The organism is Blautia sp. AM23-13AC, assembly GCF_003435675.1.
Classification (GTDB): Bacteria; Bacillota; Clostridia; order Lachnospirales; family Lachnospiraceae; genus Fusicatenibacter; species Fusicatenibacter saccharivorans.
Genome location: NZ_QTUL01000005.1, coordinates 115,343 through 214,063, shown reverse-complemented (window position 1 = coordinate 214,063; position 98,721 = coordinate 115,343). Strand labels below are relative to the sequence as shown.

General features: G+C 49.4%; 87 protein-coding genes, 2 tRNA genes, 1 pseudogene and 2 other annotated features (1 of these 92 running past the window's edge). Of the genes and pseudogenes, 14 read left to right on the top strand and 76 right to left on the bottom strand.

Annotated elements, in window-relative coordinates; translation table 11 throughout:
• Nucleotides 1-133: 133 nt before the first annotated feature.
• The 17 genes from DW642_RS08380 to ispG form a co-directional block, all read right to left on the bottom strand.
• Nucleotides 134-223: transfer RNA gene (locus DW642_RS08380), tRNA-Ser, on the bottom strand.
• 47 nt (nucleotides 224-270) lie between these two features.
• A tRNA-Ser gene (locus tag DW642_RS08375) sits at nucleotides 271-356 on the bottom strand.
• 249 nt (nucleotides 357-605) lie between these two features.
• Nucleotides 606-1,334, bottom strand: a complete 729-nt coding sequence (gene ispD, locus DW642_RS08370; protein ID WP_117509883.1) for a 2-C-methyl-D-erythritol 4-phosphate cytidylyltransferase — start codon at nucleotides 1,332-1,334, stop codon at nucleotides 606-608.
• 79 nt (nucleotides 1,335-1,413) lie between these two features.
• Complete coding sequence (gene tsaD / locus DW642_RS08365) at nucleotides 1,414-2,439, bottom strand: tRNA (adenosine(37)-N6)-threonylcarbamoyltransferase complex transferase subunit TsaD (RefSeq protein ID WP_117509882.1); 1,026 nt, start codon at nucleotides 2,437-2,439, stop codon at nucleotides 1,414-1,416.
• Nucleotides 2,432-3,355 (bottom strand): ribonuclease Z, encoded by a 924-nt coding sequence (locus tag DW642_RS08360; protein ID WP_117509881.1) that lies wholly within the window; start codon nucleotides 3,353-3,355, stop codon nucleotides 2,432-2,434. The genes tsaD and DW642_RS08360 overlap by 8 nt, the downstream gene beginning before the upstream one ends.
• Nucleotides 3,356-3,492: 137 nt before the next feature.
• Nucleotides 3,493-4,275, bottom strand: a complete 783-nt coding sequence (gene trpA / locus DW642_RS08355; protein ID WP_117509880.1) for a tryptophan synthase subunit alpha — start codon at nucleotides 4,273-4,275, stop codon at nucleotides 3,493-3,495.
• Nucleotides 4,268-5,452: a tryptophan synthase subunit beta gene (gene trpB / locus DW642_RS08350; RefSeq protein ID WP_022462653.1), complete on the bottom strand. Its 1,185-nt coding sequence runs from the start codon at nucleotides 5,450-5,452 to the stop codon at nucleotides 4,268-4,270. Before trpB ends, trpA begins: the two co-directional genes overlap by 8 nt.
• The gene (locus DW642_RS08345) at nucleotides 5,445-6,053 is read right to left on the bottom strand and encodes a phosphoribosylanthranilate isomerase (RefSeq protein WP_117509879.1); all 609 of its coding nucleotides are present in this window, start codon (nucleotides 6,051-6,053) and stop codon (nucleotides 5,445-5,447) included. Before DW642_RS08345 ends, trpB begins: the two co-directional genes overlap by 8 nt.
• Before the next feature lie 53 nt (nucleotides 6,054-6,106).
• Nucleotides 6,107-6,889, bottom strand: a complete 783-nt coding sequence (trpC, locus tag DW642_RS08340) for an indole-3-glycerol phosphate synthase TrpC (RefSeq protein ID WP_055219907.1) — start codon at nucleotides 6,887-6,889, stop codon at nucleotides 6,107-6,109.
• Between the two features lie 4 nt (nucleotides 6,890-6,893).
• Nucleotides 6,894-7,913, bottom strand: a complete 1,020-nt coding sequence (trpD, locus tag DW642_RS08335; protein ID WP_117509878.1) for an anthranilate phosphoribosyltransferase — start codon at nucleotides 7,911-7,913, stop codon at nucleotides 6,894-6,896.
• Nucleotides 7,914-7,947: 34 nt separating this feature from the next.
• Nucleotides 7,948-8,520: an anthranilate synthase component II gene (locus DW642_RS08330; RefSeq protein WP_117509877.1), complete on the bottom strand. Its 573-nt coding sequence runs from the start codon at nucleotides 8,518-8,520 to the stop codon at nucleotides 7,948-7,950.
• On the bottom strand, nucleotides 8,517-10,058 hold the full coding sequence (gene trpE, locus DW642_RS08325; protein WP_117509876.1) for an anthranilate synthase component I: 1,542 nt from the start codon (nucleotides 10,056-10,058) through the stop codon (nucleotides 8,517-8,519). Before trpE ends, DW642_RS08330 begins: the two co-directional genes overlap by 4 nt.
• Before the next feature lie 435 nt (nucleotides 10,059-10,493).
• Nucleotides 10,494-11,270, bottom strand: coding sequence for a hypothetical protein (locus DW642_RS08320; protein ID WP_022462659.1), 777 nt, complete (start codon nucleotides 11,268-11,270; stop codon nucleotides 10,494-10,496).
• 3 nt (nucleotides 11,271-11,273) lie between these two features.
• Nucleotides 11,274-12,521, bottom strand: coding sequence for a DUF5716 family protein (locus tag DW642_RS08315; RefSeq protein ID WP_117509875.1), 1,248 nt, complete (start codon nucleotides 12,519-12,521; stop codon nucleotides 11,274-11,276).
• Entirely contained in the window at nucleotides 12,503-16,078 is a 3,576-nt protein-coding gene (locus DW642_RS08310) for a DUF5717 family protein (RefSeq protein ID WP_147326110.1), read from the bottom strand. The genes DW642_RS08315 and DW642_RS08310 overlap by 19 nt, the downstream gene beginning before the upstream one ends.
• A gap of 101 nt (nucleotides 16,079-16,179) precedes the next feature.
• Complete coding sequence (locus DW642_RS08305) at nucleotides 16,180-20,769, bottom strand: PolC-type DNA polymerase III (RefSeq protein ID WP_117509873.1); 4,590 nt, start codon at nucleotides 20,767-20,769, stop codon at nucleotides 16,180-16,182.
• A 20-nt stretch (nucleotides 20,770-20,789) separates the two neighbouring features.
• Nucleotides 20,790-21,845 carry a flavodoxin-dependent (E)-4-hydroxy-3-methylbut-2-enyl-diphosphate synthase gene (gene ispG / locus DW642_RS08300; protein ID WP_117509872.1) on the bottom strand — a complete coding sequence of 352 codons (1,056 nt, stop codon included), beginning with the start codon at nucleotides 21,843-21,845 and terminating at the stop codon, nucleotides 20,790-20,792.
• 168 nt (nucleotides 21,846-22,013) lie between these two features.
• Here ispG and DW642_RS08295 point away from each other — a divergent pair, with 168 nt between their 5' ends.
• Entirely contained in the window at nucleotides 22,014-22,601 is a 588-nt protein-coding gene (locus DW642_RS08295; protein ID WP_117509871.1) for an AAA family ATPase, read from the top strand.
• Between the two features lie 81 nt (nucleotides 22,602-22,682).
• On the opposite strand, the gene DW642_RS08290 is transcribed toward DW642_RS08295, so the two are convergent.
• From DW642_RS08290 to DW642_RS08250, 9 genes and pseudogenes are all read right to left on the bottom strand, one after another.
• Entirely contained in the window at nucleotides 22,683-23,036 is a 354-nt protein-coding gene (locus DW642_RS08290) for a hypothetical protein (protein WP_117509870.1), read from the bottom strand.
• A gap of 3 nt (nucleotides 23,037-23,039) precedes the next feature.
• On the bottom strand, nucleotides 23,040-24,041 hold the full coding sequence (locus DW642_RS08285; RefSeq protein ID WP_022462666.1) for an ABC transporter ATP-binding protein: 1,002 nt from the start codon (nucleotides 24,039-24,041) through the stop codon (nucleotides 23,040-23,042).
• Nucleotides 24,041-25,072 carry an ABC transporter ATP-binding protein gene (locus tag DW642_RS08280; RefSeq protein ID WP_022462667.1) on the bottom strand — a complete coding sequence of 344 codons (1,032 nt, stop codon included), beginning with the start codon at nucleotides 25,070-25,072 and terminating at the stop codon, nucleotides 24,041-24,043. The genes DW642_RS08285 and DW642_RS08280 overlap by 1 nt, the downstream gene beginning before the upstream one ends.
• Nucleotides 25,073-25,090: 18 nt before the next feature.
• A complete protein-coding gene (locus DW642_RS08275) occupies nucleotides 25,091-26,008 on the bottom strand; it encodes an ABC transporter permease (RefSeq protein WP_022462668.1) in 918 nt (305 codons plus the stop codon).
• Nucleotides 26,009-26,018: 10 nt separating this feature from the next.
• The gene (locus tag DW642_RS08270) at nucleotides 26,019-26,975 is read right to left on the bottom strand and encodes an ABC transporter permease (RefSeq protein ID WP_117509869.1); all 957 of its coding nucleotides are present in this window, start codon (nucleotides 26,973-26,975) and stop codon (nucleotides 26,019-26,021) included.
• Nucleotides 26,976-27,090: 115 nt separating this feature from the next.
• Nucleotides 27,091-28,842: a peptide ABC transporter substrate-binding protein gene (locus DW642_RS08265; RefSeq protein ID WP_117509868.1), complete on the bottom strand. Its 1,752-nt coding sequence runs from the start codon at nucleotides 28,840-28,842 to the stop codon at nucleotides 27,091-27,093.
• A 368-nt stretch (nucleotides 28,843-29,210) separates the two neighbouring features.
• Complete coding sequence (locus tag DW642_RS08260; protein ID WP_117509867.1) at nucleotides 29,211-30,002, bottom strand: shikimate kinase; 792 nt, start codon at nucleotides 30,000-30,002, stop codon at nucleotides 29,211-29,213.
• A gap of 268 nt (nucleotides 30,003-30,270) precedes the next feature.
• Nucleotides 30,271-32,265 carry a diguanylate cyclase gene (locus DW642_RS08255; RefSeq protein WP_117509899.1) on the bottom strand — a complete coding sequence of 665 codons (1,995 nt, stop codon included), beginning with the start codon at nucleotides 32,263-32,265 and terminating at the stop codon, nucleotides 30,271-30,273.
• A gap of 257 nt (nucleotides 32,266-32,522) precedes the next feature.
• Nucleotides 32,523-32,774 (bottom strand): annotated as a pseudogene (locus DW642_RS08250) (TIM-barrel domain-containing protein); the annotation flags it as partial.
• A gap of 240 nt (nucleotides 32,775-33,014) precedes the next feature.
• Between DW642_RS08250 and DW642_RS08245 the strand changes: the two are divergent.
• Nucleotides 33,015-34,229, top strand: coding sequence for a GNAT family N-acetyltransferase (locus DW642_RS08245; protein ID WP_117509865.1), 1,215 nt, complete (start codon nucleotides 33,015-33,017; stop codon nucleotides 34,227-34,229).
• 67 nt (nucleotides 34,230-34,296) lie between these two features.
• Here DW642_RS08245 and DW642_RS08240 read toward each other — a convergent pair whose 3' ends face one another.
• Both DW642_RS08240 and DW642_RS08235 read right to left on the bottom strand, forming a co-directional pair.
• Complete coding sequence (locus DW642_RS08240; protein WP_055219933.1) at nucleotides 34,297-35,523, bottom strand: dicarboxylate/amino acid:cation symporter; 1,227 nt, start codon at nucleotides 35,521-35,523, stop codon at nucleotides 34,297-34,299.
• Nucleotides 35,524-35,685: 162 nt separating this feature from the next.
• Nucleotides 35,686-37,017 (bottom strand): MATE family efflux transporter, encoded by a 1,332-nt coding sequence (locus DW642_RS08235; RefSeq protein WP_117509898.1) that lies wholly within the window; start codon nucleotides 37,015-37,017, stop codon nucleotides 35,686-35,688.
• A 212-nt stretch (nucleotides 37,018-37,229) separates the two neighbouring features.
• Here DW642_RS08235 and rfbD point away from each other — a divergent pair, with 212 nt between their 5' ends.
• Nucleotides 37,230-38,075 (top strand): dTDP-4-dehydrorhamnose reductase, encoded by an 846-nt coding sequence (gene rfbD, locus DW642_RS08230; protein ID WP_117509864.1) that lies wholly within the window; start codon nucleotides 37,230-37,232, stop codon nucleotides 38,073-38,075.
• On the top strand, nucleotides 38,075-39,373 hold the full coding sequence (locus DW642_RS08225) for a dicarboxylate/amino acid:cation symporter (protein ID WP_117509863.1): 1,299 nt from the start codon (nucleotides 38,075-38,077) through the stop codon (nucleotides 39,371-39,373). Before rfbD ends, DW642_RS08225 begins: the two co-directional genes overlap by 1 nt.
• 165 nt (nucleotides 39,374-39,538) lie before the next feature.
• Here DW642_RS08225 and DW642_RS08220 read toward each other — a convergent pair whose 3' ends face one another.
• From DW642_RS08220 to DW642_RS08205, 4 genes are all read right to left on the bottom strand, one after another.
• Nucleotides 39,539-40,042 (bottom strand): NUDIX hydrolase, encoded by a 504-nt coding sequence (locus DW642_RS08220; protein ID WP_117509862.1) that lies wholly within the window; start codon nucleotides 40,040-40,042, stop codon nucleotides 39,539-39,541.
• A gap of 74 nt (nucleotides 40,043-40,116) precedes the next feature.
• Nucleotides 40,117-41,820 carry a proline--tRNA ligase gene (locus DW642_RS08215; RefSeq protein ID WP_022462387.1) on the bottom strand — a complete coding sequence of 568 codons (1,704 nt, stop codon included), beginning with the start codon at nucleotides 41,818-41,820 and terminating at the stop codon, nucleotides 40,117-40,119.
• A gap of 180 nt (nucleotides 41,821-42,000) precedes the next feature.
• Nucleotides 42,001-42,303, bottom strand: a binding site (T-box leader).
• 79 nt (nucleotides 42,304-42,382) lie between these two features.
• The gene (locus tag DW642_RS08210) at nucleotides 42,383-42,655 is read right to left on the bottom strand and encodes a hypothetical protein (RefSeq protein ID WP_117509861.1); all 273 of its coding nucleotides are present in this window, start codon (nucleotides 42,653-42,655) and stop codon (nucleotides 42,383-42,385) included.
• Between the two features lie 20 nt (nucleotides 42,656-42,675).
• Nucleotides 42,676-43,506 carry an alpha/beta hydrolase gene (locus DW642_RS08205; RefSeq protein WP_055219937.1) on the bottom strand — a complete coding sequence of 277 codons (831 nt, stop codon included), beginning with the start codon at nucleotides 43,504-43,506 and terminating at the stop codon, nucleotides 42,676-42,678.
• A 331-nt stretch (nucleotides 43,507-43,837) separates the two neighbouring features.
• On the opposite strand from DW642_RS08205, the gene DW642_RS08200 reads away from it, so the two are divergent.
• Nucleotides 43,838-44,653: a Cof-type HAD-IIB family hydrolase gene (locus DW642_RS08200; protein ID WP_117509860.1), complete on the top strand. Its 816-nt coding sequence runs from the start codon at nucleotides 43,838-43,840 to the stop codon at nucleotides 44,651-44,653.
• 55 nt (nucleotides 44,654-44,708) lie between these two features.
• Here the strand turns inward: DW642_RS08200 and DW642_RS08195 are convergent, their stop codons facing one another.
• The 6 genes from DW642_RS08195 to DW642_RS08170 form a co-directional block, all read right to left on the bottom strand.
• Nucleotides 44,709-45,749: a YeiH family protein gene (locus DW642_RS08195; protein WP_117509859.1), complete on the bottom strand. Its 1,041-nt coding sequence runs from the start codon at nucleotides 45,747-45,749 to the stop codon at nucleotides 44,709-44,711.
• 66 nt (nucleotides 45,750-45,815) lie between these two features.
• Nucleotides 45,816-47,165, bottom strand: a complete 1,350-nt coding sequence (locus DW642_RS08190) for an MATE family efflux transporter (RefSeq protein ID WP_117509858.1) — start codon at nucleotides 47,163-47,165, stop codon at nucleotides 45,816-45,818.
• 116 nt (nucleotides 47,166-47,281) lie between these two features.
• Nucleotides 47,282-47,839 (bottom strand): hypothetical protein, encoded by a 558-nt coding sequence (locus DW642_RS08185; RefSeq protein ID WP_117509857.1) that lies wholly within the window; start codon nucleotides 47,837-47,839, stop codon nucleotides 47,282-47,284.
• 219 nt (nucleotides 47,840-48,058) lie between these two features.
• A complete protein-coding gene (locus tag DW642_RS08180; protein ID WP_147326109.1) occupies nucleotides 48,059-48,601 on the bottom strand; it encodes a hypothetical protein in 543 nt (180 codons plus the stop codon).
• Between the two features lie 715 nt (nucleotides 48,602-49,316).
• Nucleotides 49,317-50,789, bottom strand: a complete 1,473-nt coding sequence (locus DW642_RS08175; RefSeq protein WP_117509855.1) for a hypothetical protein — start codon at nucleotides 50,787-50,789, stop codon at nucleotides 49,317-49,319.
• Nucleotides 50,786-52,129 carry an MFS transporter gene (locus tag DW642_RS08170; protein ID WP_158554997.1) on the bottom strand — a complete coding sequence of 448 codons (1,344 nt, stop codon included), beginning with the start codon at nucleotides 52,127-52,129 and terminating at the stop codon, nucleotides 50,786-50,788. Before DW642_RS08170 ends, DW642_RS08175 begins: the two co-directional genes overlap by 4 nt.
• Before the next feature lie 158 nt (nucleotides 52,130-52,287).
• Here DW642_RS08170 and DW642_RS08165 point away from each other — a divergent pair, with 158 nt between their 5' ends.
• Nucleotides 52,288-52,830, top strand: coding sequence for a TetR/AcrR family transcriptional regulator (locus DW642_RS08165; RefSeq protein WP_117509853.1), 543 nt, complete (start codon nucleotides 52,288-52,290; stop codon nucleotides 52,828-52,830).
• 230 nt (nucleotides 52,831-53,060) lie between these two features.
• On the opposite strand, the gene DW642_RS08160 is transcribed toward DW642_RS08165, so the two are convergent.
• The 11 genes from DW642_RS08160 to DW642_RS08105 form a co-directional block, all read right to left on the bottom strand.
• On the bottom strand, nucleotides 53,061-53,306 hold the full coding sequence (locus DW642_RS08160) for a hypothetical protein (protein ID WP_147326108.1): 246 nt from the start codon (nucleotides 53,304-53,306) through the stop codon (nucleotides 53,061-53,063).
• 233 nt (nucleotides 53,307-53,539) lie between these two features.
• A complete protein-coding gene (locus DW642_RS08155) occupies nucleotides 53,540-54,022 on the bottom strand; it encodes a hypothetical protein (RefSeq protein WP_117509851.1) in 483 nt (160 codons plus the stop codon).
• A 20-nt stretch (nucleotides 54,023-54,042) separates the two neighbouring features.
• Complete coding sequence (locus DW642_RS08150) at nucleotides 54,043-54,546, bottom strand: hypothetical protein (protein WP_117509850.1); 504 nt, start codon at nucleotides 54,544-54,546, stop codon at nucleotides 54,043-54,045.
• Nucleotides 54,546-55,151, bottom strand: coding sequence for a hypothetical protein (locus DW642_RS08145; RefSeq protein WP_117509849.1), 606 nt, complete (start codon nucleotides 55,149-55,151; stop codon nucleotides 54,546-54,548). Before DW642_RS08145 ends, DW642_RS08150 begins: the two co-directional genes overlap by 1 nt.
• Before the next feature lie 91 nt (nucleotides 55,152-55,242).
• Nucleotides 55,243-55,728, bottom strand: coding sequence for a hypothetical protein (locus DW642_RS08140; RefSeq protein ID WP_117509848.1), 486 nt, complete (start codon nucleotides 55,726-55,728; stop codon nucleotides 55,243-55,245).
• Between the two features lie 540 nt (nucleotides 55,729-56,268).
• Nucleotides 56,269-56,988 carry an N-acetylmuramoyl-L-alanine amidase gene (locus DW642_RS08130; protein ID WP_055219951.1) on the bottom strand — a complete coding sequence of 240 codons (720 nt, stop codon included), beginning with the start codon at nucleotides 56,986-56,988 and terminating at the stop codon, nucleotides 56,269-56,271.
• Nucleotides 56,985-57,404: a phage holin family protein gene (locus tag DW642_RS08125; protein WP_117509847.1), complete on the bottom strand. Its 420-nt coding sequence runs from the start codon at nucleotides 57,402-57,404 to the stop codon at nucleotides 56,985-56,987. Before DW642_RS08125 ends, DW642_RS08130 begins: the two co-directional genes overlap by 4 nt.
• A gap of 95 nt (nucleotides 57,405-57,499) precedes the next feature.
• Nucleotides 57,500-57,985, bottom strand: coding sequence for a hypothetical protein (locus tag DW642_RS08120; protein ID WP_117509846.1), 486 nt, complete (start codon nucleotides 57,983-57,985; stop codon nucleotides 57,500-57,502).
• An 81-nt stretch (nucleotides 57,986-58,066) separates the two neighbouring features.
• Nucleotides 58,067-59,635, bottom strand: coding sequence for an RHS repeat domain-containing protein (locus DW642_RS08115; protein ID WP_117509845.1), 1,569 nt, complete (start codon nucleotides 59,633-59,635; stop codon nucleotides 58,067-58,069).
• A 110-nt stretch (nucleotides 59,636-59,745) separates the two neighbouring features.
• A complete protein-coding gene (locus tag DW642_RS08110; RefSeq protein WP_117509844.1) occupies nucleotides 59,746-61,299 on the bottom strand; it encodes a DUF3794 and LysM peptidoglycan-binding domain-containing protein in 1,554 nt (517 codons plus the stop codon).
• A 15-nt stretch (nucleotides 61,300-61,314) separates the two neighbouring features.
• Nucleotides 61,315-61,737, bottom strand: coding sequence for a protease complex subunit PrcB family protein (locus DW642_RS08105; RefSeq protein WP_117509843.1), 423 nt, complete (start codon nucleotides 61,735-61,737; stop codon nucleotides 61,315-61,317).
• Between the two features lie 177 nt (nucleotides 61,738-61,914).
• Here DW642_RS08105 and DW642_RS08100 point away from each other — a divergent pair, with 177 nt between their 5' ends.
• Nucleotides 61,915-62,646 (top strand): lysophospholipid acyltransferase family protein, encoded by a 732-nt coding sequence (locus DW642_RS08100; RefSeq protein WP_055228029.1) that lies wholly within the window; start codon nucleotides 61,915-61,917, stop codon nucleotides 62,644-62,646.
• A gap of 131 nt (nucleotides 62,647-62,777) precedes the next feature.
• Here the strand turns inward: DW642_RS08100 and DW642_RS16240 are convergent, their stop codons facing one another.
• The 6 genes from DW642_RS16240 to DW642_RS08075 form a co-directional block, all read right to left on the bottom strand.
• The gene (locus tag DW642_RS16240; protein WP_226906323.1) at nucleotides 62,778-62,894 is read right to left on the bottom strand and encodes a putative holin-like toxin; all 117 of its coding nucleotides are present in this window, start codon (nucleotides 62,892-62,894) and stop codon (nucleotides 62,778-62,780) included.
• Between the two features lie 81 nt (nucleotides 62,895-62,975).
• Nucleotides 62,976-64,355 (bottom strand): UDP-N-acetylmuramoyl-tripeptide--D-alanyl-D-alanine ligase, encoded by a 1,380-nt coding sequence (locus DW642_RS08095; RefSeq protein WP_117509842.1) that lies wholly within the window; start codon nucleotides 64,353-64,355, stop codon nucleotides 62,976-62,978.
• Entirely contained in the window at nucleotides 64,352-65,401 is a 1,050-nt protein-coding gene (locus DW642_RS08090) for a D-alanine--D-alanine ligase family protein (protein ID WP_055228033.1), read from the bottom strand. Before DW642_RS08090 ends, DW642_RS08095 begins: the two co-directional genes overlap by 4 nt.
• Nucleotides 65,402-65,456: 55 nt before the next feature.
• A complete protein-coding gene (locus tag DW642_RS08085) occupies nucleotides 65,457-66,875 on the bottom strand; it encodes a L,D-transpeptidase family protein (protein WP_117509841.1) in 1,419 nt (472 codons plus the stop codon).
• A gap of 130 nt (nucleotides 66,876-67,005) precedes the next feature.
• Nucleotides 67,006-68,292 carry a hypothetical protein gene (locus DW642_RS08080; RefSeq protein WP_022461783.1) on the bottom strand — a complete coding sequence of 429 codons (1,287 nt, stop codon included), beginning with the start codon at nucleotides 68,290-68,292 and terminating at the stop codon, nucleotides 67,006-67,008.
• A gap of 218 nt (nucleotides 68,293-68,510) precedes the next feature.
• Nucleotides 68,511-69,377 carry a class I SAM-dependent methyltransferase gene (locus DW642_RS08075; RefSeq protein WP_022461781.1) on the bottom strand — a complete coding sequence of 289 codons (867 nt, stop codon included), beginning with the start codon at nucleotides 69,375-69,377 and terminating at the stop codon, nucleotides 68,511-68,513.
• Nucleotides 69,378-69,540: 163 nt separating this feature from the next.
• Here DW642_RS08075 and DW642_RS08070 point away from each other — a divergent pair, with 163 nt between their 5' ends.
• Both DW642_RS08070 and DW642_RS08065 read left to right on the top strand, forming a co-directional pair.
• Nucleotides 69,541-69,921 carry a DUF3783 domain-containing protein gene (locus tag DW642_RS08070; protein WP_022461780.1) on the top strand — a complete coding sequence of 127 codons (381 nt, stop codon included), beginning with the start codon at nucleotides 69,541-69,543 and terminating at the stop codon, nucleotides 69,919-69,921.
• 110 nt (nucleotides 69,922-70,031) lie between these two features.
• Nucleotides 70,032-70,625 carry an ECF transporter S component gene (locus tag DW642_RS08065; protein WP_117509840.1) on the top strand — a complete coding sequence of 198 codons (594 nt, stop codon included), beginning with the start codon at nucleotides 70,032-70,034 and terminating at the stop codon, nucleotides 70,623-70,625.
• A gap of 82 nt (nucleotides 70,626-70,707) precedes the next feature.
• Here the strand turns inward: DW642_RS08065 and DW642_RS08060 are convergent, their stop codons facing one another.
• A complete protein-coding gene (locus tag DW642_RS08060; protein ID WP_117509839.1) occupies nucleotides 70,708-71,820 on the bottom strand; it encodes an NUDIX domain-containing protein in 1,113 nt (370 codons plus the stop codon).
• A gap of 278 nt (nucleotides 71,821-72,098) precedes the next feature.
• On the opposite strand from DW642_RS08060, the gene proB reads away from it, so the two are divergent.
• Together proB and DW642_RS08050 are read left to right on the top strand one after the other, a co-directional pair.
• The gene (gene proB / locus DW642_RS08055) at nucleotides 72,099-73,181 is read left to right on the top strand and encodes a glutamate 5-kinase (protein WP_226906324.1); all 1,083 of its coding nucleotides are present in this window, start codon (nucleotides 72,099-72,101) and stop codon (nucleotides 73,179-73,181) included.
• Nucleotides 73,182-73,356: 175 nt separating this feature from the next.
• Nucleotides 73,357-74,559 carry a MalY/PatB family protein gene (locus DW642_RS08050; RefSeq protein ID WP_055219980.1) on the top strand — a complete coding sequence of 401 codons (1,203 nt, stop codon included), beginning with the start codon at nucleotides 73,357-73,359 and terminating at the stop codon, nucleotides 74,557-74,559.
• A 99-nt stretch (nucleotides 74,560-74,658) separates the two neighbouring features.
• Here DW642_RS08050 and DW642_RS08045 read toward each other — a convergent pair whose 3' ends face one another.
• The 3 genes from DW642_RS08045 to spoVAD all read right to left on the bottom strand — a co-directional run bounded on the left by DW642_RS08045 (nucleotide 74,659) and on the right by spoVAD (nucleotide 76,868).
• Complete coding sequence (locus DW642_RS08045) at nucleotides 74,659-75,321, bottom strand: methylated-DNA--[protein]-cysteine S-methyltransferase (protein WP_055220159.1); 663 nt, start codon at nucleotides 75,319-75,321, stop codon at nucleotides 74,659-74,661.
• 157 nt (nucleotides 75,322-75,478) lie between these two features.
• A complete protein-coding gene (locus tag DW642_RS08040) occupies nucleotides 75,479-75,835 on the bottom strand; it encodes a SpoVA/SpoVAEb family sporulation membrane protein (protein ID WP_117509897.1) in 357 nt (118 codons plus the stop codon).
• Between the two features lie 13 nt (nucleotides 75,836-75,848).
• Nucleotides 75,849-76,868 carry a stage V sporulation protein AD gene (spoVAD, locus tag DW642_RS08035; RefSeq protein WP_055219982.1) on the bottom strand — a complete coding sequence of 340 codons (1,020 nt, stop codon included), beginning with the start codon at nucleotides 76,866-76,868 and terminating at the stop codon, nucleotides 75,849-75,851.
• Between the two features lie 157 nt (nucleotides 76,869-77,025).
• Between spoVAD and DW642_RS08030 the strand changes: the two genes are divergently transcribed.
• Genes DW642_RS08030 through spoVAC form a run of 3 tightly spaced genes read left to right on the top strand, consistent with a single transcriptional unit; the run spans nucleotide 77,026 to nucleotide 78,566 of the window.
• Nucleotides 77,026-77,694, top strand: a complete 669-nt coding sequence (locus tag DW642_RS08030) for a stage V sporulation protein AA (protein ID WP_117509838.1) — start codon at nucleotides 77,026-77,028, stop codon at nucleotides 77,692-77,694.
• Nucleotides 77,651-78,073, top strand: coding sequence for a stage V sporulation protein AB (locus DW642_RS08025; protein WP_055219986.1), 423 nt, complete (start codon nucleotides 77,651-77,653; stop codon nucleotides 78,071-78,073). The genes DW642_RS08030 and DW642_RS08025 overlap by 44 nt, the downstream gene beginning before the upstream one ends.
• A gap of 19 nt (nucleotides 78,074-78,092) precedes the next feature.
• A complete protein-coding gene (gene spoVAC, locus DW642_RS08020; protein WP_055219988.1) occupies nucleotides 78,093-78,566 on the top strand; it encodes a stage V sporulation protein AC in 474 nt (157 codons plus the stop codon).
• A 1-nt stretch (nucleotide 78,567) separates the two neighbouring features.
• Here spoVAC and DW642_RS08015 read toward each other — a convergent pair whose 3' ends face one another.
• The 17 genes from DW642_RS08015 to DW642_RS07940 form a co-directional block, all read right to left on the bottom strand.
• Nucleotides 78,568-79,947: a DUF4129 domain-containing protein gene (locus DW642_RS08015; protein WP_117509837.1), complete on the bottom strand. Its 1,380-nt coding sequence runs from the start codon at nucleotides 79,945-79,947 to the stop codon at nucleotides 78,568-78,570.
• On the bottom strand, nucleotides 79,938-81,068 hold the full coding sequence (locus DW642_RS08010) for a DUF58 domain-containing protein (protein ID WP_022461768.1): 1,131 nt from the start codon (nucleotides 81,066-81,068) through the stop codon (nucleotides 79,938-79,940). The genes DW642_RS08015 and DW642_RS08010 overlap by 10 nt, the downstream gene beginning before the upstream one ends.
• A gap of 6 nt (nucleotides 81,069-81,074) precedes the next feature.
• A complete protein-coding gene (locus DW642_RS08005; RefSeq protein WP_117509836.1) occupies nucleotides 81,075-82,019 on the bottom strand; it encodes an AAA family ATPase in 945 nt (314 codons plus the stop codon).
• A 192-nt stretch (nucleotides 82,020-82,211) separates the two neighbouring features.
• Nucleotides 82,212-83,396 carry an iron-containing alcohol dehydrogenase family protein gene (locus DW642_RS08000; protein WP_117509895.1) on the bottom strand — a complete coding sequence of 395 codons (1,185 nt, stop codon included), beginning with the start codon at nucleotides 83,394-83,396 and terminating at the stop codon, nucleotides 82,212-82,214.
• 78 nt (nucleotides 83,397-83,474) lie between these two features.
• Nucleotides 83,475-84,998, bottom strand: a complete 1,524-nt coding sequence (locus tag DW642_RS07995; RefSeq protein ID WP_055219995.1) for an APC family permease — start codon at nucleotides 84,996-84,998, stop codon at nucleotides 83,475-83,477.
• Between the two features lie 3 nt (nucleotides 84,999-85,001).
• Nucleotides 85,002-85,622, bottom strand: coding sequence for a cytidylate kinase-like family protein (locus DW642_RS07990; RefSeq protein ID WP_117509835.1), 621 nt, complete (start codon nucleotides 85,620-85,622; stop codon nucleotides 85,002-85,004).
• 163 nt (nucleotides 85,623-85,785) lie between these two features.
• A complete protein-coding gene (locus DW642_RS07985) occupies nucleotides 85,786-87,003 on the bottom strand; it encodes an aspartate aminotransferase family protein (RefSeq protein WP_117509834.1) in 1,218 nt (405 codons plus the stop codon).
• Between the two features lie 339 nt (nucleotides 87,004-87,342).
• Nucleotides 87,343-87,897: a helix-turn-helix domain-containing protein gene (locus tag DW642_RS07980; protein WP_117509833.1), complete on the bottom strand. Its 555-nt coding sequence runs from the start codon at nucleotides 87,895-87,897 to the stop codon at nucleotides 87,343-87,345.
• A gap of 193 nt (nucleotides 87,898-88,090) precedes the next feature.
• On the bottom strand, nucleotides 88,091-88,807 hold the full coding sequence (locus DW642_RS07975; protein ID WP_055220004.1) for a SigB/SigF/SigG family RNA polymerase sigma factor: 717 nt from the start codon (nucleotides 88,805-88,807) through the stop codon (nucleotides 88,091-88,093).
• Nucleotides 88,808-88,840: 33 nt separating this feature from the next.
• Nucleotides 88,841-89,311, bottom strand: coding sequence for an anti-sigma F factor (gene spoIIAB / locus DW642_RS07970; protein WP_270423031.1), 471 nt, complete (start codon nucleotides 89,309-89,311; stop codon nucleotides 88,841-88,843).
• Nucleotides 89,312-89,349: 38 nt separating this feature from the next.
• On the bottom strand, nucleotides 89,350-89,673 hold the full coding sequence (locus DW642_RS07965) for an anti-sigma factor antagonist (protein WP_022461763.1): 324 nt from the start codon (nucleotides 89,671-89,673) through the stop codon (nucleotides 89,350-89,352).
• A 207-nt stretch (nucleotides 89,674-89,880) separates the two neighbouring features.
• On the bottom strand, nucleotides 89,881-91,296 hold the full coding sequence (locus tag DW642_RS07960; RefSeq protein ID WP_117509832.1) for a tetratricopeptide repeat protein: 1,416 nt from the start codon (nucleotides 91,294-91,296) through the stop codon (nucleotides 89,881-89,883).
• A 9-nt stretch (nucleotides 91,297-91,305) separates the two neighbouring features.
• A complete protein-coding gene (locus DW642_RS15995) occupies nucleotides 91,306-91,479 on the bottom strand; it encodes a hypothetical protein (protein ID WP_022461761.1) in 174 nt (57 codons plus the stop codon).
• 26 nt (nucleotides 91,480-91,505) lie between these two features.
• Nucleotides 91,506-92,801: a bifunctional folylpolyglutamate synthase/dihydrofolate synthase gene (locus DW642_RS07955; protein WP_117509831.1), complete on the bottom strand. Its 1,296-nt coding sequence runs from the start codon at nucleotides 92,799-92,801 to the stop codon at nucleotides 91,506-91,508.
• A gap of 182 nt (nucleotides 92,802-92,983) precedes the next feature.
• Entirely contained in the window at nucleotides 92,984-95,200 is a 2,217-nt protein-coding gene (locus tag DW642_RS07950) for an LTA synthase family protein (RefSeq protein WP_117509830.1), read from the bottom strand.
• A complete protein-coding gene (locus DW642_RS07945) occupies nucleotides 95,201-97,852 on the bottom strand; it encodes a valine--tRNA ligase (RefSeq protein ID WP_055220009.1) in 2,652 nt (883 codons plus the stop codon).
• Nucleotides 97,853-97,947: 95 nt separating this feature from the next.
• Nucleotides 97,948-98,168: a binding site (T-box leader), on the bottom strand.
• Between the two features lie 110 nt (nucleotides 98,169-98,278).
• Nucleotides 98,279-98,721, bottom strand: the 3' portion of a protein-coding gene (locus DW642_RS07940) for an MBL fold metallo-hydrolase (RefSeq protein WP_117509829.1). The gene runs 358 nt beyond the window's last position; the window shows 443 of its 801 coding nt (coding positions 359-801); its start codon lies beyond the right edge, outside the window — the gene reads right to left on this strand; the stop codon is at nucleotides 98,279-98,281.

The following is a 98,721-nucleotide window of genomic DNA, read 5'->3' as shown; positions in this document are numbered from 1 at the left end:
AGAACTTTCGAGGATGTGTTTCATTGTTTAATTATCAAGGATCTTTGCCGTTCTCTCGATCAGCAACTCGTTTATTTTACCAAACTCTTTTGCTTTTGTCAAGAACTTTTTTCAACTTTTTTTCAAAGCCGAACGGAGAAGGAGGGATTTGAACCCTCGCGCCGCTATTAACGACCTACTCCCTTTCCAGGGGAGCCCCTTCAGCCAGCTTGGGTACTTCTCCATGTTTGCCTGATTCATAACCAGATATTCAGTTTACTGAGTTTTGAGCGGAGAGGGTGGGATTCGAACCCACGCGCCCTTTCGGACAAACGGTTTTCAAGACCGCCTCGTTATGACCGCTTCGATACCTCTCCGTGTGTGAATTCAAATCTCGGTAACTCCCGAAATCTTCTCAGTTTTTGGCTTGTCAGCTTTGCGTTTTTATCTCTCTCGCTCAGCGACATTCGTTATTATATCAGCAGTGTTTCAGAATGTCAACCACTTTTTTGAATTTTTTTTACATTTTTTTCAATTTCTTTTTCGTTTTCGCTGTTTTTCCCCGTTTTGCAATTCACACATTTATTTTTATCTATTTATAGTTTGCTTTCTGTATTTTACTTTTTCTATTTTTCTGCCAGAAAGCTCTCTGCAACGAGCAGATCCTCCGGTGTTGTGATTTTTATATTTTCATAGCCGCCTTTTACCATCACTGATGCGATTCCCATCTCCTTCTCCACAACCATGGCATCGTCGGTGATTCCTTCTGTGGAATGCTGCATCAGTTTTTCGAATGCCGGAAGCAGAAGCTCTGCTGCAAAGGCCTGCGGGGTCTGTGCCTGCCATACGAGATCTCTTCGCGGGCTTTCCCTGATTTTTCCGTTTTCATCGGTAAGTTTGATGGTATCCTTGACCGGCATGCCAAGGACACAGGCTTTTTCTTCTTTCACACATGCACAGAGACGTTCCAGCATCTCCTGGTTTAAAAACGGGCGGGCGCCATCGTGAATCAGAACGTAATCGGTCTTCTGCTCCTGTTCGCTTTCCAGACTTTTCAGCGTCTGCAGTGCTTTCCAGACAGATTCATACCGTTCCCTTCCGCCTGCGCATACGGAAACAGTTTTCTTAATTCCATATTTTTCGATAATCTCTTTCTGACAGTATTCTATTTTATCCGCACCTGTCACAAGAATGATCTGGTCAATCTCCGGCGAATGTTCAAAAACCTCCAGAGCGTAAACCACGACTGGTTTTCCTCCGATTTCCAGAAACTGTTTTGCTACGCTTCCGCCCATCCGGGTTCCCTTTCCGGCTGCCAGGACAACCGCAGTGTATTTTTCTTTCTTCTCGCTCATCTTTTCCTCCGTTTTCTACAAATGCAAAAACTCCGCAGCAGATCTCTCTTCTCCATTCTGCTGCGGAAGTTTCTTTTTCTTATCGTTCTCCAAGCTTCAGGTTCGGTACGGCATTCAGGTCCCAGCCGTGGCGGGTTCCCTTCTGGTACTCGTAGTAAGCTGCCACACCGATCATGGCCGCATTGTCGGTACAGAAGATCGGGGACGGACGGTAAAAGCGGATGCCCTCTTTTTCACATGCTGCTTCCATCGCCGCGCGGAGTGCCCCGTTCGATGCAACGCCGCCGGCGATCGCCAGACGGTCCATATGGTAATCTTTGGCCGCACGGATGGCATTATCCACCAGAACGTCCACAACGGCCTGCTGGAAGGACGCAGCGATGTCTGCTTCGACAATTGGTTCGCCTGTCATCCGGCATTTGTTCAGATGGTTTAAAACGGCAGATTTTACGCCGCTGAAGCTGAAGTCATACGGCGCATCCTCCACGTGGGCACGCGGGAAGTCGATGGCGTGCGGGTTTCCTTCTTTTGCCAGCTTGTCGATCTTCGGTCCGCCCGGATAGCCGAGTCCGATGGCACGGGCTACCTTATCGAAGGCTTCTCCGGCTGCGTCGTCTCTCGTTCTTCCGAGGATTTCGAAAGAACCGTAATCTTTTACAATGACAAGATGGGTATGTCCTCCGGAGATGATTTCACACAGGAACGGCGGCTCCAGATCCGGGTGTTCGATATAGTTCGCCGAGACGTGGCCTTCAATATGGTGAACGCCGACCAGCGGTTTCTTTTTTGCATAGGCGATCGCTTTTGCCTCTGCCACGCCGACGAGAAGTGCGCCGACAAGGCCAGGGCCGTACGTAACACCGATCGCATCGATATCATCCAGAGTGACATCGGCTTCTTTTAAGGCCGCTTCTACAACCTGGTTGATTTTTTCAATATGTTTTCTGGATGCAATTTCCGGCACAACGCCGCCATACAGGGTATGGATGGCGATCTGGGATGAAATAATGTTAGACAGCACACATCTTCCGTTTTTCACGACGGAGGCTGCGGTTTCATCGCAGGAGCTCTCAATTGCAAGAATCAGGGTATCTTTTTCACTCATTTTTCGTTTCCTCTTCAAATAACAGTTCTACTGATCTTCCGTCTTTTCCAAGCTCTGCGGCCGGGAAAATCTTCTGTACCTCATCCATGTACCGCTGCGGGCCGACGAGCGACGGGGAAAAGTGGGTCAGCCACATTTCGGCAACCCCGGCATCTTTTGCCAGTTTTGCCGCCTCGTAGAAGGTCATATGCTTAAATTCTTTTGCTTTTGCCTGTTTTTCCGGCTCGCCGTACATTCCCTCGCAGATAAAAAGGTCGGAGCCTTTCGCATGTTCGGAGATCGACGGAATCGGGCGGGTATCGGTGCAGTAGGTCACCTTCAGTCCCTTTCTGGCAGGGCCGAGGACCATATCCGGCGTATACGTCTTTCCATCCAGGGTGACAGTCTCGCCTTTCTGCAGCGGATTCCAGCATTTAATCGGAATTTCCTGTGCTTTAGCGCGCTCCACATCGAATTTTCCCTTGCGGGAGATCTCCAGCGAATAGCCGTAGCAGGTGATATTGTGCTGCACGCGGAAGGCTGTGATTTTGTAGCCGTTCATCTCGATCACTTCCTCCGGCGCTGTCACCTCGTGAAATACAATCGGGAACGGCAGCTCCGGGCAGATGACGCGCAGCGAATTGACGACGCGCTCCAGGCCTTTTGGGCCGATCATGGTCAGCGGGTCTCTCCGGTCAGTGTTTCCCATCGTCAGGAGAAGTCCTGGAAGGCCGCTGATGTGGTCTGCGTGGTAATGGGTGAAGCAGATGGCATCAATCGGCTTAAAGGTCCAGCCTTTTTCCTTGATGGCAACCTGGGTTCCCTCGCCGCAGTCGATCAGAAGGCTGCTTCCGTTGTATCGGGTCATCAGGGCGGTCAGGCGTCTGCCTGGCAGAGGCATCATACCGCCTGTTCCCAGTAAACATACATCTAACACGTTTTTCCTCCATATTCTATCCGGCTTTTTTGAAAGCCGGTCAGGTATTTTACGTTGAAAAAGCGTGTCCAAAACGGTTTGTTTCAGACACGCTCTCATCTTAACACAGTTTTTTCAAACACGCAATGACGCGGGTTTTATTTATTTGCTGTCATGACAGCTTCCTTCATCATGCGGACATACGTATAGATGTGCTGCTCCGCATGAGTGCCGTACTTCGCAATCATTTTGACGATAGCGCTTCCTACGATGACACCGTCCGCAATTTTTGCAATGTTGGCCGCCTGATCGGTCGTGTTGATGCCGAAGCCTACGGCTACCGGAATATCGGTTACTTTGCGGATTGCGGCGATCATGGAATCGAGGTCTGTCTTGATCTCGCTTCTGACACCGGTAACGCCCAGAGACGATACGAGGTAGATAAAACCTTCGGCATCTGCGGCAATTTTCTGGATGCGCTGCTCAGATGTCGGCGCAATCAGGGAAATGACATCTACCTGATGGCTGCGCGCAATATCGTTTAATTCGCCTTTTTCCTCATACGGCATATCCGGGATGATGATGCCGTTGATGCCGACTTCCTCGCATTTTGTAAAGAACGGCTCGTATCCGTAATGGAACACCGGGTTTAAGTAGGTCATAAACACCAGCGGAATGTCTGTTTTTCTGCGCACGGAGGCTACCATATCGAAAATTTTATCGGTGGTAGTTCCGGCTTTTAAGGAACGGAGGTCTGCCTCCTGGATGACAACGCCCTCGGCGATCGGATCGGAAAACGGGATTCCGATCTCGATCAGGTCTGCGCCTGCTTTTTCGAGCTCCAGAATATAATTCTCTGTTTTTTCAATGTTCGGGTCTCCGGCTGTCAGAAACGGAATGAATGCTTTGCTGTTTGAAAATGCTTCTGTTACTTTACTCATGAAGGTCCCTCCCTCTGTATCTTGCAATGGCTGCTACGTCTTTGTCTCCGCGTCCGGACAGGCAGATGATGATGGAGTCTTCCGGATCAAATTCTTTTGCGATCTTCATCGCATGGGCTACTGCATGGGCACTCTCGATCGCACAGATGATACCCTCGGTTCTTGCGAGGTATTCAAAAGCTTCTACTGCCTCATCGTCCGTTACCGGAACGTATTCGGCGCGGCCGATGTCATGCAGATATGCATGCTCCGGTCCAATGCCCGGGTAGTCAAGGCCTGCGGAAATCGAGTAAACCGGTGCGATCTGACCATATTTATCCTGGCAGAAGTAGGATTTCATACCGTGGAAGACGCCGAGTGTTCCGGTTGCAATGGTTGCTGCAGTCTCTGCGGTGTTGACGCCGCGTCCTGCTGCCTCGCATCCAATCAGGCGGACATTTTTGTCATTGATGAAGTTATAGAACATACCCATCGCATTGCTTCCGCCGCCGACGCATGCCATGACGGCTTTCGGGAGTTTTCCTTCTTTTTCGAGGATCTGCTCTCTTGCCTCTTTGCTGATGACAGCCTGGAAATCGCGGACGATGGTCGGGAACGGATGCGGGCCCATAACGGAACCGAGAACGTAGTGGGTGTCATCGACACGTGATACCCACTCGCGCATCGCCTCATTGACGGCATCTTTTAAGGTCATAGTTCCGGTAGTAACGGCATTTACTTTTGCACCGAGAAGCTCCATCCGGTATACATTGAGGGCCTGACGGTCGGTGTCTTCTTTTCCCATGAAGATCTCACACTCAAGTCCCATCAGCGCTGCTGCCGTTGCGGTTGCCACACCGTGCTGGCCGGCTCCGGTCTCTGCGATGACACGGGTTTTTCCCATTCTTTTTGCGAGGAGGCACTGTCCGAGCACGTTGTTGATTTTGTGGGCTCCGGTGTGGTTCAGATCCTCTCGTTTGAGGTAAATTTTTGCTCCGCCGAGATCCTTTGTCATTTTCTCTGCGTAGTAGAGAAGGGACGGGCGGCCCGCGTAATTTTTCAGCAGGTCATCGAGTTCCTGGCAGAACTCCGGATCGTTTTTATAATAATTGTACTGTTTTTCCAAATTGATAATTTCATTCATCAGAGTTTCCGGTATGTACTGGCCTCCGTGAATACCAAATCTTCCGTCAGACATGTCTTATCCTCCTTATGCATTCTGTGATTTTTTTCGGGTCCTTTACGCCGTCTGTCTCGACACCGCTGCTGATGTCGACGGCGAAGGGATGTGTCTGTAAAATCGCCTGTTCCACATTTTCGGCGTTCAGGCCTCCCGCAAGGAAATACGGGCGTTCCATGTTTCTGATCAGTGACCAGTCGAACGATTCGCCGGTACCGCCTTTTCCGTGGTCGAGAAGGATGTAATCGGCGCTGCTTTTTTTCGCCTTTTCGACGTCCTCCCTGGTTTTGATGGAAAATGCCTTGATCAGTTCCCCGCCGGTGCGGAACCGGAGCGAATGGATATATTCTTCACTCTCATTTCCGTGGAGCTGTGCCAGATCGATGACGCCCTCTTCGAGGTATCCTGCGACAATCGCCGGAAGCTCGTTCACAAAGACGCCGACCGCCTGGATTTCGGGATCCAGATAGCGCCGCAGCGTCACGGCATGTTCTTTTGTAATCTGTCTGCGGCTTTTTGCAAAGACAAAGCCGACATATTCGGGCTTCAGCTCATTCACCGCATCGATGTCTTCCAGCCGTGTGAGCCCGCAGATTTTGATTCTGGTCTGTTCTTCCATAACGTTTGACTCCCCGTGCGCTCTGTTTTGTTTCGCGCACTTACGTTACCACTTTAACACATTGAAGAGAGTTTTTCAAGCTCTGCTTTTTTGTTGCTGCTCCGCATCAGCGTTTCGCCGATCAGAACGGCATCGGTTTTATTCTGATACAGTCTTCCGACATCCTCCGGCGTTTTGATGCCGCTCTCGGATACGAAAACAATGTTTTCCGGGACAAGCTCCCGCAGCCGCTCACTGTTGTGGATATCGACCGTGAAATCTTTTAAGTTGCGGTTGTTGACACCGATGATCCTTGCTCCGGCGCGCATGGCCTGTGCAACCTCCGCCTCATCGTGGGCTTCCACAAGAGCGGAAAGGCCGAGGGAATGCGCTGTTTCCAGATATTCTTTTAAGGTTTCCTCCGGCAGCAGCGCACAGATCAGAAGGACAGCGGTGGCTCCGAGCACCTTTGCCTCGTAGATCATATAGGGATCCACGGTAAAATCTTTCCGTAGAACCGGGATGGATACGGTTTCTGCAATTTTTTTTAAGTAACGCTTGTCGCCTTTGAAGTATTCCGGCTCAGTCAGGCAGGAAATGGCGGAGGCACCGGCCGCTTCATATTCCTTTGCGATCTCCAGATAGGGGAAATCTTCTGCGATGATGCCCTTCGACGGGGAGGCTTTTTTTACCTCGCAGATAAAGGACATGCCCGGCTTTTTCAGCGTCTGTTCAAACGGGAATCCGGTGTCCGGGTTCATCGCCGTTGCTTTTTCTTTCATTTCTGCAAGAGAACACTTCTCTTTTTCTGCAGCGACACGTTTTCTTGTGGCTTCTGCAATCGTTTCCAGTATCATATGTTTATTCCTCTTCTGCCAATTTATTGGCGAGTGACACAAACTCTTCGAGTTTTTTCTGTGCTTTTCCGCTGTCGATCAGCTCCTCTGCCAGTTTTACAGCGTCCTGCATCGGGATTTCTTTTGCTACATGAAGGGCTGCGGCGGCATTCAGGACAACAGCGTCTCTTGCCGGGCCTTTCTTTCCTGCAAGAATTTCTTTCGTAATTTCAGCATTCTCCTGCGGGGTTCCGCCGACCAGCTCTTCTTTGGTACAGCGGGTCATGCCGAACTCTTCCGGTGTGATGACGTATTCCTCAAACGTTCCGTCCTTGATCTCGCAGACGCTTGTCGGTGCGCTTAAGGAAATTTCATCGAGGCAGTCCTGGCCGTAGACAACCATGCCGCGTTTGACACCAAGATTGGAGAGAACTTCTGCCATCGGGCGGACAAGTGCTTCCTCGTAGACACCCATCACCTGCATCGTGGCTGCTGCCGGGTTGGTCAGCGGTCCGAGGATGTTGAAAATGGTTCGGATGCCGAGCATCTTGCGGACCGGTGCCACGTATTTCATGGACATGTGGTATTTCTGTGCGAACAGGAAACAGATTCCAAGTTTTTCCAGAACTTCTTTGTTTTTCTCCGGCTCCAGGTCGATTTTGACGCCGAGCGCTTCGAGACAGTCGGCTGCGCCGGATTTGCTCGATGCGGCGCGGTTTCCGTGTTTTGCAACTGCGACGCCGCCTGCAGAGATCACAAGGGATGCTGTTGTGGAGATGTTGAAGGAATTGGATTTATCTCCGCCGGTTCCGACGATTTCCAGAACATCCTTGTTATGTTCCATGGGAACACCGTGCTTTCTCATGCCGTTGGCACATGCGGTGATCTCTTCGATTGTCTCGCCTTTCATCGTCATGGCAGTTAAAAATGCGCTGATCTGGATCGGATCGGCTTTTCCTCCCATGATTTCATCCATGGCGCCCTTTGCCATCTCGTAGGTTAAGTTCTCTTTATTTACCAGTTTTACAATCGCTTCCCGAATCATATTCTGTTCCTCTCTTTCTTGGCTGTCCTGTGATCTATCTTGTAATTTTTAAGAAGTTTTCTACCATCTGTCTGCCCTGCGGGGTCAGAATGGATTCCGGATGAAACTGGACTCCGTAGATCTTTTTCTCACTGTCCTCGACTGCCATGACCTCGCCGTCTGCAGTTCTTGCCGTTACCTTTAAGGTTTCCGGCAGTGTCGCTTCATCAGCTGCGAGGGAATGGTATCTTGCAACCGGAACGGTTTCCGGCAGCCCCTGGAATAATTCCGAGGTAAGATCCAGCGTTGTCTCGGACTGTTTGCCGTGCATCAGCTGTTTCGCATAGGTGATGGTCGCGCCGTACGCGGCACAGATTGCCTGATGGCCGAGGCAGACACCGAGGATCGGGATCTCGCCGCCTAATTTTTCTACAATCTCCATGCATCGGCCTGCCTGCTCCGGACGGCCCGGTCCGGGAGATAAAATGATGGATGCCGGTGCCAGTGCGCAGATTTCGTCGATCGTCATCTCGTCGTTCCGGATGACCTTCATGTCCGGATTGATCGAACCGGCGAGCTGATACAGGTTATAGGAAAAACTGTCATAATTATCTACCAGCAGTATCATAAGTTGCTTCCTCCTTCTGCCTCTGCAAGTGCGACCATCACGGCCTTTGCTTTGTTGATGCATTCCTGATGCTCTTTTTCCGGTACGCTGTCGGCTACAATGCCGGCGCCGGAGCGGACGAACACTTTTCCGTTTTTCTTAAACGCAAGCCGGATTGCAATGCAGGTGTCCATATTTCCGGTGAAATCCAGATAGCCGATCGCACCGCCGTAAATGCCGCGCTTGTTGTTTTCCAGCTCGTTGATGATCTGGCAGGCACGGAGCTTTGGTGCACCGGAGAGGGTTCCGGCCGGGAGAACGGAATCGATGGCATCGACTGCGGTCTTGTCTTTCCGAAGCTGTCCTTTTACAGTGGAACCGATGTGCATGACGTGGGAGTAACGCTCGATTGACATGTATTTTTCTACTTCCACGGTTCCGAAATCACAGATCTTTCCGAGATCGTTTCTTCCCAGATCAACCAGCATGTTGTGCTCGGCACGCTCTTTTTCATCGGCGAGGAGTTCTTTTTCCAGCCGCTGGTCTTCTTCATAGCTCTTTCCTCTCGGCCGCGTTCCGGCAAGCGGGAAGGTCCGGACCTCTCCGTCCTCGACTTTTACGAGAGTTTCCGGGGATGCACCGGCGATCTCGACATCATCACTCGAGAAGTAGAACATGTACGGCGACGGATTCGTCGTGCGGAGAACGCGGTACGTATCGAGGAGGCTTCCCTCAAAATCAGCTTCGAGCCGGTTGGAGAGAACGAGCTGGAAGAGGTCTCCCTCGTGGATATAATGTTTGACCTGCTCGACTTTCTCACAGTACGCTTTCTCATCGAAGAGCGGGCGGAACTCGGATTTCAGGTGGCCGGCTTTCGTCTCGGCCGGTTTTCCAAAGCGGATCAGCTCTTCCATTTTTTCGAGTTCCTGTACGGCTTTTACGTAATTTTCTTCGAGATTTTCGGTTTCGATATTAAGCATCAGTACGATTTTCTGACGGTAATTATCATAGGCGATGACCTTATCGAACAGCATCAGGTCGACATCTTTGAAATGTTCCTGATCTTCTGCGTCCAGCTTTAAGGTCGGCTCGCTGTACTTGATGTAATCGTAAGAGAAGTATCCGACGAGGCCGCCGGTGAAGGTCGGCAGTGTCGCGATCTTCGGACTTTTATTTTTCTCAATCAGGGTTTTGATGACGGCTCCCGGATGGGCTGTCTTTGCGGTCAGCCGGATCTGTCCGGTCGGAAGCTGTTCTTCGTGGCTTTCCGGAATATCTTCTACTTTTTTCATCTCTGCCGCAGCGGCGGTGATTGTCAGGTTTCCGTTGACACAGGTGAGTTCCAGCGACGGATCGTAGCCGAGAAAGGTGTATCTTCCCCACTGTTTTTTATCCTCCACGCTTTCGAGCATGTAGCAGTGGCTGCTGACGCCCTGCAGGACTTTCAGTGTTTCTACTGGTGTACGAATATCCGAATAAATTTCTCTGCTTACCGGGATTTTCTGAAAAGCTCCCGATGCGGCTGCTTTTGAAATTTCTTCTAACGTCATCTGTTTCATCTTGTTATCTCCTCTCCTTGTGTCTGCAAAGGCTGTCATCAACACTGGTCCTCAGAACCAATTTCTGATATACAAAAAACCGCCCCCGGCAAAGAATCACTTTGTTCTTTGCCAAGGGCGGGTATATTTTTATACTCGTGGTGCCACCTTGTTTTGCGATTGCTCACACGCTCTGCAGAATACGATCATATTCCTGGCAACTAACGTATGCCTGCACGTTACAGAATACTCAGACGGTTTCCCGCTTTTCCCTGTACCCTCCGTGGTCCATTTGCTGATCCGCTTTCTGTCCGGCTTCCACCTGCCCGGGCTCTCTGTGAGTGCGCTTCCAACGTTATCTCCACTTCATCGGTTTCAAAGTATTTATTTTTTCTTATGGGCTGTATTATAGTCCCATTCTTTTTTGCTGTCAAGTAATTTTTTCGCTCTTTTTGTTCAAAGTCCGGTATTTTTATGATATTCCCGTGTCCACGCCGCAAGAGCTTCGTCCAGATCGCGCGGGAGCTCGACCTGCATTGCCTCGGTGATCTGGCGGTCCATCTCCCGTTTCGTCTCGGCATCCACTTTCCGCTCGGTGCACATCTGCTCATAGGCGTCCTGTCCTTTGCTCATGTAGACCGCAAACAGCCAGCTCTTTAACGATGCTTTCGTGTGCAGCTCTTCATTTGCTTTCTGAAAGCACGTAAGTGCTTCATTCATCTGGAACAGACTTGCGTAGGCACAGCCCATGTTGTTGTAAATACTTCCGGTGAACTGGCTTCCCATGTTGGTTTCGTTTTCCTCGGTATCTTTCAGCGTTTCCTGGTAAACCTGGATCGCATTGATATATTTTTCGTGGTCGACAAGGTAGTCTCCCTTGATTTTTTTCCGCACAATCTCCGGCTGCTCCTCGAACCGTTTCAGGCGCTCATTCATCTCACGGAACTGATCGTGAGAAAGATAATTGATCTCCTTGAAGATCGGCAGGATAAACTCACCGATGTTCTTTTTCTCCTCCAGAAGGACGTAGAGACGCTGGTACAGTCTTCTTAAGTGGAGTTCTTCTTTCATCCACACCAGCAGCTGCTCGTTAATGATGGTCTCGTCCAGCAGATAGATGTTGTGGTACAGATAATAGCACAGTTCCTCGATGGAATAAATATTTGTGCTGATGTTGGAAATATAATACGGATTTTTCGCCCGTTTGACCTGACATAAAATATAACCGCTCATCGTTTACACCTCCCCCATCGTCTCGTGCCAGGTTTTGTGGCTTGCCTGGAACATATCGCCAAACCCCAAATCCTCTGCGGTGATCTGACACGTAACCGGAGAATCATACTCCAGACGCAGACGGATCCGTGTTGTCTTCGGCGGCCGTTTGGGCAGCCCGTCCAGCTTCATGGTATAGCGGTTTCGTTTTCCGCTTTCCATGGAGCTCACAACAAATTCCAGCTCCTCCGTTCCGTCGAGGATCAGCTCACATTCTTTTTCTGCTTCATACCAGTTCACACCGGCTGCAATCAGCGCATAGTATGCCGGAGAACCATTGATCGTCATCTCCATGCCGATGTTGTAGCGCACGAGGTCATTTCCGAGGAAGAGATAGCCCTTTAAGCGGCGCTCCTCCACTTTTTCGCGCGCGGAAAAGCAGGCGCCCTGTGCAAACAGGTTCGTTCCGCCGAAGATTCTTCTCTGGTTTTTCTTTAACTGACGCAGAGAGTTGTCGGCCCAGGCAAGGTCGAACTCCTCGCTCACCAGAAATACGCTGGAATAAATTTCATTCCCCATCGCTTCTCCCATCAGATGGCAGAAATCGCGGTCGCGCTCCATCGGCTCGATCGAAAGTGCGGCTTTTGGCCCCCGTTTTACGGTCACAGTTGCCGGCTTCGTTTTACGGCTGATGGAAAGTTCAGAAAACGACGCTTCCTCATCTTTCAGGAAAAACAGACCGACTTTACGGCTCCAGAGCTCCGGCTTCTGGTTCAGCACATGGCAGTAAAAGCTCTCGTCATGCTCCTGCAGGTAGGCTCTGCCGCGCGGCAGTCCGATTATCTTGTATGCCTCACGCACATTTTCCACAAATGGACGGGTCAGATGGCCCGTGGTGATCATCATCGCCTGGATCTGCTGGTCCGGACGCTCGATGCCGATCATCTTCAGAGCTTCGCGAAGGAACGTGCCAAGGACTTCTCCCGGCGTGTAATCCCGGTTTTCGATCTGGCAGATGCGGGATCCCATGCAGATCTCGTACAGATTGTCCAGCCAGATGCCGTTTTCCGCGTGAGCAGATTTTTCTGCATCCGGTCCTGTTTTCCACGTTTCCTCATTCCGTTTTTTGGCAATGGCGGTCGGAAATTCCACCGCCTCTTCCCCTTCTTTTACCGGGATGGAGACAGCCGTATGGGTTCCCCTGTCATAGCAGCAGAACTGGGAATATTTCTCTCCAAAATCAAATCCTAAAATCAAATTTTTCTGTTCCATGTCGTATCCTCCTGCTGCTTCTTTTCCTCCACAAGTGCAAAACAGTTCCGAACCAGAGCCTCCTGCTGCAGATACTTTCGGAATGCTTCTTCTGCTTTTTCCGAATCTCCTGCCGCGCGCGCTGCTTTCATCTGATTCAGAAGCTGGTACCGCGTCCTTCCTGCTTTTGGTTCGCCGGTCATGGAGACGGTTTTCACCTCTGTTTTTCCCTCACCCTGACGGTTCGTAAAGGTCAGGTAATACTCCATTTTCTCGCCGTAGAACAGCAGAAACTCTTTCACAAAAATGCCCTGATACATATTGCGCATCGGTTCGCTCTTCCATGTTTCTTCGGCGTTTGTCCGGTAATGAATCGTCACCTTTGCCTCCGCTCTCTGGCGCTCCTCGATGAACATGCGGTCGCCGATCTGGAAGCCTTCGGTCAGGTGCTCCGGCAGATCCTTGTAGAAGGCAAAGCGGAGTCCCTGTTTCGTAAACGCCAGAAGCAGGGTATGCGCCTCTTTTTCTTCCTCCTCAGAAAGCTGCGGCTTCGTGGAAAGATGTTTCAGCATCGCAAAACGGCAGATCTCGTCCAGCTCCCAGCCCTGTTTCCAGGCGCGGTCCAAGTAGTCAAACATCTGATCCGAAAGCTGTTTTCCGTCCATAAAATAGCCGATCGCAAGATACGTCAGGTATGCCAGAATGACATGCTCTTTTCCGCTCTGGCGGATGTAGCTCTCCAGCATTTCCTGCTCCCACTTCGGGTGGCTGCGCACAAAGACGGACCAGGTCAGAATGCGCTCCTCCAGCTTGTCGCTCTCCATCTGAAAGCCGCGGATTTTATCCCATAAACTGCACATATCCTCAATAGAACCGGTGAAATAATCTCTCAGATAGCACAATACAATTTCATCGTAAATGCCCTGTTTTACCACGTAGGATGCCAGATAGAGAAGCTCCTCGTCCTCTGTAAACTCTTTTTCCAGAATCATCGCATGCGCCAGACGGAAGAGACACGACACCGGAATCTTCTCGTAGCCGTAACGATCTGTCAGGGCAAAGGCGCGGCTGTAACGGCCATAGCGCACCAGAAGCTCAATCGTAGAAATACGGTCCACCTTTGCATAAGCGCTATCCTCCAGCTCTGCAACAGCTGCCTCGGTCTCGCGCTCATCCGGATGGGCAAGATAATATTCCAGCAATTTCTGACGCACTGTTTTCCGGTAAGCACTGGAAAATGCGCTCGTGCGCGCTGCCTGCTGATACCAGGCAAGATTTTCTGCGGTAAGCTGCATCTCCTCTTCCTGCTCCCCGCACAGGTGTAGCAGCAGACCCGGATTTTCAATGGCAAAACCGCCGCAGGCACGGGCAAGCTCTTTATCCATAAACAATGGCTCTACGCGGCAGGTTTCTGTCACCGCATATCTTCTGCGCTGCTCATCTTCGAGAAGAATCCGCGCTTTTTTGCCGTACAGACGGATATAAGCACCCCGTTCCGTCATCGGATAGGATGTTTCGCCCGCCATCGCCGGATGGCAGACGATCACACGCGTGATTTTCGGATTTTCACACGTTACATGATGGGTAAACAGCACATTTGCGATCGCTTTTGCGCTGTCGGGATCTTCCGGTTTTTTCAGAAAAGTCCGGTACAGTGCGGCGTATTCGCGGTTCATGCGGCCTTTCTGGATCTGTCTTGCCGTGAAAACCTCCATCGCCGGGCGGTAGCTCTGGAATGTATGGCGGTCTTTTTCGCGGTTTTTGATCACGTTGGCGTAGATCAGCGCTTTCTTCTGGCCTGCCAGTGTGTTGCTGTAGGAGAAATACATCCGGATGACCTGCGGAAGAACCTCGTCGAACGACGCATCCATCGTTTCGATATAGTACTCGTACAGGCGCGTGATGCGGATGTTCCGCTCCACGGCTTTTGCATACCACGTGAAATATTCCTTCCGCACCGGGCGGCCCTTCATTACCAGTTTGCAGATGGCTTCGAGCACTTCATCGGATGGAAAACGCTCATAGCCCGCAGTCAGAATCTGATAGACATTCTCATCGAACGTTTTCATCGTCTCTGTAAGATAAGCGGCCCGTTTTAACAGTTCCCCGCTTAAAATGCCTTCTTTCTGCGCAAATTTCAGCACCTGAACGGTGAACGGCGAAATCCGGCGGAGCTGTCCCTCCTGGCGGAGATAGAGCTGTGCCGCATCCAGATACAGAAGCGGGCTCTTGCACCCGCACTCATAGCAAAGTTCCATCGCGTAGAGCTGACGGGTCAGCGACTGCTGCCAGGAATCGTCGGCATCAATGGCAAGCTTTAACAAAAAATAGCTTGCACTCTCCTGCCGCATCAGTGTTCCAAGGCGTGATACCAGCTCGGTATGGCCCACTTCCATTTTCAGCTTCCATGCCAGATACAGATACGCTCCTTTTTTCTCCGCGGTGTCCAGCAGTTCCTGATGCTCTTTTACGTAAGAAAGCGTTTCTCTTGCTTTTCCGGTTTCCTCATGGCTCTCGTACAGCCATGCTTTTCCCAGCGTCACCCACGCCATGTCTCCGCCGGCTTTTTCGAACTGCTCGATGGCCTCCCAGGTGTCCTGATACCAGGTACGGTAGTCGCGTTTATGGACTGCCAGATCGAGATAGCCGCGCGCGATGGCAGTTATCTGACGGTCGCGCTCCGTATTTTTCCTGCTGGTCACATGTTTTTCGCTGTTTGTCACTTCCAGTTCAAAGCGAAGCTCCTGTTTTCCCTGACGCACCGTAATTCTGCCGTAATGGCGGCCGTTTCCGATTTTCTCCTGATGGATAATGTATTCCACACCGTAGACGCTTCCGATGAAATCTTCTGAAGTGACGACTTTCTTTTCCACTTCCAGAAAGTCTCCCTGCACCTCGATTTCCATGCGGACGTAGCCCCAGGTATTTTTATACAGATACAGTGTTTCCTTGCGCGGCTGGTCCACGGTAAGCACAGTTTTCTCCGGCTGTTCCGCCGAAAGCATCACCGGCTCTTTCTGACCGAGGGCAACCAGAAATTCCTCCAGGTGCTGAAATGTCACCGGCTTGTGGGACAGTCCCTGATAAAGTGCCATCTGCTCCGGTGCCTCTTTCTGAAGAAGACGTGCAAACTCTTTTTTTACAAAGAAGCGGTACGCTGCGCCGAAATCATGGCTTGCCAGATGCACAAAATCTGCCAGGGAATGAATCTCCTGTCCGGAAATGTTCATTGTCTTTCCTGCAATCGAGACGTGTACCCGCACGCAGCGTTCCTCCAGATTGCTGCTGACGGTGATGTTTCCACAGATTTCATCGCCTGCTTTTAATCCGCTGGTATCCACGCCGTACTCAATCGTACTCGCCGTTCCCTGGAACTGATTTTTCGCCAGAACGATTCTCTGATGATCTGTGGTCACAATTCCTTTTACTCTTCTCCCGTCTTCCGCTCCGATATTCAGCTCTCCGCGGAAATTCTGCCCCTCGTCCAGCGTCAGGGCCACCTCCGTCTCGGACAGCAGCAGATGGGGAACCTCATATTCAAATCTGCCGTTCAGCAGTTGTTCCAATCTTCTTCTCAATGTTTTTCACCTTATTTTATCTAAATCGTTTTCGTTCTTTTCCACAACGTCTGATTATACCCCAAGACGCACGGGATTGCAACGGAAAGGGGACGCTCCTTTTAATAGTCGAACAGCGAAAACTGGTTGCTTTCGGGCAGATCTCCGAAGACACCGAGGTCCGCCATAAAGTCGATAATCGTCTTGCTGACCTTGGTGCGGTCGCGGAAATCATCTTTCGAGAGGAATTTTCCGTTTCGTGCCGCAAGGACAACGGCGTCGGCCGCCTTGTCGCCCAGACCCTCGATCGAGTCGAGCGCCGGCATCAGATGTTTGTCATCGTAGACCTGGAAGCGGTGCGCCTGTGCCTTATAGAGGTCCACCGGCACGAAATCGAAGCCGCGGGCGTACATTTCCTGGACAATCTTCATATCCTTGACAGTTGCCTGCTCCTTCTGAGTCAGCGTGTCTTTCCGTTTTTCGTAATCTTTCATATAATATTCCAGCCGGTCGCGTCCCATGCACATGAGCTCGTAGGAGAATGCGGACGCACGAATGGAGAAGTACGCCGCATAGTACGCCAGCGGATAGAAAATTTTATAGTAAGCGATGCGGTACGCCATCATGACGTACGCCGCCGCGTGGGCTTTCGGGAACATGTACTTGATCTTTTTACATGACCAGATGTACCAGTCCGGCACATCGTGGGCCTTCATCTCCTCTTCCCACTCCGGTTTTAAGCCCTTTCCTTTTCGCACACTCTCCATGATCGTAAAGGAAAGCTCACTTTCGAGTCCCTTGTCGATCAGGTAGATCATGATATCGTCCCGGGTACAGATGGCGGTGGAAATCGTCGCCTTGCCCTCCTCGATCAATGTCTGCGCATTGCCGAGCCATACGTCGGTTCCGTGCGACAGACCGGAGATACGGATCAGGTCAGAGAACGACTGCGGCTTCGTGTCCAGAAGCATCTGGATAACGAAATCGGTACCGAACTCCGGCACGCCAAGGCATCCAAGCGGGCAGCCGCCGATGTCCTCCGGCTTGATGCCGAGCGCCTCGGTGCTCTTGAACAGCGACATGACCTCCGGGTTATCGAGCGGAATCGTCTGCGCATCAAGGTGCGTGATATCCTCGAGCATACGGATCATGGTCGGATCATCGTGTCCGAGAATGTCGAGCTTTAAGAGGTTGGCATCAATGGAGTGGTAATCGAAATGGGTCGTAATGATGTCGGTTGTCATATCGTTCGCCGGATGCTGCACCGGGGTGAAGGAGTTGATGTCCTCACCGAACGGCAGAACGATGATACCGCCCGGGTGCTGGCCGGTGGTACGGCGGATGCCGGTGCATCCTTCCACGATCCGGTCGATCTCGCAGTTCCGTTTGTGCTGGCCGCGCTCTTCGTAATAGTTCTTCACGTAACCGAACGCTGTTTTATCCGCCAGCGTACCGATGGTTCCCGCACGGAACGTCTGACCGGCGCCGAAAATAACCTCTGTGTATTTGTGCGCCTTACTCTGGTAATCACCGGAAAAGTTCAGGTCGATATCCGGCTCTTTGTTTCCCTTGAATCCAAGGAACGTCTCGAACGGGATATCAAATCCCGCTTTTTTCAGCGGCTTGCCGCAGTTCGGGCAGACGGCGTCCGGCATATCGCATCCGGCACGGCCGACGTACTCTTTGACGCGCGGCGAATCGAACTCGCTGTAATGGCACGACTCGCAGTAGTAATGCGGGCTCAACGGGTTTACCTCCGTGATTCCCGCCATCGTCGCAACGAACGAGGAACCGACGGAACCACGCGATCCTACGAGGTAGCCGTCCTCGTTCGACTTCCACACTAGTTTCTGTGCGATGATGTACATAACGGCATATCCGTTGGAAATAATGGAGTTCAGCTCCCGTTCGAGGCGCGCGGAAACGATCTCCGGCAGCTCCTCGCCGTAGATTTCATGCGCGCGGTCGTAACAGATTCTCCGCAGTGTCTTGTCGGAATCCTCGATGACCGGCGGGAATTTTCCGGCACGGATCGGGGAGATTTTCTCGACAAGGTCGGAGATTTTGCGCGGATTGGTGATGACGACCTCCTCCGCTTTCTCACTTCCGAGATACGAAAACTCTTCAAGCATCTCCTCGGTGGTGCGCAGGAACAGCGGTGCCTGCTCATCCGCGTCGTCAAAACCTTTTCCGGTCATGATGATGCGGCGGTAGATCTCGTCCTGCGGATCCATGAAGTGGACGTCGCACGTTGCCACAACAGGCTTATGGAACTGCTCGCCAAGTTTGACGATGCGCCTGTTGATCTCCTTTAAATCCTCCTCGCTCTCTACGGCAGAAACGTCCTCTTTTTTGATCATGAACGCGTTGTTGCCGATCGGCTGGATTTCCAGATAATCGTAGAAGTCCACGAGACGCGCAATCGCCGCATCCGGTTCACCGCGCAGGATTGCCTGGTAGAGTTCGCCCGCCTCGCAGGCAGATCCGATCATCAGACCGTCCTGGTATTTCAGGTAGACGCTCTTTGGCAGCTTCGGCCGGCGGTTGTAGTATTTCAGGTGGGATTCCGACACGAGGCGGTACAGATTGACACGTCCCGTCTCGTTCTTTGCCAGAATGATCGCATGGTACGATGGAAGCTTGCGCACAGCCTCCTCCGATACTTTTCCCTGCGCATTCAGATCATCCAGAGTCAGAATATTGCGCTCCTCCAGCATTTTTACGAATTTCACGAAAATTTCCGCCGTACAGCCGGCATCGTCCACCGCACGGTGATGGTTTTCCAACGATACGCCGACCGCCTTCGCAACGGTATCCAGCTTGAAACGGTTCAGGCCCGGCAGCAGGAAACGCGCCATGGCGACGGTGTCCGCCGTTGTAAATTCCCGCTCGATCCCCTGCAGGACGCAGTTGTGCTCGATAAAGCTCATATCGAACGAAGCATTGTGGGCAACCATAACGGCTCCCTCACTGAACTCCAGGAATTTCGGCAGCACCGTTTCGATGTCCGGCGCGTCAAGAACCATGTTGTCGTTGATGCCGGTCAGATTCTCAATCCGGAACGGGATCGGGACTTTCGGATTGACGAAGGTGGAAAACTTATCGACAATCGCTCCGTTTTCCACACGGACGGCGCCGATCTCAATGATTTTGTTGACAACCGGGGAAAATCCCGTCGTCTCGATATCGAAAACAACGTAGCTTCCGTGGATGTCCTGTCCTTTGCTGTTGACAACGATATCTTTCAAGTCGTCGACGAGATAAGCCTCCATGCCGTAGATGACCTTGAACGGAGCCGAAACTTTTTTCAGCTCATCTTTTGTCGCATCCGGGTGCTCTGCCTGGTATTTTTTCCGGTAAGCGCCGTCGATCGCCTCGATCGCATGGTTTGCCTCCGGGAAGGACTGCACCACGCCGTGGTCGGTGATCGCGATCGCCGGATGGCCCCACTCGTAGGCACGCTGTACCAGACGGGCAGCATCGGTGACACCGTCCATATCGCTCATCTTTGTATGGCAGTGCAGCTCCACACGCTTCACCGGACTCGTATCCTGACGGCCGGTACGGAAATCGGTGATCTTCTTGATGCCCCAGACAGACATAACCGTCAGATCGTGGTCAAATGCATCAACCGTCGTTTTTCCTTTTACTTTAATGAACGCGCCTTTTTTGATCGCATCCTTTAATTCCGGCACTTCCGCGTTCTGGACGAAAATCTTGACGCCGATGGTATCTGTAAAGTCGGTGATCGTGAACATGAAAATCGTACGCTCATTCCGGATTTCGCGCATATCCACACTCTGGACTCTTCCTCGGATGACAACATCACCGATCTCATCGCCGATTTTCAGAATCTCCACGCTCTCATCCTCGAAATCTCTTCCGTACAGCACATCCGGATTGGAGGATTTGCGCGGCTGATTGTCCGCATTCCGGCCGAAACTGCCCTTGCCTTTTTTGAAGGAACCGCGTCCGCCGCCGGAAAAACCTTTTCCCCTTCCGCCGTCTGCTGCTTTTTCTTTTTTCGCCTCGCCGTCCTTGGCTGCTGCGGCTGCTTTTGGCTGTTCGCCTGCTGCTTCCGCCTGCTCTTCCATCCGGTTCTGCTCTTTTTCGCCGAGCATCTCACCGTAATGGGTATGCGCCAGAACGTGGCGCACTTCCTCCCGGATGCGGAGCTCGGAATTTCTCATGGCGCGGCTCTCGCCCTCCGGCTTTCTCATCTCGGTTTCCACGATCAGGTCGAAGCCGCACCGCTCACAGAAGATTTTCTCGAGAATGTGGACCAGCTCCTCCTCGCGCTCCTTTGCCACAACGGAATCCACGAGCACCAGGTGCATTTTGTTCGTCTCCGGGAAGGTAATCTCGGCAGTCGAAAACAGATGATTCAGAAAGACACTGTGGTTTTTCAGCTCGAGCAGGATACTCGGACGGTACACCTCCAGAAAGTTTTCCGGCGTATACTGGCGCGACAGATAGAACCGCTCAATAATCTTCACGCGCAGCGGCACGTTGGAAAAGAGCTGCTCCTCGATCTGGCGCTCCAGCTGATAAATATATTTTTTGTGAATCCACTGATGGCTGACCACATAGATCCGCAGCAGATCTTTTTTCTTATTGATCGATACCCGCGAAACCTCCACGGTATCGAGAAGCTCTGCCATGCCCCCTTCGATTCTCAAATCCGGAAATACTTCCTGAAACTGTTTTTCCATTCCTATTCCTGCTTTCTTTTCTACTTGCCCCAGTGATCCAGCTCGTCCTTTAAGACGGACAGCAGCTCGCTCTCCGGTACTTTTTTCACGATTTCACCTTTTTTAATTAAAATGCCGACGCCTTTTCCGCCTGCAACACCAAGATCCGCCTCTTTTGCCTCGCCCGGTCCGTTGACCACGCAGCCCATGACGGCAACCTTGATATCAAGATCGTAGCCCTGCACCAGTGTTTCCACCTGGTTTGCCAGTCCGATCAGATCAATCTGGGTCCGTCCGCAGGTCGGACACGATACGACCTCAATGCCGCCTTTTCGAAGTCCCAGGGTCTTTAAGATCCGTTTTGCGGATTTGATTTCCTCGAGCGGATCGCCGGTCAGGGAAACACGGATCGTATCTCCGATGCCCTGATATAAAATAATACCGAGCCCCACTGCCGATTTGATGTTGCCGGAATACAGCGTTCCTGCCTCCGTAATGCCGACATGAAGCGGATGATCCGTCTGGTTCGTGATCAGCTCATGCGCTTTTGCACACATCATCACATCAGACGATTTGATACTGATGACGAGATTGTCATAGCCCATCTCCTCAATGATCCGCACTTTGTCGAGCGCGCTCTCCACCAGGCCCTCTGCCGTTACGCCGTTGTATTTTTCCACCAGCTCTTTTTCGAGTGAACCGCTGTTGACGCCGACGCGGATCGGAATCTGGCGTTCTTTTGCTGCATCTACAACCGCCTGGATCCGGTCGCGGCTGCCGATGTTGCCCGGGTTGATGCGGATTTTATCGGCTCCGTTTTCGATCGCGGCGATCGCCAATCGATAGTCAAAATGAATATCTGCTACAAGCGGAATCGAGATCTGCTTTTTGATCTCGGACAGCGCCCTGGCTGCCTCCATGGTCGGGACGGCGCATCGGATAATGTCACATCCGGCTTCCGTGAGCGCCTGGATCTGCTTTACGGTTGCCTCCACATCTTCTGTTTTGGTATTCGTCATGGACTGGATCAGAATCGGATTTCCGCCTCCGATGACCCGGTCGCCGATTTTCACAACTCGTGTATTTGCTCTGCTCATTGTCTTTCCTCCATTTATTTTCTCCGTGATGGCATAAAAATCTTATTTTATTATAAGACAATTTTTTCTCTGGCACAACCGTCTTTTCTCTTGCAATTTTTTCCCAAATTTTCTATAATGCTAGGAGTGATTTTTTTTGATTCAACTGGAAAGGAAGACATACAAACGATGAAAAAGATGATCCTCGTAACCTCGCCGCCGGCGTGCGGAAAGACATACATTTCAAAACAGCTCGCCAAGGAGCTGAAACACGTTGTTTATCTCGACAAGGACACGGTCATTCCGCTGTCGAACCGCGTTTTCAAAGCGGGCGGACAGGAAATCAACCGCAGTTCTGATTTCTTCGAAGAGAATATCCGCGATTATGAATATGAAGTAACGGTCAATTTCGGACTGGAAGCACTCGAGTATGACGATATTGTGCTGATCAACGCACCATTCACACGCGAAGTGCATGATGAGAAGTTCCTGAAAGACTTCTCCAAAAAGCTCGCTGACCATGGGGCAAAGCTTGTTGTGATCTGGGTTGTCACAAAACCGGAGATCTGCCACCAGCGCATGATCGACCGCAACTCCGTGCGCGATACGTGGAAGCTGGAGCACTGGGATGAATATGTGAAAACGATCGACTACTCCATCCCGGAAGCACTGAAGAAAATGAGCAGCTGCCTCGATCTGATGCTGTTCTACAATTCTTCGGATGAAGAATATCAGAAATCCATGGAGATGGTTATCTCCCGTCTCGAAGACGAATAACGACTAAACGAAAAAAGAGAATTTTGCCGGACCTCATTTTTACAGTCTGCAAAATTCTCTTTTTATTTATAGAAACTATTTTCACATCCGATACAAAAGATAATCCGCCGCTGCCGCCCACAGCACCCAGGAAACGCAGAGAACTGCGAACACACTCTTATATCCGAGTACGGCAAAGTGGACGCGCCATTTTTCCTTCTGCGTGAATTTCTCCGGGTTTTTGCCTTTTACCATCAGCATTCCGGCGATCACGAACATGCCGAGGGCCGCGATCAGCAGCAAGCCGTCTTTCGCCGCCTCAAGGGCAGCGCGGAACGTGAATCCCCCAAAGAGGAATCCTCCCAGCAGCAGCACAGCTGCCGCAGCGCCGCCGGAGAGCAGGCCGATTGTAAATGCTCTGCCGAGATCACGGCAGATGTTCTTTATCTTTTCCATGTTTTACAATTCCTTATTTTCTTCTAACGCATCACAGAAATGACATGCCACAAAGTGATTGTTGCCCACGTCTTTTAATTCCGGCATCTGCTGTCGGCAGATGTCTTTTGCGTACTTGCATCTTCCCTGGAATTTGCAGCCCGGCTTCGTGTTGATCGGGCTCGGCACCTCGCCTTCGAGGCGGATTTTTTTGCGGTCGCGCTCTGCCTCTACTTTCGGGTCCGGAATCGGAATCGCGGAGAGCAGTGCCTGTGTGTACGGGTGGCGCGGGTTGGCGTACAGCTCCTCGGATGTCGTCAGCTCGACGAGCGTTCCCAGATACAGAACCGCCACACGGTCGGAAATATGTTTGACCATCGACAGATCATGGGCAACGAAAAGATAGGTCAGTCCCATCTTTTTCTGCAGATCCACAAGAAGATTGACGATCTGTGCCTGGATCGAAACATCGAGTGCGGAGATCGGCTCATCGAGAACGATGAACTCCGGCTGCACGGCAAGCGCACGCGCAATACCGATTCGCTGGCGCTGTCCGCCGGAAAACTCGTGCACAAAACGGTTCGCATGCTCGCGGTTCAGTCCGACCAGTTCCAGATATTTGTAGATCATCTCCTGGCGCTCTTTCTTATTCTTTGCCAGATGGTGAATGTCGATGCCCTCGCCGATGATGTCGGCAACGGTCATACGTGGGTCGAGTGATCCATACGGATCCTGAAAGACCATCTGTACCTGTTTTTTGAAGGCAAACCGCTCTTTTCCGTTTAACGCATGGACATCGGTTCCCTTGTAGAGCACCTGTCCGTCGGTCTTGTCATACAGGCCGATGCAGGTACGGCCGCACGTTGTCTTTCCACATCCGGACTCGCCAACCATTCCAAGTGTCTCACCCTTGTAAATTTCGAAGGAGACATCATCCACGGCCTTTAAGGTCGCATGGTTTCCGACCTGAAAATATTTTTTCAGATGGGAAACGGAAAAAAGCACTTCTTTTTCGTTATTTTCCATTACAGTTCTCCTCCTTCCAGATTTGGCATTTCTACTTTTGGTGCCATCGGGTGATGGAGCCAGCAGGCAGCTTTATGCTCGCCGCCGAATTCCGTTGCCTCCGGCATCTCTTCCTTACAGATCGGCATACAATAGCTGCACCGCGTGCAGAACGGACATCCGACCGGCGGGTTTAAAAGATCCGGCGGAGTTCCCGGAATTGTCGCGAGTTCCTGCTTGTTTTTCAGATCCAGACGCGGTACGGAACGGATCAGCGCCCAGGTATACGGGTGACGCGGACGATAGAAAATATCCTCACACGTTCCGCTTTCCACGATAATACCGGAATACATGACAGCAATCTTCTGTGCGATATTCGCCACAACACCAAGATCATGTGTGATCATGATAACGGACGTCTGGTTTTTCTTCTGCAGATTCTTGATAATATCGAGAATCTGTCCCTGAATTGTCACATCGAGTGCGGTCGTCGGCTCGTCACAGATCAGAATTTTCGGATCACAGGCAAATGCAATCGCGATCATAACACGCTGACGCATACCGCCGGAAAATTCGTGCGGATACTGTCTGACACGTTTTTCCGGCTCCGGGATGCCGACCATGCGCAGCATCTCGACAGCCTCCTTTGCCGCTTCCTGTTTTGTCATGTTTTTGTGGCCCATCAGATTTTCCATAATCTGTTTTCCGACACGCATCGTCGGATTTAAGGAAGCCAGCGCATCCTGGAAAATGATTGCACACTCGCCGCCTTTGTAATGCTGCCACTGTTTTTTGTTGTATTTCAGAATATTCTCTCCATGATAGAGAATTTCACTGTTCTCTTTAATCTCACCCTGCGGGGCCTTGATGAGGCCCATGATGGATTTCGCCGTTACAGATTTTCCGCAGCCGGATTCGCCCACAATTGCGAGCGCCTGACCTTTCTCGAGAGAAAACTGTACACCGCGGACTGCCTTTACTTCACCGGCATAGGTGTGATAAGAGACTCTTAAGTTTTTTACTTCCAGAATCGGATTGTTTTGTTCGTTCATATCGTTATCTCCCACTTATTACTGGCGAAGTCTCGGATCCAGGGCATCGCGCAGGCCGTCTCCCAGAAGGTTGAATGCCATAACGATGATACAGAGCACGAGACATGGGAACAGAAGCTGTGACGGATAGAAATCCATGTTCTGCTGTCCCATCGAAATCAGGACACCAAGGCTGATCGATGGTGCCTTGAGGCCGATGCCGAGGAAGCTAAGACCTGCCTCCGTAAAAATAAACATCGGGATTGCCGTCGCCGTATCCAGAATCAGGATACCCAGCATATTCGGTACATAGTGTTTTAAGATGATGCGGAGCGGTTTTGCACCGAGCACCTCCGCCGCGTAAACGTATTCCGTCTCACGGAGCTGTTTGATCATACCGCGCACCTGACGTGCCGTGTTACACCATGCGGTGACACTAAGCGCGACCAGAAGTGCAAACAGGTTATTTCCAAGAATCATCATGATCAGAATCGTAAGAAGCAGAGACGGAATCGAGTTGATAACCTCGATGATCCGCATCAGAACCTCATCGACCCAGCCGCCGAAATGTGCCATCAGCGCGCCATATACCGTTCCAATGATGAGTTTGATTGCCGTTGCGACGATCGCGATGATCAGTGATGCCCGTGCGCCGACCCAGACTCTTGAGAAGAGGTCACGTCCCAGGTTGTCGGTTCCAAACCAGTATTTTGACGATACGCCCTGGTTTTTCTCGGCGATATTCATGGATACATAATCATATCCTTTGATATGCGGTCCGATGATGACCATGACAAGCAGAATACCGAGCACAACAAGAGATCCCATTGCGATCGGGTTTTTGCGGAGCCGTCTCCAGGCGTCCTGCCAGTAGGAAATGGTCGGGCGGTCAATCCGGTTCGCATCTTCCTCGGTGTATCCTATTACTTTAAATTTTTCCGGTGTTAATGCTGCCATAATATCCTCCTTATCTGCTCTTTCCTGTCAGACTGATTCTCGGGTCAACGACCACGTACAGCAGGTCCGTGATAAAGAGAACACCGATGTAAAGTGCTGCGATAATAACCGTCTCTCCCATGATAATGGAAAGATCCTGGTTATTGACCGCCGTCACATAATACTGTCCGATTCCCGGGATGGAAAAGATGCTCTCGATGAAGAAGGAGCCTGTGATACACATGGCAACCGACATCGGAAGCTGTGTGATAACCGGGATAAACGAGTTCCGAAGGATATGGCGGCGGATAATCTGTCCGCGGCTTAAGCCCTTCGATTCAGCAGTCAGCACGTAATCCTGATTGATCACATCGAGCATCGAGGTTTTCAGCAGACGCGCATACGTTGCGATATAAGAAAAGCATCCTGTCAGGGTCGGAAGAATCGTGTATTCCCATCCTCCGAACCACAGATCCTTTCCCGCAGGCCAGCCGATCGTCGGCAGAACCTTCAGGTTACCTGCGAAAATTTTCTGAAGCATCAGACCAAAGATCAGGTTCGGAATGGAAATCAAGAGGACCGACAGGGCGATCACCATATAGTCCCAGAAGCTTCCCCTCCTCATTGCCGCAAGAATTCCAAGCAGCAGACCGATCGTGATACCGGCCAGCACCTGCTGGATACCAAGGCGGGCGGATACCGGAAGACGGTCATGAATCAGCTTCTGTACCGTCTGTCCCGCATAGACAACAGATTCCCCGAACTCTCCCTTGCAGATTCCCTTCATTGTGATCACATAGCGCTCCATCATCGGCTTGTCGAGGCCGTAGCGCTTATAGAGGTTTTCCTTTACGGTCGGCGAGAGCTTGCTCGCACGCTCCGTCAGCGGATCTCCCGGAACCGCTTCCAGAAGGAAAAACGTGGCCGTTGCAATCAGAAACAGTGTGATCAGCATTTCTGCAAAACGGCGCAGTAAATATTTTGGCATAAAAATCCTCTCCCTGTCCGGTCTTTTCCGACCGGAATTTTATTATGATAGCGAAAGAAGAGCCTATTGTTTCATAAGCCCTTCTTCCCTCATTTCTTCTGTTTTGCTGCTTTTTTTATTTCTCTACAGTTGCTCTGTAAAGCTCCTGGCTTGCGCCGAAGGAGGATGTGTAGAAATCTTTTACCCAGTTCTGATAATAGTAATGTTTATCAGAGTAGTACAGCGGTGCAACACCACAATCCTGTGCAACCAGCAGATCTTCCAGCTTCTGGTAAATCTCAAGGCGTTTTGCGTTGTCGTTCTCTCCGGTCAGAGAATCGATCAGGCTGTCGTACTCGCTGTTGCTATAGAGGCCGTAGGAATCATAAACGCCTGTCTTCATGACGTTCAGGAAATCCAGCGGATCGTTGTAATCGCTGAACCATCCGCCTACAAAGATATCGTAGTTCTTGTTATCGCGCTCGTTTGCAAACATCTGGTAATCGCCAACGGTGTTCAGCTCTACCTTTACGCCCAGATTCTGGGAAATGGACTGCTGCAGGTACTCTCTCTCGAGCTGATTCTCGGTAGCAGAACCCTGGGACAGCAGTGTAATGGTGATGTCTTCCGGTTTGTCGGTGATACCAAGCTCATCAAGGCCTTTCTGGAACAGTGCTTTTAACTTGTCTGCATCTCCTGCATACTGCTCATATTCCTTTTTCATCGTCTCCGACGCCTGCTTGCGGTAGGAAGTTCCGTCGAGCGTGATCGCCGGGGAAACGAAGCCGTAAGCTGCGGTGTATCTTCCGTAAACAGCTGATACCATCTCCTCACGGTTGATGGAGTAGGAAATTGCCTTGCGGATGTTTACGTTTTTCATCAGACCAGATTTTCCGCCCTCAGACTGCTCGTAGCACAGAACCATAGTTCCCGGGTACTCGGTGGTCATGGTCTGCATATTGCCTGCTTCTACTTCTTTGTCATATTTTGCAATGTAATCGCCTGCTGCATCGAAAACGTCCAGCTGTCCGTTATCGAACATGGTTGCTGCTGTTGCGTTCTCTGCTACACAGTACCAGTTTACCTGATTCAGTTTTACGTTGTCCTTATCCCAGTACTGGTCATTTTTCACCCATGTCATGGAGTTATCTTCTACCAGGTTGGTCATGGCAAACGGTCCGTTGTAGACACATTTTGTCCAGTCTTTTCCCCACTGGTCTCCGGCTGCCTCTGCGACATCCTGACGGGTCGGGTAAAGCGGAGTTGCTACCAGCTTGGACTGGAAGGTCGGATCCGCTACCTTTAAGGTAACCTCGAAGGTGTAATCGTCCACTGCCTTGATTCCGATCTCATCGGCAGAGCCCTGTCCGTTATAATACTCCTCTGCTCCTACTACGTTGAACAGGAAGAAAGAATAGGAATAGCCGTATTCCGGATTTAACAGACGTTTCCATCCGTACTCATAATCTGCTGCGGTAACCGGCTGTCCGTCGGACCATTTTGCATCCTTTCTCAGATGGAAGGTATAAACCAGTCCGTCGTCGGATACGTCCATGGATTCTGCACCGGCGTACTCGAAACGGTCTCCGTTCTCATCTGCTACGTCACGCATCAGTCCTTCGTAGCACTCTGCCATCATCCAGCGCCATCCCATATCCTGTACATCGAAGTTGTTTCCAAAGGATACCGCGCGAAGATTGATCTGTCCGTCCACTTCACCTGCAGTCTCCGGTGCTGCAGAATCCGCTGTTCCAGTACTGGTTGATGCCGCTGTAGCATTGTCAGCAGTTGCTACCTGTGCCTCTCCGCTGCTTCCGCATCCGGCCAGAAGACCGGCTGCCATGCATCCTGCCAAAAGCAGAGAAACGACTTTGTTTCTTTTTCTCATTGGTGTTCCTCCTTTGTTTTCCGCAGACCCTCCCCGGCTGATCCGGCTATGTCTGCACACGGGCCATTGTTTTTCATATAATTATCCTGAATTTTTTCTCTTATTCGGACAATAGCACGAAATAATACCTTGTTTTTTCAATCTTTTCACGTGATTTTAGCCCAACTTTTATCAGAATATCGAAAAATATCTTTTTTGTCAATCTTTTTTCCTACACATTTTGTATTTTTTAAGTGCGCAACAATTCGGTATCAAAAGGAAAAGAAGGAGGCTGCCGTCGCACACAGCATTCTCCTTCTTCTTTTTCTTGCTTTTTCTTGCTTTTTCTTGCTTTTTCTTGCTTCTTCTTTTTCTTTGCTTTTTCTCTTTTATTCCGCTTTTGCATCCATCTGCCGCAGGCTGTGGATCAGCTCCTCACAGATCTCCAGCTCGCTCTTTCCGTCCGTCTCGATGATAATGTCGGCTGCGGCCTCATATTTCTCACGGCGCTTGCTCATCAGATCTGCGATAAACGGAACGGTTTTGTTGTTCTCGATCAGCGGTCTGTCGTGGCTGTCTTTGACACGGTCTAAAATCGTCTCCGGCTTTGCAGTCAGAAGAACAACGCGGCCGTTCTTTTTCATCTCTACAACGTTGCACTCACGCATCGGAGTTCCGCCGCCGCATGAAATGACAACGTTTGTTCTCGACTGCATTTCGATCAGAAGATTCGTCTCGCAGTCACGGAAATACTGTTCGCCGTAGGTCTCGAAAATATCGGAGATGCTCATACCGGCACGCTCTGCGATGATCTGATCCATCTCGATGATATCCATGGCAAACACGGTTTTGAGATAATCGGAAATGGTACTCTTTCCGGCTCCCATAAAACCGATCAGTACAATATTATAATTGAACAGCTTTCTTGCCTGAATCTTTTTACTGTTTCTTGTGATGCTCTCGAAAACATCCGCCACTTCGTTTTTATGGCGTTTTTCCTGCATCCGGCGTTCCAGCCATTCCTTCTGTTTTGCTTCCTGCCCCGGCTGGAGAATCGGCACGTTATTTGCTTCTTTATATACCATAATGTCCTCGACAATACGGTTTCTCATCAGCAGCGCATCCAGAATAATCTCATCGCACTGTCCGAGGCTCTCTCGTAATACTTCCAACTGATTCATGTTTTTATCCTTTCCAGACTTGTGTGTACTTGTTCGCACAGCCCTCTTCCGGTATTTTTGTCGTATTTTTTGACATTTTCTGTTATTATAGCAGTTGTCCTCCGGAATCACAACAAAAATTTGCACAAAGGTGCGAAAAGCCCATGGAATCTTTTCAGAAATCCATGGGTTTTGGTATATTTTTATTTAAGATCGTCTTTCGAATCCGCATGATACCTGTTCTCCCAGGCATCTTCTGTGGATAACTTCTCATCAGAGTTCAGAAAACTCAGCTCTGCCCCCCCGATTTCAGATTCTTTTTCAGCTTTTCAATCTGAATCGAAGTCTGTTTTTCTTCGGATATGGTGTTCAGCTCCTCGCAGATGGCATCTTTGATATCGAGCAGACACTCGAGCATCAGCGGGCTGAAGGCACCGCACTCGCCGTTCAGGATCATCTCGATGGCTTTCTCGTGCGTGTATGCCGATTTGTAGACACGCTCGCTTGTCAGCGCATCGTAAACATCGGCAATCGATACAACCTGGGCTGCAATCGGGATCTCCTCACCTTTTAAGCCGTCCGGGTAACCCTTTCCGTCGTACCGCTCATGATGCCAGCGACAGATCTGGTACGCAATCTGTACCAGCTTCTCGTCCTGATACAGTTCCAGGCTCTTCAGCATGGACGCTCCGATCAGGGTATGTTTCTTCATCTCCTCGAACTCTTCTTTCGTCAGCCTTCCCGGCTTATTTAAAATGTTTTCGTCAATGCCCATCTTTCCTATATCGTGCAGCGCGGATGCCGTTGTGATCATCAGCTGATCGGACCAGCTTAAGTGGTAGCGGTCTGTCTTCTGTACCAGACGCTCGAGGAGCATACTGGTCAGAACGTTGATGTGGTGGACATGAAGTCCGCTCTCGCCATTCCGGAATTCCATGATATGGCTCAGGATACTGATCATCATCTGATTGTTTTTCTCTTTTTCGTAAATCTGCTCGGTGACGAGCGTCACGAGACGGCGCTGTTTTGCATATAATTTGATCGTATTGAAGACACGCTGGTAAACAACTTTTGCATCAAACGGACGACTGATATAATCGGATACGCCCTGCTCATACGCACGGCGCACAAATGTGGTGGAATCCTCGCTCGATATCATGATGACCGGAACCTCTTCGATCCAGTGGTTGCGGTTCATGTAGTCAAGCACTCCGAAACCGTCCATGCCCGGCATGACGATATCCAGAAGGATCAGCGCAAGGCCTGTTCCGTATTCTTCCAGCAGACGCAGGCACTCTTCGCCGGTGGAAGCCTCGATGATATCGTATTCATCCTGCAGAATCTCCGAGAGGATGATACGGTTCATCTCGGAATCATCCACGATCAGGATGCGCTGTTTTTCTCTGCGGTTTTCCTGACGGACAACATCGTCCTGACAACCCAGGATCTGGTCTTTCTCGGTGACAACCATGTTTTTCCGTTGTTTCGCAAGATACATCAGCTGGTCGGCACGCATCGCAGCTTCGCCGATCGTCTCATCTCTTGTCAGAACACCTCCTACGCTGACGGAAAGACGCATCTTCGAGTAGCCCGGCACCTGTGCCTCATGGATCTGCGACTGAATCTGTTTTAATTTCTGTACAAAGTTTTCCTCATCCATCTCCGGCAGAACCAGCAGAAATTCGTCTCCTCCTAAGCGGATCAGACGGTCGGTACGTCGGGTGCAGCGGTTGACGGTCTTTACAATGGTGTCAAGCGCCATATCTCCGGCATTGTGGCCGTATGTATCGTTGTATAATTTGAAATCATCGAGATCGATCATGGCTACGCCGCAGCAAAAGCTGGCGTCCCGGATCTGGTCTTCGAAGTAGCGGCGGTTGAATACTCCGGTCAGCGCGTCACGATACAGCTCTTCGCTGTAGCTGTTCAGCTTGCTTACCAGATTCTGACGTCCTTCGGAGTCCATCAGTGTTTCATCGTCGAGACGGTTGATCATCTCGATCACGCATGGTTCTCCTTCGATCTCCACGTATCTTGCAATGACCTGATACACATTCGACGCAATGCATTCCAGTTTTGATTTCTGCGATTTCTCCCGCAGGGCTTTTTCGGAAATACAGTTAAGGCACGGCATCGCTTTGTTCCATACTGCGTAGCATTCACACAGCTTGCCATTCTCTTCATCGATAATAAAATCTCCGATCTCATCCGGACGGAGAACCCGCACATACATGAAAATATTCTTCAGATGTTCCACCAGACGTTCTGCCTGTTTCTGTGTCATCTGAACATCCTTAGAAGGCTCTTTCTTATTTATTTTTTCACATTCCGGCAATTCGGTCTGATTCATCTGTTTCCCTCTCTTCTCCCCGGTACACACAAAACTTCATTACCCCTTTGTGTGCTTCCGCGTTTTGCTACATTTTCCCATTTTAATTACAGTTATACATAATAGTGTAACGATTGTTTCCCGTTTCGTCAAGAAAAAAGTGTACAAAAACCGTCCTGTAATGGAAATTTATTCAAAAAAACCGACCGGTTTTACGCGGTCGGTTTTTTCTTCTTATCATAGAAGACACGGCTGTATAACTGCGGATAGATGTTGCTGCAGGAGAGCGCCGGTCCTTCAATATAGCGGTAATGATCGAAATCGTAAACACCGTAATCCGGCTCGGAGTTATCCAGCCAGAAAGCATTGATGCCGTAATCGTAGTAGTTCTTCTTGCATACGTCCCAGACATATTTTCTTGTCTCCGGATTGAACACGTCGATCTCAACGCAGTCACCCTGGAAATCGTATGTCTGCTTTTTCGCGCAGACTGTCCCTGTATGTTTTTCATTTTATTATTTTTTTTGTCTGCTTCTTGAAGTTTTTATCCGATTTCTAACACTATTTTGATCTTTTTACCAAATTTGCGGAATGGGCTTTATTTTTAACTGCACAAATTCCATTTCTTATGATAGAATATTTACGAAAAAATAAAGTATCTGATTCACTATACTTTGATTCACAATAAAATGAGGGAGTAATCCATGATTCAAACGAAAGATTCGAACTTAACCTTCCGCCCGCTGACCATCGACGACGCAGAGCAGTACAATGCACTTCTGCGCTACGCCTTTCAGGTTACAGAGCAGGAGCTTTCCGAAAGCGGATGGAAAGACGATGAAATCAAGCAGTCCAAATTCCCGGTTCTCGTCCGTGCCGATGTGCTCGGCTGTTTCTGCGAGGAGGATCTGGTATCACAGTTCGCGGTTTATCCGCTGGACATGAATATCTACGGTGTCCGCTATCCCGTCGGTTTTGTCACCAGCGTCTGCACCTACCCGGAATACACCGGCCAGGGCATCATGAAAAAGCTGATGATCCGGAGTCTCACGCGCATGCGGGAAAACCACCGTTCCTTTGCGCTTCTCTATCCCTACTCTATTCCGCTCTACCGGAATCTCGGATGGGAAATCATTTCCAATAAGATGACGTACACCATCAAGGACACGCAGGTGCCGCGGAAACTCAAAGCCCCTGGCTATGTGCGCCGCGTGGCATGGGATGACAAGGATTTTAAGGAACTACATACCAAATTTGCTTCGAAGACGCACGGCTGCCTCTACCGCAACAATCTGGCGTGGGAAGAATATTTCCGCTGGGATGAGGATGATACCGTCGTTGCGATCTACTATTCCGCTGATGATGTGCCGTACGGCTACATGGTCTATCTGATCAGCTCCGATATCATGCATATCAAAGAGATGATCTATCTGAACCGTGAGGCGCAGCTGGGACTCTGGGAGTATATTCATGCACACGATTCCATGATCGATGAGGTCAAAGGAAATAACTACTACAGTGAACCCATCGCGTTCGAGCTTGAGGACAGCGATATCAAAGAAACGATTCGCCCGTACTCGATGGGGCGTATCATCGATGTCGTGCAGTTTATGGAACATTACGCCTGCGACCCGGACGAGCCGGATGTGTGTATCCGTTTTGAGATCGAGGATGAGCTGCTTCCGTGGAACAATGACAGCTTCACATTCTTCTTTGAAAAAGGACACTGTGTGCCGACCGACCGCGATCCGGACCATGTGATGAAAATGACGATCGCATCGCTCACGACACTGCTGCTCGGCTACAAGACGGCTTCCAAGCTGTATGAGATGGCGCGCATCGAAACAACGCCGCAGACTGTGGAATGCCTGGATGACCTGCTCTTCCACCATATTCCATATGTTTCGGACTATATTTAATTTATTTTACGCATTGCAAAAGAGGGACTCCCGTGAAAGGAATCCCTCTTTTTCTATGTAACATTTTTTAGTTTTCTTCCAGTTTGATTTTCTCCTGCAGCACAACGCAGCCTGCCATATCGCCGATGACGTTGACGCAGGTGGCACCCATGTCACACAGTGTGTTGATGCTGATGTAAACGCCCATGACGCCGGCCGGAAGACCTGCCATCGTGGCGAGTGCTGCGAATGATGCGATCGCGCCGCCCGGGATACCCGGTGTTCCGACAGAAAGCAGGACGTTGGCAAGCAGAATGATCACCATCATCGAAATGCTGACGTTGATGCCGCAGGCATTTGCGAAGAACATGATCATAAACGACATCAGGATCGATACCGCATCCATGTTGACAGTGGCACCAAGCGGGATTGCGATACTGCTGATCTGGTTCGAAACGCCGAGTTCTTTCTCGACACAGCGCTTGCTGATTGGGATCGTCGCGGAACTGGAACATGTTCCGAATGCATTCAGGGCTGCCGGCATGATCGCCTTAAAGAACTTGACCGGACTCGTCTTTCCGATGAGTTTTACAGCGCCGCCGTAGACGACGATCGCAAATCCATAGAATGCCACATACAGAATGATGAGCTGGGTTGCCAGGGAAACGATGGTTTTGGTTCCGTTTGCCTCGACAACCGGCACGATCGTACAGAAGACACCGATCGGGGTGAAGTACATAACGGTGCTGATGACTTTTAAGCAGACCTCATTCAGGGAGTCGATCACGTTTAAGAGCGGCTGTCCCTTCTCTCCGACCGCAATCAGCGTAAAGCCGACAACGACAGCGAACACGAGTACCTGGAGCATGTTGCCCTCCGCAAATGCTTTCACCGGGTTGGACGGGATCAGGTTTTTGATCGTGTCGAGGATGCTGGTCATCTCGGTCGCCTGGATATCGGAAGTTGCCATCTCAAAATGGACTCCCTTTCCGAGGCGGATCAGTCTTGGAATGATAATGCCGACTGCACTTGCAATCGCGGTGGTACACAGGAAGAAAATCATCGAGTAGCCGGTGATCTTACCTGTCGTTTTTGCATTTCCGATGCTGCAGATGCCCATGACAATTGAGCAGAATACCATCGGGAAAATCATCATATTCAAGGCGTTCATGTAGATGCCGCCGATGACGCCGGTTACGGTCAGAATCGGCGTAAAGCGGTCCGCCAGAAGAAGTCCGGTTAAGATACCGAGAATCAGTCCGGTAAAGATCGCACCTGTAATATGCTTCTGATACCATGCATAAAACTTTTTCATATGTTCTCTCTTCTCTCCTTTTTCACAGAGTAAGAGGCAGGTGTCCCTGTATCTTCTACCTGCCTCTTCGCATACGGCCATCTTATCACACAACCGCGGATAATTCCACCTAAAAATGGATTTATCCGCGGTTTTTCTGGCTTTTTGTCTTTTTTCTCTTTTTTATACGGCTGCTGCCCGGCTGTAGACTTTCTTCCGCACAATCAGATAGCAGATCACCTGCAGGATAATCGTGATGATCCACGATCCCGGATACGAAATGAACAGCACATACAGCGAGCGGTGCTGCGGGAAAATGCCGAAGATCCACACGATTCGCGTTCCGACCGTTCCGATGACGGACAGAATCATCGGCACCGCCGAGCATCCCATACCGCGCAGGGCTCCCGGGAAGAGGTCCATGATGCCGCAGAGGAAATACGGAACCGTCGTGATCGACAGAATTTCCATACCGCAGCGGATAACCTCCGGGTCCCCGGTGTAAATCTGCAGGATTTCCGTACCGAACAGATACGCGCCGCCACCCATCACCAGTGCGATGCCGCTGGAGAGAATCAGGCAGTCGATCAGCACCTTATCCATTCGTTTGTATTTTCCGACACCGTAGTTCTGGCTTGTGAAGCTCATGCACGCCTGGGTGACGGAGTTGACTGAGGTGTATAAAAATCCCAGCACATTGTTGGCCGCCGTGTAGCCTGCCATTGCAATCGAACCGAAGGAATTGACGGATGACTGCAGCAGCACGTTCGAGAAGTTGATGACGGTACTCTGAATACCCGCCGGGATGCCGACCTGGAAAATCGGGATGATGTAATCCTTTTTCAGGCACAGCTTCGAGAACCGGAGCTGATAACTTCCCTCGCTCTTATAGAGGCACCGCAGAACCAGCACGCAGGAGATCGCCTGCGAAACCACCGTTGCAATCGCCACACCTGCCACGCCGAGGCTGAACACGATCACGAGGAACATATTCAGACCAGCGTTGATCACACCCGATACAATCAGGAAATACAGCGGCCGCTTCGTGTCTCCGACGGCACGCAGAATCGCCGCACCGTAGTTGTACAGCATGAAAAACGGCATTCCCATAAAGTAAATTCTCATATACAATGCCGACTGATCAATGACATCCGCCGGCGTATCCATCAGCTCCAGCGCGCCTTTTGCAAAAAATACGCCCACAAACGCCATCACAACGCCGCTGATCAGCGCCAGCATGATCGATGTATGTACCGTTTCCGACATCTCCCGGTCGCGCCCCGCTGCATAATACCGCGCCGCAAGCACATTCGCACCGAGCGAGATTCCCATAAACAGGTTGATGAACACGTTGATGAGTGCCGTTGTCGATCCGACAGCCGCAAGCGCCTGGCTTCCGCTGAACCGTCCGACGACGATGATATCCACAGCGTTGAACATCAGCTGCAGAATGCCGGACACCATCAGCGGCAGCGAAAAGGAAATCAGCTTGTCCATAATCGTGCCGTTGCACATGTCGATTTCATATTTGTTCTTTTTCAAAAATACTCCTCCTTCTTTTGTAGCAGATATGCAGTCTTACACCGCAGACATATACAGAAATGATACCACTTTTTTCCGGTTCTGCACAGAGACTTTCCATAATTTATTGACTTCTGTAAAGTCCGCAGGTAAAATAAATACAATTACAGTTTTTCTGTATATAAATCAAGGACAGGAGAGAACCTATGAAAAAAATATGGATTACAGGTGCCGAAGGCCACATCGGTACTGCCCTTCTGGAACTGCTGGAGGGTGTGGAATATCAGCTTCTTCCGACGGATATTCACGAGGTTGATATTACCAAAATCGATGAAGTCACACAGTTCGTTTATGTCAACCGTCCCGACGTTATCATCAACTGTGCCGGTATGACCGACGTTGCCGAGTGTGAAAAAAACATCGACGAAGCCTATCGTGTCAATGCCATCGGTGTGCGCAACGTAGCGCTTGCCGCCAATGATATCGACGCAAAGGTTATTCAGATCTCAACGGATGACGTTTTCGACAAGGAATCCCGCATCCCGTACAACGAGTTTGATACCGTGCATCCGCGTACGATCTACGGAAAATCAAAAGAGGCCGGAGAGAAAATCCTGACACAGCTTTTGAACCGCTTTGTCATCATCCGAAGCTCCTGGATTTACGGGATCGGCCGCGATTTTGTGGATGAAGTACTCCGCAATGCGGCAAAAGGCGGCACGATGGAGGTTCCAAACAACCAGTATGCGGCTCCGACCAGTGCTTTTGAGCTTGCGCGCGTGATCTGCCACTTTATCGACAGCGAGGAGTATGGTCTGTACCACGTTGTCTGCCCCGGAAGCTGCAGCCGCTATGAGTTTGCAAGAACCATCCTCGAGTATACCGGAAAAACCGGTGACCTTGATCTCTACCCGGTTGTCGCACGCGATGATGTCCGCCCGACCTATTCTGTTCTGGACAACATGATGCTCCGTCTGACCGGTATTCCTGAGCCGCTCGACTGGAAAACGGCACTGAAAGAATATCTCGAAGAAACCGGAGGAATCGAATAATGGTCCGAAACAGAAAAGAAACAACGGAAAAGTCAAAAAAGAAGCTCGGGCTTTCCACCCAGATTTTTATTGCCCTGCTGGCCGGTGCGCTGCTCGGCGTGGTGATTCACTATTGGATCCCGTCCAGCTATATCAAGGACACCGTCATCGTAGAAGGTGTGCTGTATGTCATCGGACAGGGCTTTATCCGCCTGATGCAGATGCTTGTCGTACCGCTTGTCTTCTGCTCCCTCGTCTGCGGAAGTATGTCCATCGGAGACAGCAAAACCCTCGGAAAGGTCGGCGTAAAAACGATCGGCTTTTACCTTGTTACCACAGCACTTGCCGTCTGCATCGCACTTGGAACCGCCCTGCTCATTCACCCGGGGCTCGGACTTAACATGAGTGCGGTTCAGAAAGCCGACCTGTCCTCGACAGCAGCAGATTCCAGCGTCAGCCTGGTGGATACACTGCTCAACATCATCCCGAAGAACCCGATTGGTTCCATGGCAAACGGCGATATGCTTCCCATCATCGTATTCGCCCTGTTTGTCGGCGTAATGCTGGCAAAGCTCGGAAACCGCGCTTCGGTCGTTTCCAACTTTATCAGCCAGTTTAACGATGTCATGATGGAAATGACCATGACGGTCATGAAGGTGGCCCCGGTCGGCGTTTTCTGTCTGATTGCACGTACCTTTGCAACGGTCGGCTTTTCTGCGTTCGCACCGATGCTGAAATACATGGGAAATGTAACACTGGCGCTGGCACTGCAGTGCTTCGTCATTTATCAGGTTCTTCTGTTCGTATTCACACGGCTGAATCCGATCAAGTTTGTGAAAAAATTCCTGCCGGTTATGGGATTTGCATTTTCCACCGCAACCTCCAACGCAACAATCCCGATGTCGATTGATACGCTGAACAAGAAAATGGGTGTCTCGAAACAGATTTCTTCATTCACCATTCCGCTCGGCGCAACCATCAACATGGATGGTACCTCCATTATGCAGGGTGTCGCTGTCATCTTCATCGCAGAGGCTTACGGTATTCATCTGACCCCGGCAAACCTCGCAACGGTTGTTGTTACCGCAACACTGGCTTCCATCGGTACCGCCGGTATCCCAAGCGTCGGCCTTGTCACCCTGGCTATGGTACTGAATTCCGTCGGACTGCCAACGGAGGGTATCGCTCTTATCATGGGTATCGACCGTATTCTCGATATGCTGCGCACCGCAGTCAACATCACAGGCGATGCTGTCTGCACAACGATTGTCAGCCATCAGGAAAAGGCGCTCAACCGCGAAGTATTCAATCGCAATTAACCGCAATGAACTGCTTGCGCGCTTACGGTCAAACGCTTACAAAAAGCCTTTTTCAGGCATGCCCTACGGCAAGAAAAAATCCTGTAAATTGAAAAAACGCGTTCCCGTTTTCGGAAACCCCTGTGGTTTCCGGCGGGAACGCGTTTTTCTTATCTTATTTTTCTGTTACAGTTCAAATGCCTGGCAGATGCTGTCGTAATGCAGGAATTTGCCTTCTGCGGCGTATCCTTTGATTTCGTCCAGCGTAGCAAAACGGTAGCCGTCCGTTTCTTCCTCCTGAAGGTGAAGATCCTCGTCTTTGACATCCATCACGAAGCGATAGACATCGACAAAGTAGTTGTCTCCCTCATCCGGGTTGATACGCCGGTAAGTGAAGAGGTAGCCGCCGTCTGCCTTGCTCACATCGAGTCCGGTTTCCTCTCTGACCTCACGGCGCACGGCCTCCAACGAGCTCTCTCCTGCCTGTGCCGCGCCGCCGGAAACCTCCCACCAGCCCGGTGCCCAGGCTTTCGTCATGACACGTTTTGTGATAAGGAAGGTTCCGTCCGGTCTTGCGATTACGCCGAGCACCGTCAGGTGAAACTCGTCCGGCTTCATATGCCAGTCATTCCGCTTCATCGTGCGGCCGGTCGGCTGTTTGTTTTCATCATAGATATCCCAGAGTTCCATATCGTGTTTTCTCCTGTCGAACTTCTTCCGAACCCCATCGCGATTTTTCTTCCCTTTCGCATGGTTCTGAATCATTACAGATACTGTTTAATCTCTTCCATCACATTTTCCAGCGGAATCTGTGTTTTCAGAGTCTTATCGCGGGATGCAACCTCGACAACGCCCTGTTTCATATTTTTCGGGCTTACGATGATGCGAAGCGGAATACCGAGCAGGTCGGCATCGGCAAACATTACGCCGGCTCTGACGCTTCTGTCGTCGTAGATCACTTCGATGCCTGCGTTCTGCAGATCCTCGTACAGCTTGTCCGCATATGCTCTGACTTCCTCGTCATCGACGCGGACCGCACAGAGGTGTACCTGCCACGGAGCGATAGCTTTCGGCCAGATCGGGCCGTACTCATCGTGATGTGCCTCGCAGACCGATGCTGCCAGACGGCCGACACCGATACCGTAGCATCCCATGATCGGGGTCTTGCTCTCGCCGTTTGCATCGACATAGGTCATATTCATGGATTTTGTATATTTGGTTCCAAGCTGGAAAATGTTTCCGACCTCGATACCTCTGGAGATCTTCACGGTCTTTTTGCCGCATTTCGGGCAGATGCCGCCCTCCTGGATTTTTGCAAAATCGTGATACTCGGCATTCGGAACGTCGCGCTCCATGTCGAGTCCTTTGTAATGATGCTCTGCCTCGTTGGCTCCGCAGGAAAGGTTGTTTCTTCCCTCGAGGGATTTATCATAGAGAACAACGGCATCTCCGTTCACCTTCAGGTTCACCGGTCCGATATAGCCTGCGTTCAGTCCGCATTCTTCGGTGATCACGGCTGCGTGAACCTGCTCGCCGAGGAAGTTGACCAGCTTCGTCTCGTTGACTTCGAGATCACCGCGGATGAAAAGGACAACGTATTTATCATCAACATTCTGCTGATACACAACGGCTTTGCAGGAGTTCTTTGTCTCGTCTCCGAAGAAATTGCAGACGTCTTCAATGGTGTGGACGTTCGGTGTATAAACCTTTTCGAGTGCAGCGGATTCTGCGTCTCTTGCGATGTCGGAAATGTTCTCAGCTGCTTCCATGTTGGCTCTGTAATCGCAGGAATCACACAGAACGATGGAATCCTCTCCGACCGGAGTCAGAAGCATGAACTCGTGGGAGATATTTCCGCCCATCATACCGGAATCGGATTTGACAGATACCACCTCCGGCACGCCGACACGCTCGAAGATGCGCTCGTATGCTGCGTGGCATTTCTCGTAATACTGCTCCAGATCTTCCTGGCTGGTATGGAAGGAGTAAGCATCCTTCATCGTAAACTCACGCACACGGATCAGTCCGGCTCTCGGACGGGCCTCATCACGGAATTTTGTCTGGATCTGATAGATCATAAACGGATATTTGGTGTAGCTCTGTGCATACTCGCGTACAAGGTGTACGGCTGCCTCCTCGTGGGTCATGCCGAGTACCATTTTGGCATTGTTGCGGTCGGTGAAACGCAGCAGTTCATCGCCGATGCTATCGTAACGGCCGGACTCATCCCACAGAGAAGCCGGCATGACAACCGGGAACTGCACTTCCTGGCCGTCGATTTTGTCCATCTCCTCGCGCAGGATCTGCTCGATTTTGCGCACAATGCGGCGCAGCGGCAGATAGGAAGAATAGATTCCGTTTGCCATATATTTGATGTATCCGCCTTTTACCATAATAGCATGGCTGTCGATGACACAGTCAGCAGGTCTTTCTTTGAAGCGCTCTCCTACTAATTTTTCAAGTTTCATTTTCTGATTTCCTCCTTATTCTTTGGGTTTTCAACATCTGAAGTCTTCCAGACGCGAGAACATTCCAGCCTGTCCGATTTTAAGCTTTTAGTCAACATTTTACGCATCTAACTCATCACTGAAGTAACGAGTTAGATGCTTCGTTTTCAAACAGAAAAAAGCCCTAAACCGCAAGCTGCAGTTTAGGGCGAATTTTTTTATCCGCGGTACCACCTAAATTCAGGAAAACTCCTGCACTCTGACACAAAGCATTTGTACCCCACGATTTTTGTATTTTGTAATACGCGTGATCTCTGCTCTCTGTACCTTCTCTGTAACGGGAGATCCCGGTGCAGCCTACGAAATAAATTTTTCCTGATGGATTTTCTTCTCTTCGGTGCACAGCTCCAAGACCGGTTCACGATAGATTCTGCAAAAAGCTTTCACCTGCCGCTTTCTCTCTGAATGCGCTCTGTCGCTACTGTTTCTTTTCGTCGCTTTTTCACTGCACTGATTGTAGCAGAAACCGGAAAAGAATGCAAGCCCGTTCCTTCTGCTTTTTCTGCATAAACGCCCGCCCAGGTTACAGGCCTTCCCGGTACACTCTGCTGATCGCCGCCTGGGCTTCCTCAGACTGTTTTTTCTCAATCCATGCTTTGCGGTCACTCAGGATAGCCAGCATCTCATCGACAACGTCCCCGGCGCGCGGGCTTGTGACGCGGTAGAGATAGCCGAGCATCCGCGTGGCGGTAAAGTCCGTGTTCATCTGGCGGTATGCAATTTCCCGGCAGAAGTCGTCCGGGTAACCGTTGTGTTTTAACGCACGGTACAATTCGTCATTTCTCGTTTCTGGCATTGCCTGTCTCCCTTTTTCCTTTAAACATTTACGTTCCCGCTGTTCAGGCCTTCCGTCTTTTCCTCAAGTGGCAGCCAGTCCAGTGCCTTTTTGATCCACTCATCCCAGAAATCCCATTCATGGCCACCCTTACTCTCATAGTAGACAATGTCCATGCCGCTCTCTTCCATCCGTTTATGGTAGAGACGGTTTACTTCCAGAAGTCCGTCCTCTGTTCCGCACGCCTGGAATACGGTCGGCACATTGACAGACGGATCTTTTTTCCGTGCTTCCTTTAACTGCTCGATAAGAACAGCCGGGTTTTTGTCACTCTTTGCTGCTTCGACCAGATTTCCGAAATAACCTTCTTCATGTGCAAAGCTGTCCGCTCTGCTCTCTTCCGGATTTTCCAGCACATGAAGTGCACCGGACAGGCAGATCACAGCCCCGAAGGTATCGTGATATTTCAGGCCATTTCTGAGTGCGCCAAAACCACCCATGGAAAGGCCTCCGATAAAGGTGTCTTCTCTTTTTCTGGACAGCGGAAACATTTTTCTTGTAATCTCAACCAGTTCTTCTCCGATAAACTGTCCGTGCATGGCACCGATGGACGGCTGATCCACATAAAACGCATTCTCGCCGGCCGGCATGACAACGGCAAGGTTTTTCTCCTCTGCCCATCTTTGGATTCTGGTTCCATGAACCCAGTCTGTCTCATTCCCAAAAATGCCATGCAGCAAATACAGCGTTTTAAACGGTTTTTCCTCGCGCTCCGGCTGCCCAAAGGTAAATTTGTCGACCGGCAGAATAACCTGCAGCGGTACGGTGCGCATTAAAGTTTTTGACATGAAGCTTACCTGAATAAATGCCATAATAAAAATCCCCCTGTGGATATATATTTTTCTTTATTTTACGCCTTATTTCTGCGTTTCGTCAACGTGGAGTTTTGCGTTCCTCCGGTTCCGGCTTGCACCCCGAAGCAATTCACGATATAATCATGTTTATAGCAATCCCAGAAAATAATGCAAAAAATTCAGCACTGCAGAACGTGAATTACTGCGTCACGGATTTTCGTCGTACCCCGGTACGCCTTCAAATCCGTTCCTTGTAATTCGCGCCCTGCAGCACTGCCTTTTTTGCGTTATTTTCTGGTCTTGCTATAGTTTGAATTTTTTCTGTGACAAGATAAGGAGATTTTCTATTATGATAAAGTTGATCGCAACCGATGTCGATGGAACGCTCGTCAAAGACGGCACACTTCTGATCGACCCGGAATATATGACTGTTGTTTCCAGGCTTGTCGACCAGGGCATCCATTTTGTTGTCTGTTCCGGCCGCCAGTTTTCCAGTGAACAGAAGCTTTTCGCTCCGATCAAGGACCGCCTGCTCTACATCTCCGATGGCGGAACTGTCGTGCGCACACCGGAAAAGATTCTGAAAACATATCCGATGGAAACGGCACTCTGGAAATCCATGTGCCGCATGGTACACGACGAACTTCCGTCCTGCGACTGCTTTGCCGCCACCCCGGACTACTGCCTCGCCGAAGATGCCGGAAGCCGCATGTTTCACTGGCTCCGCGACTCCTACGGCTTCGATGTCCGCGAAGTACCGGATCTATCGAAGGTAGAAAACGAGGACATTATCAAATTCACAATCTACCATCCAACCTCCTGTGAAGAGCTTTGCTCCCCAAATTTCATCCCGGCGTGGAATCATCAGGCAAAACTCGCTGTCGCCGGTAAGGAATGGTTGGACTGCAACGCCCGCGGCGTCAGCAAATGGACCGGTCTCTCATTTCTGATGAACTACTTTGGCCTTACCCCAGACGAAGTCTGCTGCTTCGGCGACAACCTAAACGACATCGAGATGCTTCAGAACGCCGGCGAAAGCTACGCCGTCTCCAACGCCCGAGCGGAAGTCATCGCCTCAGCAAAACACACCTGCCCGCCGTACTGGGAGAACGGGGTGCTGCAGGTTTTGAAAACGTTTTTGAAGGAAACGACAAACCCGTTTTGATTTAAAAAATCCAGGCATCCTATACGGATGCCTGGATTTTTAATTCTCTGTTTCTTTACAGTACCCCATGCGGCGCAATGCCGATCGCAAATTCGACTGCAATCGCTACCAGGACTACCAGCAGCGAAATGATGAATCCGTGCAGCATCGGCTTTGCGCCGGAGCGGCAGAGGGATTTGAAATCGGTGTTCAGGCCGATGGCCGCAAGGGCGGCCACCATCAGAAATTTGCTGATGGTTTTTAATGCGGCTGCTGTGCCTGCCGGGATAAGACCTAAGGAGGTCAGTGCTGACATGGCGAGAAAACCTAAGATAAACCATGGAAAAATGGATTTGATGCTTACCTTTACGGCGGTTCCTTCTGATGCCTGCGCCTTCCGTTTCAGATGTACGTTGATAGCGGCGAATGCCAGAACAGCCGGAATGATGGCGAGGGTCCGTGTCAGTTTTACCATGGTTGCGAAATCACCGGCGGCCTCGCTGAATGCGTAACCGGTGGCAACGACGCTTGATGTGTCGTTGACCGCAGTTCCGGCCCAGAGGCCAAACGCGGCATCTGAAAGACCCATCCAGTGGCCGAGGATCGGGAATACGACGATCATGACCGTATCAAATAAAAACGTTGCGGAGAGGCCATAGGCAATGTCCATATCGGTCGCCTCGATGACCGGCGCGATTGCCGCGATCGCGGAACCGCCGCAGATACCCGTGCCGGCGTTGATGAGGCTGCTCGTCTTCCAGTTCAGTCCAAGTGCTTTTCCGATCAGTGCGCCGAGGCCAAAGCACGTTGCCAGGGTAAATACCATAACCGTCAGGGAAAATCTTCCGACCGTCAGCACCGTGCGGATATTCAGGCTCGCCCCGAGCAGAATAATCGCAAATTTCAGGATCTTCTTTGATGTAAATTTAATTCCAGGCGCTGTCACGCTGTTCGGCTTGTAAAAGGCATTCACAATCATACCGATAAACATGGCGATGACCGACGCCCCGATAAAGTGCAGGCCGGCGCTCTCCTCCAGGCTTTCCAGGAATTTCGCCGCAGCGGCAATCACCAGCGCAATCGCCGCTCCGGGAATCAGTTTCTTTGCGTTTTTCATAATAATAACTTCCTCCAGATGTATCGTTTTTTCTTTCTCTCTCCCCAAAACATTCCGTATTTTTCATCACGTCTGATGCTGCCACTTCCCGCTTCGATAGCGAAGGACAAAGAAAATGGCACGAACAACCCAGTCCATCGTCATGGCGACCCAGACACCGAAGACGCCGAATCCCATACGCACACCGAGCACATAGCTCATGCCGATTCTGCAGATCCACATGGAAAGAATCGAGAGAATCATGCAAAATGCCACATCATTGGACGCGCGGAGTACATTCGGCAGATTGAAGGCAATTGGCCAGATTATCATACAGCAGATGCCGTGGTAAACGATGATATCTTCCGTCATGGCTGTTGCCTCCGCAGACAGACTGTAAACGTGAAGCACCGCCGGAAGTGCCGCGATGACACCGAGACAGCAGACGATCATCATGCCATAAATGATGATGTGCAGCTTTTTCGCATAGTATTTTACCTGCTCATAGTCTCCCGCTCCCGCGCACTGTGCGCTTACGGTCAGCACTGCATTTCCGATCGCCATACCGGGCAGTGTCTGGAAGACAGCAATCGTGTTGGACACGGCATTTGCCGCGATCGACGCTGTTCCGAACTGTGTGATCATACTTAAGACCATAATTTTGCCGAGCTGGAACATACTGTTCTCGAGGCCGTTCGGAATGCCGATGCCAAGGATTTTTTTCAGCATATGGAAATCCGGTTTTAATTTCACCGGATAAGAGCACCGCACTGGATACCGCTTATTATGTACGAGAACAAATGCTGCCGCAGCCGCGTACATACGTGAAAGCAGCGTCGGAATCGCAACGCCGTCCACGCCGAATTTCAGCGCATAGACCAGAAGCGCATTTCCCGAAATATTGATCAGGTTCATGACGATGGATATTTTCATCGGCGTTTTCGAATCACCCTGCGCACGGAAAATGGCCGCACAGCCGTTGTAAACCGCCAGAAACGGAATGGAGGCCGCTACGATCATCAGATAAATATTGCAGTTTCTTTCTACCTCTGCCGTAATGTTTCCAAACACAACATGCAGAATAAACGGCTTTAAAAGATAGACCGCCGCCATGATCACAACTGACAGCGCCGTTGTCACCAGCAGAAGCTGGTCAGCTGCCTCACATGCTTTGTGTGGCCGCTTCTTTCCGATATACTGGCCGCACACGACGGCTCCGCCGGTTGCAATCGCGGTGAACATGTTGATCAGCAGAATAAAGATTGTATCAATCAGCGACACACTCGACACCGCCGCCTCGCCGACACTGGATACCATAATTGAATCCGCCATGCCGACTGCGATGGCAAGAAGCTGTTCAATCAGAAGCGGCACAATCAGCCGTTTCAGATCCGCATTGGAGAACAGGTCACCATCCCGTTCCTTCAGATAATTCATCTTTTGTTTCCTCCATTTTCATACCTTCTCTGTTGATGATTTTTCACGCATGTGTATTACACTCATGCTGTTTTTATCTTACCTGCATTTTTACGTAAAAGCAAGAAGAACCGGCATCATTTCTTTACCGGTTCTCCATTGATTGCCTGTACCAGGACTTTGTCAAATCTTGCGTATTTTTTTACTTCTTTCATCAGCGTATCGAGGTCTTTCACAATCTGCTCGCGCTTTCCTGTCGGTCCTATGAAATATTCTCTGCTGCCCATTTCCAGCAGATTTCCTGTCGTTCTTGTCCGTACGCCGAAGGTAAGTCTTCTGCTTCCCCGTCGGTAATAAATCGTATAGGTACGCGGCACATAGTTAAACAGGGAACTTTCTATTTCAGAAACCGTATAAAATTCACCGCTCTCCTTCGCCGCCGCATACCGCCTGTCCTTCAGGCAGTCCATTTCGGCTACAGAAATAAAGCAGATCAGATAGTCCAGAAACGAAAACACAACCAGAATCAGTGCTTCCACGATTCGCCCCGTCTTTGTTTTATCCAAAATGTGAACATAGATATCTCCGTAAAATACCTCAAAGAAAAGAACAATACTCAAAATAATCTTAATCCACGGCCAGAGACGGGATTTAATTTTCCGGTTCACTTTAAAGACATTAATCCATTCAAGCAACTGTTTATCCTCCACCAATGTAATGATGTTTGTATTTATTTTACACTCTTTTCTCCGTAAAAACAACAGGGAAGCAGAACACTTTCTGTTATAGTTCACTGGTATCAACGAACTGTAATTCTAAAACATTTCCTTCTTTCTTTTTCCAAATTTGCGTATAAAAAGGGAAGTGGCTGGTAATTCATAGGATCTTACTGCCATTTCCACTCTTCTCATACTTTATTTACTTTCCGTATACTTGACACCGTATGAAGTGAGGAGATCACAAAATTCGTCGGCACTGAGCGGAATGATTCTGCTGCCCAGTCCGCGAAACTTATCAAATAACATGATGCTGGTAAATGGATGATACGTACACCAGAATAAACTCCCATCTTTCTGTTTCGATATATTGAAGAAAAAATGATCACCGTATCTTTGTATCACAGTGAAATCTTCCCATTCTATCTTTTTTTCATATTCCAAAAAAGATAGCTTTATTCCCCATTCATAAATGTAAATTTGTTTTAGTAAAAATGTCACGGTTCCATAAGCTGCTATGCTTAATAGCAACATTATCTCTATTAGTAATATAATATTTGTTTTTAATGAGTTTGATTGAATTTCATCTTTTCCATTTACCCACAAACTCGCCACGTAATAATCACTAATAGCACACACTATCAGATCTCGCCGGTAGCAAATTTTCCCCCTACTACTTTCATATAATTTTCTCCTCGCTATTTCTTTCGACTGTGCAATATTCGCACCACTGGTATCCATGGTATTCATCATATATCATAAGAATAATTTACTCCCTGCTTTCCATCGCTGTCAAACAGTCCGATGACATGTGAAAAATACAGAACTTACTCCGAGATCCAACACCTTGGATTTGGGATCATAAAAACATAAATTTAACCAAATCAAGCAAGTAGCGAAGCGGATTGCGAATATCCGCTTTGACAATACGGATTTCTGTGTGAAAACTTAAAATTGATTATTTGAGAATCGAAAAAAGCATGTTATACATAGATGGATCAGATTAGAACGTGATAGGGATAGTCTAGTCTGGTGGTTGTTCCTTTTTTGTTCTATCTTTGCAAATCATATTGTTCCACGTTTCCGCCCATGCTAAAATAAAGAAAAATATTCTTTACTGCAACAAACCCTGATTTAGTGCTGCTACTCATACAGCACATTGTCTACTATAATCGAACGAAAAAAGAACGATTTTTAGTGAGTATGTTCATCCTTTTCTTGTCCTTTCCTGTTATCTTAACACGCTCTGTAAAACAAACAAAGTGCGTAAGTCTTGAATTTTTTCTTAACTTACACACTTTATTTTACACCTCCTCGAAAAAAGTTGGAAAATGATTGACACTATCCATGGGGGCTGCCAGAACCCTGCTTTTGCCAGCCATTTTCTTTTCATAGGGATTTCTCCTATTTTTTATTTCGAACATAGAATATGCATCTTTTTTGAGGTGTGATTTTTCTATATCTGAATATTGCTCTGCTCTAATGTGTTATTTCCGCCATCTGTTACCCAGTCTTCCAAAATCACATCACGAATCGCTACGTGTTCTTCACCATTGCAATGTTTATTTTTTCTGAAAACAAAGTTTTTCTTTATTTTATTTTCCGTTACCAATCCATGTCCCCTTGCCATAACCGCTGCAGCGCAGAGCAGGTAACTGAATCCGTCGCAGGAATTTTCCTCACATATTAAATTTTCTATATAATTTCCTTTAACAACCACCGTTTTATTTTGATGGTTTTCAACAGGTGGAAGCCATGTCTGCGTTGTGTGATGCACTCCCCAATTCCAGTCAAATCTTCTTCCTTCTATCCAAGCCGCATAAAACATAAAGCAATTTTGCACATCTTTTAAATAGTTGCTTTTTATAATAATATTCCTCACATAATTTTCCCGTAATTCCGATGGTGCATCTGCATCAATCATCGAATATCCGGCAGACACTGTAATTCCCCTTTCACATTCTATGATCGTGTTTCCTTTTATTTCCACATTTTCAATACCACTTTTATTGCAGCTTGTTGGTTTATAATTGATGCCTCCGGCTCCTATTCCTATTGCAGTTCTGGTTTCTCCTACATTTTTTCTTCCATGCATCTTGTTATTTATAAACTTTATCTCTCTGAAAAATATCTTTTCTACCTTTCCTGTCATGGGCGACCCTGCAGATGCAGATAATCCTGTCAGTCCAAATTCAATTTCATTATTACACACTATAAAATTCTGACAATAGCAGGACTCATTATTTATATAGTTTGCCTGCGCTGCAATCACCGTGTCATCTGATCCAATCAACTTTGAATTTGTAACGCTTATATCTTCTATTCTGCAATTCTTAAAAACCGGAGTACTGTCAGGATTCGCAGAAAGTCCCGGAACAGACATAATATTGCAGATGGAATGTCCTTTAATGCTGCAATGATCAATCATAACATCCTTCAACAATGTATTTTCAAGATTCTTCTTATCCGAAAATCCTGCTGTAAGTAATACATCCAATGCCACGACACAGTCTGTTCCATCTTCCTTTTTCAAAGGTTCTGTCCAAATTACACAGTCTTTTACAAGAATATTCTGGGTCATGCCGTTTCCTTCACTTGCTCCAATCACAAGTCCGCTAAAAGCATAATCTTTCATTTCGCAATTTTGAACCACAATATTTTTTATCGTCTTTCCTCTGTTATCAATTCGGATAGATATACCTCCCCCGCATATTTTCAAATTACTAATTTTAACATCTGACGATGCAATCAGCAATCCCAAATCCGTCTCATTTTGTATAACAGCACCATTTCCTTCAATTTGCATATTCCTACAAATATAAATAGTTTTCTTTATGAAATAATGTTCATTTTTTTGAAGGGTTACGATACATTTCTTATCATCTGACTGTTTCTCTGCTATTTTTATTACTTGTCCTAAATCTATCATTTTATATTCCTCCTGTCATTCAGTTCTAATCGAATCTGCGGCAAGTTCTCTTCCAGCTTATAAAATTTAAGCATAATAAATTCCACAATGCAAAAAGCTGCAGGAATCCACGATGACAATGCTATAATCATAGCATTAGTTCCCGCTGTCTGAACATCAAGATTACCATTGTATCCAGCCATCCCCATTAGAAAACCACAAAGTCCCACACCAATCGCTGCACCTACTTTACTGCATACACTCTGTGTCGCTGCAACGGTGCCTTCGCTTCTTTTTCCTGTTTTCCATTCTCCATAGTCCATACAGTCTATAACCATTGCCGAAGAGAATGAGAAAAACGTATAAAATCCCACCATACTGATAAAGCTGCTTGCAACTAATAACGGCACGCTATTCAAATCAAACAGTCGTAATATATATCCGAATGCGCCAAATAAACTGCATACTCTCATGACATTCACGGTTCCGAATTTTTTTGACAAAAACGGCATTAAGATTACAATTAATATTACAGATACCATGGATAAAGAAAGAATAGATTGCAGACCAATATTTTTCATAATATAAACGCAATAGTATGTTGATGTATTAATATTTAAATTGCATCCAATGCTACACCAGCAATTAATCAAGGCTACTAATAAAATATATTTGTTTTTTGCCAACACCTGTAACATTTCTTTAAATCCAATTCGTTCATTTTTAACATCACTATTTCTTTTTTCCTTTACCATAAAAAAACGAAGCATTCCCAGAATCATCATAGGAATTCCAAAGGAAAGTGCAATTGTTTTCCATGCTGCTGATGTATTTCCGAGTTTATCCAGCATTTGTGGCAAAATAATTGATGCCACCATTGTACACAATGTTCCAAGCGTACTGGTTATCGAGATCAGTGATACACTCTGTCGTGGATCATCCAGAGCATTTGCCATATAGACGGCTCCACCGCAGTTCATTAAAGTGGCAAATACCGAATTAATTAACGTATACATAATAAACAAATACGCTGCCGAAAGAACCACGCTCATTCTTGGTGCACAATATAACGCTATAATGCTCAACCAATAGCCAATTAGAGAAAAATCATAAGGTCTTCCTTTTCCATACTTCGTATGCGTCCGGTCAATCAAATATCCTGCCATAACATCTGTAAATCCATCAAAAATTTTAGATATCATAATCAGCGTTCCTACTAAAGCCACACTAATTCCCATGTAATCTGATGCATAATAGCTGATATACCCAGTTACAACCCCCGCTACACTAGTGGAAATTCCAAATAAAGGCCAAAATAATTTTAGTTTCCACGAAAGTTTTTCTACCCTCTTCTGTTCCATTTCAATCCTCCATTTTTTCATGCCAGGCCTTGACATATTGTGTTTTTTACGCTTTTATTATATTGTACCTGTTGTAATACACAATGGTTAATATTCTCCAAGTTGTAGAATATCGAACAGATTGTTTCATTGTGTTTAAAAGAAGGATGGGATGCTTTATGGAATCGTATCATGACAGACGAATCGTCAAAACGAAGAAACTTTTATACGAAACTTTGCTTGATCTTTTAGTCACTACGCCGCTGAACCATATTACTGTAAAAAAATTATGTGACAAAGCAGACATTAATCGAAATACCTTTTATTATCATTTTAACTGCATTGATGATCTGTTACTCGAAATCATTAACAACTTCAAGAAACAGGAAGAAGCACTTATGTCACCTGTTTCCGATATGTATCAATATGCCTTAGAACTATGTCTGCTATACAAACAAAATACTCACCTTGTTACTGTTCTTTTAAGTGGAAATGTTAATGTATCTTTTATCTATCATTTTTTAGATTTTAACTATCTTTCTACTTACAGCGTACCATCTGAAGCACGCAAAAATCCAAGTTTGACAGCGTTAATGACCTCGTATATTCAAGTCAGTACCTTTACTATTATTGCCAAATGGTTAGAACAGCATTGTTCTCCATCTGAAAGTCAGATTGCTCATATTTTATGTCAACTGTGGAACACCCCTGTTTCCTGCTAAATTTCCATCTTCTCATATTTACCTAAGTATTTTGGTGATATGTCCAGAGATTTTTGAAAAAAATATTGCTTTGTTTACCAAAAAAGGCGGAGTGTTTATCGTAACACTCCGCTGAAAACCTAACATGAATTTACATAATTTTATTATTTTTCATTCTGATATGCTATATTTGCAAGTCCGACTCTCCAAGATTCTTATGAATCTTTGCCATGACTTCCGGATCTTCTCATTTATACCGACATTTTCATATTTTTAATCATTTTCAGCACTCTCGATGCACATATCAGCAGATTTTCTCTGGTAATCGGGTATGCATGATCTTTATTTTCCAATGCGCACAGAATATCTTCCACATCTGCACGAAGTTCTGGCATAATCAGATCATTTCCAGCTTTTATGCATCCTGCCGCTGAAGCTGTTCCGTATTTTCCATCTGGTCTTTTCATTGCATCAATTGTGACAAACCAATCCATCATAACGATTCCTGATGTTGTATCATAAAAGTTGACACCACATTCTCAAGGATTTTGATATAATCATAATCAATACGAGAACAGGAGAAAACATTATGGCACGAAATCAAGGCAATCAGTACCTGACCCCAATCAATTTTTCCTGGACGCATCAGTTTCTGGAAAAATGACAGAAAAAAAGCGGAGAACCGATATCATCTCTTTACCGGTTCTCCGTTCACTGTTTACCCTCTTCCTTATTTTCTCTCTGTAAATTTAATTCCATAATCTTCCAGAACAGAAACAATATCTTCACTTTTCATAAACAATCCGTCAGCTCGATAGAAATCGTTTTCCAGCGATATCATAACAAGCGTAAACGGATGAAAATAATTCGTAATCTGCTCGTTTATCCCCGGATATAAAGAGAAACAAATTTCATGCCATGTACCATTTTCAAACTGAATGATTCGCTTTACTTCAAACTCATCCCACCGAATTGTTTTTGAATATTTTCCAAAATGAAGAACACACTTTTCACGATAAAAATATACTCTCCGAAGATTATAGAATACCACGGTTAATCCGAGACATATCACCCCATAGAGAAAACATACGTAAATGAGTGCTTCATATTTTTCAGGTTTTAACTCAACAAACAAATATACTCCTGTCACATAAAACATAAAGCACATCATACATGCCATTATTTTGGACGGCAGAAAACTCTTTATTTTCATTGCCTGTGATTCCCCTTCTCTTACTTTATTTTTTTCAACTCGATCTGGTATTTTTTGATTACTTCAAAAAGTTCATCTCTTCTGACGGCAAGCTCTCCCCAATAATCTCCGCCATTATAGTGCTTAACCTCAAAATCACTTATGACAATAAACCAAAAGGTAAATTGATGAAGTCTTGTCATTATGTCTCCATATTCATTTGCGTAGATTCCAAGCAACAGCGAATCTATCTCTGCATTTTCACTTACGCCAACACTTTTCTGTTCCATTTCTTCCCATTCTACAAATTTTTTATAACATGGGCTGAAAAAAGTACAGCCTTTTTCCTCAACTTGAACCTTTTGAAAAATTGCCATTAATGCTGTTAAAAAAATTTGAATCCCGCAATAAATCAAGATTATATTAATCAAAGATTTCACAGCTTCTTGTTTTTGTGACACATACAAATATATCAAAAACCAAAAACTTATTGCTGATGAAATGCTATAAAATATCCTTATTGCCCTGGATACTTTTATTTCCATTATGTTCTCCCTGTCAATTCATGCGAAAAAGTAAACGGAGAACCAACATCATCACTTACCGGTTCTCCGTTTACTGCCTGTACCAGGGCTTTGTCAAATCTTGCATATTTTTTTACTTCTTTCATCAGCGCATCAAGGTCTTTCACCATCTGCTCCCGCTTTCCTGTCGGTCCTATGAAATATTCCCTGCCGCCCATTTCCAGCGGATTTCCTGTCGTTCTTGTGCGCACGCCGAAAGTAAGTCTTCTGCTTCCTCTCCGGTAATAAATTGTATAGGTACGCGGCACATAGTTGAACAGGGAACTTTCTATTTCAGAAACCGTATAAAATTCACCGCTCTCTTTCGCCGCCGCATACCGCCTGTCCTTCAGGCAGTCCATTTCGGCTACAGAAATAAAGCAGATCAGATAGTCCAGAAACGAAAACACAACCAGAATCAGTGCTTCCACGATTCGCCCCGTCTTTGTTTTATCCAAAATGTGAACATAGATATCTCCGTAAAATACCTCAAAGAAAAGAACAATACTCAAAATAATCTTAATCCACGGCCAGAGACGGGATTTAATTTTCCGGTTTACTTTAAAAACATTGATCCAGTCAAGCAACTGTTTTTCCTCCAAAGCTGTAATTATACATGTATTATACTACTCTCTTTTCCCCGTAAAAACAACAGAAATCCGATCACTTCCACTCTTCTCATGCTTTATTTTCCTTATACTTGACACCGTATGAAGTGAGGAGGTCACAAAATTCGTCGGCGTTAAGCGGCATGGTATGAACAGAACGATTTCGCGAATTATCGAATATTACAAAACTGGTAAAGGGATGAAACATTGCCCAATACGGACCTGCATCTTTTTGTTTTGACATATTGAAGAAAAAATGATTATGATATCTTCGTATAACAGAAAATTCTTCCCATTCGATTTTTTTCTTATATTTCAAAAATGAGATCTGCATTCCCCATTCATAAATGTAAATACTGGTTAAAGTATTTATAATTCCAGCAGCCGTACCAAAAGTATAAATCATAAACCACAATATCATAAGTGCTTTATCTTGCATGTTATAAGAACTAATTTGACCTTTTCCCTCTTCCCAAAAATTCAGCATAAGGTATCCGCAGCCCATAAATACCAATATACTAAAATATTTATAAAATTTACGATATCCTGCCTTCATATTTGCCACCTACTAATTTAACTTTTTGAACATTTCCGCTTTTACAACATCAAAGTTGTCTGCGCAAAGGAATCTGCACAATTCCAGATCGTAATAGCGGCTGGCGGTGACATAGAGCTTGGTGTCGTCATCGTAGCAGTAAGCACGATAGCGGAATGGATTGAGCTTTCCGATATTTTCTCCGCTGGTATCGGTCAGACCGGTCTGTTTTCCCCATATTTAAAACGAGCATTACCTCTATTAGAAATATAATACTTGTTTTTAATGAATATGCATGGAACTCATCTTTTCCATTTACCCATATACTCACCACATAGTAATTAATAATAACACACAGAATCAAATCTACACCTGTACCAAATTTTCCCCATATTACTTTCATACAATTTTCTCCTCGTTATTTCTTTCGACTGTGCAATATTCGCACCACTTGTATCCATGGTATTTACCAGTTCTCCCCCTGCATCGTAAGAATAGTTTACTCCCTGCTTTCCATCGCTGTCAATCCGTCCGATGACATCGTTTTGCAAAGATGGGATTTTATACTCTTCCCCCGTAAAAACAATATGCTTTATGGCAGTTGATCCATCCCGCTCCCGACAGCAGTCTGCCCCAGCTTTTGTTTCTGATTTCTGTGATCGTATAGCTTCCCTGGTCTTTGATGACTCCCACCACCGGGTATTCTACTCCGGGACCTGTGCGGATGTTGAGCGCCGGGTCTGTTACACGGTAGATGCCGGGATTGTATTCACTTTTCTCACTGCCGTCTTCTGTTTCCCGAATCAGACGCTGGAACCGCTCCCAGTCTCCCCGCTTCTGAATCTGGGACGGGCAGTTTTTGCTGCAGATGTCGTAATGCCGGTAAACTGCATCTGATGGAATCCCCGTCTCGTTCATCAGGTTTTTCACCAGCTCCACCGTATGTAAAAATGCGGTTTCGTAATCATATCCTTTCTGCACGCACATCTCAACCGCGATGCTGTTCCGGTTTCCATATCTGCCGAATAGATTTTTACTTCCATAATTTCTCCCGACATGCCAGCATCCTCTGCTGTGCGGCGCAGCCTGATAAGCGATCTCCCCGTCATCTACGTAATAATGCGCCGACATAATCTGAAAATTTCCCTGGTACTGCGCTCTTGCATGCGCGCGGGCATCGGCTCCGGCGGCAAAATTGTCTGTATTGTGTACCACAATACACTGCGGATGATTTTCCGACCATGTATTCTGGTTGCTACAATAGCTTCTGTCAACCCTCATTTACTCTGCTCCTCCTTTCTCAGCACATCAATCCTTGACCGCAGAACCTCAGGGATTTTCACACCCATCAGCCCTGCATTTTCCAGGATGGAAACCGCTTCATTTAAAATAAATCCAATGCAGACGGCATCCCGCAGGTAATTCGTCTGTGTGAGCTGATCCAGTTTTTCCGCGACCAGCACAAAGAACAGCATCATCCCTTTTCTGCAAAGCCCTTTCCATCCCGCACGGCTCTCCAACGTTCCGTTTTCAGATTTCGGACTCTTTTTAAAAACAACAGGAAGCAGAACACCTCCTGTGATCCAGTCAATTGCCATGAAGCAGACCAGCGTTTCCAGCGCCGCATCCCAGCCTCCAAACTGCGCCGCAAGGAAGCTGCCTGCTGCGGCAATGATCGTGCGATAAATTGATTTCATTGGCATTTCCTTCTTTCTTTTTCTAAATTTGCATATAAAAAGGGAAGTGGCTGGTAATTCGTGGATCTTACGGCCACTTCCACTCTTTTTGTATGTTATTTACTTTCTGTATACTTGACACCGTATGAAGTGAGGAGTTCACCAAATTCGTCAGCACTGAGCGGTATAATTCCCCAGCCCGGTCCGCGGAACTTGTCGAATATCATGATACTGGTAAATGGGTGATAGGTACACCAGAACAAACTGTCATCTTTCTGTTTCGATATGTTGAAGAAAAAATGATCATTGTATCTTTGTATCACAGTAAAATCTTCCCATTCTATCTTTTTTTCATAGCCCCAAAAAGATAACATTATTCCCCATTCATAAATATAAATTCGTTTTAGTAGAAATGTCACAGTTCCATAAGCTGCTATGCTTAAAAAGAACATTATTCCTAGAAACACTATGATACTTGTTTTTAATGAATAGGCGTGGAACGCATCTTTTTCATTTACCCACAGGCTCACCCACCAATAACTACTAATAGCACACACAATCAGGTCTACGCCGATACCAAATTTTCCCCATACTACTTTCATACAATCTTCTCCTCGTTATTTCTTACGCTTTGCCTTTGTACAAAACTATTTTTCTTCGCGCAAAGGCATCTTAAAACTTTTCTATCTAAGCGCTGGAAGTCCTATATTTTGCATTTTTCTGGAAATTGCAGGCTTATTACTCTGCCAGTTCTTCTTTTTCCCCCCAACTTTTTTTGTACTAAAGTTGATGTTGCTGTTTTTCTTAAGTGTTGATCCATTTTTATTTGCCTGTTTCTTGGGTTTTCCAAACATTCCATCCAAAACATCGCTTTTTGGATAGCTCAATAATGGAGACTGAAAAAGATCTGTAAAAGCACTCAATGCATCCTCAATAGCGTCATTTTTCACACACACATTATATGTTTTAAGTTCGAACACTGTCATTATAGCATCGTAAACGCCTGCACCCATCGCTCTTGTTATATTTCCCGATTCCTGATACTCTGAATAAAACCCTTTCGCACCATTCGTCACAATTGAAAAAATAATTGCTCCGCCTCCTCCCAAAACACAACCAACTGCACTTTCTATGGCCGCTTCTACAAGTCCTTCTAAAGTTACTTTCTCATTTTCCAGTCCGCACTGTACTGCATATACAAGCATCCCTATGGCTACTTCCCGCACTAACTTCCATGGAGTGGTTGGTTCAAACTTCAGAATCCAAATCCCAAAGCTGCCGTCCTCATCCACCGCATTCACCGGATTGTTGCAACAATACACATACAGATTCTTGCCGTTTATGCTGAACATTTCCGCTTTTACAACATCAAAGTTGTCTGCACAAAGGAATCTGCACAGTTCCGGATCGTAATAGCGGCTGGCGGTGACATAGAGCTTGGTATCGTCATCATAGCAGTAAGCACGATAGCGGAACGGGTTGAGCTTTCCGATATTTTCTCCGCTGATATCGGTCAGACCAGTCTGTTTTCCCCATGCATCGTAAGAATAGTTTACTACCTGTTTTCCATCGCTGTCAATCAGTCCTATGACATCATTCTGGCTGTTGTACAAGTAATAATACTCTTTTTCTCCCTTTTTCAGCATCAGCGGGGATTTATCCGCACCGTAAACAAACTGAACCAGTACATCTCCATACTTCGTTCCCATCAGTTTGTTTCCGCACCAGTAGTTCTTATGGCTGATTCCGTTCAGGTCTTTCCACTGGACTCTGTGTCCTTCGCTGTCGTAATGGTAAACTGCTTTCTTTCCGTTTAAGGTCAGACTCTGCAGCAGGCTTCCTCTGTACCAGGTCAGTGTTCTTCCCTGATAAGCTGTAATGTTGCCGACCGCATCATAGGAAATGCTGCTGCCATTATAGGAAATAAGCTGATCTTTCCATCCTGAAGCACGGTAGGTAAACAGATCTGTCTTTACCGCATTGCCCAGTGTTCCCGTTGTATAGGAATACTCTTTTCTGGACGTCATATTCATTCCGGCATCGTAGGTATACGTAATACTCTTATTTTCCCATGCAGAATCCACACGGGTCAGTTCACTCAAAGCATTATACGTATATTTTACTTTCTGAACACCATTCTCGGAAATCGTAACAATATTTCCCACAGCATCATAAACAAAGGACAGTTTCTTTCCGTTATTGTTGATTTCTTTGAGAAGCAAGGTTGTAATTCCTGCTTTTCTTCCCGGCACAAAAGTGTACCTGTTCTTTCTGCAATGCAGATCGGCATGGAACTCGCAAAAAGACAGCCTGCTGCCTGATGGATTAACTCCATTCTTAAGGCAGTAGGCTGTCTTTTCCGCTATACCCGCTCCACTAATAACTGCTGCATCGGTGTGAGTGTTTCGGTTTTCAGTTCATTTAATTCCCTGATCTTATCCGTTGTCGTATAAAATTTCTTTGCGATATCCCACAGGGTATCCCCCGGCTTGACGAAGTAGCAGGTGATGCCCGGGAGGCTCTGCAGTTCTTCCGGATCTCGGTCTTTTTCTTCGACGTACTGCATTACCATCTCTTTTCTACGGCGGAAGACGAGGGCGTTCAGGTTCAGTACGACTTTGGCTTCGATGTCGCTGCTGTCCGGCATGGTTGTGGAGAGCTGGTCAATGGAGGACTGGAGTTCGTAGCGGCAGTCCGGTCCGATTCCCGGGACTTCGATGGTGTGGCGGAAAGGGAGGGCGGTTTCGGCGGCGTAGAATGGCATTTCATCGTCGCTCACGACATAGAGCGCCCTGAGCTCCACCACGCCGGTTACTTCGATGCCGTTTTCTACGATTCTTTCCTCGTCGATCTTGATTTTGCCGTTGCTGTGGCAGATCTGCAGAATTTTATTTTTCGGCACGCGCATCTGCAGTTTGTCGGTCAGGCGGCATTTGGAGGAATTGCGGATCAGAAGGCTCTCCAAAGTCTCCTCCTGCACTTTTGGAATGCATTCTCGGTGCGGATGGTAAACGTCCTGCAGAAGTGATACGGTTTCTTCCTGATACAGACAGATGTCAAGTTCGAGTACGGCCTCCGCCTGCAGGACCCGCTCCTCGCCGTCGGAATCGGGCTGGATTTCGAGTGTGGTCTGGCCGAGTGTGCTTTCGATCCGCGGGATCATCTCGGAGATGCAGCCCTGGCATTCCACTTCTGCCTGGAACGGGAGCGCCTGCTCCACCCACTGCAGCGGGTGATCCTCCTCGCCGTCGCTGTACAGACAGAAGACAAAGAGTTCTCCCTGCGCACTGACCCGCCCCTCCTCAGAGCGGAGATCGAGACCGCGCACTTCCAGATCCTGCCAGAGAATCTCGTGCAATTCCGGCTTGCCGGACGGAATCGTAAGCTCCTTTTTGACACGCAGCACATCTTTTTTCTGCACTGCAAGCTCAACCACGCGGTATTCCTGCCTTTTTACCGCGACGTCGCTCTCCCCGCGGATTTCCATCGGCACGGCAAGGTCGCACAGTTCCTCGATCCACGCGTGCAGCGTGACGATCGCGCGCACGCCCAGCTTCCGCGAGTTGATGAGATGCAGGTTCAGATCTTCCACTTCCCAGGTGATGCAGACCTTGTCGCCCCCTGTCAGACCATCGAGATGGATCGTCTCGTCGATCGGAAGCTCGCCGGAGAGCTGGCAGATCCGGCGCCGTTCGCCGTCGGAGACGTACAGCAGATGAAAGGTGAGGCCGCCGAATACACGCGCTTTTCCTTCCGAAATCTGCACATCCCCGATCGTCACCTCGCCTTTTTTCTGAATCATCCGCCCCACATCGGGCCTTGCGTCCGGCACATTGTAGTCCTCGTCAAACGTAATCTGTGACACCGCTTCGCTTTTTCTGCTGATCTGATGCAGAATCTTTTTTACAAAATCCATAAGGCTCCTCCCACTCTAATCCTCAAATACGACTGAGATTCCCGCCGCCGCTTTCGTTTTCAGCACGACGTAAGGGCAGGAGGCGGCGCCTTTCTGCTCCTCCTTTGCGGCAGGTCCGACGAGTTTTGTCCGCACGAAAACGGCGTTTTCCGATTTCGATACTTCTTCGATCTGTATGGAAAAGCCTCCGCTTTTCTGCTTTCCGTAGCCGCGCAGTATGTAGAGATCGTCCCCGCTCTCGTACGCCATCTGGAACGCGGATTCTTTTTTCTTACGCAAAATCTGATCGATTTCCGGCGGAAAATCGCCCGGCTTTACAATCGCATACGACAGTTCTTTCCGCTCGCCCTCGCTCACATCTGTGATCCGGCACGATGCCAGGAGCATCAGGATCACCGCCGCCAGAAGAACTCTTCCCCGTCTCTTTTTCTTCATCATTCCAAACGCCGCTTCCCGCTCTTTCTATCCATTGTATGACGGGCCACAGTCTTCTATGACGCAAAATCTTTTTCCGAAAAAGACGAAAGTTATTGCAACCCGCCCCATATATGACGTATACTGAAAAGTACGCAATAATTGAATATCACTATTTTTACCAAGAGGAGAAAAAGATTCATGATTCGTTTTATTCTGGTCATTCTGACCGCTTTTCTGTATCTGATTCTGTCGATCCCGGTGCTTCTTGTTCTGCTTCTGATCCGGAAGAAAAAGCCGGAGGTCTGTGACAAGGTAAGCCGCTCCCTGATCCGCTGGATTTTTCGCGTAATTCTGTTTTTTTCCGGCACGAAGATCACCGTAAAAGGTCAGGAAAATATTCCGAAGGACCGGGCTGTTCTATACATCGGCAATCACCGCAGCTATTTCGATATCCTTGTAACCTATACAACGGTTCCGGGTTCCTGCGGATTTGTCGCCAAAAAAGAACTTTCACGCATTCCGCTGTTAAAGAACTGGATGGAACTCATCCACTGCCTGTTTCTCGACCGTTCCGACATCAAGCAGGGTCTGCAGATGATTCTCTCCGGATGTGAGGAGATCAAGAGCGGCACTTCCATCTGTATCTTCCCGGAGGGTACCCGCGGCAAGACGGAGAGCGAGCTGGAGCTCGGCGAGTTCCACAACGGTTCATTCAAGATGGCAACGAAAACCGGCTGCCCGATCATTCCGCTTTCGATTTCCGGATCCAGAGAAATTCTGGAAGCACATTTCCCGAAGATCCGCGGTACCCACGTTACCGTAACGTACGGCAAGCCGATCATTCCGGGCGAGCTTACGAAGGAAGAGAAAAAAGAGATTGGAAATTATACGAAAAACATTCTATTAGAACAATTGAAAGAAAATGCTTGAAAATGCCAGACCCCTGCGATATAATAAATATATAAAAAGAAAGCACCCACTCCAAAGTGGATGCTCTCGAGAAAAGGGTTAAATGTTCTTACGAACACCGCCTATCCCGTTTGCCGACGGGGTAGGCATTTTTATTTTCGCTTATTTCTCTTATCGAGAAAGGTAAGCAACGCAATGATGAAGCCTCCGAAGGAAATCAGTAAAGCTAAGATTCCCAGAAAAACCATAATAATTTCGTATGCTGTCATTTACGCCACCTCCCTTCCTATGTATTCATTAGCTCGGGAGGCTACCACCCTGTCATGGGTACTTTCCAGTTTAAAATTTTATCATAATTTCTGTGCTGTTTCAAGCATCTCCACAATCTTTCCATATTCCATAAAATGCGATGCCTTTACCAGAATCTGATCGCCGTCCTGTAAGAGCTTCGGCAGTTCTGCCATCAGGCTCTCGCGGTCTGCAAAGTGGCGTACCTCAAGCTTCGAATCAGCCTCTTTTGCCGCTTTTGCAAGATGCTCGCAGAGCGGTCCCGCACAGTAGAGGGCGTCAATGCCGCAGGTTCCGGCGTGTGTGCCGACTTCGGCGTGAAGTGCTGCCTCATCGGTTCCAAGCTCGCCCATATCGCCGAGTACAGCCACTTTTCTTCCCTTCGCCTCTTTCAGAACATCGAGAGATGCCTTCATCGAAACCGGGTTTGCGTTGTAGCAGTCATCGACAACGGTGTATTTTCCTGTCTCGATGATGTGGAATCTTCCGCTCACCGACTGCAGTGTCTCGATTCCCTGTTTGATCTGCTCCAGCGTCAGCCCGTACATGCATCCGACTGCGGTTCCGGCCAGCGCATTGTAAACCATATGGCGTCCCGGAATCGGAATCAGTGCAGAAAAGCTCCCATGCGGGGTATGAATCCGGCAGGAAATGCCGCGGAAGCCCTGGCTCTCGATCTCATCGGCATAATATTCGTTTTTTTCATCCAATCCGAAATGAACCGGCTTGATGCCGTGAACCGTTCCAACAGTAGACAGCTTATCATCGTCCCCATTGATGATAATGTGCCCGTTCTCACGCAGATGATCAAAGATCTCGGTTTTTGCCTGTAAAATACCGTCTCGCGTCTTCAGATTTTCCAGATGGCACCAGCCGATATTCGTAATGACTGCGGTCTCCGGGCGTGCGATCTTCGCCAGACGGTGCATCTGGCCGAAATCGTCGATTCCCATCTCGAGAACCGCCATCTCATCTTCCTCACGCAGACGGAAAACAGTGAGCGACAAGCCCAGCTCATTGTTGAAGTTCGCATCCGTTTTCAGCACACGGTATTTCTGCGCCAGCACCGACGCGATCGTCTCTTTCGTACTGGTCTTTCCAACGCTTCCCGTAATGCCGACAACCGGAATATTGAGCTGCTGCATATAGTATTCTGCCATTGCTTTAATGGCCTCCATGGAATCCTTCACGAGGATATACGGGCATGGCGGTGTTTCAAGTTTCTGCTCGGAAATGACAGCAAGTGCGCCCTGGGAAGCCACGTTCGGGATAAATTTATGGCCGTCCACACGCTCACCCGGAATTGCAACGAAGAGACTTCCCTCTCCCGCTTTCCGGCTGTCCGTCACGATATCCGTGACTTCCGCTGTTTTCTTTTCTTCCGGTCCGAAGTAGATTCCGCCGCACACCTCTGTGATGTGCGCAAGTGTCATATTTTTCATGCGTTGTTACCTCTTTTTCTGAGAGAAAGCTGGATCAGCAGCTCGCAGAGTTCCGGATAGGAAATGCCGAGTACCTGTGCCTCCTGCGGCAGAAGGCTGGTCGGGGTCATGCCCGGAAGGGTGTTTGCCTCGAGGCAGTACATTCTTCCGTCCTTGCGCATCATAAAGTCGAGACGGCAGTAGTTTTCGATACCGAGAGCGGCAGCGCCGTCCTCTGCGTGCTTCTGCATTTCTTTCGTCTGCTCCTCCGTCAGTACGGCCGGGCAGGTATCAACAGTAGCTCCGGCTTTGTATTTGTTCGTGTAATCATAGAAGCCTTCGATCGGTGCAATCTCGATGATCGGGTAAGCCTTTCCGTCTACCACGCCAACGGAGAACTCTCTTCCCTCGATATACTCCTCAACGACAACCTCCGGTTCGTAGGAGAAAGCATCCTTCATAGCCTGCCAGTATTCTTCGTTCGTGTGTGCAATATAGACACCGACACTGGAACCGCCGCAGCACGGTTTTACGACAACCGGAAGCTCCAGGCCAAAGCCGGACAAAGGCTCGCTCTCCTGGCCTTTTTTCAGGGTCACGCCGTTCGGGGTCGGCACATGGTGTGCACGGAAGAACTGTTTTGTGATGGATTTGTCCATTGCGAGGGCGCTGCTTAAATAGCCCGTTCCGGTATACGGAATGCCGAGCAGATCGAACGTAGCCTGTACCTTTCCGTCCTCTCCGTTTGCGCCATGCAGGGCAAGGAAAACAACATCCGCTGCCTCGCAGAGTTCCAGTACGTTCGGTCCGAAAAATCTGCGGCGGGATTCGATCATTTCGTTTAATCCTGCATCAAAGCTGTGCATATATTCTGCTGCTTTGTCTATATCGTACGCCTCCTCTGCAAATACATCTTCCAGGTTCCCCTTCACATCGATACCGCAGAAAACGTCTACCAGAACTGCCTGATGGTTTTTCTCGCGGAGTGCCTTGCAGACCATAGTTCCCGATGTAATGGATACCGAACGTTCCGTGCTGGTTCCTCCAGCTAATACTACTATTTTCATCTATCAAAATCTCCTTTATTTGATGTGCTTCTGCTGTGATGCTTAAGCGTTTTTCCTACAGGCTGTTTTTCTGTGTAGGCTGCGGCCCGGTTACATCATCCAGGCTATAGTATACGATAACCGGGTCACCAATTTCAATAGCATTGAACACTTTTTCTGCTTCTGTGTATGGGGTATTCACACATCCGTGGGATCCGTTCGTCAGATAGATGTCCCCGCCGTACTCGGTACGCCAGCTCGCATCGTGGATTCCGACGTCGCCGTTAAACGGAAGCCAGAACATGACATGGCTCGGATAGAGCTTGAAATCACAGTCACTTTTTTTCGCATCCACCGCCCAGACACTGCCTGCCGGAGTGTCATAGCCCGTCGCATGATTGCCCGTTGTGACCGGTGTTTCCGTCACCAGAACGCCATCCTTGTAGCACCACATTTTCTGCTGGGAAATGCACACCTCGACGTATGTATTTCCGATATCATTCGCCGAACGGTCATTTGCCGTATAAAGGTAAACCGGATCGAGATTTCCCTGTGTTTCGTCCTCGATCGCCTGCAGAAGTGCCTGCGTCGTCTCCTCCTTGTCGATGCACCAGCCGTAATCGCCGCCCGCATTCAGGTTAATGGTCGCGCCAAGACTCGTTTTGAAGGTATGCGCCAGCCCGAAGGTGTCCGTCTCATACGCCATATGGCGCACAAAAGCTGCCGCTTCGTCCTGCGAAATCGTGTAGGTTCCATCCTCCCCCTGTACGAGCCAGCTCTGTAAGGTCGCCCGGTCTATGGCATAGCTGTTTTCACCGATTGCATACGTGATCCGCGCCGCTGTCAGGTGGTTCAGTTCCGCCATTTTCCCATTCAGTGCTTCATCATCCTGCGTAATGTCCGGTTTCCGGTAAACATCTTTTTCTTCCAGATCCACGCTCGCCGCTCCGGCATCCAGCGCCTCGATGACAGCCTGCTCCGCCTTCTCATAGTCCACCTGCGCGCCCTCTGTTTCCGGCACAATGACGTACGAGGTTCCGTCATCCGTCAGATAAGCATCCGTCGGCGCTTCCTGCTGTTCTTCCTGAAACCCTTCCATCGTCTGCAGTTTTTCCTGCACCATTTCTTTGTCATAGACAGAGTCCGCCGCCACCTGGTTTTCCTTGTCTTTCCAGTAAAACGCAGGCCAGGCAAGGGTATTCTGGGACTCCAGCAGTTTTTCCACCGCGTGGTCGTCCACATACGTGAGGCCGATCTCCGTGCCGCTTAATGTCTCTGTTTTTCCACCGCGCTCGGTAATGCTGAGTGTATAATCCACAATGTGCTTCTGAATTTCCTCTTTGACCTGCTCTGCGGTCAGCCCTGCGCAGTTCAGTCCGTTGATCGCGGTTTTCGGGAAAAAGTGGGATGCATAGTAATGCCCCACGCCCGCGTAACCGCCTGCGGCCGCAAGGAGTATGAGTCCTGCGGCAATTCCTATTACTTTCTTTTTCATGTTTTTCCTTTCTGTCCCATAGAAAATTTCTTTTTAATTTTCTGATAGAAAAAAGCCGGAACTCCCACACCAGAGTTCACAAAAACTGTGTCCCCCGGGAGAATCCGGCTTTTGTATTTTTACTTATCTGTTATTTGCTTTCCAGAATCTTATCCACGCTGACCAGTTTGACACTCAGCACGAATACCTGACCTGCGATTTCCAGCTCTTCCGGTGTCGGGAAGGACGGTGCGATACGGATATTGGAATCCTGCGGATCGTTGTGATATGGATACGTTGCGCCCGCGCCTGTCATGGTAAGACCGGCCTCTTTTGCTTTTGCAACGATCTTCTTTGCGCATCCCTCCATCGCATCGAAGGAGATGAAGTATCCGCCGTTCGGTTTTGTCCAGGAAGCGATGCCAAGGCCGCTCAGCTCCTGATCCATTACCTGCAGAATTGCCTCGAATTTCGGTCTTAAGATCTCAGCATGCTTTTTCATCTGATTCATCACGCCGTCCAGGTTCTGGAAGAATTTTACATGGCGCAGCTGATTCAGTTTATCATGACCGATGATCTGGAAGTTCATGTACTCCTGTGCCTCTTTGAGGTTTGCCTCAGAAGAAATGAGAGCTGCAATTCCGGCTCCCGGATAGCTTACTTTCGAGGTGGATACGAACTCATAGACCATATCCGGATTTCCGGCTTTCTCGCACTCCTCGATGATGTTCAGCAGATGATCCTGTCTGTCATCATACAGGTGATGGATAATGTATGCATTATCCCAGAAAATACGGAAGTCTTTGGCTGCCGGTTTCAGGTTTGCAAATCTTCTGACGGTCTCATCGGAGTAGGTGTAGCCCTGCGGGTTGGAGTATTTCGGTACACACCAGATTCCCTTGATGGCGTCATCTTCTGCAACGAGTTTTTCTACCATGTCCATGTCCGGTCCTTCCGGCGTCATCGGAACATTGATCATCTCAACGCCGAAGTACTCAGTTACACCGAAGTGACGGTCATAGCCCGGTACCGGACAGAGGAATTTTACTTTGTCCAGCTTGTTCCACGGAGTGCAGCCTGCAACGCCCTTCAGGAACGAACGTGCTACGGTATCAAACATAATGGTAAGGCTGGCGTTTCCGTAAACGATGACGTTTTCCGCCGGAACCTCACAGATATCTCCGATCAGTTTTCTTGCTTCCGGAATACCGGTCAGCACGCCGTAGTTCCGGCAGTCGGTTCCATCTTCTGCGAAGGTGTCTTCATTTTTCGAGAGAACGGTAAGCATTCCTTCCGTGAGATCTAACTGGGCTGCTGCAGGTTTTCCTCTGGAAATATTCAGATTGAGGCCTTTTGCTTTTACCTCTGCAAATTCCTGCTCCAGTCTGGCTTTCTCGGCAACTAATTCTTCTTTGGTCCATTCGATATACGGTTTCATGAAATGTCCTCCCTTGTACTTTCCTTACCCGTTTTTCAGGTTTCTTGCTCAACTAAAGACCATTTTACCAGATCATGAGTTTCTGTCAAGGAGAACTTGCATGTTTTATGCACTTTTCGGCATTTTATCCCACTTTTTTGCAGTTTCATACTTCATTCCCTGCAATTCAGCCAAATGTTTTTCGTATGACGGACATACGTCCGCTGCCAAAAGATGTTTTAAACGTTGTCAGACTGCCATCTTCCCGATGCACCGCACGGCAGAACAAGGCCGGTCGACTTGACCGGAAGGCCGATTTCCTGTGCTTCTACGTGGCCTTTGTACTGTTTTAATTCCAGGGAAATCATGTACGTCAGGACAGCCGGTGCAAGTCCTGTCGTGTAAGAATTCACAAGGAAGAACAGCGGGTCATCGCTTAAGAGCTGCGTGCAGAGCTTGATGAACGGATGAATCGACTCCTCGATTTTCCAGATCTCGCCCTTTGGTCCTCTTCCGTAGGACGGCGGGTCCATGATGATCGCGTCGTAGTGGTTGCCTCTGCGGATCTCGCGCTCGACAAATTTGGTGCAGTCATCCACAAGCCAGCGGATCGGCTTGTCCGAAAGGCCGGACACGGCAGCGTTCTCTTTTGCCCAGTTGACCATGCCTTTGGATGCATCGACATGTGTGACGCTTGCGCCTGCTGCGGCCGCTGCGAGCGTTGCGCCTCCCGTGTAGGCGAACAGGTTCAGCACTTTAATCGGGCGGTTGGCACGGCGGATCAGATCGCCGAACCAGTCCCAGTTCGTTGCCTGCTCCGGGAAAAGGCCGGTATGTTTGAAGCTGAACGGTTTCAGGCGGAAGGTCAGGTCTTTATAGTTGATCTCCCACTGCTCCGGCAGATGGAAAAACTCCCATTCTCCGCCGCCCTTGCTGCTTCTGTGATAATGACCGTTTTTCTTTTTCCAGCCCGGATTTTCTTTTTTCGTGTTCCAGATGACCTGCGGGTCTGGTCTTACCAGAAGGTAATCTCCCCACCGCTCCAGTTTTTCTCCGCCGGACGTATCCAGCACTTCATAATCTTTCCATCCATCTGCTATCCACATTTTATTGGTTTCCTTTCTCTTTTATCTCAAAATTTATCGTGTTCTGAATTGTACGTTCCTATGATACCATAAAAGTATTGTTTTTCCAAAACATTTCTTATATCATAGTTCTGGGCATCCGCGCATTTGATCCGGAAATCTGCCCGTGGAAAGGATTTTTCTCATGGAAACCGTACTCTTATATCAGATCAAAGGAACGAAAACAGCTGCGCTTTTAAAGCCGGTTCTCTTAAAGCTCGGTATCCGCGTACGCATTGTGGAACCGGAACAGTATCTCCAGTCGATCGGATTTCTTGCCGGAAATAAAGCATTTGCAGAATCCCCCGAAGCCTATGACGGCGCCGGATTTGAAGAACCAATGATGGTCATGGCCGGCTTTTCCGAGCGGAAACTCGATCTTTTTCTCACCGAAATGCGCCGGAAAAAAGTGCCGCCGATCGCCCTCAAAGCCATCGTCACAACGCAGAACCAGGCGTGGAATTCGCTGCAGCTCTACAGAGAATTAAAAGAAGAACACGAAAAAATGAAATCGTACCGGAAATAACTGGTCTGGTCAAAAAATCCGGAATTGGAACTTTTTCTTCATGCCACCACTCCCTATAATAGGGTGCAATCAAGGAACGAAAGTTCCAGATACCAAAGGAGTGAGTTGTTATGAAAAATGAAAAAGTCTGGAAAATCGCAATGACAGGTGTCTTTGCAGCCCTTTCCTACGTTGTCTTCACCTTCCTGCAGTTCAAAATCTGGCTGCCAGGCGGAGATGCCACCTCGATCCATTTCGGAAACGCTGTCTGTGTGCTCGGTGCACTGATTCTCGGCGGTGTTTACGGCGGAATCGGCGGTGCGATCGGCATGACCATCGGAGATCTTCTCGATCCGGTCTATGTGGTATACGCACCAAAGACCTTCATCTTAAAATTCTGCATCGGCCTCATCGCAGGACTGATCGCACACAAAATCGGTAAAATCAACGAGCAGACCGATCAGAAACAGATCTTCAAATGGGCACTGCTTGCAGCCATCGGCGGACTTCTGTTCAATGTGATCTTCGATCCGCTCATCGGTTACTTCTACAAACTGGTTCTCCTTGGAAAACCGGCAGCAGAGGTTACCTTAAGCTGGAACGTAGCGGCAACTTCCATCAACGCCGTACTTTCCACCATCGCTTCCGTTGTCATCTACATGGCACTGCGTCCGGCTCTTCAGAAATCCGGACTGTTTAGCCAGGCAAAGGCAGCAGCGAAATAAAAAAACAAATTTCATTTACGCGATATCCAAAAAAGTCACCATGTTCTATTTCGAACCGGTGACTTTTTTCATGCATTTCTTTTTATTTTTCAGCGGTGGCTGCTGCCTCTTTTTCTGCCTCATCTTTTGTTTTTTCTCCGGCGAACCACGCTTTTTCAATCATTTCCAGTTCCCGTATATCAATACAGTTGGGAATGCTTCCTTCTCTTACCGCCTTCTGGCACTCTTTGAGATCCATCCAGCGGACTGCTTCTACTTCCGACTCCTGTAGATGCAGTTTTTCCGCCTCGACCGGCTTCGTGTAAAGATACACGGCGCTGACCTCATGATCGTGGAACGGTTTTCCGTAAAAAACACCGTGTGATACTTTTTCCAGCAGGCCAAGATCCCTCAGCTCCTCTGCCTCTGCGTGGATGCCGAGCTCCTCGCCGATTTCCCGCAGAGCCCCTTCCAAATACGTATCGCCCGCCGAAAGATGGCCGGCGCTTGAAATATCGTAGCAGCCCGGATTCGAATCTTTCCAGGCACTCCTTTTCTGCAGCAGTACCTCACAGCCGCTCTTCTCATTCGCCCGTGCAATCCAGATATGTGCCGTTCCGTGACACCGTCCCTCACTGTGCGCCACGCCGCGCTCTACGATGGTTCCGGTCGGCGTGCCGTCGCCTGAGCGCTCCTCAAAAAGTTCCATCTGTCTTCCGTTCAGCACCGCTTCTGCGAGCGTGTCGCCCACATACCGCAGCTTCAGGGAGAAAAACGGCTCGTCTTCATTCAGAAGGCGGAAAAAGATTTTGTCTCCCTCCCACAGATTCAGGTGCAGGACGTCCTTTTTTTTCACCCAGGCGAGTTCGCCCTCATCACATGCAGTCGGTTCTCCCGTGAATCCGTCTGCCGTGTAGAGACACATATACTCCATGTACTCCACCGTTTTGCTGTTTTCTGCCTCTGTCACAAAGGTAACGAGACCGCGGAAACGCCAGCTCGTCAGCGTGTAGCCGGTTTCCTCTTTTACTTCACGCAGCAGGCATTCCTCCGGGCTTTCGCCAAGTTCCGCATGGCCGCCGACGCCGATCCACTTGTCCTTGTTGACATCGTTCTTTTTCACCGTGCGGTGCATCATCAGATAGCTGTCATCCTTTTCGATGTAGCACAGCGTTGTCATGCAGCCTCTGCCTCTTTCTTCTGTTTTTTCCTCCATCTTTGACTCCCTCCGTCGTGTGCCGGACTTCTTTCCGCTTCTTTTGTTTTTCAGGAAAAATGTATTTCTGCACACACCTTTTTCTCGTTTTCTATTCTACCATACTTTTTCAGAATTCCAGCAACAAATTTCTATCTTTTTGCAGATCTTTCACGAAAAATGTAACGACCATTCCGCATCTTCTTGACTCTCACACAGTACTGTGTTAAAGTGTCTGTAATTGATGTTTTGTCACCCGTAAACAACGTTTCTTATCATTTCTTACATTTGAGGTTTTCATGATGGAAAAACAGACGATAGTTGTGAAAGTCGGCACCAGCTCCCTGACACTCTCAGACGGAACCATGGATGCTGAAAAAATACGGAACATTACGACCCAGCTTGCCGCGCTGCAGACGGCAGGCCACCATGTGATTCTCGTTTCCTCCGGTGCGATCGCCGCAGGCTTTTCCCGTCTCGGCTTTAAAAAACGGCCGACGAAAATTGCCGATAAACAGGCTGCCGCTGCTGTCGGCCAGGGCCTTCTGATGGAGGAATACACGAAAAATCTGATGGCGTACCAGATTCCGTGTGCGCAGATTCTTTTGAACCGCAGTGACTTTGAGGACCGCCGCCGCTATAAAAACATCTTCGGCTCCCTCTCCGTCCTGCTCGGGCGCGGTGCGATTCCGATCATCAATGAGAACGATACGATCGCGATTGAGGAGCTGAAGGTCGGCGACAACGACACGCTCTCCGCCCAGGTGGCTGCGATGCTGCATGCATCGCTTCTGATTCTGCTGACCGATATCGACGGGCTCTACACTGCCAATCCAAAGAGTGACCCGAATGCGCGCCATATCGACGTGGTAAATGAGATCACGCCGGAGCTCACTGCTGCGGCAGGCGGTGCGGGATCGGGCAACGGAACGGGAGGCATGACAACGAAGCTCTCCGCCGCTTCGCTTGCCACAAGAGCCGGTGTTCCGGTTCTGATCTGCTCCTCGGCGGAGGAAAACAACATTGTGCGTGCGGTGAAAGGAACCGCAAAAGGAACGTACTTTACCGCCAGCGGCCACAACATGAAAACGCGTCTGCAGTGGATGGCATTCTATGCGCCGAGTGCTGGCAATCTCTACGTCGATGAAGGTGCCGCAGAAGCACTTGCTGTTCAGGCAAAGAGCCTGCTTCCCAAAGGCATCGTGGCAGTCGAAGGCGATTTTAAGAAAGGCGATGTCGTCAGCGTCTTCCGGCGCGGCAGCCATGAATATCTCGGAAAGGGCATTGTCAACTATGACCGGCCGGATCTGCAGAAAATCATGAACGAAAGCACCAGCCACACGGAAGCAATCAACCGCGATAACTGGATCGGCGCGGAATAAATGGTGCCGAATAAAGCATTCTTTTGTTTACGAAAATTCCCCTCCGTGTTATAATATTTGTATTCAGCCGGCTGCAGGTTTTTCTTTCAGCGAGGAAAGGAAGCTGCATCCGGTTTTCCATGTGCTTTTGGTTTTACTTCGAGAGCACAGCAAACACAAAGGAGGGTTTTTACCAATGAAATACGATTTTACATCTCTGATGAACCGCAGCGGCCACGATTCGATCGCTGTCGATCAGATCCCGATTCCGGGTGCGGAAGTCAAAGAGGGCTTCTCCCGCATCCCGATGTGGGTGGCCGACATGAACTTCCCGTCTCTTCCGACCATTCAGGAAGCAATTCACGCGAGAGTCAACGAACCGCATTTTGGCTACTTTAATCTGCCGGATGCATATTTTGACAGCATCATCCGCTGGCAGAAAGAGCGCAACGGTGTGGAAGATCTGCCGCGTGAGGCGATCGGCTATGAGAACGGCGTGCTCGGCTGTGTTGCTTCGGCTGCTGCCGCTTTTACATCCCCGGGCGAATCCATTCTTCTGCATTCCCCGACATACATCGGTTTTACCGGTGTTCTTGAGAACTGCGGACGCAATATCGTTCTCTCCGATCTTGTTCAGGATGAGAACGGCGTATGGCGTATGGACTACGCCGATATGGACCGCAAGTTAAAAGAACACAACATTCATTTCGCGATTTTCTGCTCTCCGCACAACCCGACAGGCCGTGTCTGGGAGCGCGAGGAAATTGAAAAGGCGATGGAAATTTACAAAGCAAATGAATGCGTTGTCATCTCCGATGAGATCTGGTCTGACCTGACACTGCCGGGCTTCAAACATATCCCAACGCAGTCCGTTTCGAAGGATGCACGCGAGCGCACCATCGCACTTTATGCACCGTCCAAGACCTTTAACCTGGCTGGCCTTGTAGGCTCCTACCACATCATCTACAACCGCATGCTGCGCGACCGTGTGGAGAAGGCTTCGTCCCTTTCTCACTACAATTCTCCGAACGTACTCTCTGTTCATGCGCTGATCGGCGCTTACCGTCCGGAGGGATACCAGTGGGTGGATGAACTGCGCGAAGTGCTGAAATCGAATGCGGATTATGCGTACAACTACATTCTCGAGCATTTCAAGGGCGTGAAGCTTTCCAAACCAGAAGGAACGTACATGCTGTACCTCGACTGCGAGGAGTGGTGCAAGGAGCATGATACCGATATGGATACACTGCTGAAAGCCGGTGTTGCTGTCGGCGTGATCTGGCAGGACGGACGGCCGTTCCACAGACCGTATGCGATCCGCCTGAATCTGGCACTGCCGCATGTGCTTGTGAAAGAGGCATTTGACCGTATGGATAAGTATGTATTCAATGCGAAATAATTGTATTTTCTAATTTTATAAGCCAAACATAATGAAAGACCGAAACGGACATTTTCCTCTGCCGTTCCGGTCTTTCGCTGTTTTGTGCATCCTATTTTTTCAGTTTTGCTCCAGCTCCCGCTGTGCCAGCATCTCTTCCACGTTGATGCCGTACTTCTTTAAATTGACGCGGCCGTTTTCCAGCACAATGCCGTCTGCCTCCAGCATATCCGCCTGTTTCCCGGCGCCGCCGAAGACAAATTCCGCGGCCAGTTCGCCTTTGGAGTTTACCACACGGTAGCATGGAATGTGCTCCGGATCTGTGTTTTTATGTAAGGCGTTTCCCACGGCACGCGCCATCTTCGGCTCGCCTGCAAGCGCTGCTATCTGGCCGTATGTCGCCACTTTTCCGCGCGGAATCTGCTTTACCGCCTCATAGATTCTTTTGGTCGGGCTGTCCGTGATGATGTCGTAGCTCTCGGCGATCATGGTACGCACAGCGTCATCGGGTACGGTTCCGTCGAGGAGAATCGTGTTCCAATGTTCTTTGTTCTGATGATATCCCGGGATAACTGACGCGAATGCATCGCGCCAGTAGTCCCGCCATTCCGGGTTTGCTTTTACATTCAGCTGAATGATTCCGTCCTTTTCATAGACCCACAGAAATGCCTTTTTGCTTCCTTTCACGCGGATGAGCTGCCAGTTGTCATCGTGGAACGGTGCTTCCTGATATGTGTCCGGGAAGGAAAGGCCATAGGATAGCGCTTCTTCTCTTGTCTTCATTGCAGACTTCCTTTCTTCCTGTCGCGGGTGTTTTGATGTTTTTTCCGCAAAACACCCGCTTTTTTCTGTATTCGTCCTGCCGCTGCGATTCTGCTTTTTTCTGCGGCATTTTTCTTTATTATATCAGTCCGCCTGCTTCTGCGCAATTTTTCACCTGCTATTTTTTCATCTTCGGCTGGAAAATCCAGCTTGCAAGATACGCGAAAATCAACGCCGCTGATGTTCCGACAGCCCCCGCCTTTAATCCGCCCTGGAACACTCCTAAAAATCCGCTTTCTTTTACGGCATCTTTTACTCCCTGAAACAAAAGATGCCCGAACCCGAGCAGCGGCACCGACGCGCCTGCCCCGGCGTATTCTGCAAATGGATCGTAGAGTCCCAGAAAGCTCAACACCGCGCCCGTGCACACAAGCGTTACCATAATTCTTCCCGGCAGCATTTTCGTGCGGTCGAGCAGAATCTGGCACAGGGCACAAATGAGGCCGCCGACCCAGAAGGCATTGAAATATTCCATGAACGTTCCCATTTTACACATCCTCCTCCCTCTCGATTACAACCGCCTGTGCAATACCAGGCACGCTGCTGCCCTCCTGAAAGCTGACCTTCGACATCAGCGCACCAGTCGGTACAAACAGAATCCTCTTCCACTCTCCGTTTTCCAGCTTCGGCAGCAGATACTCCGCCAGCACCGATGCCGCACAGCCGCAGCCGCTTCCGCCCGCACCGGTGTCCTGTTTTGCCGGATCGAAGATCAGCATGCCGCAGTCACTGTGCTGTTCCGAGATATCGTATCCTTTTTTCTTCAGCAGCTCCAGCAGAATTTCCCGCCCCACAACGCCGAGATCTCCCGTCACAATGCGGTCGTAATCGGCCGGTTCCCGGTTGAAATCGACGAGGTTCTGTGCAATCGTATCGCACGCAGCGGGGGCCATGCAGGCGCCCATGTTCTGGTTGTCTTTCAGCCCGTAATCAATGATTTTTCCCGTCGTAGCGCCCGTGATTTTCACTCTGCTCTTCGTTTTCCCAAGCACACACGCGCCGCTTCCCGTCACCGTCCAGCTCGCGGACGGCGGGCGCTGGTTTCCGTAGGCGAGCGGAAAACGGAACTCCTTCTCCGCCGTTCCAAAATGGCTCGATGTCACCGCCAGCACCCGGTCACCGTATCCTCCTGCGACTGCCATCGCGCCAAGCGAAAGCGCCTCTCCCATCGTCGAGCAGGCACCGAACAGGCCGTAGAGCGGGCAGTTCAGATCCACCAGGCCGAACGATGATGCGATTGACTGTGCCAGAAGATCGCCCGCAAAAATCATGCGGATCTGCTCTGGCCTCACATTGGCTTTCTGCATTGCCAGCTTCGCGGTGGCAAGCTGCAGTTCACTCTCGCCCTCCTCCCAGCTCTCCTGCCCGCACATCGGGTCCGAAAGCGTGTGCGAAAAGTATTCGCCCAGCGGTCCATCCTTTTCCTTTTCTCCTACAATCGCCGCGCTGCCCTCGATATAGACGGCTTTGGCAAACGAGATGCTCTGCTTTCCTGTCATCTGTCTCATCGGCAAATTCCTCCGTTTTCTTATTTTGCGTCTTACCATTTCTGACCTTCAGTATTTCCGTTTTTTCCATTCTTACGCATGATTTTCCTGTTTTAGGGAACTCTGTACGCTGTAGCACAAAAATCCTGTTTCAGAAACTTTTAGAGGAATGTTTTTCATGAGTGAAATGCTGTATCTTCAGACGGAGCGGAATATCAAAATCACCAGTCCCGTCGTGACGCTCGGCGATGTGGCGCAGCTTTCCTGTTCAGACGGCGCTGTCCTTGCCCGCAATCAGGTCCGCCGCGTGGCGCATCTTCCCGATGACGGATACGGACGCTACGTCTGCTCCGCCTCCACCCTCGTCCGCCTCGTCACGGAGGCCGAGGAGCACGTCGATGTCACCCACATCGGCGAGCCGAATTTTATTTTAACGTACGAGGATCCGCGTCAGAAAAACACCTGGATCAGCTGGTGCAAAACGATTCTGGTCGGCATCCTTACGTTTATCGGAACTGCGTTTTCCATTATGACCTTCCACACCGACATCGGCATCCGCGAGCTGTTTTTGGATGTTTACACCCGTTTTCTCCCGCAGATGACGCCCGGATTTTCGGTGCTGGAAATTTCATATTCCATCGGCATCGGCCTTGGCGTCGTGCTCTATTTCAACCATTTCGGACGGCGGAAATTCACGCAGGACCCGACGCCGCTCGAGGTGGAAATGCGGGTCTACGAGGATGATATCGATACGACCATTCTCGAACAGAACGACCGCTCCGGTAAAGGAAAGGAGGCTTTTCATGCGAATCCTGCCAGAGATCCTGCTGATCACAGCCGGTCTTAGCCTTGGCTTTTTCATCGCGAGCGGCCTTGTCGCGCTTGTGATCGGCCTTGGCATCGTGACACGGTACGCCGGCATCACAAAGACAGCAGAGAGCCTGCGTTTTTACGAATGCTGCTGTATGGCCGGGGCGCTGTTCGGCGATCTTTTCTCGCTTGGCACCTTCTCGTTTTCCCTGCCCTCCTGGACGGCCGGTGTGTTCTGGCTTTTTGCGGGCATTTATCTGGGAAGCTGGATCATCGCGCTCGGCGAAGTCGTCAACCTGTTTTCGATCCTCTGCCGCCGGATCGGACTGACGCGCGGACTGCCGTTTGTAATTCTCTGCATGGCGGCAGGGAAAATCGCGGGCTCTCTCTATTATTTTGCAAGTGGATTTCAATAAGAACTGGAGGTAAGATGTGATGCAGAGTTTAAAAAATGAACGGGCAAAAAAAGAATACGAACAGTTTGTCAAAGAGGTGACGCCAAAGCAGAATCTCTTCTGCAATATGGCAAAAGCCTTTATCGTCGGCGGTCTGATCTGTGTCGTGGGGCAGATTCTGCTCCATATCGGCAAAACGCAGTTCTCACTCAGCAAAGATGACGCCGGCTCCTGGTGCTCGCTGATTCTGATCCTTAGCAGTGTGATTTTAACCGGCCTCAACATCTATCAGAAAATCGTCACCTTTGCCGGCTGCGGTGCGCTCGTCCCGATCACCGGCTTTGCCAACTCGGTTGCAGCTCCTGCGATTGAATATAAAAAAGAAGGACAGGTCTTCGGCATCGGTGCGAAAATTTTCACCATCGCCGGACCTGTCATTCTGTACGGTGTCTTTGCAAGCTGGCTGCTCGGCTTTCTCTATTGGCTGTGGACTGCTGCCGGGAACTGGTTTTAAATCAGTTCCGCAGCGCTTCCGCCTCTTCTTTTGTGCAGCCCTCGCGGCTGTAACGGGCTTTTTCATAGCCGTCGTGCAGCCGTCTCATGCCGTCGCCGGAAAGCTCGTTTCTCTCTTCCAGCTCCGCCGGGGTTTCGGCTCCGGTCGGCTGGTATTTTCCGGCTTTTTTGATCGTTTTTTTATACTTCCGGCGGATACGCATATTCGGGGAGAGATAGCCCTCTTTCTTTTCCCGCCGCCACGGCAGATTTTCCCGTTCGTCGTTTCCCTGATGCAGGAAGAGAACTTCGTCCTCCTCATCCTCTGAGAAGGCTTTTCCCGCATTTTTTACGCTCTGGTAAATCGCCCGCAGAACCGCGATTCCGACGGCAACCATCACAAGATACATGACCGCCGTAAAAAGATTCTGGATCCACTGCGGCATCGGTTTGTACTCTTTGTCCCCCAGCATATCGGACAGATCGGCCTGCTCCATGCCCTGCGGCGCCTCGGCCTCCGGTGTTTCGATCGTAAGATCGCTTTCCAGCTCTTTCGGCTCATATCCTGCGATCGCCTCCGCAATCGGATCCTTTCCGTAGAGCGCCGATGGGAGCACGAACAGTACCAGAAGGAGTACTGCAATTTTCAGGATCAGTTTTCCCGTCCGCTGCATCGTCTCCACCGGGAGATTGGCGATTTTCTGATGGTCACGGATGAACCCGTGCATGCCGTCGAGGTACTGGCAGAAGAAGCACAGGAATACATCTGCAAAGAAAAACCAGTAGATCAGATGCCAGTAGAACGGCATTTTCATCAGCACACCGATCACATACTGTATCATAAACCAGAGAAAATGAAGGGGCTTTGGCTCATCGAGGAGCGTCGGGATCTCCCACGCTTCCATATCCGCCAGCGGCATTGAGCCGGCCGGCAGTTCCTGCGCTGCTTTCTTTAACTGGCCTTTGCGGATTCTGACATAGCCGCGGATCAGGAAAATCACAGCGGCCATAAGACCCGTCATCACGCCGGAAAGGCTCTCCAGAAATGCAGGAGAAATACCGTTCTCAAACTTGTTTTTTCCATCGTTTGCCGCCGCAGCCGCTTCAATTACCGCTGCCGCCTGCACACTGAACAGGGAACAGAAAAATTTCGCTGCCAGATACGTCACCGCGCAGACCGCAATTCCGCCAAGCAGAAACTGCCAGAGTGCTTTCGTTTTCCGGATCAGAATCCAGCTTGCAGCGGCCGGAATCAGCAGCAATAAGGATATGGCGCAGAAATACAGCGCCTCCCTTCCCGTCAGCCCCAGAAAACCGGCGGCAAAGCCATAGATGCCGGCGAATAAAAGCCAGACATGAAGCCAGGTCAGCGGGATCTGTACCGGTGTCTTTTTTATTTCCATGGTTTCACCTCCCAGCCGATTGCGGTGTACGCACGGTTCTGCTCCGACGGAACTTCTTCGCCCGGCAGATACGGAATCACCCACAGCACCTGGTTCTGCGCACCGGAGAGCAGATGAAGCGCCTCACGGACCTCATCGGTTCTGTTTTTGGATACGACAACGTAGGTGTGGCCGGTGAGCTCTTTTTCCGCCTCTTTGTGCAGAAACTCCGCGCTGCCTGTGAGATTGCCCCCAAGCTGCACGCACGCCAGTTTCCGGTTCAGCTCCGCTGTTTTTCCGGCGCCCGCTGCCAGATGGACACGCAGCTCCTCGCCGGTCTCCTCATCTTTCGCATTGCTCTTCACCCACAGATTCATCTTGTTTTTCACCATCCGCGCCGCAAGCGAAGACGTGATGCGGATGCTCTCCTCGACCTGCGCTTCCTCGCGCAGAATGTTGGCGTCCTCGATATCGAGAAGCACCGTAACTTCCACGCTCGTCGTCGCGTCAAACTGATTGACCATCAGATCTCCCATCCGTGCCGACGATTTCCAGTTGATGCGGTTCATCGGGTCTTCTTTCCGGTAATCGCGGATACCGGAAAATTCAAACGGGTCCTCGTACAGGCGATTCCGTGACAGAACCATGCCCGACACGGCACGGCAGATCATCTGAATCCGTGCAGTATCGACCTGGCGCGGGTAAACGTACATCTGTGTCTGCTGCGGGTAATCGCTGTAAAGACCCTCCCGGAAAAAAAGATCGTACGCTACGGCATGCGCACCGGTGATCTCGTAGAATCCTCGTTTTTTCGCCTGAAACGGCAGTGTTCTCGTGACCTGCTGATGAAACAGGAACGAAAAGACATCGCGTTTGTAGCTCTGGTCGGTGATGCTCGCGTTTGCTTTTGCCTCGCGGTCGAATTCCAGATTGCGGCTCATCGAAATGCCAAGCTCGAGTGCCGGAATCGGCAGCAGTTTGTCGTTTACGACGACCTCTTTTAACGTACTCTCCTCGCCCTCATAGATCGCAGAATCCTGGAAGCTGACCTGGATTTTCAGATTTTTCTGCCAGTTTTTCTGGTACAGCTTTTTCTGCAGAAACCAGGCAAGCGCCATTCCAAATAGTAATAAAAGAAGCATAGTCCGTTACCTTCCTGACCAGTTTTCGGTCGGCAGATCGATGCGGTTTAAAATTTCCTCGATCACCGATTCTGCGGCTCTTCCGTCGTCTGCGCCGATCTGCATGGTGAGACGGTGTGCGAGTACCGGAACAGCCACGGTCTTGAAGTCCTCCGGCACAACGTAGTTTCGTCCCTGCACCAGCGCGTGGCCCTGTACGGCACGTAAAAATGCGAGTGTTCCACGCGGGCTCACACCGCTTGCAATCTTGCTGTTGACTCTCGTCTCCTGTACGATGCGGACGAGATACTGTACCAGTTCCGGATGCAGGTAGACTTCTTTACACGCCTCCTGCAGGGTACGGATTTCTTCTTTTGGGCAGACAGACGACAGCTCGGCGAGCGGCTCCTCGGTCAGGAAACGGGCGATCATCTGCGTCTCTTCCGCCGGGCTTAATGCTTCCATCGAAAGTTTCATTAAAAAACGGTCCATCTGCGCCTCCGGCAGCGGGAAGGTTCCGAGCGTCTCGAGCGGGTTCTGCGTGGCGATGACGAGGAACGGCTCCTCGAGCGGCCGTGTCACACCGTCCACGGTGATCTGGCGCTCAGCCATGCACTCGAGAAGGCTGCTCTGCGTCTTCGGCGTTGCACGGTTGATCTCATCGGCAAGCAGAATGTTGCAGAAGGCAGGGCCTTTCGAAAAGACGAACTCTCCGCTTTTGGCATCAAAATAATTGAGACCGGTAACATCGGACGGCAGTAAGTCCGGTGTGAACTGGATGCGGCCGAACTCTGCCTCGACGGATTTCGCAAGGGATTTCGCCATGACCGTTTTTCCTGTCCCTGGGACATCCTCGAGCAGGATATGACCTTTGGCAACAAGGCAGGTCAGGACAAGCTCGATCGTGCGCTCGTTTCCGATCATGACCTTTGCGATATTTTCTTTTAATTGCTGCAATACATTATTTTCCATGTTTTGCTTCCTCCAATAGTAAGATTTAATAAAAAAATCCACCCCTCGCTGCTCTGTTTTGTAAGAACAGCACGATAAATTTATTTTACAGCACATATTTTCGGAATACAAGCAGAAAAAGGACGATGCTGTACATACTTTTCACAGCATCGCCCTTTACGGTTTCTTCTATATCTATATTAGATTTCTCTCCTACAGTGCTTTCCGGTACAGCGCCTCGATGTCCTGCTGACGGGACGCTCTCGGGTTGACGGCGATGTTTCCGCTCTTCATCGCATCTACCGCCATCGGCACGATTTTGCTCTCGATCTCCTCTGCTGTCACTTCTTTTCCCTTTGCCGCCTGGCGGATCGCATCGGTCAGGCTGGCCGGGATTCCGATGGCTGCGGTCAGCTCGCGGATCGCGCCGACCAGCATCATTGGCTCAAATTCATCGGCGTATGCCGGGATTTCGCTGATGTAGTTGTAGATCTTCAGATATCTTCCATGGTCTGCCAGTGCATTGTACTCTGCGATGACCGGAAGCAGAACGGCATTTGCCACGCCGTGCGGCACATCGAAGAAGGCGCTCACAGGATGACTCATTGCATGGACATTTCCAAGTCTTGCGTAGGAAAATGCAATACCCGCAAACAGCGAACCGGTCTGCATCGCCTCTGCGGCTTCGAGATCGGTTCTGCGCGCCACGAAACGGCGGATATTTTTACCGATCAATTCCATCGCTTTTTCTGCCATGGCATCGGAGAACGGAGATGCGGCTGTGGAAATATAAGCCTCCTCCGCATGGATAAAAGCATCAATACCGCACGCTGCCGCAACGGATGCCGGAGCGGAAGTTAAAAGTTCCGGATCGAGAATGGCATACTCCGGCAGAAGTTCATAGCTGAATACGGTCAGCTTGTAATCTCTGCTGTGGTCGGTGATCACGGAAAATGCGGTCACCTCGGAGCCGGTTCCCGCAGTCGTCGGAATGGCAATCAGCGGGACAATTTTTCCCGGCACTTTGTGTGCGCCTTCGTATTCCGTAATGCTTCCGCCGTATTTTGCCGTCACACCGACGGCCTTTGCTACATCCATCGGAGAACCGCCGCCGAGTGCTACGAGAAAGTCTGCGCCGGAAGCAAGATAGCTCTCGGTTGCTTTTTCTACTGTCGTCACAGACGGATTCGCCTCAATATCTGTGAAAATATCGGCTGCGATGCCTGCCGCTTTCAGGCTGTCCGCTGCTTTGTCCACAACGCCCATTTTTTTCAGGGTAGGACCGGAAAGAATCATCGCATGGGTTCCGCCCATCTTCTTGGCACACTCCGGCAGTTTGGCAAGCGTTCCTGCTCCGACAATAATATTCTGTGGAATCGAAAATTCGAATGGATTCATCTTATTTTTCCCCTTTCTTTCAGAAAGCGTGCCGAAAATTTTTCTTTCCGACACGCTTTGTTTTATCCTATCTCAGCTTCAGCCAGCCATTTTGGCAAGGACACGGTCGATCGCTGCATCGATAACAACGTCGAGTTCCGCATCGTCTGCCTCCGGCATCAGGGACGCTGCGTCCTCGTCGGAGATCAGCTCGATCAGACTGCCGAACTTCTCTTTATATTTGAACTTGCAGACTGCAAAGAATACAACACCGAGGAGGCTCCAGCCGCCTACCATCAGCCACTCCTGCCATACCAGCGTTCCGCCGGAACCAGGAATGCAGTAAACAAGCACCATGCATCCGGACATCAGAACTGCCATCGTTCCAACAAATTTGTACGCCGGAACACGGTACGGACGCGGCATATCCGGCTCTTTCTTCCGCAGGATCAGGAAGGAAAGAGATACCATACAGTAGGCAAGACAGCATCCAAAGTTACCTGCATCACAGATCCACACCATCATGCCTCGTCCTGCAAACGGAGCCAGCATAGTCAGCGCGCCGATCAGGAACAGGGCGTTGATCGGAGTTTTGTGCTGCGGATGAAGCTTTGCGAACATCGGCGGAATCATGTAGGATTCAGCCATAGAGTACAGGGCACGGGAACCGCCGATCATAAAGGAGTTCCAGGATGTGATGATACCGCACATACCGCCGACGATGATGACTTTTGCCATAACCGCTGTACCGAACGCTTTCGCCATCGCATCTGCTGTGACAAGTCCGGTTCCTGCTTCCGAGCTCAGGATTTCGGACGGGTTCAGCACATAGCCGACAGCCAGGATAACACAGGAATAGAAAACAACAGCGAGTACAACGGAGAGAATCATCATTTTACCGATTTTCTTTAACGGAACGTTGATTTCCTCTGCTGCCTGCGGGATAACGTCAAAGCCGATGAAGAAGAACGGGGTAACAACAGCAACTTTGATGATGTTCTGGAACATCGTTCCGGTGCTCTCGCCGACGAACATCTGTCCCTGCAGATTGCTGGAATCTCCGTTGATCACGGATGCCACAATCAGAAGGATACCAGCGCCGCCGATGATACAGGTAAGGACCGTCTGCAGAACGGCTGCTGTTTTTGCGCCCAGCACATTGATCAGTGTGATGAGGAACGCTACAATAACGGCTACGGCTACCCAGGAAGCATAGATATCAAATCCTGCCACGCTGTACATATAGCCTTTCAGGAATCCCGGCCACAGATACGTGATGATGGTTGGGAAGGCGCACGCCTCGAAACACGTAACACTGACATATCCTAAAATAATCGCCCAGGTACAGATGAACGAACCGTTCGGGCCCATCGCCTTGTAGCTGAAGACGTGCTCGCCGCCGCACTGCGGCATCGCTGCAGTCAGTTCTGCGTAAGTCAGTCCGATGAAGAAGATCATGACACCGCCGATCGCAAACGCAATTGAAGCTCCGACAACGCCGCCCTTCTGAATCCAGCTTCCTGAGGATACGACCCAGCCCCAGCCGATCATGGCTCCGAAAGCGATGACGAGAATATCCCATGCACCTAATACTTTGTCAAATTCTGATTTTTTCTGTTCCATGGCTTATTCCTCCCCGCTTCCGTATTTCTTCTGAATCAGTTCCTCGAGATATTCCGCTGTGCCCTCCACACCAAGGAATGCACTGTTGATCAGAATGTCTCGGTTGTGCCGGTCTCCGCGGTTGCTGCCGGTCAGCGCCAGATGACGCTTGTGATACCGTTTGTCCTTCTCGAGCAGCAGAATTTTTGCATCGCTCTCGGAAAGGCTGTGGCTCTTCATGATATTCTGAATGCGGATCTCATCCGGTGCATAGATAAAAGCCCGGAGGAGCTTGATATCTTTGCTGTCCTTTAAGATGTAATCCGCGGATCGTCCGATGATGACGCAGGCCTCTTTTTCTGCCAGTTTCCGGATGATCTGCTTCTGTACATGAATCGCACGCTCGGTCAGGTCCGCATATTTTGAGAAGGATCCACGGACATCGCCCTCGGCTCCTTTTCCGGCAATCGTACCGCCCTCTTCTACACGGTTCATGATGTCTTTCGGAATTCCGACTTCTTCAATAATCTGATCCACCAGATCGCGATCGTAGAACTTAATTCCGAGATCCTCCGCAATTTTCCTGCCGATGGCATTTCCTTTGGCTCCGTACTCGCAGCCGATTGTGATAACCAGATGTCCCATACCGTTTTCCTCTCACATTTAATTTCTCTGTTTTACCTGTTGTTTCCGATTCACAGAATGAAAAGAAAAACAGGACAGGGGCGAAGCATGGTTCTTTGCTTTTTGACGTCCTTGTCCTGTTCTTTTCACGCTATGAGATTTTCTTTGTTTCTATAAGAATTCTTTATTTTTCCAGAGCTTTTACGGTTTCTTCGATGATAGCAACTGCCTTGTCGCAGTCCTCCTCGGTTACGATAAGCGGAGGGATCAGACGAATGATGTGCGCTCCGATGGCGGTGATCAGCAGATGGCGGTCAAGGCAGCCATGTTTGACTTCTACGCCGCTGATGGTATCATCAAACTCTACGCCGACCAGCAGTCCCTGATGTCTGACTTCTTTGACATGCGGCAGTTTTGCTAATTTTTCTGCGAAGTAATCACCGACTTTCTTTGCATTTCCGGCAAGGTCGCGGTCGATCAGTTCGTTGACTTCTGCCAGTGCTGCTGCACAGCTGACTGGATGGCCGCCGAAGGTAGTTCCGTGAGATCCCGGGGTAAAGGCTTTTGCTACTTCAGCTGTTGCGCAGATTGCGCCAATCGGCATTCCGCCGCCAAGACCTTTTGCCATGGATACGATATCCGGTTTGATGCCGTAGTTCATGTAAGACATTACCGCACCGGTTCTGCACCAGCCGGTCTGTACTTCATCAATCAGAAGCAGCATGTCGTTCTCATCACAGAACTTCCGGAGTCCCTGCATGAACTCTTTCGTTGCCGGATGAACACCACCTTCGCCCTGTACCGGCTCAACCATGATGGCGATGGTGTTTTCGGTACATGCATCTTTGAAGGCCTGCAGATCATTGTACGGTGCGTAGGAGAATCCGTAGGTCATCGGTCCGAATCCAACCTGGCATCCGTTGCCCGGCTGACCGGTTGCAGACATGGCACCGAAGGTTCTTCCATGGAAGCCCATCTTTGCGGTTACGATGTGGTAACGGTTCGGGCCGTATTTCTCGATGCCGTACTTTCTTGCCATTTTGATCATGGCCTCGTTCGCCTCGGTACCGGAGTTCTGATAGAAGATCTTGTCCATGCCGATGGTCTCGCAGACTTTCTCAGCAAGCAGTGCCTGCGGGATGGTGTATGGATAGTTGAAGGTATGCATGATATCGTCGAGCTGCTCTTTTGCTGCAGCAACAACTTTCGGGTTTCTGTTTCCGGCGTTGTTTACGGCGATGCCTGCGTAAAAGTCAAGATACGGCGTTCCGTTTTCGTCGTACATGTACATCCCCTCTGCGGTTTCTGCAAGGAAATCGAAACGCTCGTAGGTCTCGATCATGTACTTGTTTACTTTGTCTTTGATGTCCTGAACCGTTAATCCTGTGTCTTTTAATCTCATAGTGTTATCCTCCCATAGCGTTGAAAAGATTTTTTAAATAAAAAACAAAAAAGCAAAGACTACTCGTTGGTAAGCGTCTTTGCTTTGTTTTTCGTTTATTATTTTGTACAACCATACAATAGCACCACTCCCTATATTTGTCAATTACTTTTTTTAAAAAAGTTTTTTATTTTTGCTTTTTCTTTAACACCCGCTTTTTCTATTCTTTTTTGATGTTTTTTCGTCTTCCACCGTATTTTTTTTCATATCCGTTGTTTTTTATTCTGATGTTCCAGTGGACTTCTGTCCATTATATTGAACAGTTCATTCAAAAAAAGAAAGCCTGTTATTCTGCGGCTTTTAGTGATAGTCGAGAAAGAAACACATGCAGCTCGTCTTCTCCGTCCCTCTGTTGCGGTAGATGTGGGTCTGGTCTGTCTCGAAACGGAATGCCTGCTTCAAGTGGATCTCATGCTCTTTTCCATTGCACTCCACGGTCATCACGCCGTCTGTCACCACCAGGTACTCTCTTGTTTTCTCTCCGTGGCCGCCGCTCACATACGTTCCGCCCGGTTCGATGTCGATGCGGTAGATTTCCACAAGCCGCGTGTCCTCATACGGAAAGAACGTCCACACAGTGTACTGCCCCTCCAGCTCTTTCGTCGGAACCAGATCCTCCGGTGTCACAAGATAACTATCCACCAGCGGCGTTGCAATCAGCTCCTGAAATTCAATCCGCAGGCCGCTCGTAATCTTCCCGAGCACGCCAAGCGACGGGTTCGCCGTTCCCTTTTCGATCTGCGAGAGCATACTCTTGCTGACCCCGGTCTGCTCTGAGACCTGGTCGAGACTCATCCCTTTCGACTGCCGGATCCGTTTCAGATTGACCGCCACATTTTCTGTCAGATAATCCATGTTCTTCCACCTGCCTTTCTTCGTATTTCGCTCATTGTAGCACACCTTCCTCCGATATTCCAGTGAATATTTTTAAACTTTCTGCCGCCTTTCCCCGCTTCGCCTTTCTTTTCTTCCTTTATCCGCCCGGGTTTCAGGCACTTTTCTCTGCCTTTCCCAGGAAAAGCGCCCTTCCGCCGGATTTGTATTTTTGTCAGACCTTTTCCATCCGCATCTGCCGCAGAATCTTCTTTTCCATCCGCGACACCTGCACCTGCGAAATCCCCAGTTTTCCGGCGATCTGCGCCTGCGTCATGTCCTGAAAATAGCGCATGTAGATGAGCTGCCGCTCCTTCGCGGGCAGTCGTCCCAACAGCTCTTCCAAGAAAATCCGGTTCAGCAGCTTTTCCTGCCCGTTCTCTTTTTCCGGAATGCGGTCCATCAGAGAAATATCGTGGTTTTCCCCCTGATAGATGGTCTTCTGCAGCGATTCCACCTCCGCGCCGGACTCCATCGCCTCCACGATTTCTTCCACGGTAACATCAAGCTCCCCCGCTATCTCCGCCAGCGTCGGATCGCGCCCGTTCTCCCGCTCCAGCCGCTCACGCACCGCATACGCTTTCCACGCCAGTTCCCGGATCGGGCGGCTCACCTTCACCATCCCCTCCGACCGCAGAAACCGCCGGATCTCCCCCGCAATCATCGGAACCGCATACGTCGAAAAACAGACTTCAAACGAAGGATCAAATTTATCAATCGCCTTCAACAGCCCAATGCTCCCGATCTGGCACAGATCCTCCATCTCCACCCCGCGGTTTGCAAACCGCCTCACCATGCTCCAGACCAGTCCCATATTTTCCTCTGCCAGTGTATCCCTTGCCGCTTTATCCCCTTCGTGTGCCTTTTCGATCAGGGCAAGCGTATGTTCCATGCATTCTGACTCCTATGACTTCCGATCCGGCCCTTACATTTCCGGATGCACACCGATTTTCCGTTTCATCACCACTTCCGTCCCCCATCCCGGATGCGACCTTACTTCCAGCTCATCCATAAACGCCTCCATAAACGAAAACCCCATCCCCGACCGCTCCAGCTCCGGGCAGGTCGTAAACATCGGCTCCATCGCCTTCTCCACATTTTCGATCCCGACGCCGGTATCTTTTACCGTCACCTGAAACACCTTCTCCTCCAGATCCAGCACACACTTCATCTGAATTTTCCCTTTTTCCTGCCGGTATCCGTGAATCATCGCATTCGTAACCGCCTCCGAAATCGCCGTCTTGACATCCGCCACTTCCTCCACCGTCGGATTCAGCTGCGCCAGAAACGCCGCCGCAGACACCCGCGCAAAACTCTCATTGCAGGGACGGCTCTCAAATTCCAGCGTCATCGTATTCCACCGCATCTTCTCTTCTGTTTTCATCCTTTCTCGCATCATCCCATTCCCCTTTCTGCCCACTCCCCGTCCAAAACCTACTTCCACGTCTTCTCCTCTTCCACCTCAATCACCCGCGTCACCCCCGACATCACCAGAATCCTCCGCATCCGCTCTCCCACATGCACCGCTCTCACCTTCCCGCCAATCAGCTCCATCTCCCGAAACCTCCCCATCACCAGTCCAATCCCCGAACTGTCCATAAACACCGTCTTCCGAAAATCAAACACCACCTCCCTCACATTCCTCTCCACCAAAATCTCCCCCGCCTCCTCCCGAAGCCGGTCAGCCACAAAATGATCCACCTCTTCCGGAAGCCGAATCGTCATCACCGCATCCTTCACCCAAACACGATTATCCATTTCCCATCCTCCCTTTTTCCTGTCATAAAATAAAAAACACAAAAGATTTTTCGCCGTAAAGCGAATTTCATCTTTTGTGTTTTATCTTCTCACTTTTATACTTTTTTGCCCTTCGTCCCACGCACCCTCCGCGTAGTCAGTGGTATCAGCCCGACGAAACAGCGCCGCATCTCCTGCGGCATTCTGCCCCGTGGGCATCCGTCCTCACTATTCCTCCGTCTTCACAGTCCCCCCCAGCGCCTCAATCTGCTGCTCGGCCTTAGTAGCCTTCTGGGTTCCCGGGAACTTATCGATGATCTCCTGGAACACCGAAATCGCATTATCGGTATCCCCACTCAGCCGATACGCATGCGCCAGATAGTTAAGCACCGTATAGTCACTGTCGTTGATATTCTTAGCCTTCGAAAGCTTATCAATCGCCTCCGTGTAATTCGAATCATCAAACGCACTGACGCCAGAATCTGAGAGTTCCTGGAACATCGTCGACTGCATGCTCTTGTAGATCGTATCGTAAACGGCTCTTGCATCTACAGAGAGGGCCTCCGGGTTGACCTCCGTCAGTGCATTGGTTGCATTGCTTGTATTGCCCTGCTGCTGCGCTTCCACTGCTTTCAAAAGGTTTTCATACGAAGCCACCGTGTCCTGTGCCGTCTGGATCTGCTGCTGGGCAGATGCCGTCGTTTCGTTCAGGGAATCCACCTGGCTCTGAAGCTGATTCAGCTGCGCCTCCTGGCTCGCCATTTTTCCGCTGTATTCCACAACCTTTTCATCCGCCTGGCGGTTAATTCTCTGCGTATTCGCCGGCCCGACGAGAAACCACACAACCAGTGCGCCGAGCACCAGTCCAATGCCGATATTCAGCATGGTAGCCGCCGTCGATGTCTCGCGGAACGTCGGCGGAATAATCACCGTATCGCCGCTTACTACCCGCTCTCTTTCGTCCTCCCGCTGCTCTTCCGTCCGCTCCCTGCGTCCGAACCGCCTCGGCTCCAGCGATGTCTGCGTACCCGTCTGGAAGTCAATCTCCTTCAGGAAACGCAGCGTCGTCGAATTTGTCTTGTCAATTTTCGCCGCCTTTTTCAGAATCTTCCGCGCTTTCTCATACTCACCCTTGTGAATATAAATCAGCGCCAGCAGATGATATCCCTTGATCAGCTTCGGATTCTGGTTCAGAATCTTGCGCAGCTGGATTGCAGCCACATCCTCATTGTTCTCGCGGCAGCATTTCAGCGCACTGTTGTATTTCTTGATCGTCTGATTGATCATATCCAGCTTCGCCTGCTCCGCCTGCAGCGTCGCAATATACTCCGTCGCCACATTATTCTCCGGCATAATATTCTTGCTGATGATCCACTCACTTAACGCCGCAACCGCTTCACCCGTCTCAAAATAGACAAGGCCTAACAAGTTCCGCGCATGGATATTGTATTTGTTAAACTTCAGGCTCCGCCGCAGCATATCAATCGCTCCGGAAAGATCCCGGATCTCTGCCTTGTCGAGGCCCAGATTGTAGTACATATTCGAAAGAGAAAAACATTTTCTCTGTACTCTCAGGTTAAAACCACAGTTGGGACAGATCTCCATTCCGACGTCCACAACCGATTTACAATTCATACAGTTCATTCCGGCACCTTACTCTTCCTTTTCCGCTTCTGTCTCGTTTTCCTGTTCCGGCTTGTCGTTTTTCATCATTTCTTTCAAAATGTCGATCACATCCGTCAGATCACGGCTGTAAATCGCATCCTCCACCTCGTCCACATCGAGACACGGTTTAAACTTCTTCAGTTCTTCTTCGTAATTTAACATAAACAAAAAATTCCTTCCTGTATTCGCTAACCATTCCGCTTTGCAAGATATGCTTTCAGTTCGCCCGCCAGATACAGAGAACCCACGCAGAACAGCATGCCGCTGCCCTTCTTTTCCAGTGCCTTCTCATACGCTGCCCCGATCTCCGATTCCGCGCAGACATCCGTGCATCCTGCTTTTCTGAAGTCCTCTGCAAGCACTTCCGCCGGTACGACGCGGCTTCCGTCGATCTGCGTTGCAACAACATGGGACGGATGGATGCCCTCGCAGATTTCACCGATCATCTCATGATAGTGCTTGTCTGCAACTGCCGTGAACAGAATCGTGATCTCGTTTTCTTTCGCAAAATAGCCTGCCGTGCTGACAAACTGTGCAATGCCGTCCTCGTTGTGCGCGCCGTCGATGATGACGCCCGGCGCAGCCATTTCCATACGGCACGGCCATTTGATCTTCGAAAGACCTTCCGCAAGCACGTTCTTAGGAATGTCGTGCACGTCCTGCAGAATATGCATCGTGTAAAACGCAAGGCTTGCATTCATCATCTGATATTTTGCCACGTACGGAATCGCAAGCTCTGCTTTTTCGCCGCCCAGGTATGCAAAGGTAAAGGTGATGCCCTCGCGGCTCTGTGTTTTCATCTCATAGAACGACGGCTCCATCGGCCATGCCGGGCTTCCCATCTCTTTCGCCTTTGCGGCAATGACAGACGCCGGACCTGGCTGGCTGGCGTCGTAAATCACCGGGACACCGGCTTTGATGATGCCGGCTTTCTCTCCCGCAATCGCCTCGAGGGTGTCGCCGAGATACTCGGTGTGGTCGCGGCTGATGGACGTGATGATGCATGCCAGCGGCTTTTCGACCACATTTGTCGCATCCAGCCGTCCGCCAAGGCCGGTCTCCATGACCAGGTATTCCACGCCGGCTTCTTTGAAAATCAGCATTCCCATCAGGAACAGCGTCTCAAAATAGCTCGGATGGCCTTCGCCCTCCGCCTCGTATTCTTTGGCTGCTTTTTCCACTTTGAGAAATGCGTCGAGAAACTGCTCATCCGACACATCTTCCCCGTTGATCTGGAACCGCTCGTTGATGCGTACAAGGTGCGGGGAGGTAAAAAGTCCTGTCTTTTTGCCGCCTGCAAGCAGCATCGCATTCAAGTACGCGCAGACGCTTCCCTTTCCGTTCGTGCCCGCCACATGGATAATTTTGATCCCTTCCTGCGGATTCCCAAGGCGCGAAAGAAGCTCCCTCGTATGTTCCGGCGGATGCTTCACCGTAAATTTCGGTATTGTTTCGATATAATCAACTGCTTCTGTATAATTCACTTTATTTCACCATTCTTCAGTATTTTAGGGCTGCTTTCAGACCCTAGTATCATTATAATCGAGTGACCGGATATGTCCATAGCAATTTTCAAAATTTTGTCCCGACTTTTCGACTTTCCCCGTAAAAAGATACAGTGGGACGTCAAAATCCGCCCCACTGTATGATCTTTCGGACACTCTTTTTAATTCTGCAGACCGCCGTCTTCGGCCGGTTTATCGCTGTTTTCTGTTTTTGACGGCTCAATCTTGTCGCCTTCGCCCTCCGGCGCACCGGACGGCGCTGCCGTCAGTTCATCCTGCGGCGCAGTGCTCGTATTGGCATTTTCCTGTGTCACGTCCGTTTTCGTGCTGTCCGGGTTCGGCGTCGGCGTCGGTGTAGATACCGTTTTTGGCTCTTCATACATCATCGGCTCTGTCCTTGTCAGCACCTTCTTCGTCGAGCTGTTGCTCTGCTGCGCGATTGTAATCTGATCACCGTCTTCCAGGGTCAGACTATGCACCATCAGAATCGACGGGCTGACATAAACGGTATCCTGTATCTCCTCGTTGACTTCCACACGGCTCGATGCCGTAAAGTTTTCTCCGTAAAAATACCAGGTATCTTCTCCGGATTTTTCGATTCGTTCCAGTGTTACCGGCAGAGCACCCATCTGCAGCTTCACACGCTCATACGGTGTCTCTCCGTCTTCTCCGTAAACGTACCGTTTTCCATACAGCATATCATACTGCAGCACCTCGAGATCCACCTGATAATTCTTCGTATTCCGTCTCGTCTGATGATACCGGAAAATGGTTCCGTCATGAATTCCCACACGGTTCATAACCTCTGCTGCAATCTGGTAGGAAGCAATGTTTTCCTGTTTCCTTTTCAGTCCCATATTATCCCAGATTACGTATTCGGTCTGATACAGATAGCGGTTCTCCAGATCTTCTACTTTCAGTCCCATCGTTGGCAGATGGTCCCCGTACATCACAAGTACCACCGGCTCCGGATAATCCGCAAGCTTTGTCGTCAGCTCTTTGACAAATTTGTCCATCTCATGAATCTGATTTACATAATATTCCCAGGAGTAATTATTTTTTTCCCGGTCTTCCGCGCCTGTCACTGTAATCTCCGGATCGTCAAGCACCGGCTCTGTCGGATAATCACCGTGGCCCTGTACCGAAATCGTATAGATATAATCCGGTTCGTCTGTCGCATCGAGCGTTTTTATGATCTCTTTTGTCAGAATATGGTCTTTTACCCATCCGGTTGCCGTCACATCCGAGATATCCGGCATATATTCCTCCGAGGTAAAGGTATCAAAACCAAGACGTGAGAATACACTTCTTCTGGAATAGAAGTTTGCTTCATTGTTGTGGATCGCATGGGTCGCATAGCCAAGATTCTTTAAAACATACGGCGCACTCTCACACGTCTCCTCTGAAAGCACCGATTTGTACGGATACTCACCCGCTCCGAAATACCGGAGGCTCATGCCGGAAATAGTTTCAAACTCTGTGTTTGCTGTTCCGGCTCCCACCACCGGCACGCGGAGATAACCGGAAGAATAATCCTTCATCAGCTGCCGGTAATACGGGATCGGATCCTCGGAAATGTTGAGGAAATTAACCAGCTCCGGATCGAAAAAGGACTCCAGCTGCAAAAAGATAATATTCGGTTTTACCGTATCATCCTCTTTTTGTTCGCCTTCACTCGTCTCAATCTGTTTCACGAGCTGTTCGGAATAGCCGTTCGGCTCTGAAATTCCCGTATCAAACAGGGTGACTGCCAGACAGTACGGATAGCCGTAATCCTGGTAGGCAAATGCGATGTTGACGAAATAGCTGGAAAGCACACGCTTTGCAAGCGCCAGATTTGTTGCTCCCGTAAAGAGTACAATTACCAGAGCAATCAACGGCACATTCAGATACCAGCGGATTTTCCCCCGAAATTTCGGTCCTTTGATCCAGACCCATACAAAAAATGCCAATAATGCCACAAGGGCTGCTACGACGAGGATCATGGTACCTTTCGACAGATACTTCGTCACGACCTTTGCGCCGTCACTTAAATTCCGCAAGTCCGGTCCGGTAAACGGCGTGACGCGGTTTGCCAGAATCACACCGTTAATGATGCCGAGCAGCAGCCAGAAACAGCTCATCACCAGCCGTACCAGCACACGTCTGCGGAACAGATAAACTACCATAAAAGTAGTGAAGATCAAAAATGCATTGTACAAAAAGACCCATGGGCTTTCCACCATGTAGCTCCATGCAGATGCCAGCGAATGGCGGGAAAATGCTTCAATCACCAGATACAGAATACAGCATCCCAGGGCCTGCAGCGGCAAAGAGAGCCAGTTGCAGACTTTCACTACGGTTTCCTTGTTTCCATGCAGTTTTTTTCCTTTTTTCATTTATTTTTTCAGCTGCTCCAATCTTGTCTGAACCTGCTCCATCATCTGCTGATAGTTCGCCAGTTTTTCTTTCTCTGCCTGAACTTTTGCTTCCGGAGCTTTGTTGATAAAGTTCGGGTTGCCAAGCATGCCGTTGGAACGTGCGATCTCTTTTGTCAGACGCTCTTCCTCTTTCGTAAGGCGGGCGATCTCTTTTTCCAGGTCAACCAGCTCGGCAAACGGAATGTAGATCGTTGCCTGCGGGATCACTGCGGATACCGCATCGTCTGCGATGCCGGCTTTGTCTGCCTGTACGTGAACTTCGCTTGCTCCTGCCAGAGTTCCGAAGAATACAGCACCGTTTTTGAAGGTTTCCTGTACAGCAGCATCTTCCGTTACAACGAATACGCTTGCTTTCTTTGACGGCGGTACGTTCATACTGGTGCGGACACCACGGATGCTTCTTACCGCCTCTTTCATCATCTCAACGGCTGCCTCATCCTCTGCGTATGCAAAGTCTTCGGTCTCTTTCGGCCATGCGGCGATCATGATGGAATCCTCGTCCGGATTCAGTGTGCAGTAGATTTCCTCTGTGATGAACGGCATAAACGGATGCAGCAGCTTTAATGCATTGCCAAGAACGGTTTTTAAGGTCCACAGTGCAGCGCCCTTCGTCTCGTCGGTCTCGCTGTACAGACGCGGTTTTACCATCTCGATGTACCAGTCGCAGAACTCCTCCCAGATAAAGTCGTAAACCTTCTGTACGGCGATACCGAGCTCGTAGCGGTCCATGTTGTCCGTTACTTCCGTTGCCAGCGTGTTTACCTTAGAAAGAATCCATTTATCTGCCAGTGTCAGTTTGTCTTTTGGCATTTCAGACGGAACTTCTGCTTTTTCCAGGTTCATCATGATGAACCTGGAAGCGTTCCATACTTTGTTTGCGAAGTTACGGCTGGCTTCTACACGCTCCCAGTAGAAACGCATATCGTTTCCAGGTGCATTACCGGTCATCAAAGTCAGACGGAGAGCATCTGCACCGTATTTGTCAATGACTTCGAGCGGATCGATACCGTTTCCGAGGGATTTACTCATCTTGCGTCCCTGGGAATCACGAACGAGTCCGTGGATCAGTACGTGGTGGAACGGAACCTGTTTGGTCTGCTCCAGTGCGGAGAATACCATACGGATAACCCAGAAGAAGATGATGTCGTATCCGGTTACGAGTACGTCGGTCGGATAGAAGTAATCAAATTCCGGTGTTTTCTCCGGCCATCCTAACGTGGAGAACGGCCACAGAGCAGAACTGAACCAGGTGTCCAGGGTATCCGGGTCCTGGGTGAGATGGGTGCTGCCGCATTTCGGGCATTTTTCCGGCATTCCGCCTCTTACAACGGTGATCTCGCCGCAGTCATCACAGGTGTAAGCCGGGATGCGGTGGCCCCACCAGAGCTGACGGGAAATACACCAGTCATGGATGTTGTTCAGCCAGTTCTGATAAATCTTGCTGAAACGATCCGGGATGAAGTTTACTTCCCCGTTCTTCTCCGCTTCGCTGGCAGCGGCAGCCATATCCGCCATTTTTACAAACCACTGCGGTTTGATCATCGGCTCTACGGTTGTCTTACATCTGTCGTGGGTTCCTACGTTGTGAACGTGATCCACTACTTTTACAAGAAGGCCAAGCTTCTCGAGATCCTCTACCATGGCTTTTCTTGCCTCGTAGCGGTCCATGCCGGCGTATTTGCCGCACTTGTTGTTCATGGTTCCGTCATCGTTTAAGATGTTGATCTCTTCGAGGTTGTGGCGTTTTCCTACCTCAAAATCGTTCGGGTCGTGTGCCGGTGTAATTTTAACGCATCCGGTTCCGAACTCTTTGTCTACGTAAGCATCTGCGATAACCGGGATTTCACGGTCGGTCAGCGGCAGTTTCAGCATTTTTCCTACAATATCGGTGTATCTTTCATCCTCCGGATTGACAGCTACGGCAGTATCGCCGAGCAGAGTCTCCGGACGGGTGGTTGCGATTTCTACGAAGCGGCCTTCCTCGCCAACTACCGGGTAGTTGATGTGCCAGAAGTGGCCTGCCTGCTCCTGATATTCAACCTCTGCATCGGAGATGGAAGTCTGGCATACCGGGCACCAGTTGATGATGCGGCTTCCTTTGTAGATCCATCCTTTTTCATACAGACGGCAGAATACTTCTTCTACGGCTTTGGAGCATCCCTCGTCCATGGTGAAGCGTTCTCTCTCCCAGTCTGCGGAGGAGCCGATCTTTCTTAACTGGCTGTTGATGCGTCCGCCGTACTCTTTCTTCCACTCCCAGCAGTGCTCCAGGAATTTTTCGCGTCCGATTTCATCTTTGTCGATGCCCTGCTCTTTGAGCATATTGGTAACTTTTACCTCGGTTGCAATCGCCGCATGGTCGGTTCCCGGCTGCCAGAGGACTTCATATCCCTCCATCCGTTTGAAACGGCAGAGAATATCCTGCATGGTGTTGTCGAGTGCGTGGCCCATGTGAAGCTGTCCGGTTACGTTCGGAGGCGGCATCATAATGGTAAACGGTTTTTTGTTCGGGTTTACAGTGGCGTGGAAATATCCTTTATCCAGCCATTTCTGATACAGTCTGTCCTCGAGTCCTTTCGGATCGTAGGTCTTTGCGAGTTCTTTGCTCATGAGATCCTCCTTTTATGTTTGGTGTATTGTGGTATTTATTCCCGCAGAGGCTTGTCTTAAATCAAAAACGCCCTTCACATACACATAACATGCATGCAAAGGGCGAAAATTCCGCGGTACCACCTTAATTTGTATCTCGTTTCGGAGTCTGTAACGTGACTCATGCGTGAGAACCTAATCATCACATCTTCTGTGCTTTTCAGCTCTCCGGTTCAGAAGCTACCTTCCATGACCACCTTCCCGGACAGCCTTTCAGCCGGTGAACCGTCCTCTCTTTTGGGGCCTGCCATGTACTCCTCTTCCTCATAACCTTTTCTTTTTCTGTTGGAATAGAAACTGCATTTATCATAATCGCGTTTTTTTATTTTGTCAAGCCGCCGCGGGCAAAAACCTTTCTTCTTATGGAAGTTTTAAGATTTCACGCGCTTATTTTCGGTGAATCCGCGATGCACAGTACTGCATTTCTGCGCGGCCGTACGACGCGTAGCGGACCTGTTCTTTCGAAAACGGCTTCGCATTGCTTGGCCGTCCCAGGTTTTCGCCGTGGATCACCTGATCCACAAGGTCGATGAGATCTGCGAGAACGCCGAGGCTGAGCGGATTGTAAACCGGATGCGCCGTCGATTCAAACACCTGCGTGTGATGACCGCCGAAGAATTTCATGCGGCCGCCCTTTTTCACCAGCCACGCCATCAGACCAACCAGACCATCGTAATACTCTTCCAGGCTCGTTCCGCCCGGCACCTGCATCCAGACACCGCAGCCGCTTCCGATCGCATCTCCGGTGAACAGGTAATTCTGTTTCGTCTCCAGCACGACAACACTGCCCGGCGTATGGCCCGGTGTCTGACAGACGGCCAGCTCTGTGC

Coding starts and splice junctions, on each gene's coding strand:
- ispD (WP_117509883.1), bottom strand. CDS start 1,334: ATGAGCGAGAAGAAAGAAAAATACACTGCGGTTGTCCTGGCAGCCGGA.
- tsaD (WP_117509882.1), bottom strand. CDS start 2,439: ATGAGTGAAAAAGATACCCTGATTCTTGCAATTGAGAGCTCCTGCGAT.
- trpA (WP_117509880.1), bottom strand. CDS start 4,275: ATGAGTAAAGTAACAGAAGCATTTTCAAACAGCAAAGCATTCATTCCG.
- trpB (WP_022462653.1), bottom strand. CDS start 5,452: ATGTCTGACGGAAGATTTGGTATTCACGGAGGCCAGTACATACCGGAA.
- DW642_RS08345 (WP_117509879.1), bottom strand. CDS start 6,053: ATGGAAGAACAGACCAGAATCAAAATCTGCGGGCTCACACGGCTGGAA.
- trpC (WP_055219907.1), bottom strand. CDS start 6,889: ATGATACTGGAAACGATTGCAGAAGCCACAAGAAAACGTGTCGCTGCA.
- trpD (WP_117509878.1), bottom strand. CDS start 7,913: ATGATTCGGGAAGCGATTGTAAAACTGGTAAATAAAGAGAACTTAACC.
- DW642_RS08330 (WP_117509877.1), bottom strand. CDS start 8,520: ATGATACTGCTGGTAGATAATTATGACAGTTTTTCCTATAACCTGTAT.
- trpE (WP_117509876.1), bottom strand. CDS start 10,058: ATGAAACAGATGACGTTAGAAGAAATTTCAAAAGCAGCCGCATCGGGA.
- DW642_RS08320 (WP_022462659.1), bottom strand. CDS start 11,270: ATGAGCGGTTATATTTTATGTCAGGTCAAACGGGCGAAAAATCCGTAT.
- DW642_RS08315 (WP_117509875.1), bottom strand. CDS start 12,521: ATGGAACAGAAAAATTTGATTTTAGGATTTGATTTTGGAGAGAAATAT.
- DW642_RS08305 (WP_117509873.1), bottom strand. CDS start 20,769: ATGGAAAAACAGTTTCAGGAAGTATTTCCGGATTTGAGAATCGAAGGG.
- ispG (WP_117509872.1), bottom strand. CDS start 21,845: ATGAGCAGAGCAAATACACGAGTTGTGAAAATCGGCGACCGGGTCATC.
- DW642_RS08295 (WP_117509871.1), top strand. CDS start 22,014: ATGAAAAAGATGATCCTCGTAACCTCGCCGCCGGCGTGCGGAAAGACA.
- DW642_RS08290 (WP_117509870.1), bottom strand. CDS start 23,036: ATGGAAAAGATAAAGAACATCTGCCGTGATCTCGGCAGAGCATTTACA.
- DW642_RS08285 (WP_022462666.1), bottom strand. CDS start 24,041: ATGGAAAATAACGAAAAAGAAGTGCTTTTTTCCGTTTCCCATCTGAAA.
- DW642_RS08280 (WP_022462667.1), bottom strand. CDS start 25,072: ATGAACGAACAAAACAATCCGATTCTGGAAGTAAAAAACTTAAGAGTC.
- DW642_RS08275 (WP_022462668.1), bottom strand. CDS start 26,008: ATGGCAGCATTAACACCGGAAAAATTTAAAGTAATAGGATACACCGAG.
- DW642_RS08270 (WP_117509869.1), bottom strand. CDS start 26,975: ATGCCAAAATATTTACTGCGCCGTTTTGCAGAAATGCTGATCACACTG.
- DW642_RS08265 (WP_117509868.1), bottom strand. CDS start 28,842: ATGAGAAAAAGAAACAAAGTCGTTTCTCTGCTTTTGGCAGGATGCATG.
- DW642_RS08260 (WP_117509867.1), bottom strand. CDS start 30,002: ATGAATCAGTTGGAAGTATTACGAGAGAGCCTCGGACAGTGCGATGAG.
- DW642_RS08255 (WP_117509899.1), bottom strand. CDS start 32,265: ATGACACAGAAACAGGCAGAACGTCTGGTGGAACATCTGAAGAATATT.
- DW642_RS08245 (WP_117509865.1), top strand. CDS start 33,015: ATGATTCAAACGAAAGATTCGAACTTAACCTTCCGCCCGCTGACCATC.
- DW642_RS08240 (WP_055219933.1), bottom strand. CDS start 35,523: ATGAAAAAGTTTTATGCATGGTATCAGAAGCATATTACAGGTGCGATC.
- DW642_RS08235 (WP_117509898.1), bottom strand. CDS start 37,017: ATGTGCAACGGCACGATTATGGACAAGCTGATTTCCTTTTCGCTGCCG.
- rfbD (WP_117509864.1), top strand. CDS start 37,230: ATGAAAAAAATATGGATTACAGGTGCCGAAGGCCACATCGGTACTGCC.
- DW642_RS08225 (WP_117509863.1), top strand. CDS start 38,075: ATGGTCCGAAACAGAAAAGAAACAACGGAAAAGTCAAAAAAGAAGCTC.
- DW642_RS08220 (WP_117509862.1), bottom strand. CDS start 40,042: ATGGAACTCTGGGATATCTATGATGAAAACAAACAGCCGACCGGCCGC.
- DW642_RS08215 (WP_022462387.1), bottom strand. CDS start 41,820: ATGAAACTTGAAAAATTAGTAGGAGAGCGCTTCAAAGAAAGACCTGCT.
- DW642_RS08210 (WP_117509861.1), bottom strand. CDS start 42,655: ATGCCAGAAACGAGAAATGACGAATTGTACCGTGCGTTAAAACACAAC.
- DW642_RS08205 (WP_055219937.1), bottom strand. CDS start 43,506: ATGGCATTTATTCAGGTAAGCTTCATGTCAAAAACTTTAATGCGCACC.
- DW642_RS08200 (WP_117509860.1), top strand. CDS start 43,838: ATGATAAAGTTGATCGCAACCGATGTCGATGGAACGCTCGTCAAAGAC.
- DW642_RS08195 (WP_117509859.1), bottom strand. CDS start 45,749: ATGAAAAACGCAAAGAAACTGATTCCCGGAGCGGCGATTGCGCTGGTG.
- DW642_RS08190 (WP_117509858.1), bottom strand. CDS start 47,165: ATGAATTATCTGAAGGAACGGGATGGTGACCTGTTCTCCAATGCGGAT.
- DW642_RS08180 (WP_147326109.1), bottom strand. CDS start 48,601: ATGGATACCAGTGGTGCGAATATTGCACAGTCGAAAGAAATAGCGAGG.
- DW642_RS08175 (WP_117509855.1), bottom strand. CDS start 50,789: ATGATAGATTTAGGACAAGTAATAAAAATAGCAGAGAAACAGTCAGAT.
- DW642_RS08170 (WP_158554997.1), bottom strand. CDS start 52,129: ATGGAACAGAAGAGGGTAGAAAAACTTTCGTGGAAACTAAAATTATTT.
- DW642_RS08165 (WP_117509853.1), top strand. CDS start 52,288: ATGGAATCGTATCATGACAGACGAATCGTCAAAACGAAGAAACTTTTA.
- DW642_RS08160 (WP_147326108.1), bottom strand. CDS start 53,306: ATGATGGATTGGTTTGTCACAATTGATGCAATGAAAAGACCAGATGGA.
- DW642_RS08155 (WP_117509851.1), bottom strand. CDS start 54,022: ATGAAAATAAAGAGTTTTCTGCCGTCCAAAATAATGGCATGTATGATG.
- DW642_RS08150 (WP_117509850.1), bottom strand. CDS start 54,546: ATGGAAATAAAAGTATCCAGGGCAATAAGGATATTTTATAGCATTTCA.
- DW642_RS08140 (WP_117509848.1), bottom strand. CDS start 55,728: ATGAAGGCAGGATATCGTAAATTTTATAAATATTTTAGTATATTGGTA.
- DW642_RS08130 (WP_055219951.1), bottom strand. CDS start 56,988: ATGAGGGTTGACAGAAGCTATTGTAGCAACCAGAATACATGGTCGGAA.
- DW642_RS08125 (WP_117509847.1), bottom strand. CDS start 57,404: ATGAAATCAATTTATCGCACGATCATTGCCGCAGCAGGCAGCTTCCTT.
- DW642_RS08120 (WP_117509846.1), bottom strand. CDS start 57,985: ATGAAAGTAGTATGGGGAAAATTTGGTATCGGCGTAGACCTGATTGTG.
- DW642_RS08110 (WP_117509844.1), bottom strand. CDS start 61,299: ATGGATTTTGTAAAAAAGATTCTGCATCAGATCAGCAGAAAAAGCGAA.
- DW642_RS08105 (WP_117509843.1), bottom strand. CDS start 61,737: ATGATGAAGAAAAAGAGACGGGGAAGAGTTCTTCTGGCGGCGGTGATC.
- DW642_RS08100 (WP_055228029.1), top strand. CDS start 61,915: ATGATTCGTTTTATTCTGGTCATTCTGACCGCTTTTCTGTATCTGATT.
- DW642_RS16240 (WP_226906323.1), bottom strand. CDS start 62,894: ATGACAGCATACGAAATTATTATGGTTTTTCTGGGAATCTTAGCTTTA.
- DW642_RS08095 (WP_117509842.1), bottom strand. CDS start 64,355: ATGAAAAATATGACACTTGCGCACATCACAGAGGTGTGCGGCGGAATC.
- DW642_RS08090 (WP_055228033.1), bottom strand. CDS start 65,401: ATGAAAATAGTAGTATTAGCTGGAGGAACCAGCACGGAACGTTCGGTA.
- DW642_RS08085 (WP_117509841.1), bottom strand. CDS start 66,875: ATGAAAAAGAAAGTAATAGGAATTGCCGCAGGACTCATACTCCTTGCG.
- DW642_RS08080 (WP_022461783.1), bottom strand. CDS start 68,292: ATGAAACCGTATATCGAATGGACCAAAGAAGAATTAGTTGCCGAGAAA.
- DW642_RS08075 (WP_022461781.1), bottom strand. CDS start 69,377: ATGTGGATAGCAGATGGATGGAAAGATTATGAAGTGCTGGATACGTCC.
- DW642_RS08070 (WP_022461780.1), top strand. CDS start 69,541: ATGGAAACCGTACTCTTATATCAGATCAAAGGAACGAAAACAGCTGCG.
- DW642_RS08065 (WP_117509840.1), top strand. CDS start 70,032: ATGAAAAATGAAAAAGTCTGGAAAATCGCAATGACAGGTGTCTTTGCA.
- DW642_RS08060 (WP_117509839.1), bottom strand. CDS start 71,820: ATGGAGGAAAAAACAGAAGAAAGAGGCAGAGGCTGCATGACAACGCTG.
- proB (WP_226906324.1), top strand. CDS start 72,099: ATGATGGAAAAACAGACGATAGTTGTGAAAGTCGGCACCAGCTCCCTG.
- DW642_RS08050 (WP_055219980.1), top strand. CDS start 73,357: ATGAAATACGATTTTACATCTCTGATGAACCGCAGCGGCCACGATTCG.
- DW642_RS08045 (WP_055220159.1), bottom strand. CDS start 75,321: ATGAAGACAAGAGAAGAAGCGCTATCCTATGGCCTTTCCTTCCCGGAC.
- DW642_RS08040 (WP_117509897.1), bottom strand. CDS start 75,835: ATGGAATATTTCAATGCCTTCTGGGTCGGCGGCCTCATTTGTGCCCTG.
- spoVAD (WP_055219982.1), bottom strand. CDS start 76,868: ATGAGACAGATGACAGGAAAGCAGAGCATCTCGTTTGCCAAAGCCGTC.
- DW642_RS08030 (WP_117509838.1), top strand. CDS start 77,026: ATGAGTGAAATGCTGTATCTTCAGACGGAGCGGAATATCAAAATCACC.
- DW642_RS08025 (WP_055219986.1), top strand. CDS start 77,651: ATGCGAATCCTGCCAGAGATCCTGCTGATCACAGCCGGTCTTAGCCTT.
- spoVAC (WP_055219988.1), top strand. CDS start 78,093: ATGCAGAGTTTAAAAAATGAACGGGCAAAAAAAGAATACGAACAGTTT.
- DW642_RS08015 (WP_117509837.1), bottom strand. CDS start 79,947: ATGGAAATAAAAAAGACACCGGTACAGATCCCGCTGACCTGGCTTCAT.
- DW642_RS08010 (WP_022461768.1), bottom strand. CDS start 81,068: ATGCTTCTTTTATTACTATTTGGAATGGCGCTTGCCTGGTTTCTGCAG.
- DW642_RS08005 (WP_117509836.1), bottom strand. CDS start 82,019: ATGGAAAATAATGTATTGCAGCAATTAAAAGAAAATATCGCAAAGGTC.
- DW642_RS08000 (WP_117509895.1), bottom strand. CDS start 83,396: ATGAATCCATTCGAATTTTCGATTCCACAGAATATTATTGTCGGAGCA.
- DW642_RS07995 (WP_055219995.1), bottom strand. CDS start 84,998: ATGGAACAGAAAAAATCAGAATTTGACAAAGTATTAGGTGCATGGGAT.
- DW642_RS07990 (WP_117509835.1), bottom strand. CDS start 85,622: ATGGGACATCTGGTTATCACAATCGGCTGCGAGTACGGAGCCAAAGGA.
- DW642_RS07985 (WP_117509834.1), bottom strand. CDS start 87,003: ATGAGATTAAAAGACACAGGATTAACGGTTCAGGACATCAAAGACAAA.
- DW642_RS07980 (WP_117509833.1), bottom strand. CDS start 87,897: ATGGATTATCTGACAGAAAATGTGGCGGTCAATCTGAAACGGATCCGG.
- DW642_RS07975 (WP_055220004.1), bottom strand. CDS start 88,807: ATGGAACATACGCTTGCCCTGATCGAAAAGGCACACGAAGGGGATAAA.
- spoIIAB (WP_270423031.1), bottom strand. CDS start 89,311: ATGCGAGAAAGGATGAAAACAGAAGAGAAGATGCGGTGGAATACGATG.
- DW642_RS07965 (WP_022461763.1), bottom strand. CDS start 89,673: ATGGATAATCGTGTTTGGGTGAAGGATGCGGTGATGACGATTCGGCTT.
- DW642_RS07960 (WP_117509832.1), bottom strand. CDS start 91,296: ATGAACTGTATGAATTGTAAATCGGTTGTGGACGTCGGAATGGAGATC.
- DW642_RS15995 (WP_022461761.1), bottom strand. CDS start 91,479: ATGTTAAATTACGAAGAAGAACTGAAGAAGTTTAAACCGTGTCTCGAT.
- DW642_RS07950 (WP_117509830.1), bottom strand. CDS start 95,200: ATGAAAAAAGGAAAAAAACTGCATGGAAACAAGGAAACCGTAGTGAAA.
- DW642_RS07945 (WP_055220009.1), bottom strand. CDS start 97,852: ATGAGCAAAGAACTCGCAAAGACCTACGATCCGAAAGGACTCGAGGAC.